Here is an 80,952-nt window from a genome sequence, read left to right as displayed (position 1 = left end):
AAGACACCGCCCTTTCACGGCGGTAACACGGGTTCGAATCCCGTACGGGTCATATAAAAACCTGAGACGATTACAAAATCGTTTCAGGTTTTTTTGTGCGTCCAGTATACACACGTTCTATAGGGTGAAAGTCCGAAACCCCAAAGATAAAAGTAGAGGCTAGCCAAAGCCAAGGCAAGGGTGTCCGTCGGGACGAGGAAACTTAACACTATTGGTATTTAATTGAGCTACCGTATACCGATCCGTACGTACGTGTGGCGAAGGAGGTCGGGAGTTAATCACTCCCGACCTCCTACTTTAATTTTATATTGTGGATAACTTTGGTTGGAAAATAAAATTAATTCCTCCCTTGACCTTATCGTTACGTCAATGTGTATAGTAAGGTTAAGGGGGGATTATATGCTAATAAATGAGCTAGCAAAGCTGTCAGGTGTTAGTACAAGGACGCTACGATATTATGATGAAATTGGCTTACTGTCACCATCAACTAAAAATGAATCAGGCTACCGGCAATATTCTCAAAGAGAAATCGATTTACTACAACAAATATTATTTTATAAAGAGCTGGGGATGCCTTTGTCTCAAATACAAGAAATAATACATTCATCGAACTATAATTTGCTCGATAGTTTGTACGCACATCGAGAAAAGCTTATTATAAAGGATCTGTATGTAAAGGAAATGATAGAAACAGTAAATAAAACAATCGCTTCTATTGAGGAGGAACAATGTATGAGTAATGATGAAAAGTTCGATGTATTTAAAAGAAAGTTAGTGGAAGATAACGAAATGAAATATGGTAAAGAGATTCGTTCACTATATGGTGATGAAACTGTAAATACTTCAAATGAAAAATTGCGCTCGATGACCGAGAGCCAATATGACGCAGTTACGCAGCTTGAGGCTAGCTTATTTGAACGATTACGTGAAGCTATGAAAACAGGTGATGCTACTTCTCAAATAGCACATGAAGTTGCAGAGCTCCATAAACGCTGGCTTAGTTTCTATTGGACAAAATATTCAAAAGAGGCACATGTAGGACTTGTCACAATGTATTTAGCCGATTCACGCTTCATTTCGTATTATGATGATGGGGTGGAGCAAGGCGCAACACAATTTTTGCATGATTGTGTAATTAGTTATACTAGTAACTAATAAAAAGGGGGAGTTCAGAAAGTAAAAACTTTCAGGTCTCCCCTTCACTCCTTAATAAGTATCTATTAAGAAATATTGCTTCTGCAATGGTCGCATCAAAATACCACGAACCTCGTTACAAAGGTGCCGTCCGCAAATGTCTTTTCAGACGGCCCCTTTTTTGACACTAATGCATGTATGACAATGTTGATGATTTTCATTTTAACTTAGTTAAAAAAAGAAGTAATTTACAAGTAGACCTACACCTAATAAAAATCCGAATATTGTATTCGTTTGTGCAGTAAATTTCATTGCTGGCATTACTTCTAGCGGTTCTTTTTTGCTTCGGAAAATGTCAATCGCTTTTAATGGGAATGGGATACTTAGAATAACTAATAACGCCCAATACGTAATATCCTCAATAATAACTAGTCCTAAAATCCATAGGTAAGAAACGATGAAGAAAACAGATAAAATATAAACTGCGTTGTTTCGTCCAACTAAAATGGCCATTGTTTTACGTCCGCCCTCTGTATCTCCTACAATGTCCCGGATATTATTAGCTAGCATAATTGCACCAACTAAAATCATACTTGGTACCGATAATAAGATTGCTTCTAACGTCACAGTATTCGTTTGAATAAAAAACGCAATTAAGACAATCCCCATACCCATCACAGCACCAGAAACAAGCTCTCCAAATGGTGAATAGGCAATTGGATAAGGTCCACCTGTATATAAATAGCCGACTAACATACAAACAAGCCCAACTGCTGCAAGCCACCAAGAGCTCATGGCACAAATGTAAATACCTAATAAGAGCGCGATACCGTAAAAGCTAAGCGCGATTACCATAATGGTACGCGGTGCAACTCCGTGACGAACGATTGTCCCACCAATACCCACTGAGTTTTCATTATCCAGTCCTAGTTTATAATCATAATACTCATTAAACATATTAGTTGCTGCTTGAATGAGCATACTAGCAATTAGCATGGCAAAAAACAGTAATAGGTTTATTGTTTCTTTTTCAACTGCTAGTGCAATAGCTGTCCCTAGAAACACGGGTACAAATGATGCGGTAAGGGTGTGTGGACGTGTTAAATGCCACCATACTTTAAAGCCTCTATCCGCTTCGATGACTTTAGTCATAAATTTTATTCTCTCCTTCAATTGAACTACATTACCTATTTTATACGAATGACAATAAAAAGGGTAGAGTCATACCTTATCCGTGCAGTAATGTCGAAAAAAGTGATATGATAGTATAGATATTGATTAACATGTAAGATGGCAATTTAAACTTTTTCATTGCGTTTATTTTGCAATTACGGAGGGAATTTTCATGCATCAAAAGTGGTACAATGCCACTGAAGTAGAGGTGGGCTCTTTGAACTCAAAGTACCATTTTTATATGGAAACGATTGAGGTAAGTCGCTTGTCAGCTTTAGCGTTTTTCGCAGCAGGAGAGCAAAGTTATAGTGGCAAACGATTTTTTTGGCAAAACCGAGAGAAAACATTAACATTAGTGGGCTTAGGGCATGCCTATACAATTGAAAATAATGCAACAGATCATCGTTTTGATGCTGTTGAACAAGAGTGGAAAAGGCTAACGAAAAATATCGTGAAGGAAGAGCAAGATTTACAGCCCATCCTTTTTGGAGGCTTTACATTTGATCCACATAATAACCAGGAAGGAGAGTGGTCTGATTTTCCACAAAGCTATTTTACAGTAGCTTCTTTCCAATTGGTTATTCGTCACGATACAGCCTATGTTAGCATTCATTATATTACAGACGAGGAAAATAGCACAAAAGCATTTGATCGTATGCGTAAAGAGCGTGATCATTTAATTCATGCTGCGCAGGTAAAAGAGGTTAAAACGTATAGCAAGCCGAAAATGACAAGCTACAAGGAACCTTTTAAAGAGGAATATTTACAATCTTTAGAGAAGGTGACATCTCTAATTAAAGCAAATGAGGCTGAGAAGGTTGTAATTGCTCGTTCTCTAGCGCTGCAATTTGAGGATAGTGTATCGTCACCACAAATATTATCGCACGTTGTACATGAACAGCCTGAAAGCTATTTATTTGGTTTAGAGCATAAGGACATGCTATTCTTTGGAGCTTCACCAGAGCGTTTAGTAAAGGTTCATAATGGACAGGCTTATTCGTCCTGTGTGGCTGGGTCGATTCGTCGTGGAAAAACGGCAGATGAGGATGAGCAGCTCGGACAGGCATTGTTAAATGATGAAAAAAACCTTGGAGAACATCATTATGTAGTAGAAATGATCTCACAGACGTTTGAAAAAAATTGCTGTAGCGTTAAAGTGCCAAAGAGGCCAAAGCTACTGAAAATTCGTGATATCCAGCATTTGTATACACCTGTTGAAGGCACTCTTGCTTGTGATGCAACGATTTTACAGCTAGTGAAGCATTTGCATCCTACTCCAGCGCTAGGAGGTGTACCTCGTCAGGAGGCGCTCGAGCTTATTCGAAAATATGAGTCGATGAATAGGGGCTTGTACGCTGCGCCGATTGGTTGGCTCGATGCGGACGGAAATGGTGAGTTTGCTGTTGCTATTCGTTCTGCTGCGCTTACTAGGGATAAAGCGTATTTATATGCAGGTGGAGGTATTGTGGGGGATTCCACACCTCAGGCTGAATATGAGGAGACAAGAGTAAAATTCCGCCCAATGCTGCGCGCCTTAGGAGGACAATTAAGTGAATGAACGTGAGATATTATCAAGCTATGTGTATAAAATGGTTGCGTCATTAGTGCAAAATGGTGTGGAGCAGGTGGTCGTAAGTCCTGGCTCACGCTCGACACCGCTTGCCTATGCATTTGCTCATACAAAAAAATTACAGCTGTTTCGCCAGATTGATGAGCGTTCGGCGGGATTTTTTGCATTAGGCTTAGCGAAGGCATCGGCAAAGCCCGTTGTTCTACTATGTACATCAGGGACAGCGGCAGCAAACTATTACCCAGCAATTGTAGAAGCAAAATATGCCCGTGTACCGTTAATTATCATTACGGCAGATCGTCCACATGAATTGCGCGAAGTAGGTGCTCCACAAGCGATTAATCAAATTGGCTTGTACGGAGAGCATGTTAAATGGAGTGCAGAGTTTCCGATTCCAGATAATGCAAAGCCTACCTTGCCTTTTATAGAACGTCATACTGCACGTGCGGTAGGGATTGCCATGACAGCGCCGATGGGACCTGTGCATATTAACGTGCCATTCCGTGAGCCACTATTAGTCGATTTTACGGATTTACCAAGTGTTAGTTTCCAGCATAGCTTTATTAGTGAATTGGCCCCTTCTAAGCAGGGGATAGAGCTATTGCAAGAAGTGATCGGAAAAACGGATAAAGGCTTGCTTGTTATCGGTGAATTACCTCTTGGAACGGATGTATCCTATGTTTGGTCGTTTATTCGTAAGTGTAAGTGGCCGGTTGCCGTTGAAAGCTTGTCGAATATGCGGAGTAATATTCCCGGGGATTGCCTTCCATATGTTATTACAACATATGATGCGATATTAAAAAATGCACGTTTTAAGAAGGAAGCAGCGCCACATACAGTGATACGCTTAGGTGCACAGCCTGTTTCGAAATTCCTATCGTTGTTTATTTCAGAATCGATGCCAGCCTCTTATCTAGTAATTGATGAGGATCCGATGTTCCGCGATTCCACGAGCCTATCAACGCATTTTATTCATGCAAGGATTGGCGAATGGTTAGAGAATATTGAAGTGAACGCTACAGTAAATGGCGCATACAAAGCACTGTGGGCAAAAGCAGACGAAATAGCCCGGAAAATTATTAAAGCCTATCCATCTAAGGAACAAGATGAGGGTGCCTTAGTTAGTAAGCTTATAGAGGCATTACCAAATGAGAGTGATCTCTTTGCATCGAGCAGTATGCCAATCCGTGATATTGATACATTTTTTGGTCCATCCATAAAGGATATCGGCGTTCATGCTAATCGTGGTGCAAATGGTATTGATGGCGTTATATCAACAGCTTTAGGATTTAGTAAAGGTCGAGAAAATCGTCAAACGTATCTATTAATTGGTGACTTAGCGTTTCTACATGATGCTAATGCATTCATTGCTTCACGCTACCAGCTCTGTGAATTAACAGTCATAGTCATGAATAATGATGGCGGTGGTATTTTCTCTTATTTACCACAATCTTCAGTAGAGGAGCATTACGAGGACTTATTTGGTACACCAACTGCCCTAACGTTTAAATCAGTTGCCAGCATGTACGAGTTAGAGTATATAAAAACAACGACAGCTGATGAATTTGAAACAGCAATTAAATCGGAGAGGGTCAAGCCAATCCGTGTAATTGAAGCAATGACAGATCGCACTGAAAACGTAGCAGCACACCGAAACCTTTGGCAAACAATAAATGCGGAGCTAGACACATGGTTAAGCTAAATGTATTAAATATAAACATTAATATAGAAGTTTGGCATAAGGATAAACGTGAAACAATTGTGATGCTTCATGGCTTTACTGGTTCTACGAAAACATGGGAAACGCTTGCTACGAAACTACCTCATTACAAAATTGTAGTCATAGATTTAATGGGACATGGTCTAACAGAGGTAGTCGAGGATGTAAACGTCTATGGAATGGAAAGTCAGATACACATACTTCATGCTATTATTACAAGGCTGCAATTGACTAATTTCACATTACTAGGCTATTCAATGGGAGGACGCATAGCATTAAGCTATGCTCTTCAACATCCTCATGAAGTGAGAGGCCTTATTTTAGAGAGTGCCTCACCCGGCTTAGAGAGTATGGAGGAACAAAAGGAACGGAAGGCTGCTGACAATGCCCTTGCGAATCGAATTGAAACGGAAGGAATTGAAGCATTCGTAGAGTTTTGGGAAAATATCCCGCTCTTTGCCTCGCAAAAATCATTGCCTCTGGATGTGCAGCAAGCTATTCGTGCGGAGCGTCTTTCTCAAAACAGGCTTGGATTAGCGAATAGTCTACGTGGAATGGGTACAGGTGTTATGCCATCCTTGTGGCACCGGTTGGTAGAACTACCAATGCCTGTTACATTAATGACAGGTGAGCTAGATTCAAAATTTGTAAACATTGCGGATCGTATGACAAAACTCATCAAAAATGTGCGACATGTGACAGTAAATGAGGTAGGTCACGCAATTCATGTGGAAAATCCGTCAGAGTTTGCTACAATAGTAAAGGAAACGATTTCATTAAATCCATAGGGGGACTAAACTATGACAACACGTCAATGGACTTCATTACATACTTACGAAGATATTAAGTATGAATTCTATAACGGGATCGCTAAAATTACGATTAACCGTCCAGAAGTGCGCAACGCTTTCCGTCCGAAAACAGTGATGGAATTAATCGACGCATTTTCACGTGCGCGTGATGATAAAAACATCGGCGTAATTATTTTAACAGGTGAAGGAGAGCATGCATTCTGCTCAGGCGGCGACCAAAAAGTGCGCGGCCATGGTGGTTATGTAGGAGACGATGAAATTCCACGCCTAAATGTATTAGATTTACAACGCTTAATCCGTGTAATTCCTAAGCCAGTAGTGGCAATGGTTGCAGGGTATGCAATCGGTGGTGGACACGTATTACACGTAGTATGTGACTTAACAATCGCGGCGGACAATGCTCGTTTTGGACAAACTGGTCCAAAAGTAGGCTCATTCGATGCTGGTTATGGCTCAGGCTATTTAGCACGTATTATCGGTCACAAAAAAGCACGTGAAATTTGGTACTTATGTCGTCAATATGATGCACAGCAAGCGCTAGATATGGGCTTAGTAAACACAGTAGTACCATATGACCGCCTTGAAGATGAAACAGTTATGTGGTGTGAGGAAATGCTAGAAATGTCTCCAACTGCGCTGCGCTTCTTAAAAGCAGCAATGAACGCAGACACAGACGGCTTAGCAGGTCTTCAACAAATGGCTGGAGATGCTACTCTTCTTTACTACACAACAGATGAAGCAAAAGAAGGTCGCGATGCATTTAAAGAGAAACGTAAGCCAGACTTTGGACAATTCCCACGTTTCCCTTAAGTAGCTCAAACAAAATAAGACTAAAAACGTTAAGAAGAGGGTAAAAACTCTTCTTAATTTTTTTTGATTCCAATACTTTTTATGATAAAATTATTATGATTCTCTTGAGTAGTAAATCGGTATTTAGTAAAGGGGTGTTTTGGTGCAAACAGCAGGAGAAATTAAAACAGATAAAAACAACAACCAGTTACAGCCACATTTAACATCACTTTTTGAATATAATACGGATGCGATTTGCTGCCTAAACTTGGATGGGCATATCGTGGATGTGAACCCTGCGTTTATGACATTAAGTGGTTATTCAAAAGAAGAATTATTAAACCGTAACAATCTAGAGTTTATTGCAAATGATACTAGTGATTTTAAGCCAATTTCCTTTCAACATACGAACTATTTAGACTCACGATATCAATTGATTCGAAAAGATGGCTCAAAGATCGGTTGTTTAATGAGATTATCGCCTATTAAACAAGAGCAACAAATTATTGGTTACTTTTTTATCGTAAAAAACATGACGCATCTCGATAAAATGGCTGAACGATATTTGGAAAGTGAGCTAAATTATCGAATAATTGCGGAAAATTTCCAAGATGTACTGATTTTAATGGATGAAAATCGGGAAGTTTTGTATATATCACCATCCTGTAAAGAGATTTATGGATTTGATTTTTCAGAGTTAAATAGAAGTGACGATTATTATCATATTCATCCAGATTATATAAATGAATTTAATGAAAAATATGAACAAGTATTTGCTAACAATGAACCGTTTCAAATAAAGCTAAAGACGCTTCATAAGGAGAGGGGCTTTATTTGGTCCGAAATTAAAGGAAAGCCTGTGTATGACAAAGAAGGGAATTTTCTTCATATGCTATTAGTTTCTCGAGATATTTCGAAGGAGCAGGAGCATGAAGAAAATTTAATGTACTTTGCATATCACGATGTGTTGACAGGTCTACCAAATCGAAGACTATTTCAGGATTATTTAAAATCGGCAATAAATTTACTTGAGAAGGATGAACAGCCATTTGCTTTTATGCTTCTAGACATAGATGATTTTAAAAATATAAATGATAACTATGGACATGAAATTGGTGATAAAGTTATCATCGAATTTAGTCGTCGTTTACAAAAAGTTGTAGGAGATAAAGGAAATGTAGCACGACTTGGTGGCGATGAATTTGTTATCATTATAAACAAATTCCAAAATGTACAAAGTATCGAAGAGATTGCGACAAAAATTAACGAGCTAGTAAGTGAGAACGTTACGATTCAGCATACTAGAATCTCAATTACAACGAGTATTGGTATAACAATTTGTGATAAAGATTCAATGAATGCATCTACGATATTAAAATTTGCAGATGATGCCCTCTACCGAGTAAAAGGGCAAGGCAAAAATGAATACAGTATTTACTAATCTAAAAGCAAAGGAATCTCCCTTTGCTTTTCATGTTTAAGGAGTGTAATGAATGCAGCCTAATTGGATTATGCAACGAAGTCTACTAACACCTAATAGAGTAGGTCTGAGTTTTCAGCAAAAACAGTGGACGTTTAAAGAGCTTTATGAAAACTCGTTAAAAACGGCTAGGCAGCTTGCAAGCCATTCTCTATTTGAGGGGGATCGTGTAGCTATTTTAGCCCCTTCAACACCCCAACTAATTTTTATGCTGTATGGCTGCATGCAGGCTAGGATTGAAATTGTCCTGTTAAATGGACGTTTATCCGAGCAGGAGCTTCGTTATCAGGTTGATGATGCAGAGGTTAAGGCTATAATTGTTCATGAGAAAGAGCGTCGTAAATTATCGGACGAGCGAATTATTTTCTTTGAAGAAATAATGAATGCCCCTCAGCAATCTATCTCTATTTCTAATGAATGGGATGAATTATCGACAGTTTCGATTATGTATACATCAGGAACGACAGGATTTCCAAAAGGGGTGCGTCAAACCGTACAAAATCACAGTGCAAGTGCAGTTAGTTCCGCATTAAATTTAGGACTAAGCGAAGAGGATAGCTGGCTATGCTGTGTACCGATTTTTCATATTAGTGGATTTTCAATTTTAGTTCGGTCATTACTGTACGGAATGACAGTTCGGCTCTATGAAAATTTTGATGTAGAGGCATGTACTCATGAAATCGTTGAAGGCACTGTGACGAAAATGTCAGTTGTAGCAGTTACACTTCAACGAATACTCACTGAGATGGAGGCGCGGAATCTGAAGGCACATCCTCGTTTTTCAACAATGCTTGTAGGTGGAGGTCCTGTTCCGGTAGACTATTTAAAGCGCGCGGCAAAGCTCAGCCTGAATGTAGCTCAAACGTATGGTATGACTGAAACTTCATCGCAAACAGCAACTTTAAGCAATGAAGATGCACTACGAAAGATTGGTTCTGCAGGAAAACCGCTATTCTTTAATAGAATAAAAATCGACAACGGGACGAGCTGCCATACCGAAGGAGAAATTCTTATCAGAGGCCCCCATGTAACACCAGGCTATATTGGTCGCTTTAGGGATAAAAGCTCTACAGTAGATGGATGGCTAAAAACAGGAGATATCGGATATATCGATGAAGAAGGCTATTTATATGTAATCGATCGCCGTTCAGATTTAATTATATCGGGAGGCGAAAATATTTACCCTGCTGAAATTGAAAATGTGTTAATGGCACATCCGTCAATAAAGGAAGCGGGGGTTTGTGGTATTGAGGATGAGAGTTGGGGGCAAGTGCCTGCTGCATTCATTGTTCGTAAAGAAGCAATTACAGAGCCAGAAATTATGAGCTATTGTAGGAATCAGCTTGCTTCGTATAAATTGCCAAAGAGAATCAAGTTTGTCGATGAACTACCACGCAACGCTTCTAATAAGCTACTAAGAAGAAAGTTAAAAGAAATGCAATAAAAAAGGGGCTCAATTTATTTGAGCCCCCTGAAGCTTTATTGAAGTGCAGTTTTTAAGTTATCCATATTTTTTTTCATTAATGTGAAATATGTTTCCTTATTTTTAATATCCTCAGGCGTTAGGACACTTAAGTTGTGTAAGATTAGTGATTTTGCACCGACCTCGTTTTGAATGATAGTCGTTAAGTTCGACGAAACATTTTGTTCAAAGAAAATATATTCTATACTTTCCTTCTTCGCTAAATCAACAATCTTAGTTAAGTCCTTTTGAGAAGGCTCACTTTGAGAATTCAACCCTGCAACAGGCACCTGTGACAACCCATAATGTCCTGCAACATAACCAAAAGCAGCATGGGAGACAAAGAATGTTTTAGAGGAAGTTGTAGTAGCCATAGCCTCAAAATCCTCATGTAAAGCTTGAAGCTCTTCAATTAATGCCTCGTAATTTGCTGTGAATAGCTCCTCCTGCTGGGGCAGTGCAGCAATAAGCTCATCCTTAATAACTAATGCCAAGTCTTGAGAAATAACAGGAGATAACCAAACATGTGAATCAAATTCTTCATGATGATCGCCATCCTCTTGATGTCCATGATCTTCATCTTCATGCTCGTGATTGTGCTCATCCTCTTTAGCCTCTTCAGCATGTGTATGTCCAGTAGAAATATGTAGCTTATCTTCTGATACATTGTCAGCTGTTGCGACTAGTTTAACATGCTCGTTCGCCAACGTTGTTTTTGCTTTTTCAACGAAGCCCTCTAATCCCAATCCGACATAGAAAAATAAATCCGAATCGGCTAATGCCATCATATCCTTTTGTGTTGGTTCAAATGTATGCTCATTTGCGCCTGGTGGATAAATAGATTGAACATTAACAAATTCTCCACCAATTCTTTCAGTAAAATACTGTAGTGGATAGACTGTCGTATATACGTTGATCGCATTAGCTGCCGTTTCTTTTTCTGAATTAGTAGCTTGATCCTTATCAGAATTACATGCTGTTAGTACAAGTGCAATCATACTTGCCATAAATAAAATAAGATATTTCTTCAAAATAGTCACCTCTTAATAGTAATTGTTACGATTTAAAAATTCAACAAAGTTAATAATACACGACAGAACGAAGAAATACAATAAAAAAAAGCCCTCGAAATTTACTTTTTTTTCGAGGGCCATTTTTCTGGTACCGGATCAAAGCCACCTGGATGCAGTGGCTGACATTTTAATATTCGAATAGTTGTTAATAGCAAGCCTTTAATCGCTCCATGCTTTTGAAATGCTTCTAGACCGTAGCTTGAGCATGTTGGATGGAAGCGGCAAGAAGGTGGTGTCATTGGTGAAATATATTTACGATAAATTTGTATAAGCCAAATAAATGGATATTTCACTGCTTATCATTCACCTTTTGAAAAGTTTGCTCTGGCTTTGGGTCGATCGTTTGCTTTGTTGAAAAATCATTTTGCTTCACTACCCAAATAATTGCTGCACCAAAAGTTGCTACGATTGAAACGACTACTATTAGTATTAATGGAAGACTCATATCGTTCACCTCATTTTTCTACTTCTATTATAAAGCATTTTGATGAAATTCGTATGGAACAAATTCGTGAACGTCATATAATTGCGGAATATTCAAAAATAATACATATTATTCTTTCGATAAGATGGGTATAATAATACATGTAATTGATAACTATTTTCAATTATATAATATAAAATCTGAGGTGATCGTATGGCACAAAGTAAGTTAGATGCTCAGCTAAATGAGCTTGTTGCAACTATGTCAGTACTATACACTAAATTGCATAACTATCATTGGTATGTAAATGGCCCGTCTTTTTTCACACTGCATACGAAATTTGAGGAGCTTTATAATGAAGTGACATTAAATTTAGATGAGGTCGCTGAACGTATTTTATCTAAAGGTGGAAAGCCTGTTGCAACATTAAAAGAGCACTTAGAATTATCCCGTATTCAGGAGGCAACAGGTACTGAATCAACAGAAGAAATGGTTCAAACAACGATTGAAGACTTTAAAATTATAATGGTTGCACTTAACAATGCAATGGAACAAGCGGCAGAAGAGGGCGACGATCGTACGGAGGATTTACTAAACGCAAACTATCAAAGCCTTGAAAAGCACGCTTGGATGTTAACAGCCTTTCTTGGAAAATAACAAACGAATGAAAACTACGACTTTGCTAGGGGTCGTAGTTTTTTGTATAAAGAGCGATGGACCTACTAATACTTAATGTGAGGTGATTTAATGGAAAAAGAAAAGTTTTATGTATCGTTAGCACATTTAACTTGTACGACTAATCGGGATATTACTCCAAGTGCTTTTATGATAGAGGTAGAACCACATAAAGCGCGTGTATTTCAAAAATTATTTAATCAAATTCATCGGTTAGAAGATTCAAATGCTCTTCGTGCTCATATACCTTATTTACAGTATCATTTAGACGGACTAAATCATGAAATTGATAACCGTGTAAAAAAAGTATATGCACTCATTCATGAGTTTGGTGATGATAGAACAAAACAGTTTGTTGAGCAGCTACCCTATTTCAGAAGGAACTAATTGACGAAAAATCCAACATTGCTATTAATCAAATGTTGAATGAAAAGCATCCCTTCGCTACACTTAAAAGAGTGAGGAGTTGAAGGGATGTTTACATTTACAGATGAAAATGGTCTACAGGTGGATTTACGCTTTGACGAAGGCCCATTTGACATAGAGCCAAAGCATGTATTAGTGCTTGTAAAGCAGGAAAATAAATGGCTTTGCACGATTCATTACAAGCGGGGAGTTGAGTTTCCAGGTGGTAAGCAGGAACCGGGAGAAACACTAGTAGAAGCTGCAATACGTGAGGTGTATGAGGAGACACAGGTATGTGTAACAGATATAAAGTGGTTTGCTTATTATATAGTTCATGATCGCATACCATTTTGTAAGGCGGTATTTACTGCAAAAGTAGAGGGAATTGATCCTTTTGTTGGAGAGCATGAAACAGTTGGAATGACGTGGCTCACTGAAGAGGAGCTACAAAATCATCCAAACTTAAGCTTTTACATGCGTGATGAGGGAATGAAAAAAATATTACAGGAAGTGAAGAACCATGACCGACAATGGTAAAATTCAATCGATTCGAAAATATCCATCGCCCAATCCCAATATTCGTCTCGATGAAATAACATACTGGTCATGTGGCTACCGTGTAAAGGGAATGCTTGCACGACCAATAGAGGCAGGAGAGTATGAGGCACTCCTCTATTTACGGGGGGGATTACAGTCAATCGGCATGGTACGCCCTGCTCGCCTTGCCCAATTTGCAGCACAGGGCTTTGTTGTCTTTGCCCCTTACTACCGAGGCAATCGTGGTGGAGAGGGAAAGGATGAATTTGCTGGTGAGGACCGATATGATGCCGTATTCGGAGCGGATGTGTTAAAGCAATTTATTAACAAGGATACTATACATATTTACGGCTTCTCACGTGGAGGCTTAATGGCAATCTGGACAGCTATTTTACGTGATGATATCGCATCGATCGTCACATGGGCTGGGGTATCAAATGCAGCCGCAACCTACTGGGACCGTGTGGATATGCGTAGAGGTTTACGACGTATAATTGGGGGTACGCCGAACAAAGTAGGGGAAAGATATGAAGATAGAACGCCTCTTTACGATGTTGCATATATAAACGCCCCTGTACTCATTATTCATGGAACGAGTGATTCTCATGTGGATATAGAGCATGCCTATCAGCTAGAATTTTGCTTACAGGACGAAGGAAAACCTGTTGAAACTTGGTATTCATTTGGCTTAAAGCATCATTATCCACCAAAACTTAATCGAGAAACTGTACGTAATTTATGTACATGGATGAAATCAAAAGGGTAAGGATAATAATTCATGATATACTCTATGAAAAACTAATAGAAACAGAGGGATATAAAAATGCGAAAATGGTTTATCATATTTTTATTAGTCCTGATAGGAGGGACACTTTTCTATTCGTTACAAGATCAGAAGAAATATAAACATGTAGCACACATATTAGACAGTATTCCTTCTATCGATTCTATTCAAATTATAGACGGTAAAGCAGAAAAGACTCTATTACAGTTTGATAATTCTAGCAATATATTTCATGAAATGGTTAATATATATAGTTCACCATACGTTGAGATGAAATGGTCGGAACAAAAGATAATACGTAAAGAACCTTATGCGGTAGTCCAATTTTTTGGAGATAATGAAATTAAATATAGAGTAAATATTTATAGGATCAATAAAGAAGAAAAAGATCTACTAGAAAATAATTCCCTTAAAAATGAATCTCTTCATAAGAACCCTCTAATTTTAGAAGAGAAAAATAACACGTATATTTTTGCCATAAAAGAAAATGATCATATATTAGGTATCAATGATGGATTGAAAAAAATAATATATTCTCTAATTGATTCGACTTCATAAATGCTATTATTCAATAAAAATAAAACACATCTCACCACTATAGGCGAGATGTGTTTTCATTTATGATATAAAGTTTTATTAAAACATTTATGTCGGAATTAAGCTAAAGGACCGCCTTTTTTCACGATTTCTTCAGAAACGTTGGCGAATTTCTTGAAGTTTTCGTTGAATAAACCAGCTAAATGAGCAGCTTTTGCATCATATGCAGCTTTATCAGCCCAAGCATCTCGTGGGTTTAATACGTCAGATGGTACACCTTCAACAGTTGTTGGGATGTGTAGGCCGAATACCTCATCCTTTGTTGTTTCAACATTGTTTAATTTACCTTCGATTGCTGCACGAACCATTGCACGAGTGTAAGAAAGCTTCATACGGCTACCTACACCATATTCGCCACCAGTCCAGCCAGTGTTTACTAGGAATACTTGTGCACCATGCTCGTCGATTTTCTTACCTAATTGCTCAGCATATACTGTAGCAGGAAGTGGTAAGAATGGAGAACCAAAGCATGTAGAGAATACTGGTTCTGGCTCAGTAACACCGCGCTCTGTACCAGCTAATTTTGAAGTGAAGCCACTTAAGAAGTGATACATTGCTTGCTCTTTAGTTAATTTAGAGATTGGAGGTAACACACCAAAAGCATCCGCAGTTAAGAATACGATTGTTTTTGGATGACCTGCTACCGATGGTGATACAATATTTTCAATGTAGTCAATCGGATAAGCTACACGAGTATTTTCAGTTAGTGAACCATCATCATAGTCACAAACGCGTGTTTCTGGATGAACAACAACGTTTTCTAAAACAGAACCAAATTTAATAGCGTTATAAATTTCTGGTTCTTTTTCAGCAGAAAGGTTGATTGTTTTTGCATAGCAACCACCCTCAATGTTGAATACACCATTATCAGACCAGCCATGCTCGTCATCACCGATTAGCTTACGATCGCTATCTGCTGATAAAGTCGTTTTACCAGTACCTGATAAACCGAAGAATAGAGCTACATCACCAGCTTCTCCAACGTTTGCAGAACAGTGCATTGGGAAAATACCTTGCTCTGGTAATAAGTAGTTCATAATACCAAAAATAGATTTTTTCATTTCACCAGCGTATTCAGTACCACCAATTAAAATGATTTTCTTTTCCATCGAAGTGATAATAAATGTTTCTGAGTTTGTGCCATCTACAGCAGGATCAGCCTTGAATGTAGGTGCTGATACGATTGTAAATTCTGAAACGTGAGAAGCAAGCTCTGCTTCAGTTGGACGGATGAATAATTGATGACAGAAAAGATTATGCCAAGCATACTCGTTTACAACTTGGATTGAAACTTGTGAGTCTTTATCTGCACCAGCAAATCCTTTGAATACGAATAACTCGTCTTTCTCTTTTAAGTAGTTAACGACTTTTACATATAAATTATCAAAAATTTCAGCTGAGATTGGTCGGTTTACTTTACCCCAGTCAATTTTATCTTTTGTGCTTTCTTCTTCAACCATATATTTATCTTTAGGAGAACGACCAGTGTATTTTCCTGTTTCAGCGCGTAATGCACCGTCTACAGTTAACATTGCTTCTCCACGAGCAGTTGCTTTCTCAACTAATTGTGGTACTGAAAGTTGAACGTTAACATTTGCTCCACTTAATAATTCCTTCAGTTCGTTGTTAATTTCTACTGAATTCATCGATTAAATACCATCCTTTTTGTATAGTGTTCCCTACTGAAAGGGCTTTTATTTTTATTCAAAAATAGTATAACACATTGATTGAAATAATCTATACTAATTCAAAATTTATTTTTGTGGATTTTTTTACATTTCAGATTTCCGTCAAAAAATATTGACAGCCTTCAGCAAATTACGTATTATTTGAAATTGAACGGATACTCTTATCCCGAGTTGGTGGAGGGTCAGGCCCTATGAAACCCGGCAACCTGCAATATATGCCTAGCATATAACGTGTTGGTGCCAACCTGATGCAAGGATATGTCCTTGAACGATAAGAGTGAAAGGTAACGGCATGAACACTCCTTTCCTCATGACAAATGAGCGAAGGGATTTTTTTGTTTTACAATAAGAATTAACTTATTTATTTGAGTTTTTTCATTATTATATACCTTTCTAGATCCTCGTGTAAAAGTTAGCAATGGGCTTGAAGTTCAATCCTTAAGGGTAGACTTACATGGGTAATGAGTACCGTATCAATATTGCGCATTTTTGCAAGGATATCATAGGAGGAAAACAAATGACAAACCGTCGATTGTTTACATCAGAAAGTGTAACAGAAGGGCATCCAGATAAAATTTGTGACCAAATCTCAGATGCTATTTTAGATGCAATCTTAGCAGAGGACCCAAACGCACGAGTAGCGTGTGAAACGACTGTAACAACTGGGCTTGTACTAGTTTCAGGTGAAATTACTACATCTACTTATGTTGATATGAAAGGTATTATCCGTGATACTGTTGCAGAAATTGGCTACACACGTGGTAAATACGGCTTTGATGCAGAAAATCTAGCTGTACTTGTAGCTGTAGGAGAGCAATCACCAGATATAGCACAGGGTGTTGATCAAGCGCTAGAGGCTCGTGAAGGCTCAATGTCTGATGAGCAATTAGAAGCGATCGGCGCTGGTGACCAAGGCTTAATGTTTGGTTATGCATGTAATGAAACACCGGAGCTTATGCCATTACCTATTAGCCTAGCACATAAATTGGCACGTCGCTTAGCAGAGGTACGTAAAACGGGTGAGCTAACATACCTACGTCCAGATGGTAAAACGCAGGTGACAGTAGAGTATGATGAAAACAACGAACCAGTTCGAGTAGATACAATTGTATTATCAACTCAGCATGATGAGGACGTTACACTTGAACAAATCCAAAAAGACATTAAAGCAGTAGTAATCAATCCAGTCGTACCAGCAGAGTTAATCGATGAAGAAACAAAATACTTTATCAATCCAACAGGCCGCTTCGTTATCGGTGGACCTAAAGGGGATGCTGGTTTAACAGGTCGTAAAATTATCGTAGATACATACGGTGGTTATGCGCGTCACGGTGGCGGCGCATTCTCAGGTAAGGATGCAACAAAGGTTGACCGTTCGGCTGCATACGCGGCTCGTTATGTAGCGAAAAACATCGTTGCAGCAGGTCTGGCTGATCGTGCTGAAGTGCAGCTTGCTTATGCAATTGGTGTAGCACGACCTGTGTCTATTTCTGTGGATACATTTGGTACTGGGAAGGTTGCAGAAAGTAAAATTGTAGAATGGATTCGTGAATTATTCGATTTACGTCCTGCTGGCATTATTAAAATGCTTGACCTACGTCGACCAATCTATAAGGGAACAGCGGCTTACGGACACTTTGGTCGTACAGATATAGATGTACCATGGGAAAAAACAGATAAAGCCGATGCTTTAAGAGCAAAAGCTGAGTTATAAGAATGTTCATTTGAACACAAAAACTGCCGCTCAGATCATGGAGCGGCAGTTTTAGGTTGTCGATAAACCGTTTTTTTTTGAATCGGCAAGCCCCGCCACTCCGCTTTTCGTGGGCGAGCGCCGAGCCTCCTCAAATTTGCAAGAGTGCAAATTCTGCGGGGTCTCGGGGCAACACGATGTTGGTCACGAAGGCGTAGTCACACGACGTGACGATCTTAGCCTTCGTTCCATTATCGCTATCCCACAGAAGTCTACGTGGCGGGGCTTGCCTAGTTTTTCAATATATTTCAATAAAATTTCCAAAGGTTAATAACACCAACCTATTCCCGACAAACGGATAAATGAAATTGATAAAAACAAGCTATTGAAATCCCAGTTTTTCAAATTGTTCACGTCATGGATTTTATTTTTATTCGTCATCTGGAACATTTTAATAAATAGAGAGCGGCATATCTTATCATTAAGCAATAGTAGTTGATTGTAGTGAAAGGCGCGACACTCCAGCAGGAAAAGCACGAGCGGAAAATCCATTTTTGCGGCGGTCCGCAAAAGGAAGGAAAACTAAAATCGTCACATCATGTGACAACGTTTTCCTGACCAACGTCCTGTTGGCCCGAAGCCGTGCCTGCGGAAAGGGAGCGCCTGGAACGGAAATCAACGGTTTTTCATGGATTATTTTATTAGGACAAAATTCTAGCAAACTCCAATGAAAATGAGTTTGTCGACACTCTGAACTGCTGCTCAGATCATGGAGCGGCAGTTTTTGTTCCATAGTTTACTTATTATCTTGCAGGGATTTATAATATTGCCCTTTTTCTACGTATTCTCGTACTATACGATCCATATCTTCGCGGTCTTCAGGAGTAATTTCTCGAACAACCTTTGCAGGACGCCCCATCGCAAGTGAATTAGGTGGGATTTTTTTACCTGGAGGTACTAAGCTACCGGCTCCGATAAAGGCGCCTTCTCCAATTTCGGCTCCATCTAGAATAATTGACCCCATGCCAATTAATGCACGTTTGCGAATGACGCAGCTATGTAGGGTTACTTGATGCCCAACTGTTACCTCATCTTCAATAATTAACGGATTGTTTGGGCTTTGATGTAAGCAACTTAAATCCTGTATACTTACACGATTTCCTATTATAGTAGGTGCAACGTCCCCACGAATGACAGTGTTAAACCAAATCGTTGTATCTGAGCCGATTGTAACATCACCAGTAATAGTTACATAGTCGGCAATAAAAGCGGATGGGTCTATGTTAGGATTTTTATCTTTATAAGGGTAAATCATCGTCAATCTCCTCATTTCAAGTTAATATATATTATTATCGTATCAGAAATATTAATTGATATATACAACATTTTAAACGAGTGTCATTATAGATTATACTAAGGTTATCGAAAGATTTAGGAGGAAGAGCAATGTGGAAATGGGAGGCTGAAGGGCAACCGAAAGCAGTAGTTGCAATTTTTCATAGTGCATATGAGCATCATCGCTGGTATGCATGGTTAATTGAAAAATTGCGTAGTGCAGGGTTTCACGTTGTAATGGGTGATTTGCCAGGGCATGGAGACGAAGGAAAACATAATCGATGCCATGATGAAGATTTTGAGCGCTATTATTCATACGGAAAGCAATTAATAGGTATTGCGTTTACTTATAACTTACCTGTTTTCGTTTTAGGAAATGGGCTTGGTGCAACTATAGCAATGCGAGTGATTCATCGAAATAAATTTGAATGTGCAGGTCTGATCCTTACATCGCCATGGCTGCAATTGAAAATGCAACCGGGAAAACTGTCGAACGCTTTAACAAGCTTAAGTGCGTTAACATCGAGTGTTAAATTAAATCATGATCTTACATTAAATGATTTATCACGTAATTTTGAAGTTTATGGCGAGATGAAGGGGGAGCTTCCATTTAAAACCGTTGTTACGGTGAAGTGGTATCGGGAGCTCGGTCTACTAATGAAGATGTGGAAGGACCCTGAAGTAAAGCTAGCTGAAGTCCCAACCCTAGTTATGACAGGTGGGCGAGATAAATTAACAGATATTACAGTTGCAAGACAGTGGCTGCTACAGCAAAACTTCAAAAATTTCCAGTACCGTGAATGGTCGGATTGTTTACATAGCCTCTATTTCGAAATTGAACGTGAAGAGATTTTTATGCTAACGAATGATTTTATGAGTAATGTACTACGATCACTTGGATATATAATAGACTAATAGAAATTACCTAATGAGAGCTCACTTTCATTAGGTTTTTTGTTCTTTAAACTTATATTATCAGAAAATATGTTAATAATAATTAGAATTTTTGAAATATTAGTTGAACACCTTTTAAAATTGTAATATAGTGGATTTCATATTAATAAAATAAATAAATACATTAAAAAGGGGTGGATGTATGGAAGATTTAGTAAAATTATTGAATGATATTTTATGGGGTCCATGGTTTATTTACGGTATATTACTAGTAGGTCTATTCTTCTCAATCATTACTAGATTCTTGCAGGTGCGCCATATTAAAGACATGTTTAAGTATATGTTTAAAGGTGAAAAATCTGAAAAAGGGATTTCCTCGTTCCAAGCACTTTCAATTGCATTATCTGGTCGTGTAGGAACTGGTAATATTGCAGGGACGGCAACGGCTATTGCAATGGGTGGTCCCGGTGCTGTTTTCTGGATGTGGATGATTGCCTTTATCGGAGCAGCAACTGCTTATGTAGAATCAACATTAGCACAAATCTATAAAGAAGAAAAAGAAACAGAGTATCGTGGTGGCCCTGCGTTCTATATCGAAAAAGGTATGGGGCAAAAATGGTTTGCAGTTATTTTTGCTATAGCGGCTCTACTTGCTATGTTAATCTTAATGCCAGGTGTACAATCGAATGCAATTGCAGGAGCAATGAATAATGCATTCGGAATTGATAATTGGGTTATTGGCCTTACTATTGCTATTTTACTAGGTGTTATTATTATCGGTGGGGTTAAATCTATTGCAAATGCAGCACAGGTAATTGTTCCGTTTATGGCTTTAGCATATATTTTAATGGCACTTATTATTATTATTATGAATATTAGTGAAGTACCTGGTGTAATCTCTTTAATTTTCTCTAGTGCCTTTGGGGCGCAAGAAGTGTTCGGCGGGATTATTGGTTCTGCAATAGCATGGGGCGTAAAACGTGGGATTTACTCCAATGAGGCTGGTCAAGGTACAGGACCTCATCCAGCAGCAGCAGCGGAAGTATCGCATCCTGCTAAGCAAGGGCTAGTACAGGCAGCTTCGGTTTATATTGATACACTTTTAATTTGTTCGGCTACTGCATTTATGATTTTATTTACAGGAATGTACAATGTTCACGATGAAAGTGCAGATCAAGTTCCTGTTATGGTAAACGGCGAAGCGCATGAAGTAGACGGTGAGCCGTACGAAATATATCCAACACTATTCACAGGTGAATTTGGTACAGATGAGTATTCAGGTGAAGAGCAAATTTCTTATGCACAAACGATTAAAGAAGGAGCAGCCTATACTCAATATGCTGTAGATAAAGCATTACCAGGCTTTGGTGCACCATTTGTAGCGATTGCACTGTTCTTCTTTGCTTTTACAACAATTATGGCGTATTACTATATTGCTGAAACGAACGTTGCTTATTTATTCTCTGGAGGTGCTGAGAAGGTAGGTATTTGGATTGCCAAAATTGCAATTATCGCAGCAGCCTTCTATGGTACTGTACGTACATCCGATCTTGCTTGGGCGATGGGGGATGTAGGCTTAGGCTTAATGGTATGGATTAACGTAATTGCAATCCTCATCATTATGAAGCCAGCACTGATTGCATTAAAAGACTACGAGAAGCAGAAAAGAGAGGGCAAGGATCCTCAATTCGATCCTATTAAATTAGGCATTAAAAACGCAGGTTTCTGGGAGAAACGCAATAAAGAACGCGGTGAATAAAAAAGGGCTACTTGTTTCGGATTATTCCGAGACAGGTAGCTCTTTCACTTTTTCTAAAGCAATGATAAATGGCGGGTCATTTTTTTGATTTAAAAATTCATATCGTAGCACATGAATATATTTTTGAGGTAAATTACTAACGAATTGAATCACTTCATCCCGTTCCTCCTTACCACCCTCATGTCCATGATAAATTACGAGAATAATCATTCCGCCAATCTTTAATAGTGTTAAGAGGCTTTCAATGGCTTGGGTCGTTGTGTTTGGTTTTGTAATGACGCTATGGTCACTTCCGGGTAAATAGCCAAGGTTAAATATAGCAGCCCCAACAGGCTTCGTCACATATTTCGCAACGTTTTCATGCCCATCCTTTAAGACAAGTGCACGGTGCTCTAAAGCATTGTCTAGTAAACGGTTTAATGTTGCGTCCACTGCCTGTTTTTGTACATCAAAGGCGTATACATAGCCACTATCGCCAACGAGATTCGCTAAAAATAGTGTATCATGTCCATTTCCAGCAGTGGCATCTACAGCGATATCCCCTTCTTGGATCGAAGCTTTTAATAGCGTTTGTGCATATTGTAGTACTCGCTCTAGCTTCATTTCTTCTCGTCCGCCTTGTAGAATTTTCCTTGCCAAGAGCCGCGACGTTCAAGCTCTGCATCAATGCCATTTAATACTTCCCACTTATTGACGCTCCACATTGGTCCAATCATCAAATCGATTGGTCCATCACCTGTAATTCGGTGAACAATCATTTCGGGTGGAAGTAGTTCAAGCTGATCAGCGACTAAGTTAATGTAAGCATCTTTGTCCATAAATTGTAGCATCCCTTTTTCGTACTGTTTTACGAGAGGTGTACCTTTTAGTAAATGTAGCAGGTGAATCTTTATACCTTGAACATCGAGCTTTGCTACCTCGCGAGCTGTTTCCATCATCATCTCGTAGTCTTCTAGGGGTAGACCGTTAATAATATGTGTTACGATACGAATATTGTGCTTCCGTAATTTTTCAACACCTTCTACATAGGTTTGATAATCATGCGCGCGGTTAATTAAGCTTGCTGTTTTTTCGTGTACCGTTTGTAGACCAAGCTCTACCCAAAGATACGTGCGCTCGTTTAACTCTGCTAAGTATTCTACAACGTCATCTGGTAAGCAGTCAGGGCGTGTAGCGATACTTAATCCCATTACACCCTCACAAGAGAGTGCTGCCTCGAATTTTTCTTTTAACACTTCAAGAGGTGCATGCGTATTCGTATATGCTTGGAAGTAAGCCATAGTAAGGCCGTCCTTCCATTTGCTCTCCATTTTAGCTTTAATTTTTTCAAACTGTACAGGAATTGGGTCAACCTTGCTGCCTGCAAAATCGCCAGATCCTGCTGCTGAACAAAATGTACAGCCACCAAATGCAACTGTACCATCACGATTCGGGCAATCAAAGCCAGCATCTAACGCTACTTTATAGACTTTTTTGCCGAATTCATTACGTAAATATCGATTCCATGTATAATAACGCTTCCCATCAGACGGGAAGGGGAACTTTGTTTCTATCATCTATGTCACTCCTCTAACGGTTAATTCTAACACGTAGCACAAAAAGAGTCATGGGCTATTAATTGTGTAATAATTCTTGAATTTTAATCTTAATATATATAGTATAACTTTCTTCTTGAATATTTATAGAAAAGAACATAGACTGATATTTTGTGAAACGAAGTAAATGGAGGATACATTGTGCCAAAACGTGTATGGTTTTTAATTGTTGGAATGTTTTTTAATACAGTTGGCAGCTCTTTTTTATGGCCATTAAACAGTATTTATATTCATAATCACTTAGGCAAAACATTAACGATTGCTGGGATAGTGCTAATGCTAAATTCATTAGCTGGAGTTATCGGAAATCTACTAGGCGGATTTTTATTTGATCGAATTGGTGGCTATAAAACAATCCTCTTTGGTGTTACAGCAAATCTATCGATACTAGGCATGCTTACTATATGGCATGACTTTACTCAATACATTGTATTTTTAACCTTACTCGGCTTTACGTCGGGAATTATTTTTCCTTCTATGTACGCATTGATCGGTAGTACGTGGGAGGAAGGTGGTAGACGAGCGTTTAATACGATGTTCTTAACAAATAATGTCGGTGTAGCAATTGGGCCTGCCCTTGCAGGGATAATTGCAGATATAAATTTTGAGTATGTTTTTGTAACAAATTTTGCTACCTATTCGATTTTCTTTGGGATTGTGATCGCAACCTATAAACGCTTTGATAGGGTAGGAATTGCGCCGAAAAACGTTATTGCTGAAAGTGCTGGTATACATGCAAAAACGCCTATGTACGCGATTTTAATATTAAGTATTTCATTGGTGTTATGCTGGTTATCGTATACTCAATGGAGTGCAACGATTTCTTCATATACACAAGAGCTTGGCATGAGTTTGTCGCAGTATAGTGTATTGTGGACGATTAATGGATTACTTATTGTAGCGGTACAGCCGATTATTCGACCGCTCGTTTTATATTGGGAGGACAAGCTAAAAAATCAGCTCGTTCTTGGATTGCTGTTAATGTCAGCATCCTTTGTTCTCGTGTATTTTGCGGGGGATTTTAAAATGTTTGTGGCTGCAATGGTTGTGCTAACACTAGGGGAAGTATTCTTTTCACCTGTGATTCCTGCTATAGCGAATAAACTTGCTCCTCAAGGACGCCAGGGGTTCTATCAGGGGATTGTAAATAGTGCAACAACATTAGGGCGGATGATAGGCCCGCTACTTGGGGGCGTTGTTGTTGATATATATGGTATGGGCGTACTTGCATTAATGTTGACCGTTGTACTAGTTGTAGCGATTATTCCGTGTTTACTTTATGACCGCCCATTAAAACGCGCGTAATTTTCTAAAATTCAAACTCTTTTTGAATTTTCATTCTCTTTGGGATATAATCAGAAGAATTATTTTCATAAGGAGTAAGGAAATGCAGGAGATACTAATGTTTACAGCAGTGGCATTGATGATTGTCATGGTGCCCGGAGTGGATTCACTTCTTGTTTTAAAAAATACAATGATCTATGGGAAAAAGGCTGGTTTCTTTACAATGGTAGGCATTGTTGTTGCACTTTTTGTCTGGACAACGCTAGCTGTACTAGGTCTTGCTACAATAATATCTCAATCAATGCTTGTATTTCTGTTTATTAAATATGCAGGAGCTGCTTATTTAGTTTACTTAGGCATTCAATCTTGGCGAGCAAAGCCCCAAAACTTATCATTACAGTCGGGCGCTACAACAAAGGATGAGCGAATAAAAAATGCATCCTTTAGCTGTATGGTACAAGGAATTACAACAGATTTATTAAATCCAAAAACATTGCTGTTATATGTAACCTTGATGCCACAATTTATCAGACCGGATTTTAATGCCAATACGCAATTAATTGTATTAGCAGGTATTCTTATCCTCCTATCTATTATTTGGCTTGCAATCGTAATCTTAGTTATTAATGGTATTCGTAAATGGTTTATGCAGCCTAGAGTACAGAGTGCATTTAATAAAATTACCGCGCTGCTATTAATCGGAATTGGTGTCCGAATCGCAAAAGAGTCATAGAATATGGGTAGGTAATTATAGAAACTCTAGAAAACACTTGTACTTTTTTGTTTCATCCATTAAACTTAATGCAATATTATGAACGACTATGATGAGGAATAGTAAGTTTGGAACCTTTCAAGAGAGCTAGCGGCTGGTGTGAGCTAGTAGGAGGATAAACTGAACTCGCCTCGGAGTTTGCTGTAGTGAAAAAATTAGCTACAAGCCGTGTTTTCGCGTTAAGAAATTTGAGCTGAGTGCTGTGTCACTAATTTGGGTGGTACCGCGGGAGTCGAAATTCTCTCGTCCCTTCTTTTACGGAATGGGGCGAGTTTTTTTATTTTTTGAAATATTTCAACAATTCAGCTTAAAACTACGTAAAGAAAGCGAATACTAGAAAAGTCGAATGTAAAACCTTTATAGAGGAGGAAAAGATTGTGAGTTTTAATCATCAACAAATCGAGAAAAAATGGCAGCAATACTGGGATATTAACAAAACATTCAAAACAGAAAATGAAGTGGAAAAACCAAAGTTCTATGCATTAGATATGTTCCCGTATCCATCAGGGGCAGGACTTCACGTAGGGCATCCTGAAGGATATACAGCGACGGATATTTTATCACGCTTCAAGCGTATGCAAGGCTATAATGTACTTCACCCAATGGGGTGGGATGCATTTGGTCTTCCGGCGGAGCAATATGCACTTGATACAGGGAATGACCCAGCTGAATTTACGGCGAAGAACATTGCAACATTTAAACGTCAAATTCAAGAGCTTGGTTTCTCTTACGACTGGGATCGTGAAATCAATACGACAGACCCTTCATACTACAAATGGACGCAATGGATTTTCACGAAATTAGTGGAAATGGATTTAGCCTATGTTGATGAAATCGCGGTTAACTGGTGTGAAGCACTAGGAACAGTGCTTGCCAATGAAGAAGTAATCGATGGGAAATCAGAGCGCGGTGGACACCCGGTTGTGCGTCGTCCGATGAAGCAGTGGGTGTTACGTATTACAAAATACGCGGACCGTTTAATTGATGATTTAGAGGAAGTTGATTGGCCAGAGTCAATTAAAGATATGCAACGTAACTGGATTGGTCGTTCTGAGGGTGCACAAGTGAAATTCACAGTTGCTGGAAAGGAATCAGACTTTGAAGTATTCACAACACGTCCAGATACGTTATTTGGTGCGACATATTGTGTACTAGCACCAGAGCACAAATTAGTGGCAGACATTACGACTCCAGAGCAAAAGCAAGCTGTAGATGCTTATTTAGAAAAAGTGGCGTTAAAATCTGACCTAGAGCGTACAGATTTAGCGAAAGAAAAAACAGGCGTATTCACAGGTGCCTATGCTGTAAACCCAATCAACGGTAAGCAAGTGCCAATCTGGATTGCTGACTATGTGCTAGCAACATACGGTTCTGGAGCGATTATGGCAGTTCCTGCTCACGATGAGCGTGACTATGAATTCGCAAAAGAATTCGGCTTAGAAATTATTCCGGTGCTTGAAGGCGGCGACATCGAGAACGAGGCATTCACAGGTGACGGAGCACATATTAACTCTGATTTCTTAAATGGTTTGAATAAAGAAGATGGGATTAAAGCGGCAATCGAATGGCTAGAAGAAAAAGGTGTTGGAGAGAAGAAAATTTCTTATCGTCTACGTGACTGGTTATTCTCTCGTCAACGTTATTGGGGTGAGCCTATTCCAGTAATTCACTGGGAAGATGGCACGATGACTACAGTACCTGTAAATGAGCTACCTTTAGAATTACCGAAAACAGACAATATTCGTCCATCTGGTACAGGTGAGTCACCACTTGCCAATATTGATGACTGGGTAAATGTAGTAGATCCTATTACAGGTAAAAAAGGTCGTCGTGAAACGAACACAATGCCACAATGGGCTGGTTCTAGCTGGTACTTCCTACGCTATATTGATCCAAAGAATGATAGTGCTATAGCAGATCCAGAGCTACTTAAGCGTTGGTTACCAGTTGATATTTATATCGGTGGTGCAGAGCATGCTGTTCTTCACTTACTTTACGCTCGATTCTGGCATAAAGTTTTGTATGATCTTGGCGTTGTGCATACAAAAGAGCCATTCCAAAAGCTATTTAACCAAGGTATGATTCTTGGTGAAGGTAATGAGAAAATGTCGAAATCAAAAGGGAATGTTGTAAACCCTGATGAAATCATTGAATCTCATGGTGCAGACACACTTCGCCTTTATGAAATGTTTATGGGGCCACTTGAGGCTTCTGTTGCTTGGTCAACGAACGGCCTAGATGGAGCTCGTCGATTCCTAGATCGTATTTGGCGTCTATTTGTTACTGATGAAGGAAAGCTTGCTACAAAAGTACAGCCATCTAATGATACAACGCTAGAAAAAGCATATCACCAAACAGTGAAAAAGGTAACGGACGATTACGAGGGTATTCGCTTCAATACAGCCATTTCACAAATGATGGTATTTATTAATGACTGCTATAAAGCGGAAGTGATTCCAACTCAGTACGTAGAAGGCTTCGTAAAAATGCTCGCACCAATCGCACCACATATTGCTGAAGAGCTATGGGCTATTTTAGGAAATGAAGGTACGATTTCCTATGTTGAGTGGCCAGCTTACGATGAATCAAAACTGGTTGATGATGAAATCGAAGTAGTTGTGCAAGTAAACGGTAAAGTACGTGCAAAAGTAAAAGTGGCAAAAGATGCGACAAAAGAAGAATTAGAAGCAGCGGCCTTAGCTGATGAAAAAGTGCAAGAGCAAATGGAAGGCAAACAATTAGTAAAGCTAATTGCCATTCCAGGAAAATTAGTTAATATCGTTGTGAAATAAATAGATGATACAGAAAGCTACACGTAGGGATAATTCCTACGTGTAGCTTTTGTTTTGTATAGGGAATAATAATGAGGGTTACTATGTCAACATAATTTCGTGTAAGCTAGTAGGGAAGTGTTAGGATAAAGGAGCAATCAAAATGATTTACTATGAATCAAATTGTATGTATTGTAAAAAGTCATTCAAACTAGTTGAAGGTACACGAAAATACCAGCAATACAAGAGAAATCGAAACGGGAAATTCGCCTGTGATGATTGTGAACGGCGTATTGAGGCAGATGCGCGGAAGTACTTATTTGACAGAGCCTAAAAATGATTAAAGTGTAAACAACGCTGAAATTCACCGTGTTTACACTTTTTTAGTTGTTGCTAGGTAATGTTTCTTAAGTTAGTGAATGGCATTACCTAAACTGCATGAATACGTTTTTAAAGTCATTATTTCTAGATAAGAAAAAGCAAATGAAAGTGCCGATGAAACTAATACAGGCCAATGTAGCAAAAATGATTTCAATGCCACTTTTTTGAGCTAGTATCCCGAACAGAGGAGTTAAACAAACTACGAATCCTTGATTAAAGAACATACGAATACTTGCTACTCGCCCATGGAATTGATCCTTCGTGGACATTTGTTGGATTGCTTGAAAATTTGTTCGAATCCATGTCGTACAAAAGCCAATTCCGAAACATCCTAGTGCACTTAAAGCAATTGACGGACTAAACGTAAATATAGTTAAGCTTAGCGTTAATAAGCTGTAGGCTGCAGTAGGGAAGTGGAAGTTTAGCAGTTTCACGAGTTTTACACTGATCATTCCTGCTAAGATTCCCCCGATAGAAACGATAATTTCAAGCGTGCCATAAATCGTAACACTGGATTGAAGTGTGCCGAATGTATAAGCTGCTAAAAAACCAATTGTCGTATGGTACGTTAATTGTCCAATTGCCATTAATGCTAGCAACTGAAGAAAGTACTTATTGACTAATAAATAGCTAAAACCAGCTATAATTTCTTTGATAATGGAATCATTCTCGAAGTGATTTTCCGATTTTTCTTCAGGTAATAATGAAAACAAAAATAAACTGATAAAGAGCGGGATGAGTATGCTCAAGGATAATAGAATAATGTTTGATTTTGCGATGAATAGGCTGCTTATTGAGGTACCTAATATGCCTCCTATAATGGTATAGGAGGCAGACTTAGAAAAGATGGAGAGTAATTGCTCCTTTGAAAAAATAACGGTTAAATAAGCCTGTATTGCCGGTCGAATAAGCGAACCACATAATTGAATGACCATATGAGTGATAATTAAGACGACTGGAATAAGCATCTTAAACATAAAAAATACAGTGGTTAAAACAATGACTATTATTACAAGAGCATACTGGATTACCCTTTTTTTATTGCTACGATCAACAACAGCACCAAAATATAGATTACATATAAAGCTAGGTAAAAATCCTAAGCTAACAAATAATCCTGCATAAATTGCGCTTTCTGTTTCAGCGTAAAGAAACCAAGAAACGAAAATAAAATAAGCGGATAGAGAGAAATCGATTAACCCTTGCATCCAAACGACCTTAGTAAAGTGTTGCATAGATTGCCTCCTAAAATACGGTATAATAAAACTATAAAGTAGACAAAAATATTTAAAAATGGACAGTTTATCAAAAAGATGTCTACTTTTAGGAGGGTACATGGATCATCTACTTTATTTATTATGGTCAGTTCGAGAACGGCGGGTTTCCATTAAGGAACTTAGTGAATTAATGGCTCTAAGTGATAAGCAAGTGATACGGAAGTTAAAAAGATGGGAAATAGAGGGATGGTTCATTTATTCACCAGGCAGGGGACGTGGACATCTTTCTAAAATTGAATGGAAAAAAGATTTGGAGAATACTGTTTTAAATGATTTAACAGTTGCTATACAATCTCAAAATTATAGTGGTCTAAATACTTTGGATTTCACCCTTTTTTCAGAGGTATTCCAGCATAAAATTATGGAATTGGTTGCTGAACAGTTAGTAACTAAACAACAGGAAGAGCGCGGATTACTTACAATTCAGATTTATAGTAAAAACCTAGGTTTAAATCCATTAAGAGTGAATGATGCAGAGAATGGATGGATTATGTCTCATATATATAGTCGTTTGCTTTATAAAACGGACAAAGGAGAATATATAGGCGATCTCGTTCATCATTGGAAGAGGTACAAGTATCAATTTGTATTTTATGTACGCCCACGATTGTTTTGGCATGATGGAGACCCAGTTCTTATAGAGGAAATAGTTAATTCGATTTCTACATCGTTTGGGCTTCAGAAATTTTCTTCGTTTCACAAAAAGTTAGGTTGGGTAAGAAAAGAAACAGATTTTAGTTTTTCAATAGAGTATAAAGGGGAAGAGAATGAATTATTATTGCTCCTATCCCAAATAGATTTTAGTCTAACAAAAACTAATAAACCTAAAATTGGAACAGGCTCTTACAAAATCGAAAAACATGAAGAAGGTCTTTTAACATTGGTAGCTAACGAAAAGTATCACCTAGCACAAGCTTTGATCAATCGATTACAATTTGTTACAATCCCTTCGTCCTTAGGGAGAAAAATGGAAAGCACGATGAAGCAAAATGACAAAGGTTTACAAGCTAATAAGGAGCTTGCAGGAATTGTATCGGCTTATATAAATCCTCGTTCACACAAGCTCCAAGATGAGAAAATTAGAAAATATATTATTGGATTTTTAAAGCATTTTGCAAATAGGGTAGAGAGGCTAGATGAATTAAAGGTATCTCTATGGAGGGATGTGTATTTGCCTTCAACAGTTCAAACTACATTTTTAAGAATAGGGTATATTATTAATCAAGCTAAGTTTGTTCATCTATTGGATGCCCTATGTAGTGATCATGGATTGGATGTAGAGATTGTGAAATATAACATTGATGATGACATTGATATTTTAGCCTTTTTTAATAGTGTAGATATATTAATTATGGGTGAATATCCGATTGAAGATGAACTAGATATAATCAACAGATATGATAAACAACATCCTCTTTCAGTTATTTTAAATTCTATGAATCAATCACAAACATGGTCGTGCCAGCTTTACGAATCATATAGAAGAATCTACTACCCTTCTGAGTTCCAAAAAAGCAATAGTTCGATTTATGGATATCCGGAGCTATCAAGAAGTTGGTTATTATAGAATAGGAAGCGTCTATGAAAAAATCGTCTATTTTTAAGAATCTTCAGCGTAACCAAGCGCAGTATTGCAATTTGCAGAAAACAAAGACGAAAACGTAAAAAGGGAAGCATTGACAATAAACTATAGCTGTTGTATAGTGACGTTGATTAATCATCCTTGTTATATAACATCCGTTCGAAAAAAACAGAGCCAACTGCCATTGACTCTGTTCTATTTTGAATATTTATTTAGTTTTTTACTGAAGTTGAGACGTCTCTACCTGATTGAACACTTTTCATTTCTGTTATCACGCGTTGCTGTTGTTTAACATCTCTACGTAGAGCAAGAGAAATCATTAATGAAATAGCGATTAATGCCGTGAATACATAAAATACGGGTGTATAGCTGCCAGCTGCATTATGAATGCCGCTTACTAATAAAGGTCCACATACCCCACCAATTGACCACGTTGTAAGTAAGTATCCATGAATAACACCTAATTGCTTTGTGCCGAATAAATCACTTGCAAATGCAGGTAGGTTAGAGAATCCACCACCATAACAGCTTACTACTAAGAAAATCATCATTTGGAATAGCAATGTATTCGTTGTAAACGGTAGTACTGCAAATGCGATTACTTGTATCGAGAAGAAAATAATAAATACATTGGAGCGCCCAATATAATCAGATGCAGTTGCCCATAATAAACGACCGCCTCCGTTAAATAACCCCATTATTCCTACCATAGTTGCTGCCCCTGCTACAGATAATCCTACTAATTCCTGAGCCATTGGAGAGGCAACAGAGATCATCATAATCCCTGCGGATACATTCACTAAATGCATAAGCCAAAGCATCCAAAATTGTCTTGTACGGACAGCTTCACGTGCTGATAGCTGGTTTAGCTCAGTTTTTGATGCAGTATATTTTGAAACGTTTTCTGAGCCTGCAACCTCGCCTTTTTTCGGCGGCGCAATATAAAGAGCACCAAGTAACATTAACGTAAAATAGCAAATTCCTAAAATATAATAAGTTGTTGTAATTCCGACTGTTTCCATTAAATTAGCTGCAACAGGTGCTGTAATTAGTGCCCCTGATCCAAAACCGAGTACTGCCATACCCGTTGCTAATCCACGACGATCTGGGAACCATTTAACAAGTGTCGATACAGGCGCAATATAGCCTATCCCCATCCCGACACCACTTAATAACCCGTATGTTAGCCAATACATGACTACAGAGTCTATTGCGATTGCCACACCAGCACCAGCTTGACCTAAGCCGAATAAAACGGCTGCTAGCATCGCTGCCTTTTTAGGACCTAGTTTTTCAACAGTACTACCGAAAAATGCTGCGGCTGTACCAGCAAGTCCCATCATTATTGTAAACGCGATTGTAACACTTGTTTCTGTCCAACCCATCTGTTCTACAATCGGAACTTTATATACGCTATAAGCATAAGCGCCACCGATTGATAAATGTATAGCGATCGCAGAAAGTGCAATTAACCATCTATTTTTTTTCATAATCTCTCACTTTCCCTCGTTTCTTCTAAATGTTAATAAATTATGAACGTTCATAGAAGATAATTTAACATTATATAACAATATAAATCAAGACATTTTAGAAAAATATTTTTTGTATATAAAATTCGTGAGATTGCATCTGTTTTATAACAGAATGCTGTTTAACCCTGTGATTTTGGTGAAATAACGCTATAAATATTAAGTTAACTGCATAAAAATTCGTTTGGTGGAATAGTAACTATTTTACTAATAAAAGCTTCTGTTTGGAAAAAGTATAATGTTATAGAAGAGATAAAATAGCACTTTTAATGTATTTTGTTTATAAATAATTGGGAATTTAGTACGCTAAATTTAAACTTTTAATGGATGTAATAGGAAAAGTTAAGATAGTTTTTGGAAATAGAACATACAAATATTAATAGCTGTAATTTGATTGAAATTTGTCTATTATAGGTCAGTTTTAAATGAAAAAGGGCTGAAAAAAATATAAAAATTTTAAAAAATATTTTTCGTGCTAGAGTAAATTGTGAGTAATTTTTTGACATAAAACAGGAGGGGAGCGTATGAAGAAGAGAATGTTAACTGCTACAGGTGTCATTGTCGCTGGTGGAATAGCTATGTTTATATGGACTGGGATGATACTAGATAAAGGAAGTGAACCACAAGCAGACGGAACAAATGATTATGCCATACTTCTTGGAGCTAAAGTGAAAGAGAATGGCGAACCGAGTCTTTCTTTGCGATATAGATTAGAGGCTGCACGAGAGTATTTAGAGCAGCATCCTGATGTGAAGATTATCGTTTCAGGGGGACAGGGAGCAGAGGAGCCAATGAGTGAGGCGGAATTTATGTTTTCTTATTTAGTAGAGGCAGGAATAGCGGAGGATCGAATTATTAGAGAGGCAAAGTCAACTTCAACCTATGAAAATATACTGTACTCTAAGAAGCTACTTCCAAGTGAAGTTTCAAAGGTAACGATTATTTCGAGTGATTTTCATTTAGCGCGGGCACAGTATTTAGCAAGAGAGCTTGAGCTTGAAACGGATGTAGTACAGGCTGAGACACCGAAATCAGTGAGAGCAAAACTGCAAATACGTGAACGAGCGGCGTTGGTAAAGGCGTATATCTTAGGGCGATAAATAACATAGAATGAAGGAGTTATGATGAACAAAATGATTAATGAGTTTTGGACAAATTTTTGTGAGAAAAATAAATTGAAGGATTGTAACTATAAGGATGCCTTTCAGTTTGGAGTGTCCCCTGATCTGTTAGCAGAGCTTGTTCTCCAAGGGAAGAAAAGGGCAACTACATCGGGATATGTTTTTTTATGAACTTGAAAACGAACCGTTGCCTGAGGTAGGGAAGTATTCGATTGTATTAAATTCAAAAGGCGAGCCTGTTGCAGTTATTCAAATTGCTACAGTTGAGGTTTTACCCATGAATGAAGTAACCGAGGAGTTTACTTTGGCAGAAGGTGAGGGAGATTATAGCTATTGGTTGATTGCACATAAGGAATTTTTTACGAATGAATTAGCTACATATAATATAGTATGGGATACATCTATGAAAGTAGTTTGTGAAGTGTTTAATGTAGTTTATCGGTAAGTGATATTATAATAGGTAGAAAGACTGGTAATTGTATGAGTATTCGATTAGCTACATTGGAGGATATTGAGCAACTTGTTAGAATGGGGACCTTCACCATAACATGGGGTTGATTTTCGTTGCGCCAGAGGACAACACGACGTTGTTCACGAAGGCGTTGCCGCTGTCGTTTTACTTTTGCGCAGATAAATTGTCACAGGATGTGACGGTTTTAGCCTTCGTTCCTAAATACCTGAGGGCGTCCGATGAGCCTCCTCACTACTTTTCGACCTAATAATAACAATGGAGTGAAAATAATGAATCTAACTTTTTACGAGGATAGCTTTAGCAGTGTGATCAATCGATATACGATTACTGACGAACAGCTACGCTATACAGTTTCACCAATAGAGGCAATCCAACTTGCTAAAGAAGATAAGGATCGCTTTCCTATATTAGCTTTGGAAAATGATAGACTAGTTACTTTTTTTGTTTTGCACAGGAACGAAGGTGTACGAGCGTATTCTTCGAATGAAAATTCCATATTAATACGGTCCTTTTCAACGGATTTTTACCAGCAGGGGAAAGGATTTGCTAAGCGAGTACTCCTATTATTACCAGCGTTTGTTCGATGCCATTTTCAAGAAGTAAATGAGCTAGTGTTAGCTGTAAATGTTGGAAATGATGTTGCTAAAAGGTTATATGAAAGCTGTGGCTTTGTTGATAACGGGGTAAGAATAATGGGGATAAAAGGCGAGTTGATTGTGATGAGCTATTATTTGAAATCAGATGATACTTTTTAGTGTAATTATAGGGTTTTGGTAAAAGGAGGAAAAGGTATCGATATTAAAGAAATGAAATATCAGAATTTTCCGTTTGTGACGACCGTGTTTCTTTATCTTACGTATCTTTATTATTATTTAATGGATTTTATATCCGGTTTTTACTTAATCAATGTGTTGTTTTTTATGGGGATCGTGTTTATCATTTTTTTGATTTTGATAAGAAAAACATCACTATCTAAAAGACCTTTTATAGTATCTATTCTGCTCTCCTTCCTACTTTTCTTTTACGAGACTCCTTTATTTGAAACTTATGACAGGTACAACGTTTACGGTTACATGGAGCCAGAGGAGCTAGTGCAGGGCTCAGGGATATTTCTTTTATCTGTGAAAATTGACAATATAATGATCGATGCAAGTGAAAGAGCATTAAGGGATGAACTCGTTAACAATAGAGTGCAATTTTATACTATAGATCCTATTACAAATGCTGCTGTATATGTTAGTAAAAACGAAGCATGGCTTAATCTAATAGGTTTGAGAAAAGAGGAGTTTACAAGGATGAAAGATAATGTGAATGCTTATTTGAATCCTAGCAATGAAGCAGTGAATGAGTTTTTTACAAGGCAACATTCAGTAGGGAATAGCGCGGGATTAGCCCTAGTGTTGTCCAGTCTTGCTGATAATAATGAATTTCAAAACAATAAGCAAATTGGTGTTACAGGAGCAATTAGTCGGTCGGGAAAGGTGCAAGAGGTTGGGTTAATAGAAGAAAAAGTAAAAATCTCAAGCGAAAGTGGACTCCGATATATGATTGTTCCAATGGTCAATTTATCCCAAGCCATGAAAGTCAAAAAATCGATTCATTCTTCCATTGAAATAATGGGTGTTGACACGGTGGATGAAGCTGTTGAATATATAGAGGAGTTGAATGGGAATTAAATAACTGAGGGAAATAAAAGGACCGCACTCATTTGAGTACGGTCCATTTTTATGTGCATTTAATATTTATTAGGATTTTTATTGGATTGCTGATTTTTATCGTGGTTTGTTTTATTATCTTTGTTTTTCGCTTTAGCATCCCATTCAGCAGCGAATTCCTCATTTAAGTTATCGTTCGGGTTATTGTTGTTGCTATTTGTATCATCGAGATTTTTACTTTTATAAATACCAAAAGGATTATGTGTACGTACATTCATTGTTTTATTGTTATTTTTACTCATGGATTTTCACCTCCTAAAGCTTAATTTGCTCAGGAAAATGGCTTTTATGCTTCAAAATATAGCAAATCAAAGGTATGCAAAATTTGTAGAGGTTTAGTTGATACTAGTATTAGATGGTATACATAACTAAAAAATAATGAGGTGAATAATTAATGCTAGGGAATTTGACAAGAGGATATAAGCATCGACTATCGTTTCCGAAATTTCCTTGGGTATTGCAGCAGAACTGGCATAATGTTTTATTTGTACATTATCCGGTTTACTCAAAGTCACTACAAAAATTTGTACCGAGAAGTTTGGAGTTAGATACATTTAACGGGATGTGCTGGGTTAGTATCGTGCTATTTATAGTGAAGAAAAATCGAATTCGACTATTGCCGCTTATTCCAGGTACAAATCAATTCATTCAAATGAATGTTCGAACATATGTAACCTTGGATGGCACACCTGGTGTTTATTTTCTGAGTATTGATGCTTCAAATAAGGTTGCAGTAACGCTAGCAACCACGCTTTTTTTCCTACCTAATTATGATGCAGTGATGAATTTACAGCAGGAAGGTTCTTCTATATTTTTCCAAAGTGCAAGAAAGGGAAAGGTAAGCCTTGAAATGGAATGTTGCTATAAACCGATATCGCCCGTGTTTTATGCAACGAAAAATTCATTAGAAGCTTGGCTAATTGAACGGTACACTTTATTTAGTCTAAATAGAAATGGGCAGCCTGTTAGAGGGGATATATACCATGCTCCATGGCAATTACAGCATGTAGAGGCTACGGTTTATAAAAATACAATGCTAACGGATTTATCTATTGCAGCTGAATATAACGAGCCAATTTTTCATTTTTCGAAAATGCAGCAGGCTCGGATTTGCCCGTTAGTCTCCGTTTAACAACTTGCATTTTCATCTATTAAGTATTAGTAAACGGGCATTTGTTATACTACTGTATATAAAGGAATGCAATGTGAATTGATGGGAGGGCTCTAGTTGAAAATTGTCATAGAGTGGGCATATAAGACGCCAAAGGGAGCAGAAACGATTTTTCGTTCTGAGGAGATGTCGGCCCCGCATGCATTAATGATTGCAGAGGATTTAGAGCGGACAGGTCGTGTGAAAGGGTTGACTTTAACAGATCAGCATGATAGCACATGGATGATAAAGGAACTTAAAAAGTATATCAAGGAAATTGAAACAGAGCCTCATAATGTAACCGTTTATTTTGATGGAGGCTACGATCGTGGAACGAGCACTTCAGGTCTAGGCTGTGTAATTTATTATGAGCAAAACGGCAAGTCTTTTCGATTGCGTAAGAATGCGTATGCTACAGGATTGGTGTCTAATAACGAGGCGGAATATGCCGCATTAAATTTAAGCTTAGTGGAGCTCGAATTATTAGATGTACATGGTATGACCGTGCGTTTTATTGGTGATTCTCAAGTCGTTATTAATCAAATGAACGGCGAATGGCCTGCGTACGAAAAGGAGCTAGCAAGCTGGGCGGATAGGATTGACGAGCGATTGCGGGCACTTTCCATAACTCCAGAGTATGAGCTTGTTCCTCGGAAGGAAAACGCTGAAGCAGACAAGCTAGCAACACAGGCATTAAACGGGGTCGACATTTCAGGAAAGATCGAATTAGGTGGATAACCTTTTTTAACGAGATAAGAAAGTATAAATTTTAGAGTTCAAGCAGTGTCTAGCTCCAGCGCCCAGCCCCTCGAGGTCGCTTCATCCCCTCGGTCGAAAGTTGGGAACATGCTTTCGATTCGGGGATTCCAGCGCTTGTCGGGGCTAAAAGGGCCGCTTGCTCTTTTCTTATCGTAACATCATTGTAATAAAAATCCTTCACAAGTCAGTTCCAATAAATAAAAATTTATGCAATACTAATTGGGTAAATGTTTACCATTTAACGAAATATAGAAAGTTGGCATACGTATGGCACAAGCATCACATTCTGTAAAAGTCCCAGTAGATATTAAAACAGTTTGGGATTTCGTAAGTAAAATTGAACAATGGGCAACATTAGTTCCGGCATATAAAGAGCATGAAGATGTAGACCAAAACAAATCAATTTGGACATTTGAAGGCAGTATGAAGGGTATTAAAAAAACGGTCAAACTAGAGTTAAACATTACAGAGCGTACGGAGCCTTCACATATTAAATTTGATTTAAAAGGCATAACTGAGAACTTTACAGGAAGCGGTCAATTCCAGGCGGAGGAAGTAGACGGCGGTACACTTATGACAGGTACAGTGGAAGTAAATCCTGGAGGACTTTCGGGTGCAGTTCTAGCACCAATGATCAAGTTAGTTTTACCGAAAGTAACAACGCGTTTAACAGAAAAAATCGCACGAACAATTCCAGCTTAAGATAAAAAAGCGGTGTATGAACACCGCTTTTTTATGTATTTAAAAATAGAAGAGTTGCTTATTTTGGCTACTAGTGTTAATAGCTGACGAGATAAATGCAATATTGGCTAGTAAATAGTATAACAATATTCACGTTGGCTAGTAAATTTCAAAAAGAGGCTAGTATTTTTGAAAACATGGCTAGTATTTTTCGAATTTTGGCTAGTATTTCGAAAAAAGTGGCTAGTAAATCAAAGCAACGTCTCTAGTATTACTTCCACACCCACAATTTTATAAAAGCCTACAGCGCACCTGCACTCATGCCGGCAATTCGTCCAGTAACAAGTGCAGAAGTTATATTATAGCCACCTGTATAGCCATGGATATCGAGTATTTCACCACAGAAGAAAAGACCATGCTTTAGTTTGGACCCCATTGTTTTTGGATCAATCTCCTTTACACTAACACCACCACCTGTTACAAAGGCTTTTTCGAGTGATTGTGTACCGTGGACTTCCATTGTGAAGCCTACTAGCTCCTTAGCGAATGCACGAATTTTTTCCTGTGATAGCTCGATGCCTGTTAGTGCAGAATCGATACAGGCTCGGTCTAGTAAAAATAATAGCCAGCGCTCAGGGACAAGCGATTTCCAAAGGTTTTTCACTGCCTTTTTTGGTTCTTCTTTAATCATCCCATTGAGCATTTGCAGACATGTTTCTTCATTGTAATCTGTGAGGGATTGAATTCGAACTTGAACAGGCGCTCCGCCATTTTTCTTTCGTTCTTTCACAATAAACTGACTGCAGCGCAAAATTGCCGGACCACTTAGACCGAAATGCGTAAATAGCATGTCCATCCTATGTGTTACAAGTGCTTTCCCTTTTTTATTCAGGACAGACACCGCAACATCACGTAGCGCCAATCCTTGAAGCTCTCGTGATTGAATAAAAGGCTCCTTGGATGTAACAGGCACCTCAGTTGGGTACAGCTCAGTAACGGTATGACCAGCACGCTCTGCCCATGGATAGCCATCACCTGTTGAACCAGTTTGAGGAACTGCCTTCCCGCCGACTGCAACGATTACCGCATTCGCTCGTAGCTCTGAACCATTCTCTAATCGAACCCCATGGATTTTCTCATCATCCATTAATAGCTTTGAAACAGGTGTATGAAGGCGCACGTCAACCTTTAAGCGCTTCATTTCCTTTTCGAGGGCATCTACTACATCCTGTGCACGGTTTGAAACTGGGAACATTCGTCCGTGATCCTCCTCTTTCAAGGCAACACCGAGCCCCTCGAAAAACTCAATAATATTTTCGTTATTGTAAATGGTAAACGGACTATAAAGAAAGCGCCCGTTGCCGGGAATATGCTTTACGATTTCTTCTACAGATAAGCGATTAGTGACATTACAACGCCCACCGCCAGATATGGCAAGCTTCTTACCGATTTTTCCACCCTTTTCTAGTAGCACTACTTTTTTGTTTTGTTCGGCTGCAGCAATGGCAGCCATTAAGCCAGACGGACCTCCGCCAATGACGATTACATCAAACATTTATTTTTCTCACTTTCATCTCACTCCATATTTATATATAATTTAATAATAATTATTTTTTTATGCAAGCTAATTGCTAGAAAAAAAGCGATTATTATACTTAAACATCTTAAAGTACTGTCAGTTCGTGATTGTATACATGATGGATTAGCTACAAGTACATAATGATTCTTATAAGATAAACGGCTGTCTAATATCATTAGGCAGCTTTTCCACTGCTTCATTTTGAACTTATTTGTGCAAAAAGCGTCATTTGCATAGAATACTTTTAGTATGATACATTGTTTTCTGTCCGTTAAAGACATTACTACGAGGAAGATTGGAAGAATGATATGTCCGAATTAATGAAGGGTGCAACAATTCTAACGCTAGGGTTATTCCTATCGAAATTTTTAGGTCTTGTTTATATATTCCCGTTTTATGCAATTGTTGGCGAGGAGAATGTTGGACTTTATCAATATGCATATATCCCTTACAATATTATGCTCTCAATTGCGATTTCTGGTTTCCCACTTGCAGTATCAAAATTTGTTTCCAAATATAATGCATTAGGGGATTATGAAGCAGGGCATCGATTAATGAAATCTGGTGTTTGGGCCATGATCCTATCAGGGTTTGCTTCATTTATTATATTAAATTTACTAGCCACACCGATTGCGCATAGCGTTATTGAAGATGATGAGCAAATATATTCTGTAGCACAAATTGCAGAGGTTATTCGTTGGGTAAGCTTTGCACTAATAGTCGTTCCGTTTATGAGTTTATTCCGTGGCTTTTTCCAGGGCTATGGACAATATATGCCTACATCCTCCTCTCAGCTTGTTGAGCAAATTGCACGTATTATTGTTCTACTTGGGGGAGCATTCCTAGTCATCGTCGTATTTAAAGGAGAGCCTGCAACGGCGATTAATTTTGCGGTGTTTGCAGCCTTTATTGGAGCACTAGCAGGGATTGGCGTACTATATTTTTATTGGAAGAAATTTAGAGGAGACTTAAATGAAAAGCTAGCAATAAGCGTTTCTTCAGGTCATTTATCGTATTCGAAAATATATAAAGAGGTCATCACATATTCCATTCCTTTTGTTATTGTTGGGCTTGCCGGTTCACTATTTCAACTTGTGGATATGCTAACCTTTAACAAAACAATGAACTCAATCGGGTTAGCAAAGGTTACGGATATCTATTTTATGATGTTGAATTTTTCTACACATAAAGTTGTAATGATTCCCGTTATGCTTGCCACGGGGTTATCCATGGCACTCGTCCCGACAATTACGAAATATTATACGTTGGGAGAGTTTGATTTACTACGAGGTGCCTTAGATAAAACCTATCAAATTCTGTTGTTTATAACTCTACCAGCAGTTGTTGGTATTTCTATTTTGGCCTCGGAAATTTATCATGTACTTTATGAGCAAAGTGAAATGGGTGCAATGGTGTTAGCACATTATGCTCCTGTCGCGATTCTTTTTGCCTTATTTACAGTTTCGGCAGCATTATTGCAAGGAATCAATTATCAAAAATGGGTAGTGTTTAGCTTGCTAACTGGACTATTAGTAAAGCTTGTATTAAATATTTCATTGATTAAATTGCTAGAGGTAGATGGTGCCATTTTAGCTACTGCACTAGGTTACTTGACGACAATTGTTATTAATATTGTGGTCATTCATAAAACATTAAATTACCGTTCAATTATGGTTAAACGTCGTATATTTTTAATTGTTATACTAACAGCAGTAATGGCTATTGCAGTTGCCAGTGTAGATGCAGTACTTAATATGATTGCACCAGCCCAAGGTAAGCTAATGGCATTTCTTTATAGTACAGTTTGTATTGCTGTAGGAGTTGGCATATACGGCTATCTTTCACTTCGACTTGGTTTAGCTCAAAAGCTACTAGGAGCTCGTGTTGTGAAAATTGCCAATAAATTAGGTTTTAAATAGAGGTGGCATATGCGTTTAGATAAGTTGTTAGCAAATATGGGATATGGTTCACGTAAAGAAGTGAAGAATTTATTAAAGCAAAAGGCTGTAACAGTAGATGGAGCGGTTGTGAAGGATGCAGCCTTAAGAGTAGATCCCGATAAACAGGATGTATCGGTATTTGGTGAAAGAGTAATTTATACGGAGTTTATTTACTTAATGATGAATAAACCACAGGGGGTGATTTCTGCAACGGAGGATCGTTATGATAAAACCGTTATAGACTTATTAGATCCACTTTCACAGCATTTTCAACCATTCCCTGTAGGTCGATTAGATAAAGATACAGAGGGGCTATTACTGATCACAAATGATGGTAATTTAGCGCATAACTTGTTGTCGCCTAAAAAACATGTCCCGAAAGTGTATTACGCTACGATTGATGGAACGGTTACGGAAGCTGATATAAAGGCCTTTAAGCAAGGTGTAGAGCTAGATGATGGCTATGTTACGAAGCCTGGAGAGCTTGTTATTTTACAATCAGGACCTACCTCAGAAATCCAGCTCATGATTCAGGAAGGGAAATTCCATCAGGTTAAACGGATGTTTGAGGCTGTAGGGAAAAAGGTTACGTATTTAAAGAGAATTTCCATGGGGAGTCTCGTGCTAGATGAATCATTACCTCTAGGAGATTACCGAGAGCTGACAGAACAAGAATTAGCGCAATTAATACAATAAAAAACAAGTAAGAAAATGCTTCAAACATCATTTAGAAGCATTTTTTTACATTTTGTTGAAAATAGCTAGAAAGAATTGTATTCTGATTGTTATAAAGGTAGAATGATATAGTAATATATAACTAATCCATTGGCATAAGGATAGGTATTTAATATGAAAAACTTACGTTTAAAACTTCTAGTATCATTAATTCTTTTTACTGTCATTTTAGTATCTGTTGTTGCCTTTACAAACCGTGAACTGCTTCGAGCCGATGTAAAAATCCAACAGCAAAAAAGCAGGGAGCTTATTGAAAATCATATAATTAGTGATATGAGAACAGTAGACAATGCACATTTTTACTTTGATTCAGTAGCAACAAAGCAATTAGAAATTGAGCTTAAAGAAATGGTAAAGCGTTATGAGAAGGACCCTAACATATTGGAATGGGATTTAGAGGCGTTAAAAGCAAAGCATGGCTATGAAATATATGTATTAGATGCTGAAAACACTGTTGTACATACGACTTTCAAATCTGATTTAGGATGGAGTTTTTCAGAGTGCTGTAAGGGTTTTTCATCCCAACTTGATGAACGTCGATTAACAGGTACATACTACTCTGATGCAATTAATATTTCCTCAACAACAGGCTCCTTATGGAAATATAGTTACTTAGGTACGCCAGATAAAAAATACTTATTAGAGTTAGGGGTAGATGCAGCAACAGTACCTCTTTTTCAAAAATTTAATTTCTTTAATACAACAAAAAATTTAATCGAGAAATATGATGATCTTGTGGATGTTCGAATATTAAATGCAGGAGGTAGCTATCTTGATGCCAATCCAGGTGAGGATTATTCCATTAAAGGACATTCAAAGGAGTTTCAGGAAGCATATTATCAAGCATTAAAAACGATGTCACCTGTACAATTTGAGAAAAAACTTCAGGGTGGGTATATTGAAACTTACCGATTTATTCCTTATGAGGCAGAGCAATCACGTGATGCCTCAACAAAGCGTATTATTTATATGAAGTACGGGAATGAAAGTGAATTGGCATTGTTGAAGCGGAATATTCAACAATTCTGGGTGATTTTAGCTGTTGCTATAGTTACGTCAATCCTGCTGCTAATTATCATTATTCGCATATTAACGAAAACGATCCGATTAGCAACATATGATCCATTAACGGGTGCAAATAATCGCGCGTCTTATTTAAGTTTAATAGAAGATTTATTGCGTCGTAAACGAAAGGGAAAAATCGGTTTACTTGTTATTGATCTAGATAATTTTAAAAATGTTAATGATCAATTTGGTCATACAGTAGGTGATATAGTATTAGTGGAATTAGTGAAAATTTTAAAGGATTGTATAAAAAAAGACGGCTTTGTTGCTCGTTTTGGTGGCGATGAATTTGCAGTTGTGCTTTACGATGCTTCCTTCGAAAAGCTAGAAGAAATTGCGCAATGTATTTTATATAATGTTCGGACTAAAAAAGAGGATAGATCAAATAATAAATGGAATCCGCTTTCAATAAGTATTGGTGGGGCATTGCAGGAGAAGGAAGATGAAACTGAGGATAGCCTATTTATGCGTGCCGATCAAGCTCTTTATCAATCGAAAAATATGGGGAAAGATTGCTATTCACCATCAAAGTTAAATTTGGAAAGTCCCGTTCATAAGGAATGAGCAAGACTCATAAAGAAAAAAGAATGACCACGACGACAGGTCATTCTTTTTTTTATTTCATTTACACGAACATGTAAAAGGAGTTCTTGCTGCTATAGAATCTAAGATGTCATTTTGACTTTTTTATTCGTCGTTGTCCATTTGCCTCGACTTGGACTCATGACCAAATCATTAAAGGCTAACACATTCAAATCTCTTTGAATGGTGCGAGGAGTGATGTTGAACTCTTCGACTAAATCCTGTGTAGACACTTCTCCCTTATTAAGAATAAACATATACACGTCTTTAATACGATTAAGCATTCTATCAGTAGTTGGTTTCATAAATTAATGAACCACTCCTTCGATCTTAATTCTCATGGCAAAGACTAGCGGACGACAATTTACGAGGGTTACTTTCGGCTTGGAATTTCTGCCTTAGACATCCCCTTTTCATATTAATTTTATCAGAACGAATATTCTGATAAGAACATTATAGCGAAAAATCAATGAAAATTCTATATGTCTGATTGGATTATTATAAAAATAACAATTAATACACAATATATTTACGAGAAATGTACTAATCAATTTTAAAAGGCGATATACGACAAAGGTAGTGTTTTGTTTTTTAAAATCAGAAAGAGTAAAATAACATATAGTAGAAATCGAGGTGTTAGCAATGGATTGGTTAAAGGAAGCGAATGCTAGAAAACAGGAATTATTATTTGAATTACAACAGCTTATTAAAATTGAAAGTGTACTTCATGATGAAAAAGCTACAGATGATATTCCGTTCGGACCAGGTCCACTTGAAGCGTTACAGTTTATGCTTACAAAAGGTAAAGAACAGGGGATGGAAGTAAAAAATATAGATAATTTTGCTGGACATATTGAAATGGGAGAAGGAGATGAGATTTTAGGTATTCTTTGTCATGTCGATGTAGTACCCGCTGGTGATCACTGGACCTATCCTCCGTTTGAGGGGCGTATAGTTGATGGCAAACTGTTTGGACGAGGAGCTATTGATGATAAAGGACCTACAATGGCAGCATGGCTTGCAATGAAAATGGTAAAGGATGCTGAAATTCAACTCAATAAGCGAGTACGGATGATTATCGGAACAGATGAAGAAAGTGGCTTCCGATGCGTGGACCGCTATTTTGAAAAAGAAGAAATGCCAGCTATTGGTTTTGCACCAGATGCCGATTTTCCATTAATTAATGCAGAAAAAGGCATAGCACATCTTATTTTTTCGCAAAAAAACCAGCGAGCTAAGGAAGATACTTTAATTTCTTTCCAAGCGGGTAAACGCATAAATATGGTACCTGATGTAGCTACAGCTATACTTGAAAGAGCATCAGAAAAGATTGATGAGAACTTTCAGAAATTTTTATCGGAAAATGATGCCCAAGGTACTTTAAATTATGATAGTGGGCGCTATATAATAACTGTTAAAGGAAAATCTGCTCATGCAATGGAGCCTGAAAAAGGACGTAATGCAGCTGTAGTATTGGCAAAATTTTTACTTACACAAGATTTAACAGGAGCTGCTGCTGATTTTGTACGATTTATCGTCGAAGTATTTGATGGTGATCATTTTGGCACAGCATTAGGATTTGAGTTTGAGGATGCGATGTCTGGTCATACTACGTTAAATCCAGGAGTAGTGTCTTTTGATGAAAATGGTGGAACTATTGAAATCAGTATGCGCTATAGTGTCACATATCCTTTTGAAGAAAAAATTACTGCAGTTCAGCAATGTTTAGGAAGCTATCCATTTACACTAGACATTGCAGGTAATTCTGCTCCGCATTATGTAAGTGAAGACGATGATCTTGTACAGACGTTACTTTCAGTGTACCAAAAGCATTCAAATGATTTTTCAAAGGTTTTATCAACTGGGGGCGGTACATATGCACGCGTCCTAAAAAAGGGCGTGGCGTTTGGGATGCTCTATCCAGGAGAACCAGACGTTGCACACCAGGCCGATGAGTTTGTAGATGTAGAAAATTTAGTGAAGGCAGCAGCAATTTATGCTGAAGCAATCGTTAAATTAGCGAGTAAATAACGAGAAAAGGATGAGTTTAGATGGGTTATAGTTTATGGAATGACCGTATTGTTGCGGACGGAGAAGTAGTTATTGATAAAGAGGACCGTGGCTATCAATTTGGTGACGGAATTTATGAGGTAGTAAAAGTTTATAATGGGCAATTATTTACTGCTCAGGAGCATATCGATCGCTTCTATTCAAGTGCAGAAAAAATTAAATTAACTATCCCTTATTCAAAGGATAAATTACACCAGCTTCTTCATCAACTAGTAGAGGCGAATGAAGTAGGTACTGGACATGTATACTTCCAAATTACGCGTGGAACTACACCGCGTAATCACATTTTCCCAGATGCAACTGTACCGGCAGTACTAACGGGAAATACAAAGGAAAATCCACGTCCAATTGAAAACTTTGAAAAAGGTGTGAAGGCAACATTTGTTGAAGATATTCGCTGGTTACGCTGTGATATTAAATCGCTAAACTTATTAGGGGCGGTGCTTGCTAAGCAAGAGGCACATGAAAAAGGCTGCTACGAAGCGATTTTACACCGAGGAGAAAAGGTTACAGAAGGTTCATCTTCAAATATTTACGGAATCAAGGATGGTGTCCTATATACACACCAGGCTGATAACTTTATCTTGAACGGTATTACACGTGCAGTTATTTTAAAATGTGCAGAAGAGATTGGCTTACCTGTGAAGGAAGAAGCATTTACGAAGGTGCAAGCACTTGAAATGGATGAGTTAATCGTTTCTTCAACAACTTCCGAAGTAACACCTATTGTAGAAGTAGATGGCACAGCAATTGGTAACGGTCAGCCTGGCGAATGGACTCGTAAGCTACAAGCACAATTTGATACAAAGATCCCACAAGCAATTAACGCTTAATTTTTAATGATGAGGTGTGCAACGATGTTTGCATACCTCTATTTTTTTTAGTAGGACTCATGTACAATTGTAATCAATGACAACTAGAAAAATGGAGTGTGTTAATAGATGGCACAATTAGTGAAGCTACAAGATTATATATCGCGCTATCAAATCGATTTAGCTAGATATCCTACACAATTTGTCCGTCTGAAGAAGAATCAGTGGGATCGAGTAAAGCGGCAATGGGAGGCTGGCGATGAAATAGAGCAGTGGGAGCATATTGAACCAGCTACATTAGTAGAAGAGGAAGAAGTCGATAAATCACGTTTTTCTTTCTTAAAAAAGCTACTTCCAACACGAGCTACAAATGATTCTATGGCAGAGGATGGAGTTGCTGAATCGATTGATGTTTCAAATGAGCCTGATGAAGATTACATACCTGAGGAAGAATCAACATTACATTTTGAGCCGAATATTGTTTATAACCCAAAAACACTTGATGAATTAAAAAGAATGTTTATGGACCAGTTTTTCCATTTTCAAATGAAATGGGCAAGCTCTACTGTTCGTGAAAAGTCATATGTTGATCCAAAATATATGCGTGATTCTTTCCTACGTACATGCTTACAAAGTTTGCCGGATTGTTACTTACTATTCTATTATCCGATATTACAAATAAAAAAGGCCCCGATTGAGCTTGAAATTATACTACTGACACCAACTGAATGCATTATAATAAAGTTGCTTGAGGAGGATGACCAAGCAGTTTATATTGGAAGTAGCGATCGTTTTTGGGTGAAAAAAGTCGGTAAAATAGAGAAAAAGACACTCAGTCCGATAATTGATTTAAATCGTAGTGAAGCAATCTTATCGCAGTTGTTCCAGCAGGAAGGTGTGGAAGTGCCAATACGTAAAGTAATCCTCTCTCGAAATGGCTATATAGATTACCCGGGCACAGCTTATGGAATACAAATTGTTGATAGACGCAAATTCTCTGAATGGATGCAGGGTATAAAAAAATCTGTTTCGCCAATGAAGCATATGCAAATTCGAGCAGCACAATCAATGTTAAAAACATGTCAAACAACCTCATTCCAACGTGATATATGGCATGTAGAAACTTCAGCGGAATAGAGCTTTGCAACCTGATATTATTGTAGGATTTCCCTGTAATGGTAAGAGGGGAAATATGGGGGTTTTTATAGCCTTTTCTCTATGCAATAATAACTCGTAATAAAAGCAAAACATAGCATTTTACGTTATAATAAAGTATAGATGCAAAAGTATAGAAATGAGGAACAATAAAGTGAGATTAAGAAATAAACCTTGGGCGTTAGAGTTTATTAACGAGCATCCCGATGTTATCATATCAAACCCTGAGGAGTATAAAGGGAACTGGAAGGCCGTATTCGGTAATGAAAATCCAGTCCATATTGAAGTAGGCACAGGAAAAGGTCAATTTGTTTTAGGGATGGCTAAGCAAAATCCCCATATTAACTATATCGGGATCGAGCTTTTCGATAGTGTCATTGTCTGCGCTTTAGAGCGAATTATAGAAGGCGAGAAGCCATCGAACTTACGTTTACTTAAAGTGAACGGAGATAAACTTCAACAGTATTTTGCAAAGGGCGACGTTGCTCGAGTTTATTTGAATTTCTCGGATCCTTGGCCAAAAACGCGTCATGCAAAGCGTCGTTTAACGCATGAGGGCTTCCTGAAATTATATGAATCGGTACTAATCGATAATGGCGAAATCCATTTTAAAACGGATAACCGCGGATTATTTGAATATTCGTTAATGAGTATGAATGCATATGGCATGAGCTTAAACTATGTATCTCTTGATTTACACGCAAATATGCCTGAAGACAATATCATGACAGAATATGAACAAAAATTTTCTGCAAAGGGGCAGCCGATTTATCGTTTAGAATCGCAATTCAAAACTAAATAAATCAAGATTGGGGAGAAATGGATGGATCAGCTTTTATTTCACGATATGAAGTTAACGTGGCTTAATGGGGGAGTTACGGCCTTGGATGGTGGTGCGATGTTTGGTGTCGTACCAAAGGCGTTATGGTCACGGAAATATCCTGCAAATGACAAAAATCAAATTGAGCTTGCCTGTGAACCAATACTAGTTCAATATCAGGGGAAAAATTATCTGATCGATACAGGTGTTGGCTTTGGTAAGTTAAATGAAAAGCAACTTCGAAATTACGGTGTGTCAGAAGAGTCAACGCTTTTTGCCAGCCTTGAAGAAGTTGGGCTTAAGAAAACTGACATCGACGGCATTTTAATGACACATTTACATTTTGATCATGCAGGTGGGTTAACGCATTGGGAGGGTGATGGGTTAGTACCATCTTTCCCGAATGCTGAAATATATGTAACACAAATTGAGTGGGACGAGATGCGTAATCCAAACATACGATCACGTAATACGTACTGGAAGGAAAACTGGGAGCCAGTGCAGCACCTTGTGAAGCCATATGAGGGTGAGTTAAATGTCGCACAAGGGATTACGCTAATTCATACAGGTGGACATAGTGAGGGACATGCTATTATTAAGCTTGAGCAAAATGGCGAAACGCTTCTACATATGGCGGACATTATGCCGACTCATGCACACCAAAATCCATTATGGGTTCTCGCTTATGACGATTATCCAATGACAAGTGTTTTTGCAAAGGAAAAAATAATGAAAGAAGCGTTAGAGGGTAGCTATAAATTTATTTTTTATCATGATGCATATTTCCGCATGATTCAGTGGGATGTTACTGGTAAGGAAGTTGTAGATAGCTTAAAACGTAGTAATGAAGCATTAATTCAATTCACTTAATTTTATAGAGCCGTGCCTAGTTTTTTGGGGGGCACGGCTTTTGAATGTAATAAAAAAACTGCCTCATAATGAGACAGCTTAATTAACCTTATTTAGCTCAACGACAGCACCTGTACGAGCATCTGCTGCAAATTCGAAAGTTTCCATTTCGCCATCTTTCATACGTGAAATGCCGCCACGGTAAACCGGCACATTCATAAATCCATTTGTATAGTTTTCAGTTTTCATAAATACCCATGAGCCATCGATAGGGGATTCCTTTTTAAACTCAGCTTTAATGTCGTTTAATACGTCATTTGCAGATTTATAAGGTGATACCTTTTCGGATACTTCTTTAATAATAATGGCTGCGGCTAATCCTGTTACAACACCCATCATAAAATCGCGTAATTTCATTTGCCGTCCTCCTTTATCTTCTAAGCTATTTTACCATTTATTTATGTGGAAGTCTTTTACTTTAAGCTTAGTTTTTTATCGCTGCCCTATAAGGATATATCCATCTCTAACAATAATTGAGGCAGCGAATAACTATATCGAATATTCTGTGTTCAAAAAAGGTGTACAATTCGATTGTCGAAATAATTATGTTATAATAAAAGGTGAGTAATACTTAATAAGGGAGTGCTTGTTAGTGAATCAAGAAACTTTACAACTTTTTAAAACATTAACAGAGTTACCTGGTGCGCCGGGAAATGAACGTGCTGTACGGGAGTTTATGCGTACAGAGCTTAGTAAATATTCAGATGAAATTGTACGAGATCAATTAGGTGGAATTTTCGGCGTTCGTTATGCAGAGGATGAGAATGCACCGAAAATTTTAGTTGCTGGACATATGGATGAAGTAGCATTTATGGTTACATCTATTACAGAAAATGGGATGATTCGTTTCCAACCTCTAGGTGGTTGGTGGAATCAAGTCATGCTGGCACAACGTGTAACCGTGTATACGAATGATCAGGAAATTCCTGGTGTCATTGCGTCAATTCCACCCCATTTATTAACAGATGCTGAACGAGCTAAACCAATGGATATGAAAAATATGCTAATTGATATCGGAGCAGATAATAAAGAGAATGCAGAGGCGATGGGTATTCGCCCTGGTCAGTCAATCATTCCGGTTTGTCCTTTCACACCAATGGCGAATCCTAAAAAGATAATGGCTAAGGCGTGGGATAATCGTTATGGCTGTGGTCTTGCTATCGAGCTATTAAAGGAACTGAAGGATGACAAAGTTGCTAGTCATATTTATTCAGGTGCAAATGTAATGGAAGAAATTGGGCTTCGAGGGGCTCAAGTATCAGCAAACATGATTCAACCGGACATTTTCTTTGCTTTAGATGCTTCGCCAGCAAATGATACTTCAGGAGATAAAAATCAATTTGGTCAGCTTGGAAAAGGTCCATTATTACGTATTTTTGATAGAACAATGGTTACACACCGAGGAATGCGTGAATTTATTTTAGATACGGCAGAATCTAATGGTATTCCGTACCAGTATTTTGTGTCACCAGGTGGTACAGATGCTGGGCGAGTGCATACAGCAAATGATGGGATTCCAAGTGCAGTAATTGGTATTTGCTCACGTTATATTCACACTTCCGCGTCAATTATTCATGTAGATGATTATGAGGCAGCAAAGGAACTTTTAGTGAAATTAGTTCAATCTGCAGATCGTTCCACAATTGAATCAATTCGTTCAAATGTATAATTAGAGATGCTCTCAAAGTTGAGAGCATCTTAGACTTTAGACAAAGCGTTCCTATAGAAATCGGCAAGCCTCACCACTCCGCTTTTCGGAGGTCAGCGCTGAGTCTCCTCAAATTTGCAAAAGTGTAAATTCTGCGGGGGCTCCGGGCAACATGATTTTTGGGAGGTCTTGCCCCCGGAAATCGACGGTTTCTTACCATGGACTGTTAATAGAAAAAAGAGTGAAGATAATTACAAATTTCTTAAAGAGTTTCTCTATAATCAGAGATGCTCTCTTTTTTTAGGCAATGTATAATTTAAATAGACAATTTTTATTTGGAGTTGAACAAAATGTTGATAGCGATCGGTACAAAAAATAAAGCAAAAACGGCGGCAGTTGAGGAAGTATTACGTAAATATTTCAATGATGTAGAATTTGTCCATTATGAGGTTGCTTCTGGCGTTTCCGAGCAGCCTTTTTCAGATACGGAAACAAGAGAAGGTGCAATCAATCGTGCTATTCGTACACGAGAGTTAGCACAAGCAGACCTAAGCTTTGGGCTCGAAGGAGGAGTGCATCAGATAGATGGTGTGATGTATTGCTGTAATTGGGGAGCAGTCGCATTAAAGAATGGTCATGTTATTTCTAGTGCTGGGGCACAATTTACGTTACCAGAAGAAATAGCCGTAAAGCTTCGAGAGGGCGGAGAGCTTGGTCCAATCATGGATGACTTTACAAAAACAAGGGATACTCGTCATCATGCAGGTGCGATTGGGATTTTCACCAATAGTTTAATTGATAGAAAACAAATGTTCCAACATATTGTAATGTTACTTGTTGGGCAAGTTATGTATTACGTAAATAATAACGATCATTAGATGGATTTAGTCAAAATCATAAATAGAAAAATTACGAATATTGTAGCGTAACGATGCGAAGTATTGATTTTTTGTTTCTGTAGGATTCTTAATTGTTGATGGAAATATAAAATATGAAAATGACTCGAATTATGTGAAAATACTAAGAGATAAGCAAATTATTTTGCAAGAGAGGGTATAAAGCCTTAAAATAAAAAACGGGATAGAAAGTGAGGGATTTACTTTGAATCGCAATTGGATTCACTTAGTTATCATTTCAGCATTAGTTGCGATGCTAGCAGGCTGTGGCAAAACAGTAGAAGAGCAAATAAGTCAAGGCGTTGCTAGTGCACAATCGACCTTTGAGGATGTAGCTTTAGAGCCATCTAAGGAAGTTGGGAAAATTAATGTCTATGTTCCAAGTGGTTATGCTGTAAAAGAAGGCGCAAATGAAATGAACTATATTTTTACTAAAGGAAAAGATAATTTCATATTATTTGTGAATACGATTGAAGCGGAGGATAGTAAGCTTCATTATGAAAACTTACTAGAAGATAAAGAGAAAGAGGTTGTCAAGGAGCAAACGTTCCAGTTTAAAGAGGCGTTTGGCTTTACAGCTGTTGTTAAGCATAGTGACGAGCAATACGAGCTTGTTGTGAGTAGCGGCGGTGTTAAAATGACAACATTATCAGAGGATAAAAAAATTGATGAGAAGCTTGCAGAAATGATGCAAATCGTTCGTTCAGTAAAAGTGAACTAAGAGGCAATTCATACAATTTTATGTGAAATTTGATACAATAGAAGTACTTTAGAGCGGTTCGCGTCATGCGGGCCGTTTATTTATGTAATAGGAGTGATTAGTATGAAATCACCACAGCTAGTGAAAGAACTAAAGAAAAGATTAGGTGAAGAGCTTTTTCAATGGTCCTTTGATCAGGAAAAGGATAAGGTTCGTTTAGAGCATAAAATATTAAAGCGTGGCATGGATATTTATTTATCAGAAATAATTGTAAAGTATAATACGAAAAAGGAAGCAGCGATAGATGAAGTGGTGTACACAATCCAACAAACCTTTCTAGCGATGCAGCGCGAGCAACAAGAGGGCTTTGTTGGATTAGCACAAGTATTCCCGATTATTCGCTCCACATCCTTTCCAAAACAATCAAATGATGGTCATGCTTTTGTGACTACAGAGCATACAGCAGAAACACGTATTTTTTATGCACTCGATTTAGGAACAACTTATCGCCTTATAGATGAATCAATGCTACCCCAATTGGCTGTAACAGCAGAGCAAATTCGAGAAGCAGCACGTTTTTCGGTGAAAAAACTGCCTACTGAATATAAGCGTGATGAAGTAGCCGGTAGTATATTTTACTTTATTAATCATAATGATGGTTATGATGCTAGTCGTATACTAAATGATGGCTTCTTGAAAAATATGGCCACGCAAATAGAAGGAGATATGACAATCTCTGTACCTCACCAAGATGTGTTAATTATAGGTGATATTCGCAGTGAAGTAGGGTATGATGTATTAGCGCAGATGACGATGCATTTCTTTACAGTCGGCACTGTCCCTATAACATCACTTTCATTTGTATATGAAGATGGCGAACTCGAACCAATATTCATTTTAGCGAAAAACAAAGTACAAAAGGAGCAAGAGAAGCAATGAATGTATCGTATAATAAGCAATACGTTGGAGACGTATTATTAGTTCAACTAGCAACTGAAAAAATTATTAGCACAGAAGTGGAGCGCGTAGGTGATTTCGCTTTATTAAAAGAAGCACAAACAGGCGAGGTAAAAGCCTTTAATTTATTTAACGCAAGTCAATATGTAGGGCTTGATGCACAAGGTAACGTTGAAGTTACACCGGAGTTAGTAGAAAAGCTTGAAGCAGCAATTCTTGCAAATAATGTTTCACTTTCTTTAGAGGTAGATTTCTCACCTAAATTTGTGGTGGGCTACGTTGCCACAAAGGAAAAGCACCCAAATGCGGATAAACTAAGTGTTTGTTCTGTGGATGTTGGCACAGAAAATCTTCAAATTGTTTGCGGCGCGCCTAACGTAGAAGAGGGACAAAAGGTAGTAGTCGCAAAAATTGGCGCAGTAATGCCATCAGGTTTATTAATTAAGGCTGGTAACTTACGCGGCGTAGATTCATTTGGTATGCTTTGTTCTGCGCGTGAGCTAGCTATTCCAGGAGCTCCTGAGGTAAAGGGGATTCTTGTTTTAGATGAGGATGCAGAAATTGGCTCACCTTTCGAAATTCCAACTCGATAATAGCAGGCTAGTATAGAAGCAAAACGCTTTTATACTAGCTTTTTCTTTTAATTGTACGATATGGTATGCTTTATGGTGACAAATTTTGTGAATTGTTCACGAAGAAAGTAGTGCTCTTTTATAAGAAAAAATGCGTAAACATTGTTTTTATGCGGTTTCTAAATGGATTTTACATTATAATAGAAGGGCTAAGCTTTGTAGAAAGAAGTGAGAGAATTGAATTGGCTTAAAAAGCAGATTAATAAAATATTTATAAAAGATGATGCTAATGAATATGAAGAATTGTATGAGGAAACAGAAGATGGGTATGATGAGGAAAAACAGGTAACGACTAAAAAATCTTCGTTTCGCTTCCCTTTAATAGCAGATACAGAAATAACACCGCAACCACAGCAAATTAATAATACAAACTCGCAATCGGAACAGCTAGAGCAGCCGTTTGCTTTACCGAAACATTTACAAGATCAATCCTCGCAAGTGTTCGATGTAGAAGTATCTGGAATACGTGATTTACTTGAACGTCGTCAAAAAGGATTTTCTACTATTGTTCGTAGCAGAGGTGTGGAAACAAGAAAGGATACGGAGACAAAGGAAATAGTAAACTATTTAAAAAACGATGTAACGAATAAAGAAACAATAGTAAAAAATGAGATTATTAATCCGTTAGGAAATCGGAAACGCTTTGTACCGACCGATGTTCCTTCACCTGTACACGGATTTAGAAGAATAACACCAATAGAAGAGCTATTACCAAAAAAATTACCCCAGCAGCCAGACACAGATATTACGCCAATTATTTCTGCAGATGGACTAGAAGAGGTTGTAGCTACTACTTCAGAAGTTGAAAGTGAACTACCGAAAATTGAAGTTAATAGCGTACAAATAGAGCAATTGTCCGATGGGGAATGTAAACTTCCAGACATTAAAAGAGCGACTTTCGAGAATGAAACAGATTCCATAGGAGCTGATGAAAATATAGCAGATCAACTGTCAGATTTGAAAGTGAAGCATCTAACTATTGAAAATTCTACGATTCATATTGGACAGTTACATGTAGAAACAACACAGGAGGACGAATTATCACAAGTAGACCAGGTTGAGGAAGCTACTGAAAAAGGAAGTCGCCTACCATTTAATGTGCTTATGCTAAAATCTGATAAAGAAAAACTAAAAGCAAAAGAAATACTGCAGAAGCATAACGAAGAAAAGAAAGTGGATGCTACACTAGAGGCTATAGAACAAGAGGAGAAAGAAAGCCTAGAAATACATATACCTCTAGACACAATGGCAACAATTACAGCCGTCGACGCTGAAAATGATAAAATAGCTATAGAAAAAGAGGGACATAGCGAGCAAAATGAACACGGGAATATTTCCTTTGATCAAAATAACGGCATAAATGAGCAAAAAGAATTGGTAAGTGAGCATAATATACAAGAGGTTGAAAAAAATACTCAGGATAGGATTAACCACGAGCAAAAGACGATGCTGACAGAAAATGAAGAGCACGAATCCCAGCAAAATAGTGACCTACCCGAACAAGACGAAGCAAGGCCTGAACAAAAAGAAATGGTAACCCTACAAAAGAGCATAATAACTCAATCTAACCAAGCGGTAGATGATAAAGAAGAGACTACAACGGAAGAATCTTTACCAAAATATAGCCGTATGTATGTGAAGCCACCACTTGCTTATTTGGCCCCGCCTGAGGAGAAAACGGAGGACTGGGCTTGGATGGATGAGCAGGGTGATCGATTAATTGAAGCACTCTCCCATTTTCAGGTGCAGGCGCAAATTGAATCAATCGTTCAAGGACCAGCTGTTACACAATTTGAAATTACAGTGGCACATGGGACTAAGGTAAGTAAAGTGCGCAATCTATCAGATGATATTAAGCTTGCCCTTGCAGCAAGAGATATTCGAATTGATGCCCCTATTCCTGGGAAGCGTTCTATTGGCATTGAAATTCCTAACCGTTTATCTCGCGCAGTTCGTTTATCTGAAGTCACAAATAGTGATGCATTTAACGAATCGGACTCTCCGCTTGAAGCTGCTTTAGGTCTTGATTTAACAGGAAAGCCGGTAACACTTGATTTACGTAAAATGCCACACGGATTGATTGCCGGGGCGACAGGATCCGGTAAGTCGGTATGTATTAATTCGATACTAGTTAGTCTTTTATATAAAGCGGAGCCACATGAATTAAAGCTGATGCTAATTGATCCGAAAATGGTAGAACTAGCACCATTTAATCATATTCCGCATTTAGTCAGTCCTGTAATAACAGATGTAAAGACGGCAACGGGAGCCTTGAAATGGGCTGTAGAGGAGATGGAACGACGTTATCAGCTGTTTATGCATGCAGGTGCACGTGATATTACTCGCTACAATGCGATGGCTGAAAGTAAGGGACAATTCTCGCAAAAGTTACCGTATCTTTTAATTGTCATTGATGAGCTTGCTGACTTAATGATGATGTCTCCAGCCGATGTAGAGGAAGCAATTTGTCGTATTGCACAAAAAGCGCGGGCATGTGGTATTCATTTAATTCTTGCAACGCAACGTCCATCAGTAGATGTTATCACAGGACTAATTAAATCAAATATTCCTACTCGTATAGCATTTGCAGTATCATCTGCTGTTGATTCGCGTACAATTTTAGATACACAGGGTGCAGAAAGATTACTAGGTCGCGGTGATATGCTGTATTTAGGAAATGGTATGCCAGCAGCAACACGTATTCAAGGCACATTTGTTACAGATGATGAAATTGAAGAAATTATTGAACATGTGCGTCAGCAAGGAGAGCCTGAATATATGTTCCAGCATGAGGACCTATTAAAGAGAGCAGAGGTAATTGAAGAGCAGGATGAATTGTTCGAGGAGGTTTGTCGCTTTGTATATGAACAAGGTACAGCTTCTACATCGTCTATTCAGCGTCGCTACCATATAGGCTATAACCGTGCTGCGCGTCTTGTTGATATGCTAGAAAAGCATGGCTTTGTTTCAGAACAACGTGGTAGTAAGCCGCGAGAAGTATTTATTACTGATTCTGATATTATTTCGATGTTTGAATCGTAAAAAATATTTCAATAATTAGAATAGTCGTTCATTTATAGTTCTATTTAATTAGTGCTATAATGGAACAGTCTTTTTAGTTAGTAAAATATCCATTATTTGGCGGGATCTTTTGTATCCTAGGAGGTTTTTAAATGACACTTTTTCATTTTACAGGTATTAAAGGCTCTGGTATGAGTTCATTAGCTCAAATTCTTTTTGATTCTGGGGAGCAAGTACAAGGTTCAGATGTCGAAACGTATTTTTTTACAGAGCAGCCTTTAAGAGAGCGTAATATAACTATTTTAAATTTTAATGAAGATAATATAAAACCAGGTATGACAGTGATTGCAGGGAATGCCTTTCCTGATGAGCACCCCGAGCTAGTACGTGCAAGAGAGCTTGGTGTAGAAGTAATTCGCTATCACAAGTTTTTAGGTGAATATATTGGGCGCTATATTTCCATTGCCATAACAGGTGCACATGGGAAAACATCGACGACAGGTTTAATGAGCCATGTTGTTGGTGGTTATAAGCCGACTTCATATTTAATCGGTGATGGGACTGGTTCAGGAGAAGAGGATGCATCTTATTTTGTGATGGAGGCATGTGAATATCGCCGACACTTTTTAGCTTACAATCCTGATTATGCAGTGATGACAAATATTGATTTTGATCATCCAGATTATTTTAAAAATCTTGAAGATGTGTACAGTGCCTTTCAAGAGCTTGCCCTACAGGTGAAAAAAGCAATTATCGCTTGTGGTGACGATGAGCAATTACAGCGTATTAGAGCAAACGTGCCCGTTGTTTATTATGGCTTTGGTGCTGAAAATGATTTTGCTGCACATAATGTTGTAAAAACAACAGAAGGTACAGAATTTGATGTTTATGTACGTAGTGAATTCTATCATAAGTTCTTTATTCCGCTTTTCGGTGATCACACTGTGTTGAATTCATTAGCAGTCATCTCTTTATGCCATTATGAAGGAGTCCCTGCTGAACTCATTCAAGAACGATTATATACGTACGGTGGCGTAAAAAGACGTTTTACCGAAACAAAAATTGGGGATAATGTTTTAGTAGATGATTATGCTCATCATCCGACAGAAATTGCAGCAACTTTACAAGCAGCACGTCAAAAATATCCTACTCGGGAGCTTGTTGCAATTTTTCAACCGCACACATTTACGCGTACTCAAGCATTTTTACAGGAGTTTGCAGATAGTTTAAATAAGGCAGATGTTGTATATTTATGTGATATATTTGGTTCTGCACGTGAACACGTTGGGGCATTATCAATCAACGATTTAGCAGCGTTAATCGATGACAGTCAAGTGCTGGAAACCGAAAATATTGCAGCATTAAAAAATCATGCAAATGCAGTCTTTTTATTTATGGGCGCAGGGGATGTACATAAATTCCAAGATGCGTTCGAGCAGGAGCTTCAAAAATCGTAATAACTTTAAATTGACATGTATGTTTAATGCATAACGAATCAAGCTGTATTGTAGACGGAAAGCTAGCAGTATTGAACAACGTTAACAGGCAGCTTGAACAGCTTACTCCTTTTTAGGATGGGCTGTTTTTTTCAACAATTTCAAAGTGGAATATTTAGGGGAAGTTGTGTTTTTCTCGTTTTCTATGCAGGATTTATTAATTTTTTGTCGAAAATAAACAGATATAAAGTCTAGGAGGTCATCATATGGAAGTCGTACTGTATATCGCTGCATTAGTAGCAGCAATTGGATTTTTAGTTTTATGTATTAGTTTAGGTGCCACGCTATTCTCATTAAAAGGTACATTAAATAACTTATCAAAAACTTTGGCAGGTATTGAAGGACAAATGGAAGGTGTAACACGTGAAACGACGACATTGCTTTCTAAAACAAATAGTTTGGCAGAGGATATTTCGCAAAAATCCGAAAAACTAAATACAGTAGTAGATGCTGTCAAAGGAATAGGTGATTCAGTAAATGGACTGAATGAATCTGTTCAACGAATTACTACGTCGATATCAAAAGAGGTAGGTAAAAATGAAGAAAAAATTGCACAAGTTGTGCAATGGAGCAATGTTGCAATGGGCATTGCAGACAAATGGCGTCAGCGAAAAACAATTAATGATCAGGATGTTGCTGTAGTTGATACAGTGAATAATACTTCAAAAGAAGGTTGTAAATAAATCTTTGTAAAAGAGGGTGTAAGTATGACAGTTGAAAAACAACAGTACGAAGCAATCCAAGAGCCGGTGTTATCTAACTTACCACAAGTAATTGTAGCGGCTAGCAATGATTCGATATACGGAGAGGAGACTGTAAAAATGAAAGATTTTGTTATTGGTGCCTTTGTAGGTGGCATCATAGGTGCAGCAGCAGGACTTTTATTAGCCCCAAAGGCTGGTAAGGAGCTTCGTGGCGAGGTGGCTGTTCAGGCAGTAAATATTAAGGATAAGAGTGTCGAGCTTTCTTCTACGGCAAAGGAAAAAACAGTACAGCTATCTCATCAAATTAAAGAGCAATCCACTCAATTAGTGGACAAGGTGAAGTCGAAAACATCAAAGGCACCAACACTATTTGATGATGGTACGGTGTCATCAGAAGGTGAAGAGCCATTAGAAGAAGCGATTGCCGTAATAGAAGAGCTTGTAGCAGCAGGTGTTAAATCTGCAGATTCGTCTCTAGATGATACTAGTGAAGCTACTCGCCCGTCCACAATATAGAATGAAAAACCCGTAGTGAAACTTGCACTACGGGTTTTTATTATGGCTAAAGCTTGCTTGTTTGCACTAATTCATAACTGTATTCTCAATTAATTGGATTTCCAAAATATCGCCACCAAAAATTTCGGCATCAAAGCTTGATGTCTCACCATTTCTTAAAATATTAAAATGTCCTTTAAAGGCGACTGGTAGCTGCCAATTTGAAAAACGGAATACATCCTGATAAATCCATTTGCCAGAATCTTTAGTTTTGAATTGAATTGTTACACCGTTTAAAATTGACGCATTGGGTTGGACAACAGCACCATTTACAATTACTTCGGTAGCAATCTTCACCAGTTCTACCCTTTCGTTTTGGAACGTCACAATGATTTTATCCTCTAAAATCGTGTTTAATGCATTGGCTACATGCTGAGCAGTCGGTAAGGTAGTTTGTTTAAAAGTAATCTCATCTCCATCTTGTAACGGATAGTGTAATTTGCTAGGCTTTCCATTAATAAATAGTCTTGCTGAAAATTCTGGGAGCATCGTAGGCTTTCCATCAATGTGTACAAAAAATGCCCCGAGCTTTTGTAAGTATTCACTGTTGTTTGTACTCTTAAAAACTTCTTCGACTGTTTCGACCGTTTCAATGACAAGAATGTCACGGTCCATTAATGGGGTATCTAAAGAAACAGGTTCATTATTTCTGTAAACTATAGGTTCAACCATATACATAGTATCTTGTATTGAGACGGACATTACGGATGCGCCATCAACTATATCTCGAACAGTTGCGACTGCGGTATCTCCATCTTTTCCTTCTACTAGCTCGATTACATCTCCGTTTTTAATCGGTGTTTTTGTTGATGCTTCCACTCCGTTAACTAAAATGCGGGCTGGTTGTCCATGCCCACCTGGTATAAAGATGTCATGCCCGTTCACAGTTAAAGAAAGTCCATGTCCAGGCTTTCCATATAATTGTTTAGCACGAATGTTGGCAGCTAGAAATGCATCTGCCACGGTCATCTCCTTTAACTCAAATAAACGAACAACACCATTATTGACAGTAACAGACATATATTGAATCGGTGATTTTTTTGCTGCTATCGCAATACCGATAGGCGTTACAAGCTCAGGTGTAACAGGGATCGACGCTTCCTTCGTTAAATTCTGGATTGCATCGATGCCACGAACAGCCACTCGGTTAGCAGGAAGCGATAGAACTTTTCCTAGCTCTTCAGTTAGATTTGGTGTTAAGCTACCGCCGCCGACTAACATAACTGCCTTAGGTGGTTGATTGTTATTTAAATTAAGTACTTCTTTACCTATTGCTTGCGCAAGATTTTCAATAGCTGGCAGGATGGCTTGTAGAACTTCCTCTCGAGGATAGAATTCATCAAAGCCTAAAATATCTTTAATCGCAATGTTCTCTTCTGTTTGCATTTGGCGCTTTGCCATTTCAGCGACAGGAAAATCAAGTAAATAATGGTCACTTAAAGCTTCTGTAATTTCATCTCCAGCAGTTGGTACCATACCATATGCTACGATTGTGCCTTTATCTGTTATAGCAATATCAGATGTGCCTGCACCAATATCAACAAGTGCAACGTTTAAGCGACGCATCGTAGAGGGGATAAGTACATTGATGGCTGCGATCGGCTCAAGAGTTAAAGCCTCCATTTCTAGATCGGCACGTTTTAAAGCTGCTAATAATGATTCTACGACAACACGTGGTAGGAATGTTGCAATTACCTCGATCGTTGCCTCGTCACCTTGCTGATCAAGTAAACTTCCTATTTCTTCGCCATCTAATCGATAAAACAGCACAGAATAGCCTACACAATAATAATGACTTGATTTTGCATCTTCCTTTTGTTGAAGTAGCTGCTGCTGTGCCTGTTGTACAGCTTGTAATTCAAGTCGACTAATATCCTCCTCTGTAAAAATGGGACGATTTTTAATATTCACTGTTATACTTGCTTGTTCAGTTTTAAGTGCACGCCCTGCTGCAGCTACACTTACTTTAGTAAGAGGACCATGCTTATTCTCAAGCTGTGCCTTGATTTCGTTAATCAGTTCGGCCACATATAAAACATTATGTATTTGTCCATCAACCATTGCACGTTCCTTATGTTCTTTTACTAAAATATCCGCAACATGAAAATGGTCATCTTTTTCCTCTAAAATGATGCCAACAACAGAGCGTGTGCCGATATCTAACGCAAAAAGTTTTTCTGACAATGTAATCGCTTCCTTTCTTGAAAGTACCACTATTGCTTTAGCGAGTTGAAGCGCTAAATTAAAAATGCGTGACATTTCCTCGAATGTTGATTATAATGATGATATTATCTAAAATGTATCATACATTTCAAAGTTCTGAAAGAGCACGGTACAGGGGAGAGGAGAAACAATAATGAGTCATCACGAACTAGAAAGTTTACGTAGTCAAATCGATCACTTAAACTTAGAAATTTTACGCTTAATTAATGAGCGTGCAGAAGTTGTAAATGAAATCGGTAAGATTAAAGAGAAGCAGGGTGTGAATCGTTATGATCCTCTACGTGAGCGCCATATGTTAGATTTAATCAAGGCGAATAACAAAGGTCCTTTAAATCAAATGACCGTTGATTATATTTTTAAGCAAATTTTCAAAACGGCTCTAAAACAGCTAGAGGCGGAAAAGAAAAAGGAATTACTTGTTTCACGAAAAGAAAAGTCAGAAGATACTGTCATTAATATTAATGGTGAACTAATTGGTGCAGGGGCTCCTTCATTTGTTTTTGGTCCATGTGCTGTTGAATCATATGAGCAAGTTGCGCAAGTAGCAGCTACGATACAAGAAAAAGGTTTAAAATTAATTCGCGGTGGTGCATACAAGCCCCGTACATCTCCATACGATTTCCAAGGACTTGGCTTAGAAGGCTTAAAAATCTTAAAGCAAGTTTCAAATGAATATGGTTTAGGTGTTATTACTGAGATTGTAACGCCAGCAGACTTAGATCATGCGCTTGATTACATCGATGTTATTCAAATTGGAGCTCGAAACATGCAGAACTTCGAGCTATTAAAAGCTGCTGGAGCTACAAATAAACCAGTCCTATTAAAACGTGGTTTAGCAGCAACGATTGATGAATTTATACATGCGGCAGAGTATATTATGTCAAAAGGAAATGAAAACATTATCCTTTGTGAGCGTGGTATTCGTACTTACGAAAAAGCAACGCGTAATACGTTAGACATTTCGGCTGTTCCAATTTTAAAACAGGAAACACATTTACCTGTTATGGTCGACGTAACACATTCTACAGGTCGACGTGATTTATTATTACCATGTGCAAAAGCAGCTATTGCTATCGGTGCTGATGGTGTCATGGCAGAGGTGCACCCAGATCCGTCTATCGCACTTTCTGATCAACAGCAACAAATGGATATTCCGACATTCAATGCTTTCTACGACGAGATTTTAAAATTCATGAAGCAGTATGAATTAAAGGCGTAAGGCTATTATGAAAACTCATCTTCCATAAAAGAGGATGAGTTTTTTATTTTGTATTATTAATTCCAAGTAAAACACTTAATTTAAACAGAAAATATGCGCTTTTATGTTGAAACTGCTAAGAAAAGTGTCGTATTATGGGAATAAGGAAATGAAAAAAGGAGGCGAATACATTGACTGTTACTATTTATGATGTAGCACGCGAAGCAAATGTCTCGATGGCAACTGTGTCACGCGTTGTAAATGGCAATCAAAACGTTAAGCCAGCGACTAGAAAAAAAGTTTTAGAAGTCATTGAGCGTTTAGAATACCGACCGAATGCTGTTGCAAGGGGATTAGCAAGTAAAAAAACGACAACAGTAGGTGTGATTATACCGGATATTTCTAATAATTTATATGCAGAGTTAGCGCGCGGAATTGAAGATATTGCGACAATGTATCGCTATAATATTATTTTAGCAAACTCCGATCAAAACGAGGATAAGGAACTGACACTTTTAGATACGATGTTTGGAAAACAAGTTGACGGTATTGTAATGATGACTGATAAAGTGACAGAAAAGATTCAGGCTGCTATGGATCATTCTCCAGTACCAATCGTTTTAGCAGGCTCTGTTGATGAATTTAAAGAAGTACCATCTGTAAATATTGACTATTTTCAAGCAGCATACGAGGCTGTAAAGGTATTAATAGACAATGGACATAGGCGAATTGCATTTATTTCAGGTCCGCTTAGCTATACAATTACAAAATATAAGCTGGAAGCCTATAAAAAAGCTATATTAGATGCAGGGTTAGAAGTGGACGAAGCATTGATTATTTCTGATGATGGACTATACGATAGCGGTATTGAAGCCTTTGACATGGTAAGTAAACTGGAAAATGCACCGACTGCATTTTTTGCGGGGAGTGACGAGCTTGCCATTGGTGTTATTCACGGTGCACAGGATGCAGGAAAAACAGTGCCGACTGATATAGAAGTAATTAGCTTTGAAAATTCGAAGCTTGCACGTATGGTTCGACCACAACTGTCAAGTATTGTACTGCCACTTTACGATATTGGTGCGGTTGCCATGCGTTTACTTACAAAACTCATGAACAAAGAGCAAGTTGAAAGTCAAAAAGTAATACTTCCACACCGTATTGAAATGCGCGAATCAGTAAAGCAATAAAAAAGAAGCAGGTAGAAAAATTCTATCCTGCTTTTTTTGTGTAAGAATGATTGGAAGGGCAATCTCTTTTATCGCTTCTCATTTCGAATCATATGTAACGCCTTTGCGAGCATTTGGGCATTCTTTTCCTCTATTTCTGCCTTCCGAGGAATGGCTTCATATAGAGGGCTAGGATCTTCCCATGTCGGAATAAACGGAACAGGTGATTCAGGCTGCCAACGATCTAGCCAAGCCTGTGGTAGCGCTCCAGTAGGCATTTCTAAATCATTCATCTCCAACCACAAGAGAGACCATGCGCGTGGTACAACCCGCCAAATATCATAACCTCCTCCACCAACTGCAATCCAGCGACCATCACAGTACTCATGAGCGAGCTTATGAGCAAGCTTAGGAATTTCACGGTAAATATTCATAGTCCCATATAAATGTGTCAGAGGATCAAAATAATGCGAATCGGCCCCGTTTTGAGTTAATACGACATCTGGCTTGAAAAATTCAAAAACTTCACGCATGGATTGTTCATATATATCTAAGAAACTTTCATCTTCAGTAAACGCATCAATAGGGAAATTGAATGAAGTGCCATACCCCTCACCAGTCCCGCGCTCAGTAATATTACCTGTGCCGGGAAATAAGTAACGACCAGTTTCGTGAATAGATAACGTACAAACATTTGGATCATCATAAAATGCCCATTGCACACCATCTCCATGATGGGCATCTGTATCAACATATAAAACGCGCATGCCATACTTTTCCTGCATGTAGCGGATTGCTACGCTACTGTCATTGTATATGCAAAATCCTGAAGCGCGTCCACGGAAGCCGTGGTGTAGCCCCCCACCTAAATTAAGAGCATGCTTCGATTTCCCCTGCAAAACGTAATCTACCGCTTGTAGAGTTCCACCGACAAGAAGAGCACTTGCCTCGTGCATGTTTTTAAATATCGGTGTATCCTCAGTTCCGATTCCATAACTTTCTCCTTGCTGTGGGAGGAGTTCGCCATGCCCAGCTTTTTTTACAATTTCGATATATTGTGTATCATGAGCTAACGCAATTTCTTCATCGGTTGCAATACGTGCAGGAACGATATCATCATCTGATAGTGCGCCTATATTTTTCAATAAGTCCATTGTTAGAGTGAGCCGTTTATGGTTAAACGGATGTGAATCTGAAAATTTATAGCCGAGTTGATCCGGGGAATAGATGAAAACGGAATTTCTCATAGCTTAACCCCTGGCAAATTTGGCCACAAAACGTCAAATCCTTCTTTACGTAAATCTTCAATAATTGTTAAAGGATTAATTCTTTGTATACGAATGCTTAAAATACGACTATCGACATTTTCAGAATCAGGAAATACAAGGACACTCAAAACATTTACTTTATGCTTACTAAAAACTTTCGTAATTTCATGTAACATACCAGGCTTGTTTGATACACGGATATCGATTTTAGAGGCTGGTTGATTTGCCCCAGTCAGCTCGATATATGTATATAGAACATCGGTAGTCGTAACAATACCAACGAGCTGACCGCCAGAAACAATTGGAAGACAACTGATTTTATTATCATAAAAAGTAAGGGCTACTTCCTCTACAAAGTCTAAAGGATGACCGATAATTGGATTTTTAATCATTATTTGATCAATCGGTGTATCATACATGACAGAGTTCGGCTCTTCCCGTAAACATGAAGGTAAGGCATTTTTTATATCGTGGTCCGTTACAATGCCCACTACTTCGGAGTTTTTATTAATAATTGGGAGATGTCGAATATTCTGCTCTCGCATTAAGCGCACTGCATCGCCTACTTTGTCAGTTGGCGTTAATGTAAACACATCGGTTTTCATAATTTCTTCAACAATCATATATAGATTCCCCTTTATAAATAATTAGTACATGAAGCGATTTCTAAAACGAAGTCTGTCAAAGCGTTCCATCGTCTCTGAACCAACACGCTTCCCTACACGTGCCATTAAGCAGTTGGCGGGATGAGAGGTAATTTCAGGATCATCTGTTGCATAATATTCAAAACCAGAAGAGCTCATCATACGCTCCATCATTTTTCGATAATCCCAAACATTTAAACCAGTTCCTTTTAAATCCCAATGCCAGTAGTATTCTGTTGTGATAACAAGGTAATCTTCCATTTCATCACCCATAAACGAAATTTCTAGCATCTTTTTACCGGACCCAGTTCCACGATAGGAAGGAATAACTTCGATTGCACCAAGCTCAATCATATTGTCAATACGATCCTCTGCCCATCGTTCAAGAGGATCAGGATACAAATATGTTACATAGCCTACGACAATTTGTTGATTTCTGATAAGAATAATTCGTCCTTCTTCAAGCTTTGCGATTTCAATCAATGCCTGATGCTGTTGCTTAGGAGGTCTAAAAGCAGTTAAGTCTTCGTGTAAAGTATATTGTGCAAGTTGCTCAGAGGGGACGGGCCCTTCTACCAAAACAGTACCATGTTTTGTTTGCATTTCAACACTATAAAACGTTTTAATATGCTCCATTTTCCCACCACCTGAATGTAATAAGTCCATTATAACTTATTTTATGCAAAAATACGCTGTAAACTGTAAAAAATAACTAAAATATTAAAAGATTAAAAATATTTTGCTTATTATTAATTATATATAGTAAAATATATTTATGTTCTCAAAGAAAGGGGTTATTTTCATGGGGATGAAAATGTTAGAGAAATTAGCTGCGTTACCTGGGGAACATAGTTTAGTAAACTATGAGGAGACAGCAGCAAAGCATGATTGGAAGGAAACAGAAAAAGCATTTAGCTGGTATGAAACTGGCAAGGTGAATATGGCGTATGAGGCGATTGATCGCCATACACTAACGCACCGTAAAAACAAAGTGGCGCTGTACTATAATGATGGTGTCCGAAAAGAAGCGTATTCATTTAATGACATGAAGCTGCAAACTAATAAAGCAGCGAATGTTATTAAGAGTGTGACGAATATGCAAAAAGGGGACCGCTTATTTGTATTTATGCCTCGTTCGCCAGAGCTGTACTTTGCATTATTAGGCTCTTTAAAAATGGGCGTAATTGTTGGTCCGCTATTTGAAGCATTCATGGAAGGAGCGGTTTATGATCGATTAGCAGACAGCGATGCTGCAGCGATCGTTACAACGCCAGCCTTACTTCCACGGGTACCAGTTGATAAGTTGCCAAATTTAAAAACAATCTTCCTTGTTGGGGATAACATTGAAGAGACTGATAAAATTGTTGATTTCAACAAACGAATGGAAGAAGCATCAAATCAGTTTGAAATTGAATGGGTTGATAAAGAGGATGGCATGGTATTGCACTATACATCTGGGTCAACAGGAGCGCCTAAAGGTGTCTTACATGTTCACTATGCGATGGTGCAACAATATCAAACTTCTCAGTGGGTTTTAGATTTAAAGGAAGATGATATTTATTGGTGTACTGCTGATCCAGGCTGGGTTACAGGTACAGCCTATGGTGTGTTTGGTCCATGGTTAAACGGTGTAACAACACTAATTTTAGGTGGACGTTTCAGCCCTCAAGCTTGGTATGGTGCAATTCAAGATTATGGTGTAACAGTGTGGTATAGTGCGCCAACTGCATTCCGTATGCTAGCAGGCGCAGGTGCAGGCGTTTTAGAAAACTTCGATCTTTCAACACTACGACATGTTTTATCGGTTGGGGAACCGTTAAATCCAGAGGTCATCCGTTGGGGAATTGAAGAGTTAGGCCACCGTATTCATGATACATGGTGGATGACAGAAACGGGTGGACATATGATTTGTAACTACCCTAGCATGGATATTAAACCGGGCTCGATGGGGAAACCGGTGCCTGGCTTATATGCAACTATAGTTGATGATGAAGGAAATGAAGTGCCACCATTTACGATGGGGAATTTAGCGATTCGTAAAGGCTGGCCTGCAATGATGCGTCAAATTTGGGGCAATCCAGAGCGCTATGAATCTTATTTCTTAAAAGGTGAATGGTATGTGTCAGGAGATTCCGCTTATATGGATGATGATGGATATTTCTGGTTCCAGGGACGAGTGGATGATGTAATCATGACGGCTGGTGAACGTGTAGGGCCATTCGAGGTTGAAAGTAAGTTACTAGAGCATCCAGATGTAATTGAGGCAGGAGTAATCGGTAAGCCTGATCCAGTTCGTGGTGAAATTATTAAAGCATTTGTTGCACTACGTGAAGGAGTAGAGCCATCAGAGGAGCTAGAAAATAGTATTAAGGAATTTGTTAAGAAAGGCTTATCTGCACATGCAGCACCTCGTGAAATTGAGTTTAAAGATAAACTTCCTAAAACACGAAGCGGTAAAATCATGCGCCGTGTGCTAAAAGCGTGGGAGTTAAACCTTCCTACTGGTGATTTATCAACGATGGAAGATTAAGTTACCTTATTAGGTATTTGTCGCAATATACATTTCTAAAATGTCTTTACTTAACTATGTTACATAGCTACAAAAGTTATTTAAATGTAGTAGATTTTTGTGAAATATGTAACACAAAGCTATTTGTTAGAAATTAATTTTTATACATTTACCTGTATAATTCAAAGGCAACGTGGAGGGGGTATTTCGAAAAGTGTTTCGGAATATCTCTTTTCTTTGTTTTGTCAATTATTGATTCATATCACGTACATAAATGTTAATGAACGTTCGGATTGTTCTGAATATTACAAGATTATATAAAAATACAGTTGACTAAATAATTATACAGTCATATACTATCTTTATCTTGATTTTGGGGTGAAGTGAAATGAAAGTTGGAATTATTGGTGCCACTGGCTATGGTGGATTAGAATTAATACGTTTTTTATATAATCATAAAGAAGTAGAAAAGATTGATTTATTTACATCTTCTGAGGAAGGTACGGTTTTTTCAACGAAGTTTCCTCATTTAATAAATGTGAATGATCAGCCTCTACAAAAAATTGATTATGATGCATTAAGTCGGTTTGATGTTGTTTTTGCGAGCACGCCGTCTGGGGTATCGAGTGAGTTATTTCCTCCGTTATTAAACAAAGGACCGAAGCTGATAGACTTATCAGGAGATTTCAGATTAAAGGATCTAGGTAGCTATGAGCGCTGGTACAATAAGAAACCTGCACCACAAGAGGCGGTTGATGCAAGTGTATATGGGCTAACGGAATGGAACGAAGAAAAAGTTCGTGATGCAAAATTAGTTGCGAATCCAGGATGTTACCCAACAGCCGTGCTCTTATCGTTATTGCCCTTAATAAAGGAAGGACTAATTGATCCAAGCTTTTTAGTTATTGATGCAAAAAGCGGCGTATCCGGGGCAGGTAATAAGCCTTCACAAGCGACTCACTTCAGTGAGGCAAATGAAAACTTCTCTATTTATAAAATTAATGAGCACCAGCATATACCCGAAATTGAACAGGCTATATCGATGTTTGCAGGTGTAGAAACGAAAATTTCTTTTAATACCCATTTAGTACCGATGACACGAGGAATTTTAGCAACGTCATATGCAAGCGTAGCAGCAGGAGTTACACAAGCTCATTTAACCAATTGCTTAAAGGAAACGTATGCGAATCATCCTTTTGTGCGTGTCATCGAGGATGGCTCTTCAATAGGAACAAATCGTGTGAAAGGGTCAAATTATTGTGATGTGTATGCAAAATTAGACGAACGTACAGGTCGGGCTACAATTATCGGAGTAATTGATAACCTAGTGAAGGGTGCTGCAGGGCAGGCGATTCAAAATATGAATGTTCAAATGAACTTACCACAAACGACTGGCTTACAAGTCGTACCGCTATTCATATAGGGAGGAAAAGGAATGGCTACTATAAAAATAAAGAAATTACCTAGTGGAAATATCGTGTCACCTAAAGGTTTTACAGCTGCAGGTGTACATTGTGGAATTAAAAAAGAGAAAAAGGATTTAGCCATTTTAGTAAGTGAAGTTCCAGCAAGTGTGGCCGGCGTTTTTACGACAAATGCAGTACAGGCAGCTCCACTTAAAGTGACAAAGGAAGTTGTCTATCAGTCTAAAAAAATGCAAGCTATAGTTGTTAACTCAGGAAATGCAAACGCATGTACAGGTAAACAGGGGTTAGCAGATGCCTATGAAATGCAAGCGCTAGCGGCTGACAAGCTTGGGATAGAACCACTTTTAGTTGGTGTAGCATCAACAGGTGTAATTGGTGAGATAATGAATATGGAGCCTGTAAAAAAAGGAATGGCAATGCTAAGTCCATCTTCAGAATGTGCGGGTGGTATTGATTTTTCGGAAGCAATATTAACTACAGACATAGTAATGAAAAACACAGCTTATTCTACAATCATCGATGGGAAAGAAATAATTATTTCTGGAACAGCAAAAGGTTCAGGTATGATTGAGCCTAACATGGCTACAATGCTTGGTTTTATAACAACGGATGCTAGTATCGAAACATCTGTGCTACAAAAAGCATTATCAGAGATTACTAATGTAACATTTAACGCCATTACAGTAGATGGTGATACATCAACAAATGATACGGTAGTTGTAATGGCTAATGGATTAGCTGGTAATGGAGTATTAACACCCCAACATCCAGAATGGGATCAATTCTATTCGGCCCTACGTCTTGTGGCAGAAGATTTGGCAAAATCAATTGCCCGTGATGGTGAAGGTGCAACAAAATTAATTGAAGTTGAGGTAGAGGGTGCTATTTCTCATGAAGAGGCACGTAAAATTGCGAAAACAGTTGTTGGTTCACCACTTGTAAAGACAGCTGTATTTGGTTGTGATGCAAACTGGGGTCGTATTATCGCGGCAGTTGGATACAGTGGCGCAACGGTAGATCCTGACAAAATTACAATAAAAATAGGTGGAGCTACAATGGTCGAAAATGGCGAGCCGATTCTATTTTCAGAGGAAGAGTTAATCGAAATTTTAAAGCAGGATGATGTGAAAATTAACGTGTCACTTGGAGTAGGCGAGGGACATGGCTTTGCATGGGGGTGTGATTTAACTTATGACTACGTTAAAATCAACGCATCTTACCGCACGTAAAATGGTTATTAAACTTGGCGGTAGTACGTTAGAAGGCTTAAATGAAGCCTTCTTTCGCAATTTCAAAGCTCTACAAGATGAGGGCTATCAGTTAATTATTACACATGGTGGAGGTCCTGCTATTAATCGTGAGCTAGAGAAAGCGCAAATCGAATCACATACAGTAAATGGCCTTCGTGTAACAAGTGAAGAAATGATAGATATCGTTCAATCTACGCTTATTGGGAAAGTAAATCCTGCATTAGTCTATGAGTTAAACTCAGCAGGAATAACGGCAGTTGGTTTGAACGGTTTTGACGGCTCACTTTTGCAAAGTCGATTTTTAGATAAGGATACTTATGGCTATGTTGGGCAGATTCAATGTGTCAATTCAACATTAATCCAATCTTTAACTGATGCTAGTGTTGTCCCGGTTATAGCTTGTATTGGTGCTAATGAGGAAGGTCAGGCACTAAATATTAATGGTGATACGGTAGCGAGCGAAGTAGCCTTGGCTGTTGGTGCAGAGAGCTTACTTCTTGTAACAGACGTCGCAGGTATTCGTATTGAAGATGAATATAGAATGAAAGTAACCGAAAGTGATATTCAGAAGTGGATTGAAGAAGGTCATATTTATGGTGGAATGATACCAAAAGTGCAGGGGGCTTTAGCATGCTTACATGCAGGCATTCCAACTGTACAAATTGTAAACGATACATTAACAGGTACGACGATTTTAAGTGAGGAGCTGGTGAAGTAAATGGGTGCACTATTTCAAAACTATGCACGAAGACCGATTGCTATTGATAAAGGTGAAGGAACTGTTGTTTTTGACACGAATGGTAAACGCTATTTAGATTTTACGAGCGGTATTGCTGTTTGTAGCCTAGGACATGCACATCCAGCAATTGTAAAAGCTATTCAAGACCAAAGTGAAAAACTATGGCATATAAGCAATTTATTTGAAAGTCCAGGGCAGGAGCAACTAGCAGCATCGCTTGTAAAAGATACGCATTTGTCCTATGCATTTTTCTGTAATAGTGGTGCAGAAGCGAATGAGGCTGCAATTAAACTAGCTCGCAAGCATACTGGTAAACATCGTATTATCGTATTTGAGCAGTCATTCCACGGTCGTACTTTTGGTGCGATGTCTGCAACAGGGCAAGACAAGGTTCGCAATGGCTTCGGTCCTTTAGTAAGTGAATTTATTACATTACCATTCAATGATGTTGAGGCTTTAAAGGCTAAAGCGGATGATTCTATTGCTGCTATTATGCTTGAGATGATTCAAGGCGAGGGTGGAGTAAATGCCGTTTCTGAAGAGTTTGCTACAGCTATAAAAGAAATTTGTGAGACAAATAATATATTATTAATTGTTGATGAGGTACAGACCGGTATTGGCCGTACTGGTACTCGATTCGCGTACGAACAAACTGTGTTAAAACCGAATATTGTTTCAATAGCAAAAGGTCTTGGTGGTGGCTTCCCAATAGGTGGTATTTTAGGTACTGCGGAATTGTTTAATACATTTAATGCGGGTACGCATGGTACTACATTTGGTGGTAATCCACTAGGTGTTGCGGTAGCGCAAACAGTAATTGATCATATTTTCGATGAAGCATTTTTACAGGCTGTAAATGAAAAATCAGCTTATTTAGTGAAGAAGCTACAAGAGTCGCTTCCAGAGAACTATACAATTCAAGGAAAAGGCTTAATGTTAGGTGTAGGCTGTGGTGGCGTAGAGGTTGCACCGTTTATTACGAAACTAGATGAGGCTGGTTTATTAGCAGTTGCTGCTGGACCAAAGGTGATTCGCCTTTTACCACCATTAACAGTTAGCTATGAGGAAATTGATGAGGCTGTAGAGATTTTTAAAAATGTATTAGTAGGATAAGGATGAGAACTTTTAGTGTGAGATCTGAAAGTCTATTCATTTAAAATGAATAACTGTATTTATAGGAGTAAAAAAGATGTGTAGTACATGGGTTTCCATGCGCTACACATCTTTTTAATTAGCGATATCTATTAGATTGGTTTTGATCATTTCCAGAGTTATCAGGGTTTTCGTCTGGATCTCCTGGTTCATTACCATCACCATCACCATTGCCATCACCATTACCGTTTCCATCACCATTTGAGCCACCGCCGTTTTCTCCAGGTGGTTGATTTTCGCCACCATCATCTGGGGTAGGTTCTGGATCTGGAGCAGCGATGGAAATGATATTAGATTGCGCGGATTCTAAGCCTGTAATATCAACCGCTACAACTACATAGGAACTTCCAGTAGGAACCGTAACACTTCGATTCTGTGAGCTTTTAAATGTTGATACAATAGCTCTTCCACCGTCTGTTACATTATAAACACGGTAACCAATAACATCATTTGAGCCTGATTTTGTCCACGTCATAGTGCTACCGTTTAATGTTGAAGTAACAGCACTTGGTGGGGCACTATCGGCTTCAAAAGTAGCTGTACTAATAGCAGAAGTACCAAGAGATGAATCTTTCGGCAATAGCTTTGATGGGTCACCACCAATTCTTCCGAAAATTCGTTTGATAAATTCTGGATTTAAACCAACGCCACCCATAGTCACGAATTCCGATGGTGTTGAAGGTAATGCACTGTAGAAACGTCCGTCAATTTCTACAGCTTCCGCTGATGTTAAACTATCATCAGCTTTATTAGGTAAAAATACGTTTCTATTAAATAAATCTGACCGAACTAATCCTGCAGCTGAACAAGTAGCTGATGGGGCAAGTCCTGAAATACCACAAAAAGAAGCTGTTACAACATTTGCCGGTTTTTTAAATGTTTCTTTTGTCCCAATTAATTCTTTATTAACATCATACATTGAATTCATTAATGTTGCCCAAAGCATATTTACCCGATTACTTGGCTGTTGGTACGTATTTGAGAATGTATCTAGTGAGCGCGGTTGGTCATACCCTAACCAAACTCCTAATGAAATATTCGGATTGTAGCCGACAACCCAAACATCTTTAAAATTCTGAGAGGTACCTGTCTTTGCCGCGAAATCTGAAGAGAATTTAAGCATACTATTTGCACGAGCACCTGTACCATAATCTAAAACATCACGAAGCATATCTGTTACCATATAGGCTGTTTCAGGTGAGAATACATCAACTGGCTCAGCTTTGTGCTCATAGATGACATTGCCATCTAAATCGACAATTTTATCAATCATATAGGCATCTATAAACTTACCACCATTTGCAAATGTAGCATATGCATTCGTATTTTCTTCAACAGTTGTCCCGTTTGTTAGTCCGCCAATGGCTGTAGAAAGGTTTTCATAGTCGCCATCAGTAAGACGACTAAAGCCCATTTTCTCTAAGTAAGTTGCTGGACGTTTATCTAAAATTGAGTCGTATAAACGAAGAGCAGGTAAGTTTTGTGAATGAGCCAAAGCATCACGAGCAGGAATAATTCCTCGTTCTTGACTTGCAATAAAGTTTGAAGGGCTTTTGCCATAACCGCCATATGGATGTGAAAACTTGACGTCTACTACTGGACTACCAGCACCGATTTTGCCGTATTCAATTGCTGGTCCATAAGCTAGTAATGGCTTCATTGTCGAACCATTAGAGCGATATGCTTGTGTTGCATGGTTCAATTCTTCAATTGCAAAATCACGACCGCCGACAAAGCTTAAAATTTTCCCTGTCGAATTTTCTATTAAAATACTACCTACCTGCACAGGCATTTGTACTTCTACTTCTTCGCCTTCCTCGTTCTTTTCTACTTTCGTATAGGTATGACCGTAATACTTAAAGTTATCAGCAGCTTTCTGCATCGCATCATACATTTCCTTATCGATTGTAGAATAGATACGATAGCCAGATGAACGAACATCTCGGTCAGCTAATATCATGTATTTTTGATATAAATTTTCTTCTTCTTGCAGACGTTTTGGATCTATCCCGTCTTTTTCTGCGAGTATTTCAGCGATAATCATGGATGCGTTTGCTTCTAATTCACGTGTTAACCAAGGGTATTCTTGGTCTGCACGAGTTTCAGGCTTGCGGAAATCCTTTGTAATGTCATATTCTTTTGCGGCTTTGTATTCAGCCTCACTAATATAACCAACTTCCTTCATACGATGAAGGACAGTGTTCATACGGTCGATACCTGGCTTAAGTCCCTTTGCATCTTTCAATTCCCCAGTTTGTTTAAATGGTGTATATGCATAAGGAGCCTGAGGAATCCCGGCAATGTAAGCAGCTTGAGGTAAAGATAATTCGGATGCCTTAACACCAAAAATACCGTTAGCTGCAGTTTCGATTCCTGCAATATTACGACCAGAAGCATTTCGTCCATAAGGAATAATATTTAAATATGCCTCTAAAACTTCTTCCTTAGACATAAAATGTTCTAAGCGAATAGCAAGTAGAATTTCCTTTGCTTTACGCTCATAAGAAACCTCATTCGTTAAAATTTGGTTTTTGATTAATTGCTGTGTTAGTGTTGAGCCCCCGGTTTGGTTGGCGGAGTTTGTTACATCCTGTAATAAACCACGAACTACAGCTTTTGGGACAATTCCGTTATGCTCTCGGAAGTATTCATCCTCTGTTGCTAGCACAGCATTTACTAGTGTTGGTGAAACAGATGCTAATGAAGTTTCGCGTCGTTCTAAGTCAGTACGAAGCTTTCCAATATATACTTCATTTGCAAAATAAATTTCACTTGTTTCTTCATAATTGAAGATTAGCTCACGCATTTCCTCTTTCGAACGAAGAGGTTCCTCTTTAACGAGAGAAGCAAAATATCCTGCACCTACAGATGCTACGAAAATAGTTGTAGATAATAAAAAAATCATAAATAATAACACTAAATTCCAGGCAACGCTACTGCTAATACGCGTTCTACGTCCCCATTCGGAATTAGCGAAAGTTTCGATTCGTTCATTTAATTGCTCAACTCGTTGTTTTAATTGTTCGATCCATTCCTTCACTTAATCGACCTCCTAAAATCTTGTTTATTATAACATATTTTCATAAAGCTCGGGTAAACTATTGACAATGATTCTATAATGGGTAGAATAGTCTGTATAGTTTTTTAGTGATGAAAAGATTGCAGTAGTGCAAACGTTCCCTGTATAGAGAGTTAGCGGTAGGTGAAAGCTAACCATAGCGAGTGCATGAATTACGTTCTTTGAGCTAAAACGTCTCCGTCGCGTTAAGACGTTTAGAGAGGAAGAATGAATTCCATTCTTCAAGCCGGGTGGTACCGCGTTATATTAAACATAACGTCCCTGCATGCAAATTGCGTGTAGGGACTTTTTTATTTGGATTTTTCCATTTATATTTCATACCCGCAATGACAATTTTTCAATGAATTAGGAGGAAAAAATTATGGCAAATGAATTATTACAAGATTTAGAGTGGCGAGGTCTACTATATCAACAAACTGATGCAGAAGGAATGGAAAAACTTTTAAACGAAGAGAACGTATCTCTATACGTAGGAGTTGACCCGACAGCTGATTCGATGCATATCGGTCATATTGTCCCGTTACTAACACTTCGTCGTTTCCAACAAGCTGGACATTCACCGATCTTATTAGTCGGTGGTGCAACAGGCATGGTTGGAGATCCATCTGGTCGATCAGAGGAACGTCAATTACAAACAGTTGAGCAAATCGATAAAAATGTTCAAGGAATTAAAAAGCAGCTAGAGCGCATTTTTGATTTTAATAGTGATGCTGAAAATACAGCCCAGTTAGTGAATAACTACGACTGGATCGGCAAAATGAGTACGATAGAATTTTTACGTGACTTTGGAAAATTAATTAATGTGAATTACATGCTAGGAAAAGATACAATTGCCTCTCGTTTGGATTCTGGTATCTCATTTACGGAATTCAGTTACACGCTTATTCAGGGCATTGATTTCAACTACCTATATGACAACTACAATGTACGTATCCAGGTTGGTGGATCAGATCAGTGGGGGAATATTACGACTGGTCTAGAAGTAATTCGTAAAACGCATGATGAGAATGCAAAGGCATTCGGCATTACAATTCCATTAGTAACAAAAGCGGATGGGACGAAATTTGGTAAAACAGCGGGTGGTGCTGTATGGTTAGACGCTGAAAAAACAAGTCCTTATGAATTCTACCAATTCTGGATCAATGCAGCAGATGCAGATGTTGTGAAATACTTGAAAATTTTCACGTTCTTATCGCGCGAAGTGATTGAAGCTTTAGAAGTTAGTGTGAAGGAAGAGCCGCATTTACGTAAAGCACAAAAAACGTTAGCGGAGGAAATGACAAAATTAGTTCATGGTGAAGAAGGCTTAGCGGCAGCTGAACGAATTACGGCAGCGTTATTCTCGGGTGATTTAAAAGCGCTATCCGTAGAAGAAATGAAAGTAGCATTTTCTGGAGTTCCATCAGTGGAAGTAACAAAAGAAGATAAAAATATTGTGGAACTAATTGTTGAGGCAGGAATTTCCCCGTCTAAACGCCAAGCGCGGGAAGATGTAACAAATGGTGCAATTTCAATTAATGGAGAAAAGGTACAAGACTTAGAATATAACGTCGAAGCTAAAGACCGTTTAGAAGATGCTTTCACAATTATTCGTCGCGGTAAAAAGAAATATCATATGGTGAAATTTCAATAATTACTTGTAGTTGAAGACATTTATAGCTTCTACTGTTTTTGCTTCGTTAATAAAGATGTTTAGATGCTATAATTGGCAAGCCCTGCCACTTCGCTTTTTGAAGAAGTTGTGCTAGGGCTTGCCTTGTTTTAATGAGTAAGAAAGCATAATTTTTTGGAGTTTGTTCAGTGTCTAGCCCCAGCGTCCAGCTCATCAAGGTTGCTTCATCCCGGCGGTCGAAAGTGGGACAGATATTTTCGATTCGGGGCTGAACGGAGCACTTGCACTTTTTTTAAGTAACATGCTTTTCTATGCAAATTTTGAGTAAAAAGATTAGTATTCTATTATTTTTTATGAAAGGAGGCAAACCTTTGGAGAATCAACAAACAAAATCCTCTATTGATGACCGACAGCCAATACTATCGATAGCTTATAGACCTCGGGACACTGTTCGTTATGTATTAGATCACAAATCCTTTCAATATTCATTGTATGTCGGTATTATTGGAGGCTTTAGTAGTTCGTTAATTACAATGAATGGCACAAAGTATCCTTATCAATATTCATTAGGCGAAGTTGTTTATTCTTCGTTTGTAACGAGTGTATTTATATTTGTGTTAACAAACTTATTATTAGCTGGAATACTCTCTACAATTGGTGCGATTTTTAGTGGAAAAGGGAATTTTAAAGATATTTTTAGAGCAATGTGTTTAACAGTGATACCTTACATATGGATATTACCGGTCATCCTATTTTGGATGCAGCTTTCCCCAGATACTTTTTTTCATGTGGAAGGATATGAGTTGCAATTAGGAGACGGTATTTTACTATTCGTTCTTTCTTTTGTCGTTTTAATTGCAACACTATGGTCATTTTTCCTAACAATTATTACGATTTCTGAGGTGCACCATTTTTCTAAGTGGAAGGCATTTTTCACTATAATATTAGGGAGTATAGTTGCAGCTCTAGTATTTTTTGTCATTGTTATTCTTCTATTTTAATAAGCTTTAAATATATGGAAATACTTGCTAAGGCTATGTAATAGAGCTTATATGAGCGTTTGTAGTGCTTGCTGGCTGTAGTGCAATAATCAAAATAAGATTGTAGCTTATGATAGAGAGTCCTTTAACAGGTTTGGGGCTTTTAAATTAAAGTAATATGCGGTGAATATGGCGAGTAAATAGCAAAAGAGGCGAGTATTATACTTCTATTGGCGATAGTTGAAGTGTGGAATTTTCACGTTGGCGAGTAAATTTCGAAAAGTGGCTAGTATTTCGGAAAAGATGGCTAGTATTTTCAATTTTTTGGCTAGT

The 80,952-nt window shown here is 38.1% G+C and carries 72 protein-coding genes, 1 pseudogene, 1 riboswitch and 2 other annotated features; of the genes and pseudogenes, 54 read left to right on the top strand and 19 right to left on the bottom strand.

Features of this window, described 5'->3' with window-relative positions:
* Window positions 1-399: 399 nt before the first annotated feature.
* A complete protein-coding gene (locus V4T18_RS11555) occupies window positions 400-1,155 on the top strand; it encodes a MerR family transcriptional regulator (RefSeq protein WP_332649522.1) in 756 nt (251 codons plus the stop codon).
* 210 nt (window positions 1,156-1,365) lie between these two features.
* Here the strand turns inward: V4T18_RS11555 and V4T18_RS11550 are convergent, their stop codons facing one another.
* Window positions 1,366-2,286 (bottom strand): 1,4-dihydroxy-2-naphthoate polyprenyltransferase, encoded by a 921-nt coding sequence (locus V4T18_RS11550; protein ID WP_332649520.1) that lies wholly within the window; start codon window positions 2,284-2,286, stop codon window positions 1,366-1,368.
* A gap of 193 nt (window positions 2,287-2,479) precedes the next feature.
* Between V4T18_RS11550 and V4T18_RS11545 the strand changes: the two genes are divergently transcribed.
* The 6 genes from V4T18_RS11545 to V4T18_RS11520 all read left to right on the top strand — a co-directional run bounded on the left by V4T18_RS11545 (window position 2,480) and on the right by V4T18_RS11520 (window position 10,122).
* Window positions 2,480-3,865 carry an isochorismate synthase gene (locus tag V4T18_RS11545; RefSeq protein WP_332649519.1) on the top strand — a complete coding sequence of 462 codons (1,386 nt, stop codon included), beginning with the start codon at window positions 2,480-2,482 and terminating at the stop codon, window positions 3,863-3,865.
* Window positions 3,858-5,579 carry a 2-succinyl-5-enolpyruvyl-6-hydroxy-3-cyclohexene-1-carboxylic-acid synthase gene (gene menD, locus V4T18_RS11540; protein WP_332649517.1) on the top strand — a complete coding sequence of 574 codons (1,722 nt, stop codon included), beginning with the start codon at window positions 3,858-3,860 and terminating at the stop codon, window positions 5,577-5,579. Before V4T18_RS11545 ends, menD begins: the two co-directional genes overlap by 8 nt.
* Complete coding sequence (menH, locus tag V4T18_RS11535) at window positions 5,567-6,385, top strand: 2-succinyl-6-hydroxy-2,4-cyclohexadiene-1-carboxylate synthase (RefSeq protein ID WP_332649515.1); 819 nt, start codon at window positions 5,567-5,569, stop codon at window positions 6,383-6,385. Before menD ends, menH begins: the two co-directional genes overlap by 13 nt.
* Window positions 6,386-6,397: 12 nt before the next feature.
* Window positions 6,398-7,219, top strand: a complete 822-nt coding sequence (menB, locus tag V4T18_RS11530) for a 1,4-dihydroxy-2-naphthoyl-CoA synthase (protein WP_332649513.1) — start codon at window positions 6,398-6,400, stop codon at window positions 7,217-7,219.
* Between the two features lie 142 nt (window positions 7,220-7,361).
* Window positions 7,362-8,639, top strand: a complete 1,278-nt coding sequence (locus V4T18_RS11525; RefSeq protein ID WP_332649511.1) for a sensor domain-containing protein — start codon at window positions 7,362-7,364, stop codon at window positions 8,637-8,639.
* A gap of 52 nt (window positions 8,640-8,691) precedes the next feature.
* Window positions 8,692-10,122, top strand: a complete 1,431-nt coding sequence (locus tag V4T18_RS11520; protein WP_332649510.1) for an o-succinylbenzoate--CoA ligase — start codon at window positions 8,692-8,694, stop codon at window positions 10,120-10,122.
* A gap of 35 nt (window positions 10,123-10,157) precedes the next feature.
* Here the strand turns inward: V4T18_RS11520 and V4T18_RS11515 are convergent, their stop codons facing one another.
* From V4T18_RS11515 to V4T18_RS11505, 3 genes are all read right to left on the bottom strand, one after another.
* Window positions 10,158-11,171, bottom strand: coding sequence for a metal ABC transporter solute-binding protein, Zn/Mn family (locus V4T18_RS11515; protein WP_332649509.1), 1,014 nt, complete (start codon window positions 11,169-11,171; stop codon window positions 10,158-10,160).
* Between the two features lie 101 nt (window positions 11,172-11,272).
* A complete protein-coding gene (gene yidD, locus V4T18_RS11510) occupies window positions 11,273-11,506 on the bottom strand; it encodes a membrane protein insertion efficiency factor YidD (RefSeq protein WP_332649507.1) in 234 nt (77 codons plus the stop codon).
* Entirely contained in the window at window positions 11,503-11,658 is a 156-nt protein-coding gene (locus tag V4T18_RS11505; protein ID WP_332649505.1) for a hypothetical protein, read from the bottom strand. The genes yidD and V4T18_RS11505 overlap by 4 nt, the downstream gene beginning before the upstream one ends.
* Window positions 11,659-11,850: 192 nt before the next feature.
* Between V4T18_RS11505 and V4T18_RS11500 the strand changes: the two genes are divergently transcribed.
* From V4T18_RS11500 to V4T18_RS11480, 5 genes are all read left to right on the top strand, one after another.
* Window positions 11,851-12,294 carry a Dps family protein gene (locus V4T18_RS11500; RefSeq protein WP_332649504.1) on the top strand — a complete coding sequence of 148 codons (444 nt, stop codon included), beginning with the start codon at window positions 11,851-11,853 and terminating at the stop codon, window positions 12,292-12,294.
* 90 nt (window positions 12,295-12,384) lie between these two features.
* On the top strand, window positions 12,385-12,699 hold the full coding sequence (locus V4T18_RS11495; RefSeq protein ID WP_332649503.1) for a transposase: 315 nt from the start codon (window positions 12,385-12,387) through the stop codon (window positions 12,697-12,699).
* Window positions 12,700-12,786: 87 nt separating this feature from the next.
* Entirely contained in the window at window positions 12,787-13,254 is a 468-nt protein-coding gene (locus V4T18_RS11490; RefSeq protein WP_332649502.1) for an NUDIX domain-containing protein, read from the top strand.
* Complete coding sequence (locus V4T18_RS11485; RefSeq protein ID WP_332649501.1) at window positions 13,238-14,020, top strand: alpha/beta hydrolase family protein; 783 nt, start codon at window positions 13,238-13,240, stop codon at window positions 14,018-14,020. Before V4T18_RS11490 ends, V4T18_RS11485 begins: the two co-directional genes overlap by 17 nt.
* Window positions 14,021-14,077: 57 nt before the next feature.
* Entirely contained in the window at window positions 14,078-14,596 is a 519-nt protein-coding gene (locus V4T18_RS11480; RefSeq protein WP_332649499.1) for a hypothetical protein, read from the top strand.
* 98 nt (window positions 14,597-14,694) lie between these two features.
* On the opposite strand, the gene pckA is transcribed toward V4T18_RS11480, so the two are convergent.
* A complete protein-coding gene (pckA, locus tag V4T18_RS11475) occupies window positions 14,695-16,281 on the bottom strand; it encodes a phosphoenolpyruvate carboxykinase (ATP) (RefSeq protein ID WP_332649497.1) in 1,587 nt (528 codons plus the stop codon).
* A gap of 200 nt (window positions 16,282-16,481) precedes the next feature.
* Window positions 16,482-16,601: riboswitch (SAM riboswitch) on the top strand.
* A gap of 239 nt (window positions 16,602-16,840) precedes the next feature.
* Here pckA and metK point away from each other — a divergent pair.
* Complete coding sequence (gene metK / locus V4T18_RS11470; protein ID WP_332649495.1) at window positions 16,841-18,037, top strand: methionine adenosyltransferase; 1,197 nt, start codon at window positions 16,841-16,843, stop codon at window positions 18,035-18,037.
* Window positions 18,038-18,511: 474 nt separating this feature from the next.
* Window positions 18,512-18,634 carry a hypothetical protein gene (locus V4T18_RS11465; protein WP_332649493.1) on the top strand — a complete coding sequence of 41 codons (123 nt, stop codon included), beginning with the start codon at window positions 18,512-18,514 and terminating at the stop codon, window positions 18,632-18,634.
* Window positions 18,635-18,812: 178 nt separating this feature from the next.
* On the opposite strand, the gene V4T18_RS11460 is transcribed toward V4T18_RS11465, so the two are convergent.
* Entirely contained in the window at window positions 18,813-19,331 is a 519-nt protein-coding gene (locus V4T18_RS11460; RefSeq protein WP_332649491.1) for a gamma carbonic anhydrase, read from the bottom strand.
* Window positions 19,332-19,462: 131 nt separating this feature from the next.
* Between V4T18_RS11460 and V4T18_RS11455 the strand changes: the two genes are divergently transcribed.
* Entirely contained in the window at window positions 19,463-20,266 is an 804-nt protein-coding gene (locus tag V4T18_RS11455; protein WP_332649489.1) for an alpha/beta hydrolase, read from the top strand.
* Between the two features lie 181 nt (window positions 20,267-20,447).
* A complete protein-coding gene (locus tag V4T18_RS11450) occupies window positions 20,448-22,004 on the top strand; it encodes an alanine/glycine:cation symporter family protein (RefSeq protein ID WP_332649488.1) in 1,557 nt (518 codons plus the stop codon).
* Between the two features lie 21 nt (window positions 22,005-22,025).
* Here V4T18_RS11450 and V4T18_RS11445 read toward each other — a convergent pair whose 3' ends face one another.
* Together V4T18_RS11445 and V4T18_RS11440 are read right to left on the bottom strand one after the other, a co-directional pair.
* Entirely contained in the window at window positions 22,026-22,607 is a 582-nt protein-coding gene (locus V4T18_RS11445) for a class I SAM-dependent methyltransferase (protein WP_332649525.1), read from the bottom strand.
* Window positions 22,604-23,560 carry a TIGR01212 family radical SAM protein gene (locus V4T18_RS11440; protein WP_332649487.1) on the bottom strand — a complete coding sequence of 319 codons (957 nt, stop codon included), beginning with the start codon at window positions 23,558-23,560 and terminating at the stop codon, window positions 22,604-22,606. The genes V4T18_RS11445 and V4T18_RS11440 overlap by 4 nt, the downstream gene beginning before the upstream one ends.
* 180 nt (window positions 23,561-23,740) lie before the next feature.
* Between V4T18_RS11440 and V4T18_RS11435 the strand changes: the two genes are divergently transcribed.
* The 4 genes from V4T18_RS11435 (at window position 23,741) to V4T18_RS11420 (ending at window position 28,760) form a co-directional block, all read left to right on the top strand.
* Complete coding sequence (locus V4T18_RS11435; protein ID WP_332649485.1) at window positions 23,741-24,904, top strand: MDR family MFS transporter; 1,164 nt, start codon at window positions 23,741-23,743, stop codon at window positions 24,902-24,904.
* A gap of 82 nt (window positions 24,905-24,986) precedes the next feature.
* Complete coding sequence (locus V4T18_RS11430) at window positions 24,987-25,616, top strand: LysE family translocator (protein WP_332649483.1); 630 nt, start codon at window positions 24,987-24,989, stop codon at window positions 25,614-25,616.
* A gap of 79 nt (window positions 25,617-25,695) precedes the next feature.
* Window positions 25,696-25,909, top strand: a binding site (T-box leader).
* A gap of 123 nt (window positions 25,910-26,032) precedes the next feature.
* Window positions 26,033-28,447: a leucine--tRNA ligase gene (gene leuS, locus V4T18_RS11425; protein WP_332649482.1), complete on the top strand. Its 2,415-nt coding sequence runs from the start codon at window positions 26,033-26,035 to the stop codon at window positions 28,445-28,447.
* A gap of 142 nt (window positions 28,448-28,589) precedes the next feature.
* The gene (locus tag V4T18_RS11420; RefSeq protein ID WP_332649481.1) at window positions 28,590-28,760 is read left to right on the top strand and encodes a hypothetical protein; all 171 of its coding nucleotides are present in this window, start codon (window positions 28,590-28,592) and stop codon (window positions 28,758-28,760) included.
* Window positions 28,761-28,851: 91 nt separating this feature from the next.
* On the opposite strand, the gene V4T18_RS11415 is transcribed toward V4T18_RS11420, so the two are convergent.
* The gene (locus tag V4T18_RS11415; protein ID WP_332649480.1) at window positions 28,852-30,042 is read right to left on the bottom strand and encodes an MFS transporter; all 1,191 of its coding nucleotides are present in this window, start codon (window positions 30,040-30,042) and stop codon (window positions 28,852-28,854) included.
* Window positions 30,043-30,142: 100 nt separating this feature from the next.
* Here V4T18_RS11415 and V4T18_RS11410 point away from each other — a divergent pair, with 100 nt between their 5' ends.
* On the top strand, window positions 30,143-31,651 hold the full coding sequence (locus V4T18_RS11410; RefSeq protein ID WP_332649478.1) for an ABC transporter substrate-binding protein: 1,509 nt from the start codon (window positions 30,143-30,145) through the stop codon (window positions 31,649-31,651).
* 227 nt (window positions 31,652-31,878) lie between these two features.
* On the opposite strand, the gene V4T18_RS11405 is transcribed toward V4T18_RS11410, so the two are convergent.
* The gene (locus tag V4T18_RS11405; protein ID WP_332649476.1) at window positions 31,879-33,156 is read right to left on the bottom strand and encodes an L-lactate MFS transporter; all 1,278 of its coding nucleotides are present in this window, start codon (window positions 33,154-33,156) and stop codon (window positions 31,879-31,881) included.
* Between the two features lie 563 nt (window positions 33,157-33,719).
* Here V4T18_RS11405 and V4T18_RS11400 point away from each other — a divergent pair.
* From V4T18_RS11400 to V4T18_RS11385, 4 genes and pseudogenes are all read left to right on the top strand, one after another.
* A complete protein-coding gene (locus V4T18_RS11400) occupies window positions 33,720-34,295 on the top strand; it encodes a YdcF family protein (protein WP_332649474.1) in 576 nt (191 codons plus the stop codon).
* A 24-nt stretch (window positions 34,296-34,319) separates the two neighbouring features.
* A pseudogene (locus V4T18_RS11395) lies at window positions 34,320-34,761 on the top strand (ASCH domain-containing protein).
* Between the two features lie 296 nt (window positions 34,762-35,057).
* Window positions 35,058-35,543 (top strand): GNAT family N-acetyltransferase, encoded by a 486-nt coding sequence (locus V4T18_RS11390; protein ID WP_332649472.1) that lies wholly within the window; start codon window positions 35,058-35,060, stop codon window positions 35,541-35,543.
* A 15-nt stretch (window positions 35,544-35,558) separates the two neighbouring features.
* Window positions 35,559-36,464 (top strand): S16 family serine protease, encoded by a 906-nt coding sequence (locus tag V4T18_RS11385; RefSeq protein ID WP_332649470.1) that lies wholly within the window; start codon window positions 35,559-35,561, stop codon window positions 36,462-36,464.
* Window positions 36,465-36,523: 59 nt separating this feature from the next.
* Here V4T18_RS11385 and V4T18_RS11380 read toward each other — a convergent pair whose 3' ends face one another.
* Window positions 36,524-36,745, bottom strand: a complete 222-nt coding sequence (locus V4T18_RS11380) for a hypothetical protein (protein ID WP_332649468.1) — start codon at window positions 36,743-36,745, stop codon at window positions 36,524-36,526.
* A 152-nt stretch (window positions 36,746-36,897) separates the two neighbouring features.
* Here V4T18_RS11380 and V4T18_RS11375 point away from each other — a divergent pair, with 152 nt between their 5' ends.
* The 3 genes from V4T18_RS11375 to V4T18_RS11365 all read left to right on the top strand — a co-directional run bounded on the left by V4T18_RS11375 (window position 36,898) and on the right by V4T18_RS11365 (window position 39,114).
* A complete protein-coding gene (locus V4T18_RS11375; protein ID WP_332649466.1) occupies window positions 36,898-37,635 on the top strand; it encodes a YqjF family protein in 738 nt (245 codons plus the stop codon).
* Window positions 37,636-37,731: 96 nt separating this feature from the next.
* Window positions 37,732-38,391 (top strand): ribonuclease H family protein, encoded by a 660-nt coding sequence (locus tag V4T18_RS11370; protein ID WP_332649464.1) that lies wholly within the window; start codon window positions 37,732-37,734, stop codon window positions 38,389-38,391.
* 288 nt (window positions 38,392-38,679) lie between these two features.
* Window positions 38,680-39,114, top strand: coding sequence for a CoxG family protein (locus V4T18_RS11365; protein WP_332649462.1), 435 nt, complete (start codon window positions 38,680-38,682; stop codon window positions 39,112-39,114).
* A 280-nt stretch (window positions 39,115-39,394) separates the two neighbouring features.
* Here the strand turns inward: V4T18_RS11365 and V4T18_RS11360 are convergent, their stop codons facing one another.
* Entirely contained in the window at window positions 39,395-40,648 is a 1,254-nt protein-coding gene (locus tag V4T18_RS11360; RefSeq protein ID WP_332649461.1) for an NAD(P)/FAD-dependent oxidoreductase, read from the bottom strand.
* 332 nt (window positions 40,649-40,980) lie between these two features.
* Between V4T18_RS11360 and V4T18_RS11355 the strand changes: the two genes are divergently transcribed.
* The 3 genes from V4T18_RS11355 (at window position 40,981) to V4T18_RS11345 (ending at window position 44,976) form a co-directional block, all read left to right on the top strand.
* Entirely contained in the window at window positions 40,981-42,591 is a 1,611-nt protein-coding gene (locus V4T18_RS11355; RefSeq protein ID WP_332649459.1) for a putative polysaccharide biosynthesis protein, read from the top strand.
* A gap of 9 nt (window positions 42,592-42,600) precedes the next feature.
* On the top strand, window positions 42,601-43,308 hold the full coding sequence (locus V4T18_RS11350; protein ID WP_332649458.1) for a pseudouridine synthase: 708 nt from the start codon (window positions 42,601-42,603) through the stop codon (window positions 43,306-43,308).
* Between the two features lie 153 nt (window positions 43,309-43,461).
* The gene (locus V4T18_RS11345; RefSeq protein ID WP_332649456.1) at window positions 43,462-44,976 is read left to right on the top strand and encodes a GGDEF domain-containing protein; all 1,515 of its coding nucleotides are present in this window, start codon (window positions 43,462-43,464) and stop codon (window positions 44,974-44,976) included.
* Between the two features lie 101 nt (window positions 44,977-45,077).
* Here V4T18_RS11345 and V4T18_RS11340 read toward each other — a convergent pair whose 3' ends face one another.
* On the bottom strand, window positions 45,078-45,299 hold the full coding sequence (locus tag V4T18_RS11340; protein WP_332649454.1) for a DeoR family transcriptional regulator: 222 nt from the start codon (window positions 45,297-45,299) through the stop codon (window positions 45,078-45,080).
* 337 nt (window positions 45,300-45,636) lie between these two features.
* Between V4T18_RS11340 and pepV the strand changes: the two genes are divergently transcribed.
* The 5 genes from pepV (at window position 45,637) to V4T18_RS11315 (ending at window position 50,721) form a co-directional block, all read left to right on the top strand.
* The gene (gene pepV, locus V4T18_RS11335; RefSeq protein ID WP_332649452.1) at window positions 45,637-47,025 is read left to right on the top strand and encodes a dipeptidase PepV; all 1,389 of its coding nucleotides are present in this window, start codon (window positions 45,637-45,639) and stop codon (window positions 47,023-47,025) included.
* 20 nt (window positions 47,026-47,045) lie between these two features.
* Entirely contained in the window at window positions 47,046-47,897 is an 852-nt protein-coding gene (gene dat, locus V4T18_RS11330) for a D-amino-acid transaminase (protein WP_332649449.1), read from the top strand.
* A gap of 108 nt (window positions 47,898-48,005) precedes the next feature.
* The gene (locus V4T18_RS11325) at window positions 48,006-49,013 is read left to right on the top strand and encodes an NERD domain-containing protein (protein ID WP_332649447.1); all 1,008 of its coding nucleotides are present in this window, start codon (window positions 48,006-48,008) and stop codon (window positions 49,011-49,013) included.
* A gap of 172 nt (window positions 49,014-49,185) precedes the next feature.
* Window positions 49,186-49,833 (top strand): tRNA (guanosine(46)-N7)-methyltransferase TrmB, encoded by a 648-nt coding sequence (trmB, locus tag V4T18_RS11320; RefSeq protein WP_332649445.1) that lies wholly within the window; start codon window positions 49,186-49,188, stop codon window positions 49,831-49,833.
* Window positions 49,834-49,854: 21 nt separating this feature from the next.
* Entirely contained in the window at window positions 49,855-50,721 is an 867-nt protein-coding gene (locus V4T18_RS11315) for a YtnP family quorum-quenching lactonase (RefSeq protein WP_332649443.1), read from the top strand.
* A 78-nt stretch (window positions 50,722-50,799) separates the two neighbouring features.
* Here V4T18_RS11315 and V4T18_RS11310 read toward each other — a convergent pair whose 3' ends face one another.
* A complete protein-coding gene (locus tag V4T18_RS11310) occupies window positions 50,800-51,117 on the bottom strand; it encodes a hypothetical protein (protein WP_332649441.1) in 318 nt (105 codons plus the stop codon).
* Between the two features lie 235 nt (window positions 51,118-51,352).
* Between V4T18_RS11310 and V4T18_RS11305 the strand changes: the two genes are divergently transcribed.
* From V4T18_RS11305 to V4T18_RS11265, 9 genes are all read left to right on the top strand, one after another.
* Window positions 51,353-52,429 (top strand): M42 family metallopeptidase, encoded by a 1,077-nt coding sequence (locus tag V4T18_RS11305; RefSeq protein ID WP_332649439.1) that lies wholly within the window; start codon window positions 51,353-51,355, stop codon window positions 52,427-52,429.
* Window positions 52,430-52,758: 329 nt separating this feature from the next.
* Window positions 52,759-53,286: a DUF84 family protein gene (locus V4T18_RS11300; protein ID WP_332649437.1), complete on the top strand. Its 528-nt coding sequence runs from the start codon at window positions 52,759-52,761 to the stop codon at window positions 53,284-53,286.
* 223 nt (window positions 53,287-53,509) lie between these two features.
* Window positions 53,510-54,025 (top strand): hypothetical protein, encoded by a 516-nt coding sequence (locus V4T18_RS11295; RefSeq protein WP_332649435.1) that lies wholly within the window; start codon window positions 53,510-53,512, stop codon window positions 54,023-54,025.
* A gap of 102 nt (window positions 54,026-54,127) precedes the next feature.
* Window positions 54,128-54,943 carry a DUF1444 domain-containing protein gene (locus V4T18_RS11290; protein ID WP_332649433.1) on the top strand — a complete coding sequence of 272 codons (816 nt, stop codon included), beginning with the start codon at window positions 54,128-54,130 and terminating at the stop codon, window positions 54,941-54,943.
* The gene (gene ytpR / locus V4T18_RS11285) at window positions 54,940-55,554 is read left to right on the top strand and encodes a YtpR family tRNA-binding protein (protein WP_332649430.1); all 615 of its coding nucleotides are present in this window, start codon (window positions 54,940-54,942) and stop codon (window positions 55,552-55,554) included. The genes V4T18_RS11290 and ytpR overlap by 4 nt, the downstream gene beginning before the upstream one ends.
* 216 nt (window positions 55,555-55,770) lie before the next feature.
* Window positions 55,771-58,635 carry a DNA translocase FtsK gene (locus tag V4T18_RS11280; RefSeq protein ID WP_332649428.1) on the top strand — a complete coding sequence of 955 codons (2,865 nt, stop codon included), beginning with the start codon at window positions 55,771-55,773 and terminating at the stop codon, window positions 58,633-58,635.
* 131 nt (window positions 58,636-58,766) lie between these two features.
* Window positions 58,767-60,071: a UDP-N-acetylmuramate--L-alanine ligase gene (murC, locus tag V4T18_RS11275; protein WP_332649425.1), complete on the top strand. Its 1,305-nt coding sequence runs from the start codon at window positions 58,767-58,769 to the stop codon at window positions 60,069-60,071.
* A 245-nt stretch (window positions 60,072-60,316) separates the two neighbouring features.
* Window positions 60,317-60,793, top strand: coding sequence for a DUF948 domain-containing protein (locus V4T18_RS11270; RefSeq protein WP_332649423.1), 477 nt, complete (start codon window positions 60,317-60,319; stop codon window positions 60,791-60,793).
* Window positions 60,794-60,817: 24 nt separating this feature from the next.
* Entirely contained in the window at window positions 60,818-61,330 is a 513-nt protein-coding gene (locus V4T18_RS11265) for a YtxH domain-containing protein (protein WP_332649421.1), read from the top strand.
* Window positions 61,331-61,396: 66 nt separating this feature from the next.
* Here V4T18_RS11265 and pilM read toward each other — a convergent pair whose 3' ends face one another.
* Window positions 61,397-63,553, bottom strand: a complete 2,157-nt coding sequence (pilM, locus tag V4T18_RS11260; protein ID WP_332649419.1) for a pilus assembly protein PilM — start codon at window positions 63,551-63,553, stop codon at window positions 61,397-61,399.
* Between the two features lie 172 nt (window positions 63,554-63,725).
* Here pilM and V4T18_RS11255 point away from each other — a divergent pair, with 172 nt between their 5' ends.
* On the top strand, window positions 63,726-64,811 hold the full coding sequence (locus V4T18_RS11255; RefSeq protein WP_332649417.1) for a bifunctional 3-deoxy-7-phosphoheptulonate synthase/chorismate mutase: 1,086 nt from the start codon (window positions 63,726-63,728) through the stop codon (window positions 64,809-64,811).
* Between the two features lie 170 nt (window positions 64,812-64,981).
* Window positions 64,982-65,980 carry a catabolite control protein A gene (gene ccpA / locus V4T18_RS11250; protein ID WP_332649415.1) on the top strand — a complete coding sequence of 333 codons (999 nt, stop codon included), beginning with the start codon at window positions 64,982-64,984 and terminating at the stop codon, window positions 65,978-65,980.
* Between the two features lie 68 nt (window positions 65,981-66,048).
* Here ccpA and V4T18_RS11245 read toward each other — a convergent pair whose 3' ends face one another.
* From V4T18_RS11245 to V4T18_RS11235, 3 genes are read right to left on the bottom strand one after another with little or no spacing between them, the layout of a single operon-like run.
* Entirely contained in the window at window positions 66,049-67,206 is a 1,158-nt protein-coding gene (locus V4T18_RS11245; RefSeq protein WP_332649414.1) for an acetoin utilization protein AcuC, read from the bottom strand.
* Complete coding sequence (locus tag V4T18_RS11240) at window positions 67,203-67,850, bottom strand: acetoin utilization AcuB family protein (RefSeq protein ID WP_332649412.1); 648 nt, start codon at window positions 67,848-67,850, stop codon at window positions 67,203-67,205. Before V4T18_RS11240 ends, V4T18_RS11245 begins: the two co-directional genes overlap by 4 nt.
* A gap of 24 nt (window positions 67,851-67,874) precedes the next feature.
* A complete protein-coding gene (locus V4T18_RS11235) occupies window positions 67,875-68,507 on the bottom strand; it encodes a GNAT family N-acetyltransferase (RefSeq protein ID WP_332649410.1) in 633 nt (210 codons plus the stop codon).
* A 166-nt stretch (window positions 68,508-68,673) separates the two neighbouring features.
* On the opposite strand from V4T18_RS11235, the gene acsA reads away from it, so the two are divergent.
* From acsA to V4T18_RS11210, 5 genes are all read left to right on the top strand, one after another.
* On the top strand, window positions 68,674-70,401 hold the full coding sequence (gene acsA, locus V4T18_RS11230) for an acetate--CoA ligase (protein WP_442916930.1): 1,728 nt from the start codon (window positions 68,674-68,676) through the stop codon (window positions 70,399-70,401).
* A gap of 367 nt (window positions 70,402-70,768) precedes the next feature.
* Window positions 70,769-71,803, top strand: coding sequence for an N-acetyl-gamma-glutamyl-phosphate reductase (argC, locus tag V4T18_RS11225; RefSeq protein WP_332649408.1), 1,035 nt, complete (start codon window positions 70,769-70,771; stop codon window positions 71,801-71,803).
* 12 nt (window positions 71,804-71,815) lie between these two features.
* Window positions 71,816-73,036, top strand: a complete 1,221-nt coding sequence (gene argJ, locus V4T18_RS11220; protein ID WP_332649406.1) for a bifunctional ornithine acetyltransferase/N-acetylglutamate synthase — start codon at window positions 71,816-71,818, stop codon at window positions 73,034-73,036.
* Window positions 72,999-73,775: an acetylglutamate kinase gene (argB, locus tag V4T18_RS11215; RefSeq protein WP_332649405.1), complete on the top strand. Its 777-nt coding sequence runs from the start codon at window positions 72,999-73,001 to the stop codon at window positions 73,773-73,775. The genes argJ and argB overlap by 38 nt, the downstream gene beginning before the upstream one ends.
* Window positions 73,776-74,909 (top strand): acetylornithine transaminase, encoded by a 1,134-nt coding sequence (locus tag V4T18_RS11210; protein WP_332649404.1) that lies wholly within the window; start codon window positions 73,776-73,778, stop codon window positions 74,907-74,909.
* 118 nt (window positions 74,910-75,027) lie between these two features.
* Here the strand turns inward: V4T18_RS11210 and V4T18_RS11205 are convergent, their stop codons facing one another.
* Window positions 75,028-77,988, bottom strand: coding sequence for a transglycosylase domain-containing protein (locus V4T18_RS11205; RefSeq protein WP_332649403.1), 2,961 nt, complete (start codon window positions 77,986-77,988; stop codon window positions 75,028-75,030).
* Window positions 77,989-78,089: 101 nt separating this feature from the next.
* Window positions 78,090-78,293 (top strand) — a binding site (T-box leader).
* 95 nt (window positions 78,294-78,388) lie between these two features.
* On the opposite strand from V4T18_RS11205, the gene tyrS reads away from it, so the two are divergent.
* Both tyrS and V4T18_RS11195 read left to right on the top strand, forming a co-directional pair.
* Window positions 78,389-79,660 (top strand): tyrosine--tRNA ligase, encoded by a 1,272-nt coding sequence (gene tyrS / locus V4T18_RS11200; protein WP_332649402.1) that lies wholly within the window; start codon window positions 78,389-78,391, stop codon window positions 79,658-79,660.
* Window positions 79,661-80,010: 350 nt separating this feature from the next.
* Window positions 80,011-80,640 carry a Yip1 family protein gene (locus tag V4T18_RS11195; protein ID WP_332649400.1) on the top strand — a complete coding sequence of 210 codons (630 nt, stop codon included), beginning with the start codon at window positions 80,011-80,013 and terminating at the stop codon, window positions 80,638-80,640.
* The last annotated feature ends 312 nt before the right edge of the window (window positions 80,641-80,952 follow it).

It is taken from the genome of Lysinibacillus sp. 54212 (assembly GCF_036662795.1).
In the GTDB taxonomy this organism is placed as follows: domain Bacteria; phylum Bacillota; class Bacilli; order Bacillales_A; family Planococcaceae; genus Lysinibacillus_B.
The sequence above is the reverse complement of the archived record's forward strand: the minus strand, read 5'-3'. Positions and strand labels throughout refer to the sequence as shown.

Bases quoted from the DNA above. Each gene is read 5' to 3' on its own strand.
- V4T18_RS11440 (WP_332649487.1), bottom strand. From the start codon at position 23,560: ATGATAGAAACAAAGTTCCCCTTCCCGTCTGATGGGAAGCGTTATTAT.
- V4T18_RS11315 (WP_332649443.1), top strand. From the start codon at position 49,855: ATGGATCAGCTTTTATTTCACGATATGAAGTTAACGTGGCTTAATGGG.
- argB (WP_332649405.1), top strand. From the start codon at position 72,999: ATGACTACGTTAAAATCAACGCATCTTACCGCACGTAAAATGGTTATT.
- V4T18_RS11345 (WP_332649456.1), top strand. From the start codon at position 43,462: ATGAAAAACTTACGTTTAAAACTTCTAGTATCATTAATTCTTTTTACT.
- V4T18_RS11445 (WP_332649525.1), bottom strand. From the start codon at position 22,607: ATGAAGCTAGAGCGAGTACTACAATATGCACAAACGCTATTAAAAGCT.
- menH (WP_332649515.1), top strand. From the start codon at position 5,567: ATGGTTAAGCTAAATGTATTAAATATAAACATTAATATAGAAGTTTGG.
- menB (WP_332649513.1), top strand. From the start codon at position 6,398: ATGACAACACGTCAATGGACTTCATTACATACTTACGAAGATATTAAG.
- V4T18_RS11350 (WP_332649458.1), top strand. From the start codon at position 42,601: ATGCGTTTAGATAAGTTGTTAGCAAATATGGGATATGGTTCACGTAAA.
- V4T18_RS11235 (WP_332649410.1), bottom strand. From the start codon at position 68,507: ATGGAGCATATTAAAACGTTTTATAGTGTTGAAATGCAAACAAAACAT.
- murC (WP_332649425.1), top strand. From the start codon at position 58,767: ATGACACTTTTTCATTTTACAGGTATTAAAGGCTCTGGTATGAGTTCA.
- V4T18_RS11355 (WP_332649459.1), top strand. From the start codon at position 40,981: ATGTCCGAATTAATGAAGGGTGCAACAATTCTAACGCTAGGGTTATTC.
- V4T18_RS11460 (WP_332649491.1), bottom strand. From the start codon at position 19,331: ATGATTTACCCTTATAAAGATAAAAATCCTAACATAGACCCATCCGCT.
- V4T18_RS11290 (WP_332649433.1), top strand. From the start codon at position 54,128: ATGAAATCACCACAGCTAGTGAAAGAACTAAAGAAAAGATTAGGTGAA.
- V4T18_RS11210 (WP_332649404.1), top strand. From the start codon at position 73,776: ATGGGTGCACTATTTCAAAACTATGCACGAAGACCGATTGCTATTGAT.
- V4T18_RS11360 (WP_332649461.1), bottom strand. From the start codon at position 40,648: ATGTTTGATGTAATCGTCATTGGCGGAGGTCCGTCTGGCTTAATGGCT.
- V4T18_RS11240 (WP_332649412.1), bottom strand. From the start codon at position 67,850: ATGATTGTTGAAGAAATTATGAAAACCGATGTGTTTACATTAACGCCA.
- pepV (WP_332649452.1), top strand. From the start codon at position 45,637: ATGGATTGGTTAAAGGAAGCGAATGCTAGAAAACAGGAATTATTATTT.
- dat (WP_332649449.1), top strand. From the start codon at position 47,046: ATGGGTTATAGTTTATGGAATGACCGTATTGTTGCGGACGGAGAAGTA.
- argC (WP_332649408.1), top strand. From the start codon at position 70,769: ATGAAAGTTGGAATTATTGGTGCCACTGGCTATGGTGGATTAGAATTA.
- V4T18_RS11495 (WP_332649503.1), top strand. From the start codon at position 12,385: ATGGAAAAAGAAAAGTTTTATGTATCGTTAGCACATTTAACTTGTACG.
- V4T18_RS11375 (WP_332649466.1), top strand. From the start codon at position 36,898: ATGCTAGGGAATTTGACAAGAGGATATAAGCATCGACTATCGTTTCCG.
- V4T18_RS11405 (WP_332649476.1), bottom strand. From the start codon at position 33,156: ATGAAAAAAAATAGATGGTTAATTGCACTTTCTGCGATCGCTATACAT.
- V4T18_RS11545 (WP_332649519.1), top strand. From the start codon at position 2,480: ATGCATCAAAAGTGGTACAATGCCACTGAAGTAGAGGTGGGCTCTTTG.
- ytpR (WP_332649430.1), top strand. From the start codon at position 54,940: ATGAATGTATCGTATAATAAGCAATACGTTGGAGACGTATTATTAGTT.
- acsA (WP_442916930.1), top strand. From the start codon at position 68,674: ATGGGGATGAAAATGTTAGAGAAATTAGCTGCGTTACCTGGGGAACAT.
- V4T18_RS11480 (WP_332649499.1), top strand. From the start codon at position 14,078: ATGCGAAAATGGTTTATCATATTTTTATTAGTCCTGATAGGAGGGACA.
- V4T18_RS11380 (WP_332649468.1), bottom strand. From the start codon at position 36,745: ATGAGTAAAAATAACAATAAAACAATGAATGTACGTACACATAATCCT.
- V4T18_RS11255 (WP_332649417.1), top strand. From the start codon at position 63,726: ATGAGTCATCACGAACTAGAAAGTTTACGTAGTCAAATCGATCACTTA.
- V4T18_RS11450 (WP_332649488.1), top strand. From the start codon at position 20,448: ATGGAAGATTTAGTAAAATTATTGAATGATATTTTATGGGGTCCATGG.
- V4T18_RS11325 (WP_332649447.1), top strand. From the start codon at position 48,006: ATGGCACAATTAGTGAAGCTACAAGATTATATATCGCGCTATCAAATC.
- V4T18_RS11400 (WP_332649474.1), top strand. From the start codon at position 33,720: ATGAAGAAGAGAATGTTAACTGCTACAGGTGTCATTGTCGCTGGTGGA.
- pckA (WP_332649497.1), bottom strand. From the start codon at position 16,281: ATGAATTCAGTAGAAATTAACAACGAACTGAAGGAATTATTAAGTGGA.
- metK (WP_332649495.1), top strand. From the start codon at position 16,841: ATGACAAACCGTCGATTGTTTACATCAGAAAGTGTAACAGAAGGGCAT.
- V4T18_RS11490 (WP_332649502.1), top strand. From the start codon at position 12,787: ATGTTTACATTTACAGATGAAAATGGTCTACAGGTGGATTTACGCTTT.
- V4T18_RS11520 (WP_332649510.1), top strand. From the start codon at position 8,692: ATGCAGCCTAATTGGATTATGCAACGAAGTCTACTAACACCTAATAGA.
- V4T18_RS11430 (WP_332649483.1), top strand. From the start codon at position 24,987: ATGCAGGAGATACTAATGTTTACAGCAGTGGCATTGATGATTGTCATG.
- V4T18_RS11390 (WP_332649472.1), top strand. From the start codon at position 35,058: ATGAATCTAACTTTTTACGAGGATAGCTTTAGCAGTGTGATCAATCGA.
- V4T18_RS11270 (WP_332649423.1), top strand. From the start codon at position 60,317: ATGGAAGTCGTACTGTATATCGCTGCATTAGTAGCAGCAATTGGATTT.
- V4T18_RS11410 (WP_332649478.1), top strand. From the start codon at position 30,143: ATGGATCATCTACTTTATTTATTATGGTCAGTTCGAGAACGGCGGGTT.
- V4T18_RS11265 (WP_332649421.1), top strand. From the start codon at position 60,818: ATGACAGTTGAAAAACAACAGTACGAAGCAATCCAAGAGCCGGTGTTA.
- V4T18_RS11500 (WP_332649504.1), top strand. From the start codon at position 11,851: ATGGCACAAAGTAAGTTAGATGCTCAGCTAAATGAGCTTGTTGCAACT.
- V4T18_RS11455 (WP_332649489.1), top strand. From the start codon at position 19,463: ATGTGGAAATGGGAGGCTGAAGGGCAACCGAAAGCAGTAGTTGCAATT.
- V4T18_RS11340 (WP_332649454.1), bottom strand. From the start codon at position 45,299: ATGAAACCAACTACTGATAGAATGCTTAATCGTATTAAAGACGTGTAT.
- V4T18_RS11505 (WP_332649505.1), bottom strand. From the start codon at position 11,658: ATGAGTCTTCCATTAATACTAATAGTAGTCGTTTCAATCGTAGCAACT.
- tyrS (WP_332649402.1), top strand. From the start codon at position 78,389: ATGGCAAATGAATTATTACAAGATTTAGAGTGGCGAGGTCTACTATAT.
- V4T18_RS11300 (WP_332649437.1), top strand. From the start codon at position 52,759: ATGTTGATAGCGATCGGTACAAAAAATAAAGCAAAAACGGCGGCAGTT.
- V4T18_RS11310 (WP_332649441.1), bottom strand. From the start codon at position 51,117: ATGAAATTACGCGATTTTATGATGGGTGTTGTAACAGGATTAGCCGCA.
- V4T18_RS11245 (WP_332649414.1), bottom strand. From the start codon at position 67,206: ATGAGAAATTCCGTTTTCATCTATTCCCCGGATCAACTCGGCTATAAA.
- argJ (WP_332649406.1), top strand. From the start codon at position 71,816: ATGGCTACTATAAAAATAAAGAAATTACCTAGTGGAAATATCGTGTCA.
- V4T18_RS11415 (WP_332649480.1), bottom strand. From the start codon at position 30,042: ATGCAACACTTTACTAAGGTCGTTTGGATGCAAGGGTTAATCGATTTC.
- V4T18_RS11555 (WP_332649522.1), top strand. From the start codon at position 400: ATGCTAATAAATGAGCTAGCAAAGCTGTCAGGTGTTAGTACAAGGACG.
- V4T18_RS11365 (WP_332649462.1), top strand. From the start codon at position 38,680: ATGGCACAAGCATCACATTCTGTAAAAGTCCCAGTAGATATTAAAACA.
- V4T18_RS11485 (WP_332649501.1), top strand. From the start codon at position 13,238: ATGACCGACAATGGTAAAATTCAATCGATTCGAAAATATCCATCGCCC.
- V4T18_RS11420 (WP_332649481.1), top strand. From the start codon at position 28,590: ATGATTTACTATGAATCAAATTGTATGTATTGTAAAAAGTCATTCAAA.
- V4T18_RS11550 (WP_332649520.1), bottom strand. From the start codon at position 2,286: ATGACTAAAGTCATCGAAGCGGATAGAGGCTTTAAAGTATGGTGGCAT.